This is a genomic window from Clostridium sartagoforme (assembly GCF_039521405.1).
Lineage (GTDB): Bacteria > Bacillota > Clostridia > Clostridiales > Clostridiaceae > Clostridium > Clostridium sartagoforme.
In genome coordinates this window covers 1-115343 of record NZ_BAAACH010000012.1, presented here as the reverse complement: position 1 = coordinate 115343, position 115343 = coordinate 1, and the positions used below count along the sequence as shown (strand labels likewise).

General features: G+C 31.2%; 101 protein-coding genes (1 of these 101 running past the window's edge). 95 read left to right on the top strand and 6 right to left on the bottom strand.

Features of this window, described 5'->3' with window-relative positions; translation table 11 throughout:
• A protein-coding gene (gene rsmI / locus ABDZ60_RS06200) for a 16S rRNA (cytidine(1402)-2'-O)-methyltransferase (RefSeq protein WP_047002133.1) crosses the window boundary here: on the top strand, positions 1-515 show its 3' portion. 331 nt of this gene lie to the left of the window's left edge; only the last 515 of its 846 coding nucleotides appear in the window; its start codon lies off the left edge, out of view; its stop codon occupies positions 513-515.
• 74 nt (positions 516-589) lie between these two features.
• Here rsmI and ABDZ60_RS06195 read toward each other — a convergent pair whose 3' ends face one another.
• Entirely contained in the window at positions 590-829 is a 240-nt protein-coding gene (locus ABDZ60_RS06195) for an AbrB/MazE/SpoVT family DNA-binding domain-containing protein (RefSeq protein ID WP_016207519.1), read from the bottom strand.
• A 484-nt stretch (positions 830-1313) separates the two neighbouring features.
• Between ABDZ60_RS06195 and ABDZ60_RS06190 the strand changes: the two genes are divergently transcribed.
• The 4 genes from ABDZ60_RS06190 (at position 1314) to ABDZ60_RS06175 (ending at position 5355) form a co-directional block, all read left to right on the top strand.
• A complete protein-coding gene (locus ABDZ60_RS06190; RefSeq protein WP_047002132.1) occupies positions 1314-1901 on the top strand; it encodes a DUF1836 domain-containing protein in 588 nt (195 codons plus the stop codon).
• 53 nt (positions 1902-1954) lie between these two features.
• Positions 1955-2098: a YvrJ family protein gene (locus ABDZ60_RS06185; protein WP_084820798.1), complete on the top strand. Its 144-nt coding sequence runs from the start codon at positions 1955-1957 to the stop codon at positions 2096-2098.
• A 312-nt stretch (positions 2099-2410) separates the two neighbouring features.
• Entirely contained in the window at positions 2411-4702 is a 2292-nt protein-coding gene (locus ABDZ60_RS06180) for an ATP-dependent DNA helicase (protein ID WP_343776967.1), read from the top strand.
• A 20-nt stretch (positions 4703-4722) separates the two neighbouring features.
• Complete coding sequence (locus tag ABDZ60_RS06175; protein WP_343776965.1) at positions 4723-5355, top strand: cyclase family protein; 633 nt, start codon at positions 4723-4725, stop codon at positions 5353-5355.
• Between the two features lie 256 nt (positions 5356-5611).
• On the opposite strand, the gene ABDZ60_RS06170 is transcribed toward ABDZ60_RS06175, so the two are convergent.
• Positions 5612-6490: an aldose 1-epimerase family protein gene (locus ABDZ60_RS06170; RefSeq protein WP_343776963.1), complete on the bottom strand. Its 879-nt coding sequence runs from the start codon at positions 6488-6490 to the stop codon at positions 5612-5614.
• A gap of 339 nt (positions 6491-6829) precedes the next feature.
• Here ABDZ60_RS06170 and ABDZ60_RS06165 point away from each other — a divergent pair, with 339 nt between their 5' ends.
• Together ABDZ60_RS06165 and ABDZ60_RS06160 are read left to right on the top strand one after the other, a co-directional pair.
• Positions 6830-7681 carry a YihY/virulence factor BrkB family protein gene (locus ABDZ60_RS06165; protein WP_016207513.1) on the top strand — a complete coding sequence of 284 codons (852 nt, stop codon included), beginning with the start codon at positions 6830-6832 and terminating at the stop codon, positions 7679-7681.
• Between the two features lie 193 nt (positions 7682-7874).
• On the top strand, positions 7875-8237 hold the full coding sequence (locus tag ABDZ60_RS06160; protein WP_016207512.1) for a single-stranded DNA-binding protein: 363 nt from the start codon (positions 7875-7877) through the stop codon (positions 8235-8237).
• 90 nt (positions 8238-8327) lie between these two features.
• On the opposite strand, the gene ABDZ60_RS06155 is transcribed toward ABDZ60_RS06160, so the two are convergent.
• The gene (locus ABDZ60_RS06155) at positions 8328-10958 is read right to left on the bottom strand and encodes an FAD-dependent oxidoreductase (protein ID WP_343776959.1); all 2631 of its coding nucleotides are present in this window, start codon (positions 10956-10958) and stop codon (positions 8328-8330) included.
• A gap of 546 nt (positions 10959-11504) precedes the next feature.
• On the opposite strand from ABDZ60_RS06155, the gene ABDZ60_RS06150 reads away from it, so the two are divergent.
• From ABDZ60_RS06150 to ABDZ60_RS05945, 42 genes are all read left to right on the top strand, one after another.
• The gene (locus ABDZ60_RS06150) at positions 11505-11810 is read left to right on the top strand and encodes a DUF6514 family protein (protein ID WP_016207510.1); all 306 of its coding nucleotides are present in this window, start codon (positions 11505-11507) and stop codon (positions 11808-11810) included.
• A 65-nt stretch (positions 11811-11875) separates the two neighbouring features.
• On the top strand, positions 11876-12244 hold the full coding sequence (gene acpS / locus ABDZ60_RS06145; RefSeq protein ID WP_343776956.1) for a holo-ACP synthase: 369 nt from the start codon (positions 11876-11878) through the stop codon (positions 12242-12244).
• Positions 12244-13740, top strand: a complete 1497-nt coding sequence (locus ABDZ60_RS06140) for an NAD(P)H-hydrate dehydratase (RefSeq protein ID WP_343776954.1) — start codon at positions 12244-12246, stop codon at positions 13738-13740. The genes acpS and ABDZ60_RS06140 overlap by 1 nt, the downstream gene beginning before the upstream one ends.
• Positions 13741-13813: 73 nt before the next feature.
• Positions 13814-14425, top strand: a complete 612-nt coding sequence (locus ABDZ60_RS06135; RefSeq protein WP_016207508.1) for a germination lipoprotein GerS-related protein — start codon at positions 13814-13816, stop codon at positions 14423-14425.
• A gap of 271 nt (positions 14426-14696) precedes the next feature.
• Positions 14697-14939, top strand: coding sequence for a hypothetical protein (locus ABDZ60_RS06130; protein ID WP_047002126.1), 243 nt, complete (start codon positions 14697-14699; stop codon positions 14937-14939).
• An 8-nt stretch (positions 14940-14947) separates the two neighbouring features.
• On the top strand, positions 14948-15301 hold the full coding sequence (locus ABDZ60_RS06125; protein ID WP_040436753.1) for a type II toxin-antitoxin system PemK/MazF family toxin: 354 nt from the start codon (positions 14948-14950) through the stop codon (positions 15299-15301).
• Positions 15302-15559: 258 nt separating this feature from the next.
• Positions 15560-16381: a transketolase gene (locus tag ABDZ60_RS06120; protein WP_047002125.1), complete on the top strand. Its 822-nt coding sequence runs from the start codon at positions 15560-15562 to the stop codon at positions 16379-16381.
• Between the two features lie 2 nt (positions 16382-16383).
• Positions 16384-17328, top strand: a complete 945-nt coding sequence (locus ABDZ60_RS06115) for a transketolase family protein (protein ID WP_047002124.1) — start codon at positions 16384-16386, stop codon at positions 17326-17328.
• Positions 17329-17694: 366 nt separating this feature from the next.
• Positions 17695-18540 carry a YitT family protein gene (locus ABDZ60_RS06110; RefSeq protein WP_016207503.1) on the top strand — a complete coding sequence of 282 codons (846 nt, stop codon included), beginning with the start codon at positions 17695-17697 and terminating at the stop codon, positions 18538-18540.
• 46 nt (positions 18541-18586) lie between these two features.
• Complete coding sequence (locus ABDZ60_RS06105; RefSeq protein ID WP_040436754.1) at positions 18587-19426, top strand: YitT family protein; 840 nt, start codon at positions 18587-18589, stop codon at positions 19424-19426.
• Between the two features lie 153 nt (positions 19427-19579).
• Positions 19580-20266: a cell division ATP-binding protein FtsE gene (gene ftsE / locus ABDZ60_RS06100; protein WP_016207501.1), complete on the top strand. Its 687-nt coding sequence runs from the start codon at positions 19580-19582 to the stop codon at positions 20264-20266.
• Positions 20256-21146, top strand: coding sequence for a permease-like cell division protein FtsX (gene ftsX, locus ABDZ60_RS06095; protein ID WP_016207500.1), 891 nt, complete (start codon positions 20256-20258; stop codon positions 21144-21146). The genes ftsE and ftsX overlap by 11 nt, the downstream gene beginning before the upstream one ends.
• Before the next feature lie 141 nt (positions 21147-21287).
• Positions 21288-22550 (top strand): S41 family peptidase, encoded by a 1263-nt coding sequence (locus ABDZ60_RS06090; protein ID WP_343776944.1) that lies wholly within the window; start codon positions 21288-21290, stop codon positions 22548-22550.
• An 11-nt stretch (positions 22551-22561) separates the two neighbouring features.
• Entirely contained in the window at positions 22562-23830 is a 1269-nt protein-coding gene (locus tag ABDZ60_RS06085; protein WP_016207498.1) for a PDZ domain-containing protein, read from the top strand.
• Between the two features lie 105 nt (positions 23831-23935).
• The gene (gene uvrB / locus ABDZ60_RS06080; protein ID WP_016207497.1) at positions 23936-25909 is read left to right on the top strand and encodes an excinuclease ABC subunit UvrB; all 1974 of its coding nucleotides are present in this window, start codon (positions 23936-23938) and stop codon (positions 25907-25909) included.
• Positions 25910-25964: 55 nt separating this feature from the next.
• The gene (locus ABDZ60_RS06075; RefSeq protein WP_343776940.1) at positions 25965-26864 is read left to right on the top strand and encodes a radical SAM protein; all 900 of its coding nucleotides are present in this window, start codon (positions 25965-25967) and stop codon (positions 26862-26864) included.
• A gap of 50 nt (positions 26865-26914) precedes the next feature.
• Entirely contained in the window at positions 26915-28471 is a 1557-nt protein-coding gene (locus tag ABDZ60_RS06070) for a MutS-related protein (protein ID WP_343776938.1), read from the top strand.
• A 265-nt stretch (positions 28472-28736) separates the two neighbouring features.
• On the top strand, positions 28737-31562 hold the full coding sequence (gene uvrA / locus ABDZ60_RS06065; RefSeq protein WP_343776936.1) for an excinuclease ABC subunit UvrA: 2826 nt from the start codon (positions 28737-28739) through the stop codon (positions 31560-31562).
• A gap of 76 nt (positions 31563-31638) precedes the next feature.
• Positions 31639-32091 (top strand): FHA domain-containing protein, encoded by a 453-nt coding sequence (locus tag ABDZ60_RS06060; protein ID WP_047002117.1) that lies wholly within the window; start codon positions 31639-31641, stop codon positions 32089-32091.
• Positions 32092-32101: 10 nt separating this feature from the next.
• Positions 32102-33337 (top strand): FtsW/RodA/SpoVE family cell cycle protein, encoded by a 1236-nt coding sequence (locus tag ABDZ60_RS06055; protein ID WP_343776934.1) that lies wholly within the window; start codon positions 32102-32104, stop codon positions 33335-33337.
• A gap of 127 nt (positions 33338-33464) precedes the next feature.
• Complete coding sequence (locus tag ABDZ60_RS06050; protein ID WP_343776932.1) at positions 33465-35459, top strand: methyl-accepting chemotaxis protein; 1995 nt, start codon at positions 33465-33467, stop codon at positions 35457-35459.
• Between the two features lie 121 nt (positions 35460-35580).
• Complete coding sequence (locus ABDZ60_RS06045) at positions 35581-37044, top strand: peptidoglycan D,D-transpeptidase FtsI family protein (RefSeq protein WP_343776930.1); 1464 nt, start codon at positions 35581-35583, stop codon at positions 37042-37044.
• A gap of 151 nt (positions 37045-37195) precedes the next feature.
• Positions 37196-37744, top strand: coding sequence for a dTDP-4-dehydrorhamnose 3,5-epimerase family protein (locus ABDZ60_RS06040; RefSeq protein WP_052954003.1), 549 nt, complete (start codon positions 37196-37198; stop codon positions 37742-37744).
• Positions 37745-38003: 259 nt separating this feature from the next.
• Positions 38004-39872: an excinuclease ABC subunit UvrC gene (gene uvrC / locus ABDZ60_RS06035; protein WP_343776928.1), complete on the top strand. Its 1869-nt coding sequence runs from the start codon at positions 38004-38006 to the stop codon at positions 39870-39872.
• A 118-nt stretch (positions 39873-39990) separates the two neighbouring features.
• The gene (murB, locus tag ABDZ60_RS06030; protein ID WP_343776926.1) at positions 39991-40905 is read left to right on the top strand and encodes a UDP-N-acetylmuramate dehydrogenase; all 915 of its coding nucleotides are present in this window, start codon (positions 39991-39993) and stop codon (positions 40903-40905) included.
• A 287-nt stretch (positions 40906-41192) separates the two neighbouring features.
• Entirely contained in the window at positions 41193-41675 is a 483-nt protein-coding gene (locus tag ABDZ60_RS06025; RefSeq protein ID WP_486187732.1) for an LURP-one-related/scramblase family protein, read from the top strand.
• Positions 41676-41799: 124 nt separating this feature from the next.
• On the top strand, positions 41800-42588 hold the full coding sequence (locus ABDZ60_RS06020; protein ID WP_016207481.1) for a TIGR00266 family protein: 789 nt from the start codon (positions 41800-41802) through the stop codon (positions 42586-42588).
• Positions 42589-42664: 76 nt separating this feature from the next.
• Positions 42665-43768: a histidinol-phosphate transaminase gene (gene hisC, locus ABDZ60_RS06015; RefSeq protein WP_343776924.1), complete on the top strand. Its 1104-nt coding sequence runs from the start codon at positions 42665-42667 to the stop codon at positions 43766-43768.
• 150 nt (positions 43769-43918) lie between these two features.
• On the top strand, positions 43919-44803 hold the full coding sequence (gene rapZ / locus ABDZ60_RS06010; RefSeq protein WP_343776922.1) for an RNase adapter RapZ: 885 nt from the start codon (positions 43919-43921) through the stop codon (positions 44801-44803).
• Complete coding sequence (locus tag ABDZ60_RS06005; protein ID WP_016207478.1) at positions 44800-46155, top strand: gluconeogenesis factor YvcK family protein; 1356 nt, start codon at positions 44800-44802, stop codon at positions 46153-46155. Before rapZ ends, ABDZ60_RS06005 begins: the two co-directional genes overlap by 4 nt.
• Before the next feature lie 155 nt (positions 46156-46310).
• Positions 46311-47558 carry a sensor histidine kinase gene (locus ABDZ60_RS06000; RefSeq protein WP_047002107.1) on the top strand — a complete coding sequence of 416 codons (1248 nt, stop codon included), beginning with the start codon at positions 46311-46313 and terminating at the stop codon, positions 47556-47558.
• Positions 47559-47819: 261 nt separating this feature from the next.
• Positions 47820-48770 carry a DNA-binding protein WhiA gene (gene whiA / locus ABDZ60_RS05995; protein WP_016207476.1) on the top strand — a complete coding sequence of 317 codons (951 nt, stop codon included), beginning with the start codon at positions 47820-47822 and terminating at the stop codon, positions 48768-48770.
• 50 nt (positions 48771-48820) lie between these two features.
• On the top strand, positions 48821-52375 hold the full coding sequence (locus ABDZ60_RS05990) for a DNA polymerase III subunit alpha (protein WP_343776918.1): 3555 nt from the start codon (positions 48821-48823) through the stop codon (positions 52373-52375).
• A 390-nt stretch (positions 52376-52765) separates the two neighbouring features.
• Positions 52766-53725: a 6-phosphofructokinase gene (gene pfkA, locus ABDZ60_RS05985; RefSeq protein ID WP_016207472.1), complete on the top strand. Its 960-nt coding sequence runs from the start codon at positions 52766-52768 to the stop codon at positions 53723-53725.
• A 90-nt stretch (positions 53726-53815) separates the two neighbouring features.
• A complete protein-coding gene (gene pyk / locus ABDZ60_RS05980; RefSeq protein ID WP_016207471.1) occupies positions 53816-55234 on the top strand; it encodes a pyruvate kinase in 1419 nt (472 codons plus the stop codon).
• 563 nt (positions 55235-55797) lie between these two features.
• Entirely contained in the window at positions 55798-57162 is a 1365-nt protein-coding gene (rlmD, locus tag ABDZ60_RS05975) for a 23S rRNA (uracil(1939)-C(5))-methyltransferase RlmD (protein WP_343776913.1), read from the top strand.
• A gap of 407 nt (positions 57163-57569) precedes the next feature.
• Positions 57570-57770, top strand: coding sequence for a helix-turn-helix domain-containing protein (locus ABDZ60_RS05970; protein WP_343776989.1), 201 nt, complete (start codon positions 57570-57572; stop codon positions 57768-57770).
• Positions 57771-57772: 2 nt separating this feature from the next.
• Positions 57773-58690 carry a DNA cytosine methyltransferase gene (locus tag ABDZ60_RS05965; protein WP_343776910.1) on the top strand — a complete coding sequence of 306 codons (918 nt, stop codon included), beginning with the start codon at positions 57773-57775 and terminating at the stop codon, positions 58688-58690.
• Positions 58677-59576, top strand: coding sequence for a DNA cytosine methyltransferase (locus ABDZ60_RS05960; RefSeq protein WP_343776908.1), 900 nt, complete (start codon positions 58677-58679; stop codon positions 59574-59576). The genes ABDZ60_RS05965 and ABDZ60_RS05960 overlap by 14 nt, the downstream gene beginning before the upstream one ends.
• Positions 59577-59582: 6 nt before the next feature.
• A complete protein-coding gene (locus ABDZ60_RS05955; RefSeq protein WP_343776906.1) occupies positions 59583-62210 on the top strand; it encodes a type IIL restriction-modification enzyme MmeI in 2628 nt (875 codons plus the stop codon).
• A gap of 6 nt (positions 62211-62216) precedes the next feature.
• Entirely contained in the window at positions 62217-64151 is a 1935-nt protein-coding gene (locus ABDZ60_RS05950) for a DEAD/DEAH box helicase (protein ID WP_343776904.1), read from the top strand.
• A 178-nt stretch (positions 64152-64329) separates the two neighbouring features.
• Complete coding sequence (locus ABDZ60_RS05945; protein WP_343776902.1) at positions 64330-65328, top strand: GIY-YIG nuclease family protein; 999 nt, start codon at positions 64330-64332, stop codon at positions 65326-65328.
• A 216-nt stretch (positions 65329-65544) separates the two neighbouring features.
• On the opposite strand, the gene ABDZ60_RS05940 is transcribed toward ABDZ60_RS05945, so the two are convergent.
• Genes ABDZ60_RS05940 through ABDZ60_RS05930 form a run of 3 tightly spaced genes read right to left on the bottom strand, consistent with a single transcriptional unit; the run spans position 65545 to position 68800 of the window.
• Positions 65545-67356, bottom strand: coding sequence for an AAA family ATPase (locus ABDZ60_RS05940; protein WP_343776900.1), 1812 nt, complete (start codon positions 67354-67356; stop codon positions 65545-65547).
• Complete coding sequence (locus ABDZ60_RS05935) at positions 67357-67812, bottom strand: ABC-three component system middle component 2 (protein WP_343776898.1); 456 nt, start codon at positions 67810-67812, stop codon at positions 67357-67359.
• Complete coding sequence (locus ABDZ60_RS05930) at positions 67805-68800, bottom strand: ABC-three component system protein (protein WP_343776897.1); 996 nt, start codon at positions 68798-68800, stop codon at positions 67805-67807. The genes ABDZ60_RS05935 and ABDZ60_RS05930 overlap by 8 nt, the downstream gene beginning before the upstream one ends.
• Before the next feature lie 401 nt (positions 68801-69201).
• On the opposite strand from ABDZ60_RS05930, the gene ABDZ60_RS05925 reads away from it, so the two are divergent.
• From ABDZ60_RS05925 to ABDZ60_RS05700, 46 genes are all read left to right on the top strand, one after another.
• Complete coding sequence (locus tag ABDZ60_RS05925; protein ID WP_343776895.1) at positions 69202-69657, top strand: hypothetical protein; 456 nt, start codon at positions 69202-69204, stop codon at positions 69655-69657.
• 200 nt (positions 69658-69857) lie between these two features.
• Positions 69858-70016, top strand: a complete 159-nt coding sequence (locus tag ABDZ60_RS05920; protein WP_343776893.1) for a hypothetical protein — start codon at positions 69858-69860, stop codon at positions 70014-70016.
• 5 nt (positions 70017-70021) lie between these two features.
• The gene (locus tag ABDZ60_RS05915; protein ID WP_343776891.1) at positions 70022-70420 is read left to right on the top strand and encodes a DUF7768 domain-containing protein; all 399 of its coding nucleotides are present in this window, start codon (positions 70022-70024) and stop codon (positions 70418-70420) included.
• A gap of 12 nt (positions 70421-70432) precedes the next feature.
• Complete coding sequence (locus tag ABDZ60_RS05910; protein ID WP_343776890.1) at positions 70433-71227, top strand: phage antirepressor KilAC domain-containing protein; 795 nt, start codon at positions 70433-70435, stop codon at positions 71225-71227.
• Between the two features lie 13 nt (positions 71228-71240).
• Positions 71241-71570 (top strand): hypothetical protein, encoded by a 330-nt coding sequence (locus ABDZ60_RS05905; RefSeq protein ID WP_343776888.1) that lies wholly within the window; start codon positions 71241-71243, stop codon positions 71568-71570.
• Positions 71570-72694 carry a DUF2800 domain-containing protein gene (locus ABDZ60_RS05900; RefSeq protein WP_343776886.1) on the top strand — a complete coding sequence of 375 codons (1125 nt, stop codon included), beginning with the start codon at positions 71570-71572 and terminating at the stop codon, positions 72692-72694. The genes ABDZ60_RS05905 and ABDZ60_RS05900 overlap by 1 nt, the downstream gene beginning before the upstream one ends.
• Positions 72695-72710: 16 nt before the next feature.
• Positions 72711-73262, top strand: coding sequence for a DUF2815 family protein (locus tag ABDZ60_RS05895; RefSeq protein ID WP_343776884.1), 552 nt, complete (start codon positions 72711-72713; stop codon positions 73260-73262).
• A gap of 154 nt (positions 73263-73416) precedes the next feature.
• Complete coding sequence (locus tag ABDZ60_RS05890) at positions 73417-75357, top strand: DNA polymerase (protein ID WP_343776882.1); 1941 nt, start codon at positions 73417-73419, stop codon at positions 75355-75357.
• A 118-nt stretch (positions 75358-75475) separates the two neighbouring features.
• On the top strand, positions 75476-77830 hold the full coding sequence (locus ABDZ60_RS05885) for a virulence-associated E family protein (RefSeq protein ID WP_343776880.1): 2355 nt from the start codon (positions 75476-75478) through the stop codon (positions 77828-77830).
• Positions 77831-78090: 260 nt separating this feature from the next.
• Positions 78091-78375, top strand: a complete 285-nt coding sequence (locus ABDZ60_RS05880) for a VRR-NUC domain-containing protein (RefSeq protein ID WP_425544846.1) — start codon at positions 78091-78093, stop codon at positions 78373-78375.
• Complete coding sequence (locus ABDZ60_RS05875; protein WP_343776878.1) at positions 78356-79723, top strand: SNF2-related protein; 1368 nt, start codon at positions 78356-78358, stop codon at positions 79721-79723. Before ABDZ60_RS05880 ends, ABDZ60_RS05875 begins: the two co-directional genes overlap by 20 nt.
• Positions 79701-80189 carry a hypothetical protein gene (locus tag ABDZ60_RS05870; protein ID WP_343776876.1) on the top strand — a complete coding sequence of 163 codons (489 nt, stop codon included), beginning with the start codon at positions 79701-79703 and terminating at the stop codon, positions 80187-80189. Before ABDZ60_RS05875 ends, ABDZ60_RS05870 begins: the two co-directional genes overlap by 23 nt.
• A 12-nt stretch (positions 80190-80201) precedes the next feature.
• The gene (locus ABDZ60_RS05865; RefSeq protein ID WP_343776874.1) at positions 80202-80567 is read left to right on the top strand and encodes a type II toxin-antitoxin system PemK/MazF family toxin; all 366 of its coding nucleotides are present in this window, start codon (positions 80202-80204) and stop codon (positions 80565-80567) included.
• 141 nt (positions 80568-80708) lie between these two features.
• Complete coding sequence (locus tag ABDZ60_RS05860) at positions 80709-81815, top strand: hypothetical protein (RefSeq protein ID WP_343776872.1); 1107 nt, start codon at positions 80709-80711, stop codon at positions 81813-81815.
• 235 nt (positions 81816-82050) lie between these two features.
• The gene (locus ABDZ60_RS05855) at positions 82051-82404 is read left to right on the top strand and encodes an HNH endonuclease (protein ID WP_343776870.1); all 354 of its coding nucleotides are present in this window, start codon (positions 82051-82053) and stop codon (positions 82402-82404) included.
• Between the two features lie 206 nt (positions 82405-82610).
• Positions 82611-83048, top strand: a complete 438-nt coding sequence (locus ABDZ60_RS05850; RefSeq protein ID WP_343776868.1) for an RNA polymerase subunit sigma-70 — start codon at positions 82611-82613, stop codon at positions 83046-83048.
• Positions 83038-84267: a site-specific DNA-methyltransferase gene (locus tag ABDZ60_RS05845; RefSeq protein WP_343776866.1), complete on the top strand. Its 1230-nt coding sequence runs from the start codon at positions 83038-83040 to the stop codon at positions 84265-84267. Before ABDZ60_RS05850 ends, ABDZ60_RS05845 begins: the two co-directional genes overlap by 11 nt.
• Positions 84218-85492 (top strand): DNA cytosine methyltransferase, encoded by a 1275-nt coding sequence (locus ABDZ60_RS05840; protein WP_425544845.1) that lies wholly within the window; start codon positions 84218-84220, stop codon positions 85490-85492. Before ABDZ60_RS05845 ends, ABDZ60_RS05840 begins: the two co-directional genes overlap by 50 nt.
• A gap of 110 nt (positions 85493-85602) precedes the next feature.
• Positions 85603-86511: an amidoligase family protein gene (locus tag ABDZ60_RS05835; RefSeq protein ID WP_343776864.1), complete on the top strand. Its 909-nt coding sequence runs from the start codon at positions 85603-85605 to the stop codon at positions 86509-86511.
• Positions 86512-86583: 72 nt separating this feature from the next.
• A complete protein-coding gene (locus ABDZ60_RS05830) occupies positions 86584-87039 on the top strand; it encodes a gamma-glutamylcyclotransferase family protein (RefSeq protein WP_343776862.1) in 456 nt (151 codons plus the stop codon).
• A gap of 11 nt (positions 87040-87050) precedes the next feature.
• The gene (locus ABDZ60_RS05825; protein WP_343776860.1) at positions 87051-87257 is read left to right on the top strand and encodes a gamma-glutamylcyclotransferase; all 207 of its coding nucleotides are present in this window, start codon (positions 87051-87053) and stop codon (positions 87255-87257) included.
• Positions 87258-87334: 77 nt separating this feature from the next.
• On the top strand, positions 87335-87811 hold the full coding sequence (locus ABDZ60_RS05820; protein ID WP_343776858.1) for a phage terminase small subunit P27 family: 477 nt from the start codon (positions 87335-87337) through the stop codon (positions 87809-87811).
• A complete protein-coding gene (locus ABDZ60_RS05815) occupies positions 87811-89358 on the top strand; it encodes a terminase large subunit (protein WP_343776856.1) in 1548 nt (515 codons plus the stop codon). Before ABDZ60_RS05820 ends, ABDZ60_RS05815 begins: the two co-directional genes overlap by 1 nt.
• Positions 89359-89479: 121 nt before the next feature.
• Positions 89480-90070 carry a DarT ssDNA thymidine ADP-ribosyltransferase family protein gene (locus tag ABDZ60_RS05810; RefSeq protein ID WP_343776854.1) on the top strand — a complete coding sequence of 197 codons (591 nt, stop codon included), beginning with the start codon at positions 89480-89482 and terminating at the stop codon, positions 90068-90070.
• 31 nt (positions 90071-90101) lie between these two features.
• Positions 90102-91121, top strand: a complete 1020-nt coding sequence (darG, locus tag ABDZ60_RS05805; protein ID WP_343776853.1) for a type II toxin-antitoxin system antitoxin DNA ADP-ribosyl glycohydrolase DarG — start codon at positions 90102-90104, stop codon at positions 91119-91121.
• Positions 91122-91177: 56 nt separating this feature from the next.
• Complete coding sequence (locus ABDZ60_RS05800) at positions 91178-92413, top strand: phage portal protein (RefSeq protein ID WP_486187731.1); 1236 nt, start codon at positions 91178-91180, stop codon at positions 92411-92413.
• Positions 92413-93105, top strand: a complete 693-nt coding sequence (locus ABDZ60_RS05795) for a head maturation protease, ClpP-related (protein WP_343776852.1) — start codon at positions 92413-92415, stop codon at positions 93103-93105. Before ABDZ60_RS05800 ends, ABDZ60_RS05795 begins: the two co-directional genes overlap by 1 nt.
• A 15-nt stretch (positions 93106-93120) precedes the next feature.
• Positions 93121-94317, top strand: a complete 1197-nt coding sequence (locus tag ABDZ60_RS05790) for a phage major capsid protein (RefSeq protein WP_343776850.1) — start codon at positions 93121-93123, stop codon at positions 94315-94317.
• Positions 94318-94340: 23 nt separating this feature from the next.
• Positions 94341-94616 (top strand): head-tail connector protein, encoded by a 276-nt coding sequence (locus ABDZ60_RS05785; RefSeq protein ID WP_343776848.1) that lies wholly within the window; start codon positions 94341-94343, stop codon positions 94614-94616.
• 4 nt (positions 94617-94620) lie between these two features.
• Positions 94621-94947: a phage head closure protein gene (locus ABDZ60_RS05780; protein ID WP_343776846.1), complete on the top strand. Its 327-nt coding sequence runs from the start codon at positions 94621-94623 to the stop codon at positions 94945-94947.
• Positions 94940-95332: an HK97-gp10 family putative phage morphogenesis protein gene (locus tag ABDZ60_RS05775; protein ID WP_343776844.1), complete on the top strand. Its 393-nt coding sequence runs from the start codon at positions 94940-94942 to the stop codon at positions 95330-95332. Before ABDZ60_RS05780 ends, ABDZ60_RS05775 begins: the two co-directional genes overlap by 8 nt.
• Positions 95329-95673, top strand: a complete 345-nt coding sequence (locus ABDZ60_RS05770; protein ID WP_343776842.1) for a hypothetical protein — start codon at positions 95329-95331, stop codon at positions 95671-95673. Before ABDZ60_RS05775 ends, ABDZ60_RS05770 begins: the two co-directional genes overlap by 4 nt.
• Entirely contained in the window at positions 95666-96238 is a 573-nt protein-coding gene (locus ABDZ60_RS05765) for a major tail protein (protein WP_343776840.1), read from the top strand. Before ABDZ60_RS05770 ends, ABDZ60_RS05765 begins: the two co-directional genes overlap by 8 nt.
• 186 nt (positions 96239-96424) lie before the next feature.
• Positions 96425-96700, top strand: coding sequence for a hypothetical protein (locus tag ABDZ60_RS05760; protein WP_343776838.1), 276 nt, complete (start codon positions 96425-96427; stop codon positions 96698-96700).
• Between the two features lie 148 nt (positions 96701-96848).
• Positions 96849-97172, top strand: coding sequence for a tail assembly chaperone (locus ABDZ60_RS05755; protein WP_343776836.1), 324 nt, complete (start codon positions 96849-96851; stop codon positions 97170-97172).
• Positions 97173-97378: 206 nt separating this feature from the next.
• Complete coding sequence (locus ABDZ60_RS05750; RefSeq protein ID WP_343776834.1) at positions 97379-100012, top strand: phage tail tape measure protein; 2634 nt, start codon at positions 97379-97381, stop codon at positions 100010-100012.
• Position 100013: 1 nt separating this feature from the next.
• Complete coding sequence (locus ABDZ60_RS05745) at positions 100014-100715, top strand: distal tail protein Dit (protein ID WP_343776832.1); 702 nt, start codon at positions 100014-100016, stop codon at positions 100713-100715.
• A 1-nt stretch (position 100716) separates the two neighbouring features.
• Entirely contained in the window at positions 100717-102615 is a 1899-nt protein-coding gene (locus ABDZ60_RS05740; RefSeq protein ID WP_343776830.1) for a phage tail spike protein, read from the top strand.
• 1 nt (position 102616) lies between these two features.
• Positions 102617-104227, top strand: a complete 1611-nt coding sequence (locus ABDZ60_RS05735; RefSeq protein ID WP_343776828.1) for a galactose-binding domain-containing protein — start codon at positions 102617-102619, stop codon at positions 104225-104227.
• A 3-nt stretch (positions 104228-104230) separates the two neighbouring features.
• A complete protein-coding gene (locus ABDZ60_RS05730) occupies positions 104231-105661 on the top strand; it encodes a hypothetical protein (RefSeq protein ID WP_343776826.1) in 1431 nt (476 codons plus the stop codon).
• A 26-nt stretch (positions 105662-105687) separates the two neighbouring features.
• Positions 105688-106098, top strand: coding sequence for a phage holin family protein (locus tag ABDZ60_RS05725; protein ID WP_343776824.1), 411 nt, complete (start codon positions 105688-105690; stop codon positions 106096-106098).
• Positions 106091-106774, top strand: a complete 684-nt coding sequence (locus ABDZ60_RS05720) for an N-acetylmuramoyl-L-alanine amidase (protein ID WP_343776822.1) — start codon at positions 106091-106093, stop codon at positions 106772-106774. The genes ABDZ60_RS05725 and ABDZ60_RS05720 overlap by 8 nt, the downstream gene beginning before the upstream one ends.
• Positions 106775-106882: 108 nt before the next feature.
• On the top strand, positions 106883-108172 hold the full coding sequence (locus ABDZ60_RS05715; protein WP_343776820.1) for a recombinase family protein: 1290 nt from the start codon (positions 106883-106885) through the stop codon (positions 108170-108172).
• Positions 108117-109448, top strand: a complete 1332-nt coding sequence (locus tag ABDZ60_RS05710) for a recombinase family protein (RefSeq protein WP_343776981.1) — start codon at positions 108117-108119, stop codon at positions 109446-109448. Before ABDZ60_RS05715 ends, ABDZ60_RS05710 begins: the two co-directional genes overlap by 56 nt.
• Before the next feature lie 281 nt (positions 109449-109729).
• Positions 109730-112339, top strand: coding sequence for a DUF262 domain-containing protein (locus tag ABDZ60_RS05705; protein WP_343776818.1), 2610 nt, complete (start codon positions 109730-109732; stop codon positions 112337-112339).
• Positions 112332-114818: a GmrSD restriction endonuclease domain-containing protein gene (locus tag ABDZ60_RS05700; protein WP_343776816.1), complete on the top strand. Its 2487-nt coding sequence runs from the start codon at positions 112332-112334 to the stop codon at positions 114816-114818. The genes ABDZ60_RS05705 and ABDZ60_RS05700 overlap by 8 nt, the downstream gene beginning before the upstream one ends.
• The last annotated feature ends 525 nt before the right edge of the window (positions 114819-115343 follow it).

Below are 115343 nucleotides of genomic sequence, written 5' to 3'. Positions count from 1 at the left end.
TACCAGGGGCAACAGCTATAACAACAGCCCTTGTGTACTCAGGCTTAGATACTACTAAATTTATCTTTAGAGGATTTTTACCAAGAGAAAATAAGGAGAGGAGTCCTGTAATTGAAGAAATAAAAGATTCTAGAGATACAATAATATTATATGAAGCACCACATAGAATAATAGATACTTTAGAATATTTACTAAATAATCTAGGGGATAGAAATATAGCAGTATGCAGAGAGCTTACTAAGCTTCATGAAGAAATATGTAGAGGAACTATATCATCAGTACTAAAACATTTTACAGATAATAGGCCAAGAGGCGAATTTGTTTTAGTAATTGAAGGTAAATCGGAAAAGGAAATACAAGCTGAAAAAGAGGCAGTATGGATTGACTTAACAATAGAAGAGCATTTAATCAAATTAATAGAAAGTGGAATAGATAAAAAGGATGCTATAAAATTAGTTGCTAAAGAAAGAAATTTACCTAAAAAAGAAGTATATAAATACTCAACAGAATTATAATTAAATCCCCTATGAATTTATAAGTTCATAGGGGATTTAATTATAAGCAACTATTTAAATATAAGTATTAAAAATTATTTTTTTAATTCATTTAAGCAGTTTTTACAGATGTTTTTACCTTTGTAATTAACAACATCTCTAGCATCTCCACAGAAGATACAAGCTGGTTCATATTTCTTTAGAATTATTTGTTCACCATCTACATAGATTTCTAAAGCATCCTTTTCAGCTATATCTAATGTTCTTCTTAATTCTATAGGAATAACTATTCTTCCTAATTCATCTACTCTTCTTACTACACCAGTTGATTTCATTATATATTCCTCCTTAAAACAAGTTTCGACATCTTGCAAAGTTAATATTACTAAAAATGTAATTAAAAGTCAATATAAAAGAAAAATATTTTCAAAAATTACAAATTTCGTATATATATCAAAGTTATAAATACAATATACTACCATAAATTAGAAAAGTCAATACTATTTATCAATTTTTAAGTAAAATAGCAAAAAATGTAGAATGGCTTGTACACTAGGTTATATAGCTTAAAAAAAAATTATTATATATGTAATTTAAAAAAAAATAATAAAATAAGAAAAAAATGTAAAATTAAATATGTAAATATAAGTTGTATTATAAATTTTATATAATTTATAAAAAAATTTCAAAATAATAGATAATTTTTATAAAATTTTAAAGGAATAATAATAAAATTAAAATAAACAGACAAAAATAACTTGTAATAAGTTTATATATACTATATAATTATATTAAGAATAGGAATTAGAGGTGGATATTATGGTGAAAAAAATAGATACTAATTATATAATAGAATTGGCAGAAGAGATGTCTAACAATTCGATGATTGGTTATGAAGATTTACCGAAATATGATCTTTTTTTATCCCAAGTTATAGATTTTTTAAATGATAAATTTATAGAAGATAAGTACACTAATAATATAGTACAGAATTATATAAAGAGTGAAGTTATTAGTAAGCCTGAGGACGGTAAAAAAAGAGGATATACTAAAATACATCTTATACAGTTAGTGCTATTAAGTTATATGAGACCGGTATTAACAACAGAAGAAATTAAAAAGGTTTTCAGATTGGCATTTAATGAGATAAATGATAGATCTGATGATATTATATCTTGGGAAAAGGCTTATAAAATATTTTCAGAAACTCAAAGTGAAAGTTTTAAAGATTTTTTAAGTGAACCTGTTATAGATGAGAAAAAGTTAGATAGTATAATTTCAGAATTAAATTTAAATAACAAAGATGAAAATAGTATAAGAACATTTGTTATAGTTATGTCGCTTATAGCGCAAGCAAGTGCCACAAAAAAATTAGTGCAAAAAATAGTAAATGAGTACCATTTATAATAAAAGATTTAAAAATCTGAGTTATTTGCATATGTAAATAACGGGGTGATTTTATGGATGAATTAGTGAGCTTAATAGCTAATTTAGGATTCCCTATAGCTATTTCTCTATATTTATTAATTAGAATAGAAGGAAAGTTAGAGAGTCTTACAACTAGCATAAATAATCTAGCACAAACTATAAATTCAATTAAATAATTAATTAGTATAATAAGGTGTTGTTATTAAGTTTAAGACAATACCTTATTAAGCTTATATTTGTTTTAGAGTGCAAAGTTGATTTTCATTTTTTATTTAACAGGTATTATGTAACACAAGTTAAGTGTACACTATAATTAAAAACTAGGTAACATTTGATTCGTATTAAATTTAGTTATAAATACATTAAAACTTTATTAAGTAATGGATGTCTGATACTAAAAATCTAGAATTTAATTTGCATAATGGAACTTTTATTAAAGAAATGTGAGCTATGAATTGTGTACTGTGAATAAAGGTAGGAATAACTTAATGAGCAATAAGGTAATTATTAAGGAGTCTGTAAGGGGAATAATAGAATATGTTTTAAAAACTGGAAGTCTAGATGATAGATACATGGGAAAAAGCAGAGCTTTGGAAGGAACATTGGCTCATCAAAAGCTTCAAAGCAGTAATGAAAAAATATATACTCAATACCAAAAGGAGGTAAGATTAGAGCAGTCTTTTGATATTGAAGATGTTGTTTTGTTATTGGAAGGTAGAGCAGATGGAATAATTATAGATGCTGATAATGTATATATAGAAGAAATAAAATCAACTATGAAATCATTAGTATTAATAGATGAGGATTATAATGATTTACATTGGGCACAAGGAAAGTTTTATGCATACATGTACTCCCTTCAAAATCAATTAGACGAAATAAATATAAGATTAAGTTATTTCAATATAGAAACAGAAGAAGTAAAAAGTTTTAATAAAAATTTTAAGTTTGAAGAACTAAAAGAATTTATTTTTTATATAATAAATGAATATAAAAAATGGATATTATTAAAATCTAATTTGAATTCAATTAGAAATAAATCTATAAAGAATTTAATGTTCCCTTTTAGTACTTATAGAAAAGGGCAAAGAGAACTTGCAATATCATGTTTTAACACGATAAAGGAGCAATCTGTATTATTTGCACAGGCACCAACAGGTATAGGAAAAACAATATCTACAATATTTCCATCAATAAAATCCTTAGGAGAAAATAGGGGAGAGAGAATAGTATATTTAACAGCTAAAACAATAACCAGGACAGTAGCAGAAGAGGCAGTAAATAAGTTAAAAGAAAATGGACTTATCTGTAGAAGTATTACATTAACATCAAAAGAAAAGATTTGTTTTAAGGATAAAACTAAGTGTAATCCAGATTACTGTGAATATGCAATAGACTATTATGATAAAGTCAATGATGTTATATTTAATATTCTTAATAATAATCATACTGATTTTACAAGAGTAAAAATAGAAGAATATGCTAAGGAAAACAAAGTTTGTCCTTTTGAATTATCATTAGACTTGAGTTTATGGTGCGATGTAATTATATGTGATTATAATTATGCATTTGATCCAAGAGCAAAATTAAAACGATTTTTTGAGGATGATGTGGATAAGAATATATTGCTTGTGGATGAAGGTCACAATCTTGTGGATAGAGCTAGAAGTATGTTCAGTGCAGAAATTTATAAGAGTAAAATAATACAAGCATCAAAATTGATAAAGGGAAAAGTACCTAATTTATATAAAGCTTTAACTTCTATTAATAAGGAATTAATAGAAGTAAGAAGAGAAGTTCAAGAACTAGAAGTCAATAGTATGTATAAAAGGGATCAATATAAGGATTTATATAAGCTACTTAGAATATTCTTGAAAGAATGTGATGAATATCTTGTGAAATCTGTAAATACAGAAGGTTATGATGAAATAAGAGATTTATATTTTGAGATACGGTCTTTCATATCTATTTCTGAACTTTTTAGTGATAAATACGTTACTTTAGTAGAAATAAACAAAAGTGATGCAAAGGTTAAATTGTTTTGCGTTAATCCGGCTGAAAATTTATCAAAGGTAGTACAAGAAGCATATTCAACTATAATATTTTCTGCAACATTAACTCCTATAAATTATTATATAGATATATTAGGAGGAAATGAAAAAAGTTATAGAATGAAGTTGCCATCACCTTTTAAAAAAGAGAATTTAAAAGTTTATGGACATTCGCTTAACATGAGGTTTAGGCAAAGGGAAAACAATATAGATAACTTATGTAAATTAATTAATAAGTTTAAAGAAGAACAAATAGGAAACTATATGGTTTTTCTCCCATCTTATCAGTATTTAAAGCAGATATATGGAAGATATATAGAAATGTATAGTGATAAAGATACTATTTGTCAAAAAGAAGTTTTAACTGAAGAGGAAAAGGAAGAATTCATAAATAACTTTCAAGGGGGAGCAAATATATTAGCATTCTGTGTTATAGGGGGAATATTTTCAGAGGGAATAGATCTTCCAGGTGATAAACTTATTGGTTGTATAATAGTTGGTGTAGGTTTCCCTAAAATATCTAATGAAGGAGATATAATAAAAGACCATTATGAAGAAAAGGGTTTTGATTATGCATACATATATCCAGGAATAAACAAGGTTATGCAAGCAGCAGGAAGGGTAATTAGAACAGAAGAGGATAAAGGAAGAATATTACTTATAGATGACAGATATTTCACAATTAAATATAGGAGTTTGTTGCCGAAGGAATGGGATATAAATAGATAAAATAATAGGGAGGGAGTTAAATGAGAGTTATAGATTTAAGTCATATAATAAAAACAAATATGACAACATACACAAAAGATGAAAAACCAGAAATATATAATATAGCTACTATTGAGAAAGATGGGTTTAACGAGAAAAACTTAAATATTTATACTCACACAGGAACTCATATTGATGCACCTAGTCATATGATTAATAAGGGGAAAACTATTGATGAATTTAATATAAATGAATTTATAGGAATAGCTATTATAATAGATATTTCAATTATAAAGGAAGTCACTTTAAAAGAAATAATGAAATATGAAGACAAAATAATAAATTGTGATTTCGTAATATTAAAAACAGGATATGAAAAATACTGGGGAAGTAAAGAATACTTTAATAATTATCCAAGCTTAACAGAAGATGCAGCAAAATGGCTTTGTGATTTTAATTTAAAAGGAATAGGAATAGATGCAATATCTATTGATAAATTTGATAGTATAGACTTTGAAATTCATAATATTATTTTATCTAGAGGTAAGCTTATAATAGAGAATTTAACTAATCTAGATATTATAAATAGAGAAGAATTTACATTAGTAGCAACTCCACTAAAAATAGAAGATGGAGATGGCTCACCAGTTAGAGCAGTTGCAATAACAGATTAAAAGTATAAAGTACGGTATTAGTTAGCAGTTCACAATTTATATCTCACAGTTATCTTTTATTTTATAAGAAATATGGGGTAAGTAACGGAGATTGGATTTTATAAATATAAAATCCTGTGAAATAAAGTAAGTTGTTTTAAAAATATAATATATTGAAAAAAGGTAATTTAAATAAAGCTATAGAAAATCATAAGTGCTATGAGTTTCTATAGCTTTTCCCACTTAATAAATGAAATTGTATTATTATAACTATAGTTTATTCTATAAATAAACTATAGTATGCAGTAAAGGTTTTGCCTACTTCTAATTTTTCAATTCCTGATTTATCTTTAAGTTCGCCATTAAAGTCATGATAATCTGCATGGCCATACCAAGGTTCAATACAAATAAATGGTGCGCCAGTTGCTTTAGTCCATAAAGCTAGATAAGGAAATCCTGAGAAGTCCATCGATAAACTTTTATTGTGATTTTTTGATTTTAAACTTATTAAGTTAGATTCTAAATCACTAAATACTAAAGCATCATCTTTAAATAAATCTAAAGATAGATTTACAATACTTTCATTATGAAAATATTGATCAGTAATTCCTGAAAAATAACCAGTATTTGAATTTAATTTCATAATATTAGCATTTTCAATCTTATTAAATTCAAAATAATAGTCTTCAAAATTTTCTTCATTCATTAGAGGGCACATAAATGCTGGATGACCTCCTATTGAAAAATATATTTCTTTATTATCAAGATTTATAACCTTATATCCAACTTTAACACCGTTTTCTAAAAGCTTATAAGAAAGCCTTAAAGAAAATTTAAAAGGATATATCTTAAGTGTATCTTCAGACCATAAAAGTTCAAATTCTATATAATCATCTGTTTTTTCAATCATATTAAATTTGCGAGTTCTAGCGAGGCCATGCTGAGGCAATTCATAAGTATTTCCATCCACTAAATATTTTCCATCTTTAACTTTTCCAACTATAGGAAACAGAATTGGGGAGTGGTATTTCCAATAATCAGAGTTTCCATTCCATAGGAATTCTAATGAATCTTCTTTGCTAAATATACTAGTAAGTTCTCCGCCATTAGTATTAGTTGACAGTTTTATATTTTCATTTTCTAATATGTAGTTCATAATAAACACCCTTTCTATAGCTATTGCAAAAACAGCTAATTGATTAATTTATTTTTTACAACTTATATAGAAGTTTTTATAAGTTTTAGGTTTTAATTTCTAATTGTAATATAATAATAAATAGTTATAGATTAATTTAAGTAAGATAGTAGAATTTAGCTCATATATGTAAATTATACTATAGTATATGAGTTTTAGAAAGAAATAGATGGCTTTGATTATATAATTGGAAATAATATAGTATTATATATAAAGTATAATAAAATAATGTTGAGGAGTATAATTTATTTATTTGATATATAATATAAAAGATTAAATAATAAATGATGTGGTGATTTAATGGGTAATAGTAATGAAAATAAAAGATCAATAATAGATAAAATAGTATATTTCATAGTAAAAATTAACAATGATGACATATTTGCATTAGGAGCTCAGCTTGCATATTATTTGATATTAGCATTTTTTCCATTTTTAATATTTTTAATGACTTTAATAGGTTTTAGCAGCTTGAATGCTACAGACGTTTTAGAAGGATTAGGAACTATATTGCCAAATAATGTTTTTACATTAGTAGATACCACTGTAGTTGAAATAGTAAATACGCAAAATGCAGGATTATTAGGAGTTTCAGTTGTACTTTCAATGTGGTCGGCATCATCAGGATTCAGAGCGGTTATAAAAGGTGTAAATAAAGCTTATGATATAAAGGAACATAGATCCTTTATAAAGAGAGCGTTTGTAGCAATATTTTTTACTATTGTTTTAGCTTTATTAATAATGTTAGCACTAGCTATGTTAGTTTTTGGAGAATTAATAGGTAAGTATCTGTTAACTATATTTCCATTTCAAAACGTTATAAATAAGATATGGAATATAAGTAGATATCTAATAATTATATCTATGATGATTTGGATATTTGCTGGAATATATAGGTATACACCGGCAAAGAAAATAAGTTGGCGAGAAGTTTTTCCAGGGGCCATTGCAAGCACTTTAGGATGGATAATAGTATCAATGGCCTTTTCATATTATATAAATAATATAGCTAATTATTCTAGGCTTTATGGAAGTGTAGGAGCTGTCTTTGTATTAATGACTTGGTTATATATAACATCTATGATGTTAATTTTGGGAGCAGAAATAAATTCTATTTTAGCACTTAGAAAAAGAAATGCTAATAATAATTAAAAACAACTAAGAATTCCTTAATTCAGAACAGTTAAACTAGTTCTATAATTAAGAACTACGCATTATAAGTTGTGAACTGATAATAAATGGCTTGAGCTAATATTGATTGCTTTATAATTTATTTTATTTATTTATGTATAGAAAAAAACTAAATGGGTATAATCAAAGAAGAAATATTCAGGAGGTGCAAAAAATGAATAAAATAGTATTATTAGGAAAATTAATAAAGGACCCTGAACTTAGATCATTAGAGGGTAGTGATAAAGTATTCACTAGGTTCATAATTGCAGTGGATAGAAATTTTAAAGCTCAGGATGGAACTAGAAAAGCGGATTTAATACCAGTTACTATTTGGGGAAGAAAGGCTGAGGTAGTATGTCAATATATGAGAAAAGGAAGCTACATAAGCTTGAGTGGAAGATTAAGAACTGGAAGCTATGAAGATAAAGATGGAAATAAAAAATATATTGCAGAAGTTGTAGCAGAAGACTTTAAATTTGTAGGAGATAGAAAAGTAGAAAGAGACTTAGAACAAGTAGAAGATTTTGTAAATTAAGTTTAAAATATAATTTTAAATAAATAGTATAAAAGGGTAAGCTAATTATTTTATAGCTTACCCTTTTATAGTAAAAATAAATTTTTATATTTAAATTGTACCTTTACTTAAAACTGTTAATTTATCTTCTTCGTTTTGAATTCCATTTATTATTTTTACTGAAGATGAAATATCACCAATTAAAATTCCGCCTACAAGTTTATTATTATAGAAAAATAACTTCGAATACTTATTATTTAAAGTATCTATAGAACCAATTTTCTCTAATGAAGGATCATCAAAATTTATAGTTCCAGCAGAAAATACTTGAGTATTCATTGCAGCAAATACTGTAGAGGAAACAAATTTTTCAAATTTAATCTTATCACCTGTAGCGTTAGCACCTGCAACTTTCCCCATTTCTATTGCTGCTGGCCAATTTCCATAATATATTCCATCTAATTCAGCTACATCCCCACAAGCATATATATCTTCTACATTAGTTTGCATATATGGATTTACTATAACACCTTTATTACAATGAATACCTAAAGGTTGTGCTAAGAAAATATTTGCTCTAACTCCAACTGAATAAATAATAATATCGGCATCTATTTGTTTACCACTTTTCAATTGCAGAGATTGAACTCCATCCTTGTTAGCAGTTATAAAATCAACAGCTTCTCCCAAAAGAACTTTAACAGGTGTTTTGCTAACTAAGTCTTCAAACAAGTTGGAACCATCTGTATCTAATTGACGTGGAAGCATTCTTTCTGCTAATTCTACAACAGTAACATTCATATTACGTTTTTGAACCTCCCAAGCAGCTTCAAGGCCCAATAAGCCACCACCAATAATCACTATGTTTTTAGATGCTGGCAGTTGCTCTTTAAGAGATTCAACATCCGAAAGTTTCTTTATTGTATGAATTCCTTTGACTGTATTATAGGTCCATGAATTTACTTCAATTTCATGATCTTCAAATTTCACTTTAGTTGGAGGAACAAAGTTATAACTACCATTAGCCAAAATTAACTTATCATAATGAATTCCTTGTTTATTATCTAATTTTATAGTCTTTGTATCTTTATCTATACTATTTACGTTAGCACCTAGGATTTCAACTATATTATTTTCTTTATACCAATTAGCTTTTTCAAGATAAAAAGAATCATCAATTTTTTCAGTTATTAAATCTGAAAGTTGAGTTCTCACATATGAATGCTCTAGCTCATTTGAAATTAGTTTAATTATTGCACTTTCATTTCTTTCCTTAATAGCTTTGGCTGCATAGAACCCAGCTGCTCCATTACCTATAATTACATAGGTTTCTTCTTTATCTATAGAATAAGTGGTCTTTTTCCTCTCGATTTCTATAAACTGATCACTTCCAGCACCACAAACAGGACAAACTTCTGGTACAGTTTCTGATTCAAATATTTCACCACAAATTATGCACTTCCAAAGCTTTAAGCCTCCATTAGTAGGAATTTCTTCAATAGTTGTTTTAGATTTTGATTCAGGAGCAAGATTCTTTTTACCAGTTAAGATTTCTCCAAATCCTAAGCCAAATTCATAAGCTTCTTCTAATTCATTATCAGAAGGTTTAAAGTTAATCTTTAAACTTCCATAAAACTTCATATTTAGTTCTCTTAGTCTTGTTTCTATTCTAGGAATTGCTTCGCCACTCCAACCATAAGATCCAAAAGCAGCAGACAATTTATTACCATGGACAACAGGATTTAATTTTGAAAGCACATCCCGAATTGGCTCTAATAATTCGGAAACTATAGTTGGAGAACCGCATAGTAACCCATCAGATTCTGTAATGCTATTTACTATATCACTAATTTCATGATGAATAACATTAAATAATCTAACTTCAATGTTACCTGAAGCTTCTATACCCTTAGCAATTTCCTTAGCTAAAGATTCTGTATATCCATAAGCTGATACATAAGGAATAGTAACAACTTTTTTACCATCTAAAGCTGGGCTTTCAGGAGTACTCCACTTTCTATAAAGTTCAACTATTTTCATTGGTTCTTCAATTAAGACTGGGCCATGACCAGGTAAAATCATATCTATATTTAGATTTTCAATTTTCTTAATTGCCTTCAATACAAAAGGTTTATATGGACCAAAAATGCAATCAAAATAGTATTTTAAAGCATCCATATAATGTTCTTCATTTTCTACTCTACTATTTACTATTGCTTCAGATGAATAGTGGGACCCGAAGGAGTCACAAGTAATTAAAAGCTCATCTTCGGCAATATATGTGTAAATAGAATCTGGCCAATGTAAAAATGGAGCAGATATAAAGTTTAATGTTTTATTACCTAAACTTATTGTATCTCCATCACCTACAGTTATTGAGTCAATATCTTTATTAGCGATTTTTTTCATAAATTTAATAGCAGCAGCAGAACCTACTACTTTAGCATTAGGTGAAATTTCTAACAACCTAGCAACTGAACCAGCATGATCAGGTTCGGTATGATCAAGGACTATATAATCGATGTTAGTTATATCTATATCTAAGTCTTTTAATCTTTCTATATACTGATCAAAAAATTCAACTTTAACTGTTTCAAATACAGCTGTTTTCTCGCTTCCTTTAACAACATATGAATTATAGCTAGTTCCGTAAGGTGTGTACATAATAATATCGAAAATTCTTAAATCTGGATCGAGAGCTCCAACCCAATATATATCCTTTTTTACTTCTAAAGACTTCATAAATCTACACCTTCCTCAAAATAAATATTAAATAATAATTGTTATTATAAAATTATTATATGTCTAAATATTAACAATATCAATAACTATTTAAAATATTTATTATAAATAATATCATTAATACTATTGATATATTATGGTATAACATAAAATTTTATTATATAAGTTATAGTAAATATTATATTTTTGAATAAAATATTAATAAATATAACTTAAAAGAATAATTGATTTTTAATTTATATAAACATAGTCTAACAATAATGTCTTAATATTATTACTAAATCATCAATATAACTATAAATTTGCAAAGGAACTTGAGAAAAGTATTATAAAATCGACATAGTAAAATAATAATTTATTATTAGATATTTTATTTGATTTAAAAAAGTACATTTAACAAAAAATTTAAAATAAAAAAATGTAAAAATATAAGGAAATATTTTATTAATCTAATAAACAATGTTTGACATTGTTTTAATAATTTCTATGATATGTTTTTAATGTGGTAGTTAATTAGTATATAGTAATTTACAAAGGAGAGGTAAAATGAATATTGTTGATAATCTATATAATGTTGTAAAAAAAGAGGATAGGGAAAGTAAGTATATTTATAGAATGATAAGTGAAAGTTTTTATGATGGACAAGCCTTTGGAATTGAAGTTGAAAGACAAGATATAGTAGATGGTAGCGTGGTGAAAATAGAAAGAGATAAAATTAGAAATATATCAAACATTAAGGAGAAGGTTAATGAATTATTAAATTTACTACATGTTAATCAAGTATCTCCAATACATCTTGTTGACATATTAGGAGAATATGTTGATGAATATGTAGCTGACTTCAATTTATAAAATAAAGGATATTAAAAATCATATAAAATCTAATATTTATAGTAAAATATATTAGAGGTGGTTTTATGATAATAGGAATAGGAATAGATATAATTGAAATAGATAGAATAAAAAAGGCTATTGATAGAACAAATGGGTTTATAGAAAAAATATTTACAGATAAAGAAATAACGTTATTTAAATCTAAAAATATGAGATCAGAAGTTATAGCAGGAAACTTTGCAGCAAAAGAAGCAATAAGTAAGTCTTTAGGTACTGGAATAAGAGGATTTTCTTTAAAAGAAATAGAAGTATTAAGAGATGATTTAGGCAAACCGATAGTGTTTTTAAGTGATAATATAGAAAAGTTGATAGGAAAAGGGTATAAGTTAAACTTATCTATATCACACAATAATACATCTGCTATAGCATTTGCTATTTTGGAGGAATCATAATGTATATAATGTCAACAAGAAACTGCAAAGATATTGATAAATATACTATAGATAAAATCGGAATACCAAGTATTATTCTTATGGAGAATGCTTCAAATGAAGTTATAAGTAATATTTTGGAGTTGAAAGGAAATTTTATTGTTTTTTGTGGAATAGGAAATAATGGTGGGGATGGATTAGCTATTGCAAGAAAATTAATTTTACAAAATAGAGATGTTCATATAGTAGTAATAGGAGGTTTAGAAAAATGCTCTAATGAATTTTCTGTTAACCTAAATATACTAAATAATCTTACTTCAAATATTTCATTCATAAATAATGAAAATAATTTAGACGAATTTTTTACAAATCTAAAGGATTATGAAATTGCAATAGATTGTATATTTGGAATAGGATTAAATAGAAAATTAAATGACTTTTATATAAAATTAATAAATACTATAAATAAAAAATTTAAAGTTAAAATAAGTATTGATGTTCCATCAGGATTAAATGCAGATAATGGAGAACCTATGGGAGCTGCTATAGAGGCAGATATAAGCTATACTTTTGAAGTTATAAAAAGAGGATTTATAGAATATAATGCATTAAAATACCTAGGTGAATTAAATGTATTAAATATAGGAATTCCTGAAATCGTTAAGAAAAAGAATTCAGAAAATATATTTATTTTGGAGAAAGAGCAGTATAGTAATTTATTAAATAGAAGAAGTTTGTATGGTCATAAGGGAACTTATGGGAAAATTTCTATCTTGGCTGGTAGCAAGGGGTATACTGGAGCGGCTTATATAGCTACAGAGGCATGTGTAAAATCTGGTGCTGGATTAACTACTTTGATATCTTCAAGATATGTACAAGATAAATTAAGTTGTAAGCTTATTGAAGCTATGACGTTAGATATAGAGGAGCGTGATAAGGTAAAAGAAACTCTTAATAATTCAGATGTAATTGCAATTGGTCCTGGAACAACAGGAGATACGTTATATAAAGATATATTGGATTACATAGAAGACTATAAAGGAAAATTTTTTGTTGTTGATGCAGGAGCACTTCAATTATTAACAAAGGATAAATCAATAATGAAAAAAATTAAAGGAAAAGCAATTTTTACCCCTCATCCAGGTGAAATGGCAAAAATTATAGGTGAATCTATAGAATTTGTTGAGGATAATAGGATAGAAGTTGCTAAGAAATATGCAAAAGAAAATAATATAGTTGTGGTATTAAAAGGATATAATACAGTAATAACAAATGGTGATGATGTGTACATAAATAATACTGGGAATAGTAAAATGGCTTCAGGGGGAATGGGGGACTGCTTAACAGGAATAATATCAGCCCTTCTTGGTCAAAATCATTCTATAATGAATTCAGCATTACTTGGCACATATATACATGGATTATCAGGAGAGATGGCATCTTCTGAAAAGTATAGTACAGTGGCGTCTGAAGTTATAGAGAATATATCAAAAGTTATGGATTATATAGCTAGATAAATATTAAAGTATGAATAAAATCCGATTAAAGCTAATATTAGTAATAATGAACAGATAGGCTTTAGGAGGATTTATGAAAAAGAAGTTATTATTAATACTTATGGTATGTATACCAATTATATCAATTATTTTAGTAATATTATTTAGAGTTACAGCAGAGCCAACTAATGAAGATATAATTAAGTCGTTAAAAGAAATAAAATGTTACAGTACAAAAGTGGAGTATATAATAAAAAACAGTAGATACGAAGAAAGAGAAGATACTACTCAATATTATTTAAAAGATATTGGTGGAAGAATTGATTTTGGAGAAGAAAGAACAAAAATTTATAAGGATAATAAGATTATAGTTAAAGATAATATATCAAATAAGGAATATACAATGGAACAGGAAATGGATATAGTTCATTCTTTAGCATTTTTGAATAAGTTATTATCATATCCTATTGATGAAAATGGCATAAAAGAGGGACAAGAAGAATGGGGAGATACTGAATATATAGAATTTACCTGTGAGATGTTTTTAGATAACGATCATTTGGATAAGATTAGGATTTTTATAGATAAGCAAGAAAAAACTCCAATAGGAGCAATTATATATGATAAGGATGGAAAAGACAGAATAAGAATTGTATACAATGATTTTGAAAAATTAAAGCAATTAGATAATGGATTGCTAGAATAAATAAAATAAAAATAACCAGTTCAATATCTTAAATTAACATTAGTACACTGAAAGAAGTAAAAAAAATGGAGTACATAAGTATATATAATAGTTTTAACTATAAGAAGAAAATTAAGGTATTATAAAAAATAATTATTATCAGTTAATTGTTAATAGGTAATATTATATAATTAGAAAATTAAATAAAAAGTGTAACATAAGTTTTGACAAAGTGACATAATTTGCAATATAATTTATTTATACATAGATTTTTACTACCTGGAGGCAAATTATGTCTAAAAAAGTTAAAAACATACACTTTATAAAAAATGTAGTTAAAATTAAAAAAAAGAGTCAATTTATTGACCCTAATTTAATAGAATATAATGAAAATCAATTTAATATGGAATTTATAGAATTAATGAAAGCTGGTTACAAAGAGATGTCTAAAATTAATTTGGAGCTTTCACAACTTCCTTTCGAGTGCGAAATTGCAGATATTAATGAATATGAGAACTGGCTTTGCGGAGTGTGATATTTCTAATGACGACTATGGTAGTAAAAAGAGGGGATATTTTTTATGCAGATTTAAGTCCTGTTATAGGTTCAGAACAAGGTGGAATTAGACCAGTTATAATAATTCAAAATGATATAGGTAATAAATATAGTCCAACAGTTATAGTAGCAGCAATAACATCTCAAATAAATAAGGCTAAATTACCAACTCATGTAGAGATTTCTTCAGAAGAATATGGATTAAATAGAGATTCTGTTGTTTTATTAGAACAGGTAAGAACACTAGATAAAAAGAGATTAAAAGAGAAAATAGGACATATGACAGATTCGGATATGAAAAAAGTTAATAAGGCTTTACTAATTAGCTTAAATCTTGTATAAAGTTTTATTTGATAAAAGAGTATATTAAATACTTAAGAAACCCGATTAGGGTTTCTTTTCTTTTATAATAAGTTTATAGAAAAGAAGTAAAGTTATACACTGCAGACCATTAGTATATACAATATTGGTACAATACACATATTAGAATAACAAAAAATCTTCAATAGTATATACAAAATAAAAATATTATGATAAAATAATTTTAGTAAATAAAGCACAATATATTTACAGGCAAATAAAATCTTAGGAGGATAAAAAATGATAAAAAATGTTGAAGAATTAAAATCAGTAGCAAAAACTGTACGTGGAGATATAGTTTCAATGTTGACAGAATCACGTTCAGGACATCCTGGAGGTTCATTATCAGCAGCAGACATATTAACTACATTATTTTTTAATGAAATGAATATAAATCCAGAGGATCCTAAAGATGAAAATAGAGATAGATTTGTATTGTCAAAAGGACATGCAGCCCCTGTTTTATATAGTGTGCTAGCGAGAAGAGGTTATTTTCCTGTTGAAGAATTAAATACTTTAAGAAAAATTGGTTCAAGATTACAAGGGCATCCAAGTATGAGGTACTTACCTGGAATAGATATGTCAACAGGATCTTTAGGTCAAGGGATTTCAGCTTCTGTAGGAATGGCATTAGCAGGAAAAATTGATAATAAGAATTATAGAGTCTATACTCTTCTAGGTGATGGAGAGCTTGAAGAAGGTCAAGTGTGGGAAGCAACAATGTCAGCAAGTCATTATAAGTTAGATAATTTAACTGCATTCATTGACTTTAATGGATTACAAATTGATGGTGATATAACAAAAGTTATGAATCCATCTCCAATAGATGAAAAATTTAAGGCTTTCGGATGGAATGTCTTAGTTATAGATGGTCATAATATAGAGCAAATATTAGATTCAATAGAGAAAGCAAAAGCTTGCAAAGGAAAGCCAACTGTTGTTGTATGTAATACAATAAAAGGAAAAGGAGTTTCTTTTATGGAAAATCAAGCTGCATGGCATGGAACGGCTCCAAGTAAAGAACAATGCGAGCAAGCTTTAGCAGAAATTGGAGGTAACTAGTAATGAGTAAAAAGATTGCAACAAGAGAAGCTTATGGTAAGGCATTAGCATCATTAGCTAATATAAACAATAACATAGTAGTTTTAGATGCAGATCTCTCAAAATCTACAAAGACTGCAGATTTTAAAGCTGTTTGTGAAGAAAGATTCTTTAATATGGGAATTGCTGAATGTAATATGATGGGGGTTGCAGCAGGCTTATCTACTTGTGGTAAAATACCATTTGTTAGTACTTTCGCAATGTTTGCAGCAGGAAGAGCTTTTGAGCAAATAAGAAACTCTATATGCTATCCCAAATTAAATGTTAAAGTATGTGCAACACATGCGGGGCTAACAGTAGGAGAAGATGGAGCATCTCATCAAGCAATAGAAGATTTAGCATTAATGAGAAGTATTCCTAATATGACAGTGATATGTCCTTCTGATGCAGTAGAAACTGAAGCAGCAATTAAAGCTATAGCAAAATATGATGGACCTTGTTATGTTAGACTTGGAAGATCAGCAGTTAATGTTATAAATGATGAAAATACTTATGAATTTAAAATAGGAAAAGGTGTAACATTAGCAGAAGGAAAAGATGTAACAATAATTGCTACTGGAATAATGGTAGATGTTGCATTGGAAGCAAAAGAACAATTAAAAAACCAAGGGATTATTGCAAGAGTAATAAATATTCATACATTGAAACCAATAGATAAAGAAATACTAGTTAAAGCAGCAAGAGAGACAGGAGCAATAGTTACGGTTGAAGAACATAATATAATTGGCGGACTAGGGTCAGCTGTTGCAGAAGTATTAAGTGAAGAGATTCCAGTACCTGTTTTAAGGGTTGGTGTAAATGATGTATTTGGAGAAAGTGGATTGCCAGATCAATTATTAGAGGCTTATGGATTAACTGCTAATAATGTAATAGAAAAGGCTAAAAAGGCAATTTCATTAAAGAAATAAATAAGTTTACTATAATAATTTAAATATATATAAAATAGCTATATTTACCACTAAGCTGTAGAAGTTTTCTACAGCTTTTTACTTTAATTGAAATTATAAATTATATAAAGTAGGTATGAGCATAAAGATAATAATGTAATTTTAATTGAATAACATTATTATCCTTATAAGAAAATAATATTTATATTATTAATTAAAACATATATGTAATACTAGTTTTAATTATATAGATTATTAATTAAAACATATATATAATATTAGATGAGATTCTTTAATTGTTTAGTTAAAATATTATAATTTACTTCGGATAAAAACGCATAATATGAGAGAAAATAATAGAGATTCTCTAAGGAAGGGGGATATAAAATGAAAGAAAAAATAAAGGAATATTGTTTAATTATTGTTGGAGTATTTTTAGTAGCACTATCATTAGAATATTTTTTCATACCTAATAATATAGCGGCAGGGGGATTAACTGGTTTAGCTATAGTAATAAATCACTATATACCTTCAATATCAACAGGTCCCTTAGTGTTCATAATGGATTTAGTTTTATTTATAGTTGGATTTATTTTTCTTGGGAAAAGTTTTGGGGTAAAAACAATAGTTTCTAGTTTTAGTTTAGCTGGAATGATGACTATAATAGAAAAATTTTTTAATCCTCAAGCACTAACAGAAGATTTAATGCTAGCATCTATTTTTGGAACCTTTATAACAGCTATAGGCATGGCAATTGTATTTAATGCAAATGCATCAACAGGTGGTACAGATACTATTGCCAAAATATTAAATAAATTCTTTCATATAGATATAGGTAAGTCTTTATTAGCAGTAGATTTTATAATAACCTTATTAGGAGCTATTACTTTTGGAATAAATATAGGATTATATGGATTAATCTCAGTCATAATAAATGGTATAGCAATTGATAAAGTTATAGAAGGATTCCATGTATGTAAGGAAGTAACTATAATAAGTAGTAAAAATGATGAAATAGGTAAATTCATAATGAATGATTTAGAAAGAGGATGTACTTATTTAAAGGGTGTTGGAGGATTCACAGGAAAAGATACCTATGTGTTGTATGCAGTACTAGGAAGAAGTGAATTTATAAAACTAAAACAACATATAAGCAAGATAGATCCTAGAGCTTTTATTACTGTTGGAGAAGTTCATGAAGTTATGGGAGAAGGATTTAGAAATATACAATAATAGTACTAACAAGGGGGACATTTTAATTAGGAGGGAAACAAACCATATGAAGAATAAATTAAAAGAATATCTTTTATCAACAGTAGGTGTAACAATAGTAGCTTTAGGATTAGAATACTTTTTCTTTCCAAATGGAATAGCAGCAGGTGGTGTATCTGGATTAGCGTTAGCAATAACAAAAATGGTAAATATAAATCCAAGTATTTTAGTTTTTATATTTAATGTTATTTTATTTATATTAGCATTTTTCTTAATAGGAGGATCATTTGGAGCAAAAAGTATTTATGCAAGTGTAATGATGTCAATTATTATGTGGATTTGCGAAACCTTTTTACAGCCTAAAGCTATAACTGAGAATTTAATTCTATCATGTATATTTGGATCAGCAGTATTGGCAATAGGAACAACGATAGTATTTCATCAAGATGCATCTACTGGTGGAACAAGCATATTAGCAAAGATTATAAATAAGTACTTTAATTTACCGATAGGTCAAGGTTTATTAATTGCAGATTGTACAGTAACATTACTAGCAATATATTCATTTGGAGTTGAAAAGGGATTATTTGGTCTTTTAAGTGCAATATTAATAGGAAATTTAGTTGATAGATTTAGTGCTGGTATAAATCCTGTAAAACAAGTATTTATAATAACTAATAAAGAAAAATTAGTAGTAGATTTTATAAATAATGAAATAGATAGGGGATGTACAATTTTAACTGGAAAAGGTGGATATACCAAAGAAAATACAACAGTTATATATACAGTATTAAATTCAAGTCAATTTATAACTTTAAAACAATTTATAAAGCATAATAATCCAGAAGCTTTTTTAACTGTAAGTGAATCAACAGAAGCGTTAGGTAAAGGATTTACAGATTATTAAGAAATAATGAAAATTTAAAAGAATTTTGAAAAAATATAGATTTTATTAGTGATAAAGGAATAAAAAAAGTTTTTCCTTGCTCTTTGTTATGCTATAATAACGCTATAGGTTTAACAACTTTTAAAATAATACGCTTATGCGAGGTGTTGTGAAATGATAGAATTTAAAAATGTATCTAAGCTATATGATAATAATGTAAAGGCTTTATCAGATGTGAATATAAATATAGAATCAGGTGAGTTTGTATTTTTAGTTGGACCTTCAGGATCAGGAAAGTCAACTTTTATTAAAATGTTAATTAAGGAAATAGAACCAACAGTTGGAGATATAGCAGTTGCAGGCAAAAAGCTTTCAACCATATCAAGAAGACAAATACCTTATTACAGAAGAAAAATAGGAATGGTTTTCCAAGACTTTAGACTTATTCCGACATTGAATGTATATGAAAATGTCGCTTTTGCTATGAGGGTTGTAGAGGCATCTCCTAAGGAAATAAGGAAGAGAGTACCTATGGTATTATCATTAGTGGGGCTTTCTCATAAATATAAGATGTTCCCAACTGAGCTATCTGGTGGTGAGCAACAAAGGGTTGCATTAGCAAGAGCTATAGTTAATAATCCTTCAGTTTTAATATGTGATGAGCCAACAGGAAATCTAGATCCAGAAACAGCTAAAGAAATTATGGATTTATTAGAGGATATTAATAGAGCAGGAACAACTATACTAATGGCTACTCATGCTAAAGAGATAGTTGATAGCATGAAAAAAAGAGTTATTGCCATAGAGAAGGGAAATATAGCAAGAGATACAAAGAGGGGGATGTACGAAAATGAAAATTAATACACTGAAATACTTTTTTGTAGACGCAATGAAAAGTCTTAGAAGAAATAGAACACTAAGTATAGCAGCAATGATCACTGTACTAATAACATTTTTTATATTTGGTACATTTACCTTATTAGGATTAAATTTTAATAAAGCAATAGAAGATGTTGCATCCAAGGTAGAGATTAAAGTCTTTTTAAAAGATGATATAAAGTTATTAGATCAAAGAGAGATAGAGTTAAAGCTAAATGAGCAAAAGGGAGCAAAGGAAGTAATATATGAATCAAGGGAAGAAGCATTTTTAAACTTTAAAGAAAGCTTAAAAGATAACCCTGGTTTATTACAAGGGTATGATTTACAAAATAATCCTCTTCCAAGTTCTTTTATAGTAAAATTAGAAAATCCAGAAGATGCAAATGAAATTACAAAAGCCGTAGAGGATATGACTGGTGTAGAAAATATATCTAATCAACAAGAAATGATAAATGCAATAAGTTCATTTGTTAGTGGAGTTAGAATAGCTGGATTAATATTATTTGTAGTATTTATAGGAGTTTCTATATTCTTAATAACTAACACAACTAAGATAACAGTATATTCAAGAAGAAAAGAAGTTGGAATAATGAAATTTGTAGGTGCTACTGATTGGTTTATAAGGTGGCCATTTATAATAGAAGGTATGATAATAGGTATGGTAGGTTCTTTATTGTCAAGCGTATTATTATTTACACTTTATAAATGGGCTTATGGATACATAGTTTCAAATATGTTCTTAGTGACACTAGTTACACCAAGCTTTGTGCTTGGAACATTAACATGGCTATTTTTACTAGGTGGAATATTAGTTGGTGCAGCAGGAAGTATAGTAGCATTAAGAAAATTCTTAGATGTATAAAATATAGAACAAAAAGAAAAAATAATTAATATAAATTAAGTGGGGTTTATCTCCACTTAAAACATATTTAAAGCAATCTTAGAGTATAGATAATATGTGTATAGCCCACTGAGAGAGTTTTATGAAAGGAAGTATTAATATATGGAGGGAAATAACAGTAAAAATATAAAAAAAAATAATAAATATAAAAAATCCTTAATAATAATTGGAATAGTTATAGTATTTATATTTTCTAATATAATGTTTTTCTACATTGGGAATGTATTTGCATTTAATGGCTTATCATTAAAAAGTGTAAGTAAAGATGTAGCGAAGGATTTAGGCGATATAAAGGATGTTAAAAAATATGATTTATTATTCCAAGTAAGGGATGCACTGTTAGCTAAATATGATGGAGAAATAGATGATGACACCTTATTAGAAGCAGCTATAAAAGGCATGACTCAATCATTAAATGATCCATATACAATATTTATGAATTCCAATGAATATAAATCATTTGTAGAGCAAAGTGAGGGACACTTTGTTGGAATAGGAGCTCAGTTAGGAATAAAGGATGACAAGGTTACTGTTGTAGCACCAATAGAAGGTTCACCAGCTGAAGAAGCTGGCCTAAAAAGTGGCGATGTTATATTAAAAGTAGATGGAAAAGACATAACAGAGCCAAATGTAGAAAAAACAATATCTATGATAAAGGGAGAACAAGGTAAGCCAGTAACATTAACAGTTGCAAGAGCAAGTTCTCAGTCTCTTGATATAACAATAATTAGAGATGTAATTAAGATGATTTCAGTAAAGGGAGAAGTCTTAGACGGAGATATAGGATATATACAAATATCTTCTTTCGATGAAGATGTGGCTAGGAATTTTAAGGAAAAGATAATTGAACTAAAAAATCAAGGTATGAAGGGTATGATCTTAGACTTGAGAGGAAACCCAGGAGGTTTTTTAGGAGAAGCAGTTAACGTTGCTTCACAATTCATACCAAAGGGAAAAGTAGTAACATATACTATAGATAAGTATGACAACAAGCAAGAATCAAACTCTGTTGGCGGAGAAGCTGAGGGAATGCCTTTAGTTATATTAATAGACGGAGGAAGTGCATCTGCTTCAGAGGTAGTTACTGGAGCCTTAAGAGATTATGGCGCAGGCACTACAATAGGTACAACAAGTTTTGGGAAAGGTGTTGTTCAACAATTAATAGAATTTAAAGATGGAAATGGTGGATTAAAGGTAACAACTTCAAAATACTATACTCCAAATGGAGAAAATATACACAAGGTTGGAATTAAGCCGGATATAGAAGTTACTATTCCAGAAGAAATATTATCAAAAGAATATGATAGGAGTATAGATCCACAGTTTAATAAGGCTTTAGAAGCAATAAAAGATAAATTAAAATAGGAGGCTCAGAAATGGAGTTAATACTATATACACTAAGAACGGTAGCATATGCCATAGTTGAGCCAATGCACATATTTATGCTGATAGTTTTAGGAGTAATGTTTTATTTAAAAAATAAAAAAGTGACAATAATGCAAAAAATGACTATTGGGGAGAGTATTAACTCTCCTCTAGAACTTACTTTGTCACAACTTTCATTAGGAATAATAGCTGGAGCTATTATAAGTTTAGTACTAAGTAGCTTAGGAATTATATTTAATGAGAACTCTGGAATAGAAATAATGTTTATAATATCTATTTTTTTACTTTTTGTAAAGAAGAGATTTATATGCTTTGCTTACTCAGGAGCGGTATTAGGAGCTATAAGCATAATATCAGAATTCTTAGCTAATGCCACTAAAACACAATCGTATATAAATGTTAACATATTAGCACTTATGACATTTGTTGGGATTATGCATGTTGTAGAAGGTTTTCTAGTTATGTTTGATGGTAGTAGAGGAGCAATACCTGTATTTTCAAATAAGGAAAATAAGATAGTAGGTGGATTTGCTTATAATAGATATTGGGCACTGCCTGTAGCTATATTCATAGCTTTATCTGGAGATATATCTAGTGTTGCAACATCTGCAATTGAAACACCTAATTGGTGGCCTTTAATAAATAAATCAGAAACTTTATTGATATTAAGCACAGCAATAATAACTGCAATGCCTCTATATGGAGTGGTAGGATATAACTCAGTATCATTTACCAATGATAAAATTAAAAAACCATTATATTCAGGTATTGGAATACTTATTTATGGAGTGATACTAACTTTAGTAGCACAAGTAGCTCAATTTGGAATAATTGGACAAATTGTTACTATAATATTTGCACCATTGGGGCATGAAATAATGATTAAAGTTCAAAATAAGTTAGAGGAATCTGGAGATTATAAATATGTCACTGATGATAGTGGAGTATCTGTATTAGAAGTAGCTCCTATGTCGCCTGCACATGAAGCAGGTATAAGAAGAGGAGATAAAATAATACAAGTAAATGATATAAAAGCTATTTCAGAAGTTGAAATTTTTAAGATTGTTAAAGATAACATTCATGAAATTTCTCTTAAAATAAGGAAAATTTCCGGGGAAATAGTCGATTTAAAAGTAATTCCAAAGAATAAAAGGCTTGGATTGCTACTCGTGCCTAAAATGGTGAATGTAGAAAATGCTTTAAGTGTAGATAATGATAATTTTAAAAAGGTATTAGAAGAAATGAAAAGAAAGCGCTAAGCTTTCTTTTTATTTTAATAATTAATAGTTAATTGTTATACGTTGTATAAGATGAACATAAAGGATAAAATATAAATATGTAAAATAATATATGGGGGTGATAATATGCCTGAATTAAAAATTGTATCAAAATTTAAACCAACTGGAGATCAACCTCAAGCTATTGATAGCTTAGTTAATTCAATAAAAAGAGGAGATAAAGAGCAAACTTTATTAGGTGTAACAGGATCAGGTAAAACATATACCATGGCTAATATAATAGAGAGGTTACAAAAACCAACGATTATTTTAGCTCATAATAAAACTTTAGCAGCACAATTATGTTCAGAATTTAAGGAGTTTTTTCCAGATAATATAGTAGAATATTTTGTTTCATATTATGATTACTATCAACCAGAAGCATATGTACCACAAACAGATACATTTATAGAGAAAGATGCTTCAATAAATGATGAAATTGATAAGCTTAGACACTCGGCTACTTCAGCTTTATTAGAAAGAAGAGATGTAATAATAGTTGCATCAATATCTTGTATATATGGACTTGGTAATCCGGATGAATACAAAAAACTTACAATATCTTTAAGACCAGGAATGATAAAAGATAGGGATGAAATAATAAAAAAACTTATTGAAATACAATACGAAAGAAATGACATAGATTTTGCAAGAGGAAGCTTTAGAGTAAGAGGAGATTCATTAGACATTATTCCTTCTTATTCTTCTAGTAAAGGAATAAGAATTGAATTCTTTGGAGATGAAATAGAAAGAATTAGAGAATTCGATGTTTTAACAGGAAATATAATAGGAGAAAGAAATCATGTATCCATTTCACCGGCATCTCACTTTGCGACATCTAGGGATGTTTTGGAAAAGGCTATAAGAACTATAGAAGATGAATTAGAAGATAGAATTAAAGAATTAAATAGTCAAGAGAAATTGTTAGAAGCACAAAGACTAAGACAAAGAACTAATTATGATATAGAAATGATTAGAGAAATGGGTTATTGTAGTGGAATAGAAAATTATTCAAGAGTATTAGATGGTAGAGCACCAGGAACGCCTCCTAAAACTTTATTAGATTATTTTCCAGAAGATTTTTTAATGTTTATAGATGAAAGTCATGTTACCTTACCACAAGCTAGAGCTATGTATGCAGGAGATAGATCAAGAAAAAATACATTAGTAGAGTATGGATTTAGGCTACCATGTGCATATGATAATAGACCATTAAAGTTTGAAGAATTTGAAAAAAAAATAAATCAAGTAGTATTTGTAAGTGCAACCCCTGCTCAATATGAGATAGATCATTCAACAAATATTGCAGAACAAGTAATAAGACCTACTGGACTTTTAGATCCGATAATAGAAATAAGGCCAGTTAAAGGACAAATAGATGACTTATATGCAGAAATAAAGAAAACTACAGAAAAAGGTTTTAGAACTCTTATTACCACATTAACAAAAAGAATGGCAGAAGATTTAACAAAATACTTAACAGATTTAGGAATAAAAACTACTTATATGCATTCAGATATAAAGACAATAGAAAGAATGGAAATTATAAGAGATTTAAGACTTGGAGAATATGATGTTTTAGTAGGAATTAACTTATTAAGAGAAGGGCTAGATATTCCAGAAGTTGCATTAGTAGCTATCTTAGATGCTGATAAAGAAGGGTTCTTACGTTCTGAAACATCATTAATTCAAACAGTAGGAAGAGCTGCAAGAAACTCCGAAAGTAGAGTAATAATGTATGCAGATAATATTACTAAATCAATGGATAAAGCAATAAAGGAAACCGAAAGAAGAAGAGAAATTCAAATTAAATATAATGAAGAACATGGAATTACGCCTCAAACAATAATAAAAGAAGTAAGAGATGTGATAGAGGCAACTAAGGTTGCTGAAGAGGCAGAAAAATATGAAGTGGAAAATGAAAATACAAAAGATCTTTCAGTTAAGGATAAGAAAAAGTTAATTAAGAAGTACACAGATGAGATGATGGATGCAGCTAAGAATTTACAATTCGAAAGAGCAGCAGAGCTACGTGATATAATAAATAAGCTAAAAGGCTAAAAATTTAATAATTAACTATTAAGTGTTAATTGCTAATTACTGTCGGGGTGATGGAATGCTTGAATTATTAGAAAGTTGTAATTTATGCCCAAGAAATTGTGGTGTAAATAGGTTGAATGGGAATAGAGGGTTTTGTGGAGCTTCTGATAAAATAAGGGTAGCAAGAGCTGCCCTTCATTATTGGGAAGAACCATGTATATCAGGTGAAGACGGATCAGGAACAGTATTCTTCTCTCATTGTACATTGAAATGTGTTTTTTGCCAAAATTATGATATAAGTCAATGTGAATATGGAAAGGAAATAACTACAGAAAGATTAGCAGAAATATTTATAGAACTTCAAGAGAAGGGCGCATTAAATATAAATTTAGTTACTCCAACTCATTATGTGGTGCAAATTATTGAAGCTATAAAACAGTCAAGAAAACATGGTTTGAATTTACCTATAATTTATAATAGCAGTGGGTATGAAAAGGTAGAAACTATAAAATTATTAAAAGGATATATAGATGTATATCTTCCGGATTTAAAATACTTCAATAATAAATATTCCACTAAATATTCAAAAGCTATAAATTATTTTCAATTTGCAAAAGAAGCAATTGATGAAATGGTAGATCAAGTTGGGGAAGTTAAATTTGACGAAAATGGAATAGTTCAAAAGGGTGTAATAATAAGGCATCTTATGTTACCAGGACTTCTATTTGATTCAAAAAAGATAATAGATTACATTTATAATAAATATGGCAATAAAGTTTATATTAGTATTATGAATCAATATACTCCACTAGAGAATGTTAAAGATTATCCTGAGATAAATAAAAGGTTAAATTCAAAACATTATGATGCAATGATAGATTATGCTGTAAGCATAGGATTAGAAAATGGATTCATACAAGAAGAAGGCACTGATAAGGAAAGTTTTATTCCATTGTTTAATTATGAAGGAGTTTAGTTCAGCGGAGAGTTGGAAAATTATATATAAAATTAGGGGGATAGAAATATATGAGAGCTAGTGATTTAAAAAATGATTATAAATATGAGAAGAGTAAAAGAAGAGATTTTTCATTAATAAGATCATTATATGATATGAAAGAAGAGGAAGAATGTTCTTTAGATGATCAAAGTTATAATGATTTAGATATGAGTAGCGTGTACGAGAAAATTGATAGGACATATAGTAGCGTTGGGGAAGCTGCCTTATATTGTATGCTTAGGAATATTCATATTAATAATGATGTATTAAAAAAGAGAAGTAAGTTAATAGATTTATTTAGGGATGATATAGATTTAAGAGCAAAGGTTCATGTTCATTACTTTAATTTAGGATATGATAATAAAAATTCACTTTTAGATATGATAAAGGATTATTTAGTCATAAATAAAAAGAAGTATTATATATATACTTTCTTGGGAACAATATTACCATTGATATTAGGTATTTTAACTATAGTAATGGCTAATCCTAAATTTTTAATTGCTTTATTTGGCGTAGTTTTAATGAATAGCTATATAAATAATAAAGAAGCCAAAGAAATTAAAGATGTTGGGTTAGTATATTTGAGAAGAATTATAGTTGCCGCAAAAAAAGTAAGTAAAATTGATTTAGAGGAGCTTAACGAATATAAAGTAAAGATAGAAAGTATTTTAAATCAAATAAAAGTTATAGATAAAGGTACTAGAGTAATTGGATTTGGAAAGGCATTTGCAGGAATTTTTGAAGGAATATCAGTGATGTTCTTACTAGAAGAGGCTGCTTATTATAGAATAAGTAGTGAAATAGAAGAAAAGAGATCTTTAATATTAGAGCTTTATTGTATACTGGGAGAAATAGAAGCATTAATATCTGTGGCTTGCTATCAAGGCAGTTTAGATGGAAACTTCTCTAAGCCGGAATTTATAAAAGAAGTTCAATTAGAAATAGAAGAAGGAATTCATCCATTAGTTGAAGACGCAGTTTCAAATTCTATTAATATCAATACAAAAGGTATAGTTTTAACAGGGACAAATATGTCTGGAAAATCTACATTTTTAAGAATGCTTGGTATAAATATAGTATTTGCACAATGCTTTAATTTTGTTTTAGCCAAAAAGTATAAAAGCTGTATTTTTAATATAGTATCTTCAATTAGTCCTAGTGATGATGTAAATGAAGGAAAAAGTTATTATTTAGCAGAGGCAGAATCTATATTAAGAATAATAAATGCAACTGAAAAAGAAATTCCAGTATTTTGTCCAATAGATGAAATCTTTAGAGGAACAAATCCTACTGAAAGAATAGCAGCTTCTGCAGAAATTTTAAAATATATAAATACTAAAAAGACAATATCAATAGTTGCAACTCATGATAGGGAATTAGCTGATATTTTAAAAGAAAATTATGAATTCTTTTATTTTAGCGAAAGTGTTGATAACAAAGAAGGGCTTAGCTTTGATTATAAAATTAAATCTGGAGTTTCAAAAACAAAAAATGCCATAAGATTATTAGAATATATAGGCTATCCAAAGAGTATCGTGAAGAATGCTTATAAGAGATCTGAGGATTTAGAGAAATTTATTTAATTATGAGTAATATGATTACATAATAGAAGATAAGAAATTTAATATTTTATAAGAGCTGTTATAACACTATTTTATAACAGCTCTTAATTTAATACGAAAAAATATGAAATTTAAAAGATTAAGAAAATAATTATTAAATAATAAGTTATTATGTAATTGACAATAATTATAATAAAATTTAGAATATAATAAAGAACATTTGTTCGAGATTAAATTTTAGAGTAAATGAAAAACTAATGTTATAAAATAAGAAGGGGCATTTGATATGAAAGATAAAATTATTATAAGAGGTGCGAAAGTACATAATTTAAAAAATGTATCACTAGAGATTCCTAGAGAAAAATTAGTAGTATTTACAGGGCTGTCAGGATCAGGAAAGTCATCTTTAGCATTTGACACTTTATATGCAGAAGGGCAAAGAAGATATGTAGAATCTCTTTCATCTTATGCAAGACAATTTTTAGGACAAATGGATAAGCCTGATGTTGAATATATAGAAGGATTATCTCCAGCTATATCTATAGCTCAAAAAACTACTAGTAAAAATCCAAGATCTACTGTTGGGACTATAACGGAAATATATGATTATTTAAGGCTTCTATATGCAAGGGTCGGAAAGCCATATTGTCCTAAATGTAAAATTCCAATAGAACAACAAACTGTAGACCAAATTGTAGATAGTGTAATGGCTTTTGAAGATAAAACTAAAATTCAAATTTTAGCACCTGTAATTAGAGGGAAAAAGGGATTACATGAAAAAGTTTTAGAGAAATTGAAGAAAAGTGGATATGTGAGAGCAAGAATTGATGGTTCAATTTATGAGTTAACTGAAGAAGAAATAACTTTAGATAAAAATAAAAAGCATACTATTGAAGCTGTTATTGATAGAATAATAATTAAAGAAGGCGTAGAAGGAAGATTAACAGATTCAATTGAAGCAGCGTTAAAGCTTGCGGAAGGCATAGTAACTATAAATATAATAGATGGAGAAGATATATTATTTAGCGAAAAGTTTTCATGCCCACAATGTGGTATGAGCATAGATGAAATAGAACCAAGGTTATTTTCTTTTAATGCACCGTATGGAAAGTGTGATTATTGTGATGGACTTGGTACATTAATGGAATTAGATGAAGATTTAATAATACCAAATAAAGATTTAAGTATAATGGAAGGTGCAATTGCAACCTGGGGAGAAGGAAGACTTAAGGAAGAATCATGGACTTATGCAATCTTACAAGCTATAAGTCATGAATATGATTTAGACTTAAGCAGACCGGTGAAAGAGTTAAGCAGAGAAGCTTTAGATTTAATTCTTTATGGAACTAATGGTAAGAAATTAAAGGTTACATACACTAAAGATGGAGTTAAATCTCAATATAACTATTCTTATGATGGTGAGATAAATTCATTAAAAAGAAGATATATGGAAACTAATTCAAATGATATAAAAACATCTATAGAACAATATATGGGTAACAATGCTTGTCCAAAATGTAAGGGAGCAAGATTAAATAAGGAAGCTTTATCTGTATTAGTAGGAGATAGAAATATTTATGAATTTACAACTTATTCAATTAAAGAGGAACTTGATTATATTAATTCTGTAGAGTTTTCCGAAAAAGATAAAAAAATTAGTGAACAAATAGTGAGAGAAATTAAAAATAGACTTACATTCTTAGTAGATGTGGGATTAGATTATTTAAATCTAGCTAGAAGTGCAGGAACTTTATCAGGAGGAGAAGCACAAAGAATAAGACTTGCAACACAAATAGGTTCAGCGCTTATGGGGGTTTTATATATTTTAGATGAACCAAGTATAGGACTTCATCAAAGAGATAATGATAAACTTATAGCTACTTTAAAAAATTTAAGAGATGTTGGGAATACAGTAATAGTAGTTGAGCATGATGAAGATACAATGAAAGAAGCAGATTATATAGTAGATATAGGCCCTAGAGCTGGAGAGCATGGCGGAGAAATAATAGCAGCAGGAACTATTGAAGAGATAAAAAAATGCAAGAACTCCATAACAGGACAATACTTGACAGGAGAAAAGAAAATTGAGATTCCAACTGAAAGACGAAAAGGAAATGGTAACTTTATAACTGTTAAAGGAGCAAAAGAAAACAACTTAAAGAATGTTAATATAAAAGTACCACTAGGTACAATAACTGCAGTAACAGGCGTATCAGGTTCAGGTAAAAGTACTTTAATAAATGAAATATTATATAAGGGACTTAATAGATTGGTAAATAGAAGTAAGAATCCTGTGGGAGATCATAAGGAAATAACAGGCTACGAGAATATTGATAAAATAATAGATATAGATCAAAGTCCTATAGGAAGAACACCAAGATCAAATCCAGCGACATATACAGGAGTTTTTGATATAATAAGAGAATTATTTTCTACAACTCCAGAAGCTAAAATGAGGGGTTATAAGCCAGGAAGATTTAGCTTTAATGTAAAAGGTGGAAGATGTGAAGCTTGCTCAGGAGATGGAATAGTAAAAATTGAAATGCAGTTTTTATCTGATGTTTATGTTCCGTGTGATATATGTAAAGGTAAAAGATATAATAGGGAAACCTTAGAAGTAAAATATAAAGGAAAATCAATAGATGATGTATTAAATATGACTGTAGAAGAAGCTATGAAATTCTTTGAAAATATTCCAAGAATAAAAAATAAAATGGAAACATTAAATGATGTAGGACTTGGATATATAAGGCTTGGTCAACCATCAACTCAATTATCAGGAGGAGAAGCACAAAGAATAAAATTAGCTTTTGAACTTTCAAAAAGAAGTACTGGGAAAACTCTTTATATATTAGATGAGCCAACAACGGGACTTCACGTAGATGATGTAAGCAGGCTAGTTGAAATACTTCAAAGGCTTGTTGAATCAGGAAATACAGTAGTGGTTATAGAACATAATTTAGATATGATTAAGTGTGCAGATTATATAATAGACTTAGGTCCAGAGGGTGGAGACAAAGGTGGAACAATAATTGCAACAGGTACTCCAGAGCAAATAAGTGAGATAAATGACTCATATACAGGTAAATATCTTAAAAAGATGTTAAGATAAGTTAAGTATACTTGTTATTTTTAACTAGAAGTTTTAATATATAATGGTAATAGAATACTAATTTTGAGGTGAAAAGATGGGTTTTTCAAAGCTAATGACATTAGTTTTTGGTATAGCATTTATTATAATATTATATTTTATAATTTATTATGCACTAAAAATAATGTACAAGGATGTAAAAGGTGGGGGAAGAAAGAGACAATCTTCTACTAAAAAGAATTATGGCATAGAAGTACTGAGTACAGGTGAAAACTCAAATTTAGAAGAGGGGTCTATTTTATTGTTAAGAGGGTCCATAACAATAGGAAGAAGAGAAGGAAATACAATAAAATTAGATGATCAATATGCTTCAGGAAATCATGCTAAGATTATAGTTAAAAATAATGAAATAGTTATAGAAGATTTAAATAGTACCAATGGTATTTTCATTAATGATGAAAGAATAAATGAATTTGCTAAAATCAGAGCTAACGATAAAATAAGAATAGGAAGTGCTATATTTAAGGTGATAAGAGCAGAGAAGAATTAGAGGTGAGATTATGAATAGTGCATTAAAATTAGAGAAAAGAGTCTTAAAATTAATTTATCTTCTGTGTTTACTCCTATTTACAAGCTTAGCTTTACTGAAAAAGCCATTTGATACTAAGGCATTAATTATGGGAGTTATACTATGCATTATAGTAGGATTTTCTCATTATTTAATAAGACGATTTTATCCAGATGGTGATAAGTTTATGCTTATATTTTCAAGTATATTAGCAGTAGTTGGAATAGCTGTTCTTTATAGAATAGACCCTGATTTTGCTATTAAGCAATTGATTTGGTCAATACTTGGAATAGTATCATATATTGCTATAGTAGTAGCTATGCCAGATTTGAAGAGTTTTGCTAAATATAAAAAAATATATATGATAGCTACTTTATTATTTATGCCAATGGCATTGATATATGGACTTGTGTTCAAGGTAGAAACGTATGGAGCTATGAACTGGGTATTTATAGGGCCATTTGGGTTTCAACCATCTGAATTTGGTAAGATAGCGTTAGTTTTGTATTTAGCAGCATCACTTATGACATATGAAAATAAAAATGTTATTAAGGACGATTTTAAACAATTAATTGAACCGGCAATAATAGTTATGTTCTCTTTAATTTGCATGGTGCTACAAACAGATTTAGGTTCAACATTAATATTTTTTGGTATTTCAGTTACTATGCTATACATAGCAACATCTAAGAAGAAATATGTTTTTACATGTTTAGGATTATCAGCAGTAGGTGCTGTTGGAGCTTATGGAGTTTTCGGGCACGTTCAGAGAAGAGTCATGATATGGCTTGATCCATGGAAATATGCTAGTGATGAAGGATATCAGATAGTTCAAGGATTATATGCAATAGCTTCAGGTGGTTTATTTGGAGTGGGGCTTGGAAATGGTTATCCAGATTTAATATTTGCAAGAGAAAGTGATTTCATATTTGCTGTTATTTGTGAAGAATTTGGAATGATATTTGCAGTTGGAGTGATGATAATATACTTTCTACTATTTTACAGGGGAATAAGAATAGCATTTTTAACTAATGATAGATTTAGTCAATTAGCAGCTGTAGGGTTTAGTACAATGATAGCTTGTCAGACTTTAGTTATAGTGGGAGGAATATTTACAGTTATACCTCTTACAGGAATAACATTACCTCTTATAAGTTATGGAGGTAGTTCTATGTTAACAATGTTTTTTGCTTTGGGCATTTTACAAAAAATATCAGAGGAATATTAAATTATAAAACAATGTAAAGTTATATTTAAGTATAGTATAATATTAGAAGAGAGTAATGATAAGTTTCATTACTCTTTCTTTTAGGGTAAAGGGATGAGTTTATTAAATTTTCGGGGGAGGGGTTATTTTGTCTAATAATATAGATAAAAAAAATCAGGACAAGATTAGAAAGAAGAATAAATCTAAACAACTTAGAGCTCCAAAAAGTAATAGGAAAAAAAGAATTACAATTGCTCAAAAAATAATACTTTTTCTTGTAACTATTATTTTATTAACCAGCTTTTCTTTGGCAACGTATTCATCAGTTATAATTTATAAAAATGAAAACAATAGAGTAAATGATGCTTTAAAGCAAACCAATAGTTTTGGGGAAAATATAATTAACAAAAGTATTGTTCAACTAGAGGATTTAATATATTCAATTGAAAATGGAGTAAGATATAAGGATAGAGCAAATAGCTTTGTAGATTCTTTTATGAAGAGTAATCCATATGTTATTTCTATAGCAGTTAAGGAAGATAATGGAGGATTTATAGCTTACTCGGGTGGATTAAGTAAAGCATATATAGATGCATTAACATTTGTTGAAGGCGGAGTAAGAGGAGTATCTTGGTCAAATATAGTAGTATCAGGTGATAAGGGATTTATAGTAATAAAAGCAAAGTTTGATAATAGAGAGTATTATGTTCAAACTTCAATATCTATATTTCAAGACCAAGTTAATACTATAAATATAGAAGGAATAGAAGTTAATTTAACAGATAGCTTTGGAACTATAATAGCGAGTACTAATAAGGAGCAAATCAATACAAAAATAAATGCTGAATTAAATGGATTAATAGAGCAAAATAAAGAAAGCAATGAGATAAAAATAGGTAAGGATAGTAAAATAGTATTTTATCATAAATTTAGCAATAACTTTAAAGTTACAAGTATTTACGATAAAGGAATGTTAAATAAAAGTATATTAGAAAGTATAGCAATTACTATAATAATTACAGCAATAGTTGCATTAGTAATAACTTTAATTGCATCAGTAATTATTAAGAAGTATTTAAATGCCATCATTGATATAAATAATATGAGTAAAGCAATGGGAAAAAAAGATTTCACTAAAAGATCAAGCATAAAATTAGATGATGAAATAGGAGATGCTATAAGGGAACTAAATAATTCTTTTGATATACTTAAAGGTGTAATGAAAGAAAATCTTTCATTATCACAAATATTATCAGAAAATAGTACAAACATAGATGATTCATCTAATAGTATGTATGAGATATCAAAACAAGTATCAGCTTCAATCCAAAATATTTCAATAGTTGCACAACAACAAGCAGGTAGCATGGTTGATATATCTAATAATATTAATACATTAGGAGATTCTATAAATGATGTGTCAAAGACTATTGATGTTTTAAACAATCTATATTCAGTATTAAGTAAAAATGTAGAAAATAACAATCAAGGAATGCAAAAACTCTTAATAGATAATTCAGCTCTACAAAGTTCGATAGAAGATTTATCTATAGATATAATAGATATTTCAAGAAGTACAAAAAAAATAGATGACTTTATAAAAATAATAGATGATATAGCAAATAGTATAAACTTAATATCAATAAATGCTTCAATTGAGGCTGCCCACGCAGGTGAAGTAGGTAAGGGGTTTGCTGTAGTAGCAAAAGAAATTAATAAACTTGCAGAAAATTCTAAAGAGGCTACAGACATAATAAAAGTTACGACTTTAGATATCAATAAAAAGATAAGCAAGGCAGTAGATGTATTAGGAGAGACAAAAGTTGTTTCTATAAATGAAAGCACTAGTGTTAAGGAAACAGTATCATCTTTGAAAAATATAAGTGATGAGATTAGAGTCATGAAGAGTGCGATAAAATCAATTATCGATTCTAATAATGTTGTTACTTCTAAAAAAGAGGAAATTTTAAAAATAGTAGAAACTAGTGCAGCTTCAATGGAAGAAGTAGCAGCAGCGACAGAAGAAATAACAGCATCAACAGAAGAACAGTTTAGTTCAATGGAGGAAATACGAAGTCTAGCTAGTGATCTTAAGGTATTAGCTATGGAAATGAAAGAAAGTATTGCAGAATTTAAGGTATAATAAAAAAATTTGATGTATAATATAAAGGAGCTGTTTAAAACAGTTCCTTTAATTTTATAGTTTAAATATATAACTTTATAGTTATAATTGTATTAATATGTTTAAAAACAAGGAGGACTTTATGAGTGATTTAGCAAAAAGCGTAAGAAACATTATGGTGATATTTCTTTTTTGCTTTATAGCATTAATATCATATATAGCCTATTTTCAAGTCTTTAAGGGACCTGATATAGCAAATGATTCAGGAAATAAAAGGCTTTGGGCAAAGAGAAATGAAGTTTTAAGAGGAACAATATATGATAAAGATGGAAATCCAATGACTAAAAGTACTAGAGAAGATAAATTTAATCAAAATAGAGAGTATATCTATGGTGATTTATATGTTCATGCTTTAGGATATATAGATGAAAGATTTGGAATTACAGGCTTAGAAGAAGAATATGATAGTGAGTTATCAAAATATAGTAGTTTCTCTAATAGTATTAGAAGCTTATTAAAAGATTTTGATTTAAAAAAAGCTTTTGAAAATAGAAATGAAGAAAAGGTTGGTAATGGAATAGTAACCACCTTAGATTATAATCTTCAAAAAGTTGCCTATGATGCAATGGGAGATTTAAAGGGAGCTGTAGTTGCAATAAACCCTAAAACAGGAGAAATATTAGCAATGATATCAAAGCCAACATATAATCCTACTGATCTTGAAAAAGTTATAGAAGATGCAAATACTGGAGTAGATTTAGATAGTAAATTATTAAATAGAACAATAGATGGGTTATATCCACCTGGATCTGTATTTAAAACAGTAACTTTAGCTGCTGCTTTAGAAAATGATCCAAGTATAATTAATAGAACTTTTGGTGATACAGGAAAAATAACATTTCCAGATGGCACAGAACTTAACAATTACATGAAACAAGCACATGGAAATATAGATTTACAAATGGCATACAGAGTTTCTAGTAATGTAGTTTTTGGAACTCTTGCAATGGAGATGGGAAACGAGAAGTTAAAAGAAGTAGCAGAAAGGTTTGGGTTTAATTATAGAATAGATGGAATAGGGATTTCAATAATACAAAGTAGGTTTCCAGCATTAAAGGAATATGAAGTAGGTAATATAGCTCAAAGTGGTATAGGTCAGGCAAGTGTTTTATCAAGTCCAATGCAGATGGCTATAGTTGCAGCTACGGTTGCTAATGATGGAGTTCTTATGGAGCCTAAATTGGTAAATAAAATAGTAGATAAGGATGGAAATACAATTAAAGAAATACCAAATAAAACATTAAAAAGTGATGTTATTTCAAAGGATATAGCGGAAACAATAAAAAGTTATATGGGATTCCTAGTATCTAATAATATATATAGATGGCCAGCCTTTGAAGGCACTAATGCTGGAGGAAAAACAGGTACAGCAGATTATATAGAAAATGGTGCTGAAGGAATACCTCATGGATGGTTTATATCAGCAGCACCTTTAGATGATCCTAAGATTGCAGTTGCTGTAATAGTTGAAAAGGGTGAAAATGGAGCAGGTTCAGCAGCAAATATAGCTTCACAAATTATAAGAGCAGCTGTTTTAGAAAATTAGAAATACAGCTTTCTACAAAATTTTATCTTTTAACTTTAAAATTCTCACTATTTAACTTTTGTCTCATATATTAAAATAGGGACTTAATTTCTAGGCTTTATTTTTTATATAAAGTTAAAGAATTTTAGAGACTAAAAGGAGATATTATACTATGTTTAGAGTTAAACAATTAGAAGTTGAAGGCTGCTGCTTAATAACACCAACTGTCTTCATGGAAAGTACATGTGATTTGATTAAAGTTTTTAATGATACTCAATTCAATATATATGGATTAAGCACAGAATTCAAAGAAGAATACTATGCTATAGCAAAGCCCGGAGTAGTAAGAGGGATGCATTTTCAATTGCCTCCAGAAGGGCATGATAAGCTGATAACTTGCATATCAGGAGAAATACAGGATGTAGTGATAGATTTAAGAAAAGAATCTAAAACTTACGGTAGATACACATCAGTTAATTTAAATGAAGATAATAGAAATTTAATATATATACCAAGCGGATGTGCACATGGATATTATATAAAGGGAAGTAAAGATGCGTTAGTTTATTATAAGGTTACAAAGCCATTTGTAAGAGAATTAAGAAGTGGAGTACACTGGGATTCGTTAGATATTCCTTGGGAATTTGACAAGGAAGAAGTTGAAGTTGAAAGGGAAGATAAAGCCTGGCCAAAGTTTGAAGAGTTTGAAACACCGTTTTAATAAATTGCAAAGCAATTTTTTAGTGAAGAGTGAAAAGTGAAGAGTGAAAAGTTTAGGATGTTTTGATATACAAAACTTAAAATATATTGGTGAAAAGCACCTTTTATTCAAAAATCCTGTAAGGATTTTCTTCTTCACTATTCATTTTTCACTATTTTGCTTTACAAAACAATATATTTGTAATTAACTTCCTTTTGTCTCATTATCTATATAGTGATAAAATTTATATTACAAAGAACCTAATTGAAGGAGGACTTTAATGTTTGATTTTGAGTATCACCTAAAGAATTTGCCAGAAAAGCCTGGTGTTTATATAATGAAAAATTCTCTTGGCGAAATTATTTATGTAGGAAAAGCTAAAATACTAAAAAATAGGGTTAGGAGTTATTTTCAAAATTCTAAAAACCACTCTGAAAAAGTAAAAGTAATGGTGAAAAATATTTCAGAGTTTGAGTATATAGTTACGGATTCTGAAATGGAAGCCTTAATTTTAGAGTGTAACTTAATAAAAAAGCATAGTCCAAGATATAACATAGCTTTAAAGGATGATAAGTTTTATCCGTTTATAAAGATAACAACAAATGATGACTATCCAAGAGTGTTTGTAACTAGAAAATATGCCAAGGATGGAGCAAAGTATTTTGGACCATATACAAATGGAACAGCAGTTTATGAAACAATAACATTAATTAATAAAATTTTTCCAATAAGAACTTGTAAATTAATAATAAATGAAGATGGACAGAAAGTAAGACCTTGTTTAAATTACCATATTAAAAAATGTGTAGCTCCTTGTGCAGGATATATAACAAAAGAAAGATATGGTGAAATGATTAATGAGATTATGGATATACTTAATGGTAAAGATAAAACAATAAAAAATTCTTTAAAGAAGAGTATGGAAGAAGCTTCTATGAATCTTGAATTTGAAAAAGCTGCTAGATATAGAGATAAGCTTTTAGCAATTGATGCAATAGTAGAAAAACAAAAGATATTTAAGACTATGGAGGGAGATGAAGATTTTATAAATATATATCAAGATGAAAAGGATAGTTGTATTCAAATATTCTTTTCACGTGATGGAAAAGTGACAGGACGTGAACATTTTATTTTTGAAAATACAGCAGATGACAAGGTTGGTGAAGTCTTAGAAGACTTTATAACGTCTTTTTATGGTGGAACAGCAAAAATTCCGAAAACAATATATCTGCCAGATATAGAGGATTCAGAACTTATAGAGGAATTTTTAACAATAAAAAGAGGAGCTAAGTCATGGGTTAAAGTACCTCAAAAGGGTCAAAAAAAGGATATGCTTGAGATGGTGAAAAATAATGCGAAAATAACATTAGAGCAATTTAAAGATAAATTCCTTAAAGAAAAAGAAATTAATAGGATAACATTAGAAGAATTAAGAGATTTATTAGACTTAGATGAAGCTCCATTTAGAATTGAATCATATGATATTTCAAATATACAAGGAGTAGATTCAGTTGGAACAATGGTTGTTTTTGAAGAAGGAAGATCAAAAAATAGTGATTATAGAAGATTTAAAATTAAATCAGTAAAAGGTGCTAATGACTATGATAGTATGAGAGAAATATTAGAAAGAAGATTTTCTCATGGACTTGATGAAATAAAGAGAATTCAAGAAAGAAATTTAAATTTTTCAAGCGGTAAATTTTCTAATTTCCCAGACTTAATAATGATGGATGGAGGTAAGGGCCAAGTTAACATAGCATTAGAGGTGCTAGATAAATTAAATATAAGTATTCCAGTTTGTGGATTAGTAAAAGATGATAAACACCAAACTAGGGGAATTATATATAATAATAAGGAGCTTATAATAAATAGAAGTTCAAATCTAATGCAGATGATTAGAAGAATACAAGATGAGGTTCATAGATTTGCTATTACATATCATAGAACATTAAGAGATAAACGAACTTTACACTCTATATTAGAAGATATACCTAATATAGGAGAGAAAAGAAGGAGAAATCTTTTAATGAAGTTTGGAAGTGTTGAAAATATTAAAAATGCAACGCTAGATGAATTACTAGAAACACCTAGTATTGATAAAAAAGCAGCTCAAAGTATAAGGGATTACTTTAGCATAAAGGAAAAGTAGTAACAAAATGGTTACAAATTAAGTAATATATATAAATATGCTTCTGATGGGTTGTTTATTCAAGATTTTTAATTTATACTATGTAAAGATATTACTACGTATATATAAGGAGTTAGGTATGAATCAATATAAAGAGTTTAAGAACTTATTCGAAGAATTTTACAAAAGCGAAAATATTATTCTTGATGCAGAAATGAAAGACTATGTTCATTTTAGAGTAGGTGGGCCAGCAGACATCCTTTTGATTCCAGAAGATAAAGATCAAGTGCTAAGAGCAATAAAAATTTGTAAAGAAAAGAACATACCTTTCTACGTAGTTGGAAATGGATCTAACTTATTAGTAAAAGATGGCGGAGTAAGAGGCGTTGTTATTAAGTTAAAGAATGTAAATGGCATAAAGGTTTATGAAGATATAGTAGAAGCAGAATGTGGAGCTATGTTAAAAGATGTATCTAATGCAGCCTTAAAAAATTCCTTAACTGGATTTGAGTTTGCATGCGGTATTCCTGGAACTGTAGGGGGAGCCGTGTTTATGAATGCAGGTGCATATAATGGTGAAATTTCTAATGTAATAGATAGTGCGGAAGTTATTGATAGCGATGGGCAACTAATAAGACTATCAAAAGATGATTTAGAGTTAGGATATAGATCATCGATTGTTATGAAGAAAAATTATATTGTTTTATCATCAAAATTTAAGTTACAAGTTGGGGATGTAAATAAAATTAAGGATACAGTTGATGATTTAACTTGTAAAAGAGAATCAAAACAACCTTTAGAATATCCTTCAGCAGGAAGTACATTTAAAAGACCAGAAGGGTATTTCGCAGGAAAATTAATACAAGATGCAGGTTTAAAAGGATATAGTCTAGGTGGAGCGGCAGTTTCTGAAAAGCATTCAGGATTTGTTATAAATAAAAATAACGCTACAGCTAAAGATATTTTAGATTTAATAGAATATATTCAAAGTGAAGTTAAAAGACAATTTAATGTTGATTTACATCCAGAAGTTAGAATAATAGGTGAAGATTAAATCAATTGATAATTAACAATTTATGAGGAAATTCAGTCATAGCTGAATTTCCTTTTTTTTCTTTTACAACAAATTGATAAGAAATTTATTTAGTTCACAGTGTAATTCACAGTTAACAATTTCTTAATTCAATATATCTGAATTATTTCAACAACTGTGAGCTCCAGAGAGTTTGTTTTGTAAAATAAATAATTGTCGAAATAAATTTTATAAGTTTTATTGACAATTATTAAGTGGTATAATATACTATATTTAGAGTTAAAAAATATTTTATAAAGGAGAAGTTTATGAGAAGGTTTTATATTAAAGAAAGATTATTGGCTATTGGAGCTAAATTTGATGTGCTAGATGAAAATGACAATGTAGTATTTATAGCAGAAGCGGATAAGTTTGATATAGGGAAAAATATTAGTATTTATGATTCTAATAGAAATAAAGTACTATATATGAGACAACAAATAAGATTAGGTGCACATAAGTATATAGCTTATGATTATAACATGAGGGAAATTGCAACAATTAAGAAAGAATTTATGATTCCAGAATATAATATAACTGGGGCTTTAGGAATAATGAGTATGGAATCAAATAGCATGCTTGGAAGACATTATATAATAAAGAAAGATGGTATAGAGATAGGAAAGATAGATAAGGAATTAACTTTTGGCCGTGATAGATACTCCTTAGAAGTTTTAGATGAAAGTTATACAAATTTTTTTATAGGATTACTTGTAATGATAGATATGGTAAGATTTCACAATAATAATTAATTACTAATATAAAGGCTTAATAGCTAATTCTCATTATGCTATAATAATTATATAAATATAATTCTAATAAAAGGAAATAATTAATAATATATTTTATAAGTTTATAAAAAGGAAGGTAGAAATAATGGTTCACGAAATAGATTATGAAATCTTAGGAAAAGAAATGCAATATGTAGAAATTGAATTAGATCCAAGAGAAACTGTAGTTGCTGAAGCTGGAGCAATGATGATGATGGATAACAGTATAACGATGGAGACTATTTTCGGAGATGGAAGTGAAAAATCACAAGGAGGATTTTTAGGTAAACTTGGAGGAGCAGCAAAAAGAGTTATTACAGGTGAAAGTTTATTTATGACAGCTTTTACTAATTCGGGAGTTATGAAACAAAAGGTAGCTTTTGCAGCACCTTATCCAGGAAAAATAATACCTATAGATTTAAGAAACTTAGGTGGAAGATTAATTTGTCAGAAGGATTCTTTTTTATGTTGTGCAAAGGGAATAAGTGTAGGTATAGCATTTACTAAAAAGCTTGGAGCAGGATTTTTTGGTGGAGAAGGTTTTATATTACAGAAGTTAGAAGGTGACGGTTTAGCTTTTATTCATGCAGGAGGAACTATTATAAAAAGAACATTGATGCCAGGGGAAACAATAAAGCTTGATACAGGATGTTTAGTTGCAATGACTCAAAATGTAAATTATGACATACAGTTTGTAGGTGGATTTAAAAATGCTGTATTTGGTGGCGAAGGGTTATTTTTTGCTACATTAACAGGCCCAGGAGATGTTTGGATTCAAAGCTTACCATTTAGTAAACTAGCATCTAGGGTTTACTCAGCAGCCCCACAAAATATGGGAAAGCAAGTTGATCAAGGAAGTGTTCTTGGAACTATAGGAAATTTATTTGAAAGATAAACTTTAAAGTATAGAATCCTTGTTATAAAAAATATATAATTATATCAATAAATAACAAGGGGGCATTAGAAACAACATGGAATGTAAAGTGAGAGAAGAAGTTAAAAAGTTAGAAAAGTATGTAGCAGGAAAACCGATAGATGAGGTTAAGAGGGAATTTGAAATAGATAAGGTTGTTAAACTTGCATCTAATGAAAATCCACTAGGGACTTCAAATAAAGTTAAAAAATTAATATTTGAGTTAGTAAATGAAATGAATATGTACCCAGATTCAGCTTCATATGATTTTAAAAAAGCTTTAAGTGATAAACTTAAAATAAATAGAGATATGATATTTTGTGGTGCTGGATCAGATTCATTAATAAATGTAATATGTGAAGTATTTCTAGATAAGGATGACGAAAGTATTATGCCAGAAATTACTTTCCCAAGGTATGATAGTAATACTGTACTTATGGGGGCAAAACCAATAAGAATTTCATTAAAAAATAACCGACTAGATTTAGAAATGATGATAAATGCAATAACAGATAAAACAAAAATAATATGGTTTTGTAACCCTAATAACCCTACAGGAGATATATTTACGGCAGATGAACTAAATAAAGTATTATGTAAAATACCTAAAAATATAGTTATAGTAATGGATGAAGCTTATTATGAATATGTTACTTCAGAAGATTATCCAAACTCATTAGAATTATTAAAATCATATCCAAATATGATAATACTAAGAACATTCTCAAAGGCTTATGGCCTAGCTGCGTTAAGATTTGGATATGGTATTGCTAGTGAAGAAATAGTAGATTATATGAATAGAGTTATAAATGCTTTTGATGTTAATTTATTTGCTCAAAAAGCAGCTGTTGCTGCATTAGAGGATGAAGATTTTATAAATAAGGTTAAATTGTTTAATAAAAAACAAAGAGAATACCTAGAAAAACAATTTAGTGAAATGGAATTAAATTATATAAAGTCTCAAGCAAATTTCATAATGGTTAATGTTAAAGGTGACGATAAACCAATACATGAATATTTACTAAGACATGGATATATAATAAGACCAGGATATCTATTAGGTATGCCTAGTTGGATAAGAGTAACTATAGGCACACAAGAACAAAATATTGAGTTTTGCAAATTGTTAAATAATGCTATAGAAGAACGAGATAAAAAATAGTTAAAAATAGAGAAGAGTATAAACTTTTCTCTATTTTTACTTTGTATTAAAAAACATAAATAATAGTGGAAGATTTATTAAAGTTATAAAAATAGCTTTAATATGATATAATTTAATTAAATAATCTTCTAAATAAAGGGAGGCATAATTATGAGATTTATAATAGTTACAGGACTATCAGGAGCAGGAAAAACCGAAGCAACAAGAAGCCTTGAAGATATGGGATATTTTTGTGTAGATAACCTTCCACCAAAATTAATACCAAAGTTTGCAGAAGCCTGTGTTCAAAGTCAAGGTAAAATAGATAAAGTTGCATTAGTCATAGATATAAGAGGCGGAATTTTCTTTGATGATTTATTTGAAAGCCTAAACTACTTAAAAAAGCAAGATTTTAAGTATGAAATATTGTTTTTAGATGCGTCAGATGAAATTTTGGTTAAGAGATTTAAAGAATCAAGAAGAAGTCATCCATTAGCTCCTGGAAGTAGAGTTATTACTGGAATTAATGAAGAAAGAAATAGGTTAAGAGAGGTTAAAGATAGAGCGGATATAATAATAGATACATCAAAATATGCAATTAGAGATTTAAGAGAAGAAATGAATAAAAATTATGGAGATATGAAGCAACCAGAAAAACAATTATCTATAACGGTTTTAAGTTTTGGATTTAAATATGGAATTCCAGTTGATTCAGATTTAGTGTTTGATGTTAGATTTATTCCAAATCCATTCTATATACCAGAGCTTAAACCATTTTCAGGAAGTGATGAGCCTGTTAGAAAATATGTACTTGATCAAGAAGAAACTAAAGGCTTTGTAAAAAGGGCGGATGATATGTTAGATTTTCTTATACCTAACTATAAAAGAGAAGGGAAAAGACAACTTATAATATCAGTAGGATGTACTGGAGGAAGACATAGATCAGTAGCAATAGCTAATGAAATATATAAAAAGTTATTATCAAGAAACTATAATGTTTCTGTTGAACATAGAGATATTGTAGAGGATGTACATCAAGGAGCTAAAAAACTATGAGTATTAAAGATTGGCTAAAGCCGGGGGTTAGAATTAAAAGATGGCTTTTCTTTGGAATATTTGGGATTTTATTAATTGCTTTTGGATTTACTGAACTTGCAGTACGAAGGGTATATGATTTTTATTATAAAATATTTTATATCTTCTTAAATATTACAGGAATATTTGTAATTTATATATCTATTGTAGAAAGTATGAAATCAATAATAGCATTGACAAACAAGGGATATATACATTTATCTCTAGATAGTAGGAAAATGGAAAATCTTATATATGAAAAAAGATTATTAGTAAAGGGTCCTAAAATAGTAGTAGTAGGTGGAGGAACAGGGTTATCTACTATGTTAAGGGGATTAAAATATTACACCTCTAATATAACGGCAATTGTTACAGTTGCTGATGATGGAGGAGGATCTGGGGCTTTAAGAGAGGATTTAGGAATGCTTCCACCTGGTGATATAAGAAACTGTATATTAGCTCTTGCAGATACTGAGCCATTGATGGAGGAATTACTTCAATACAGATTTCCAGATGGAAGACTTAAGAACCAAAATTTTGGTAATTTATTTCTAGCTGCTATGGATGGCGTAAGCGATAATTTTGAAGATGCAGTTCAAAAAATGAGTTCAGTTTTAGCAGTAACAGGTAAAGTATTACCAGTTACATTAGAAGATATGAAACTTATTGCTGAACTTGAAAATGGAAATAAGGTAGAAGGTGAGTCCCAAATTCCAGAAGAAGTATTAAAACAAAATTCCAGAATTAAAAAACTTATGATAGAGCCCAAAGAGGCTAAACCTTTAGAAGATGCTATAAAAGCAATAGAAGAAGCTGATGCTATAGTATTAGGTCCGGGAAGTCTTTATACAAGTATAGTTCCCAACTTACTAGTGAAGGACATTGCAGAAAGTATAAGAAAAAGTGATGCAATAAAGATATATATATCTAATATCATGACTCAACCTGGAGAAACCCACGGGTTTAAAGTTTCGGACCATATAAAAATATTAAAAAAATATGGTGGTAGAGGCATTGTAGATTATGTAGTTGCAAATAGAGGAGATATTCCTGAGGATATTAAAGAAAAATATTCATTGGATGGTTCTGAATTAGTAGAATTAGATATAAAAGAAGTAAGGGGATTAGGTGTAGATGTTGTTGAAGCGTCTCTTGCAAAGATCCAAAAGGGATATGTTAAACATGATTCAGAATATTTAGCAGAAGTTTTAGTAGATACTATAATGGAGAAAAAGCTATTATATGATAGAAAGAAAATCATAGAATATATGTATGTATCACAAAGGATAAAAGAAAGAGATAAAAAGAATAAAATTAATAGTAAAAAGAACTAAGATGATTAAAAAATCCTCTTAGTTCTTTTTATAATGTTATAAAAAATGCAATATAATTGAGTTATATGGAAAAATATATAATTATTTGCTAAAATATTCTATATAATTAGAAGTAGTAATTTATAAAAATAAAATAGTATAGAGGATTGTGTGGTATGGATATATTAATGATATTTATTGAAATGATGCTAGTAGTACTTTTGTATAATACCTTATTTAATAAAAGTAATAATAAAAACTTATTTAGATACTCAGCTGTAATAGCTATATGTAGTATATTATTTTATAACTTTAAAAGTATAAATGGAATATTGATTTATTTAATACTATTGTTATTTGAAATTTTTGCAATAGCATTTATAGATAAGAAGGATAATAATCTTGTATTAATAGAAATAGTAATTTGTGTTGTAGTAACCTTTATACTTCAAAATATATCAGTTACAATTGTATATTTAATAACTAGAAAAACAAAAGAATTAGTTTTTTTACATATGGGATTGTTTGTTGTTAGTATAGTCTCAATTATGATTTTTTCAAAAAGTTATATTAAGAAAAAAAGCTTGGATTTTGAGGATGATATAAGGGACAACCTATTAATATCAAATATATTTTTAAATATATTTATGTTTTTCATGATATTAAAGGTTATTTATGATAGCGGTAAATTTTCGAATTTAATAGTTATAGAAATAATTTTACTTATATTTATTAATATATTTTTAAATGTTAGTTTTTATAGAACCTTACATAAAAATATATTAAAGGATAAGAGTATAGAAGTTAAAAACGCTTACAATCCATTATTAGACGATATAATAGAAAATATAAGAGCAAATGAGCATGAATATAAAAATCATATGAATATGCTGTATTCAATAATATTTGTAGCAAAGGATATTCCAGAACTTAAAGAAAGAGCAAGCAAATATCTTGGTGAATTAGATCATAAAAATATATTGAATTCTATATTAGAAATAGAAAGTACAATAGTAAAATCTATTTTATATAGTAAGCTAGTTGAATGTGAGCAGTTTGGAATAAAACTTAATTATTCTATAAATAGCAATATAGAGGACTCTTGTTTAGATGATTCTGAAATAACTATAATATTAAGTAATTTATTAAATAATGCAATTGAAGCTACTAAAAATTCGGATAAGAAAGAAATTAATATAAAAATTTATAAATATGAAAGAATTTTAATAGAGGTTTCAAATAATATTGAACCAGAGAAAATAAGTAATTTTGATGTAGAAGATTTCTTTAAAAAAGGTTTTTCAAGTAAAGGAAAAGGAAGAGGTTATGGTTTATATAATGTTAGAAAAATAGTTAAAAAATATAAAGGTGATATAAGAATAAAAGTAGAAGGAGAAAATTTAGCTATAGTATTGTCTATATAAAACATAAATTAATATTTTTTATAATATATATTTAAATTAAATAAGTTAAGAATATATAGTGAATGTATTATATATATGTTTCAATTAAAACTATATATAATTATGATGTTATAATATTAAAAGTTAATAGTTTTATTTTAGTGTAGAATATTTATTAAAACTTATATAACAAATTAAACGACTATAATTTACATATAAATTTTTGTTATATTTATGATATAATTACATGATAAGAATAGATAATAAGGAGAAATAGGCCATATGTCATTTTCATCAAAGGTAAAAGGAGAAATTTGCAGATATTCTGAATTAACGAAAGAAGATGCATTAGCTGAAATATCAGCAATAATGAAAGTAAGTGGGACAATATCCTTTAGTGGATTAGGGTTAGCATTTAGGATTACCACTGAAAATCCAGCATCTGCAAGGCATATATTTAGTTTGCTTAAAGAGCACTTTAACATACATTCAAAGTTAATGGTTAAAAAAAGTAACTCATTAAAGAAAAATAATATATATATGGTACTTATAGAAGAGTCTATGGGGGTAAGAGATCTTTTAAGAGAAACTGGTATACTTACAGAAATAGAAGGGGTATTAACTTTAGATTATAGAATAGATGAGAATATGGTTAAAACAGAAGAGTTAAAAAGAGCATATATAAGAGGAGCTTTTATAGGTGGTGGTAGCATAAGTAATCCAGAAAAAACTTATCATCTAGAATTTGTTACTCATAGCGAAGATTATGCTAAAGACTTATCAGTTTTAATAAATACTTTTGGACTAAATTCAAAAGTAATACAAAGAAAAAATAGCCATATTATTTATTTAAAAGAAGGTGAACAGATTTCAAATCTTTTAGGAATAATAGGAGCGCATACCTCATTACTGGAGTTAGAAAATATAAGAATAATGAAGGAAATGAGAAATAATGTAAATAGGCTTGTAAATTGCGAAACAGCTAATTTAAGTAAAACAGTTAATGCAGCAGTAAGGCAAGTTGAAAGCATAAAATTAATACAAAGAGAAATAGGTCTTCAAAGGTTACCTAAAAATTTAAGAGAAATAGCAGAACTTCGACTAAGCTATCCAGACGAATCATTAAAGGAGCTAGGAGAAATGCTAGATCCTCCAGTAGGAAAATCTGGTGTCAATCATAGATTAAGAAAAATTGAAAAAATAGCAGAGGAAGTTAGATCAGGAACCTATTAGTACAGTTAACAGTTCATAGTTAATTGTCAATTGAAAGGAGGATGTTTTATATGAGTAAAAAATTTACACATCTACATCTCCACACAGAATATAGTTTACTTGATGGTTCAGGAAAAGTTAGTAAAATAATTAATAAAGCTAAAGAGCTAGGTATGGACAGTATTGCTATTACAGATCATGGAGTTATGTATGGGTGCGTTGCCTTTTATAAAGAGGCAGTTGAGCAAGGAATTAAGCCAATACTTGGTTGTGAAATATATGTAGCAGCAAAGTCAATGGACATTAAAATAAATGATAAGGAAAATAGTACTCATCACTTAGTTTTATTAGTAAAAAATGAAGAAGGATATAAAAATCTTATGGAAATTGTCTCACAAGCATCCATAAGAGGCTTTTATTATAAACCAAGAGTTGATCATGATTTCTTAAGAGCCCACAGTAATGGACTTATTGCATTAAGTGCTTGCTTAGGTGGAGAGGTGCAAGCTTGGCATCTTAAAGATAATTATGAAAAAGCTAAAGAAATAGCACTTCTATATAAGGATATTTTTAAAGATGGTTTTTACTTAGAGATACAAAATCATGGTATGGATGAACAAAGAAAGGTTACAGAAGCAAATATTAAATTATCAAAAGAAACAGCAATTCCTTTAGTAGCAACTAATGATGTTCATTATATAAATCAAAGTGATTCAGAGTCACACGATGTACTTATGTGTATTCAAACTGCCAAAACTATCGATGATCCAAATAGACGAAGATATCCTTCAGATCAATTTTATTTGAAATCCTCAGATGAAATGTGGGATATGTTTTCATATATTCCAGAGGCTTTAGAAAATACAACTAAAATCGCAGAAGAATGTAATTTTGATTATGAATTCCATGTATCAAAGCTTCCTAAGTTTCCAGTTCCAGAAGGCTTTGAGCCATATGAATATTTAAAGAATATTTGTTATTCTGGTTTAATTGAAAGATATGAAGTTTTTAAAGAAGTTGTGGATAAATCATTAAATGTGAAAGAAGTTGTGGATCATTACAAAGGGAATGAAGAAGCCTTTGGATATATTGAGAGATTAGAGTATGAACTATCAGTAATAAAACAAATGGGATATGTAGATTATTTCCTAATTACCTGGGATTTCATAAGATTCTCTAATGAAAGAGGAATCCCAACAGGGCCTGGGCGTGGATCGGCAGCAGGTTCAATAGTAGCATATACTTTAGGAATAACCAAAATAGATCCAATAAAATACAACTTACTTTTTGAAAGGTTTTTGAATCCTGAAAGAGTAAGTATGCCAGATATAGACTCGGATTTCTGTTACGAAAGAAGACAAGAAGTTATTGATTATGTTGTTGAAAAATATGGAATAGACAATGTTTCACAAATAATAACCTTCGGAACTATGGCACCAAGAGCTTGTATAAGAGATGTTGGAAGAGCTATGAATTATTCTTATGCAGAAGTAGATAGAATTGCTAAAATGATTCCTACCATGCTTGGAATAACCATAGATAAAGCTCTAGATATAAACCCAGAGCTTAAAGCAGCATATAATAATGAAGAAAGAGTAAAGGCCTTAATAGATGTCAGTAAGAGTTTAGAAGGATTACCTAGACATTCATCAACTCATGCAGCTGGAGTAGTTATATCATCTAAGCCTTTAGTTGAATATGTTCCACTTCAAAAAAACGAAGATTCTATAGTAGCACAATTTGATATGACCACTTTAGAAGAATTAGGTCTTTTAAAAATGGATTTTTTAGGTCTAAGGACCTTAACAGTAATAAACGATGCAGTTAAAATGATAAAAAAAAATAGGGATATAGAGTTAGACTTAAATAAGATAAACTTTGAGGATAAGGAAGTTTATAAAATGTTTGGAGATGGAAAGACAGCGGGTATTTTCCAATTTGAATCTCCGGGTATGACATCATTTATGAAGGAACTAAAGCCAGACTCATTAGAAGATATTATAGCAGGTAATTCTTTATATAGACCAGGTCCGATGGCTGAAATTCCTAAATATATAGAAGGAAAGCAAAATCCAGATAAAGTGAAATATATTACCCCAGAGCTTGAAGATATATTAGACGTTACTTATGGTGTTATAGTATATCAAGAACAAGTTATGCAAATAGTTATGAAGCTAGCTGGATACTCATTAGGAAGAAGTGACCTTGTTAGAAGAGCTATGTCTAAGAAAAAGCATAAAGTTATGGAAGAGGAAAGAAGAAATTTTATTCACGGTATTGTAAATGAAGATGGAACTATAGAGGTTCCAGGTTGTTTAAGAAATGGAATTTCGGAAGAAGCTGCAAATAAAATTTTTGATCAGATGATGGAATTTGCCTCCTATGCTTTTAATAAGTCCCATGCAGCAGCATATGCTGTAATAAGTTATCAAACGGCATATTTAATGAAATATTATCCTGTAGAAACCATAGCAGCAATGCTTAATTCTGTTATGGGAATAAGTGAAAAAGTAGCATATTACATAAATTTTGCAGAGGGTTTAGGAATACAAGTATTATCACCAGATATAAATAAAAGTTATTCTAAATTTACTGTTGAAGGTGATAAAATTATATTTGGATTGGCAGCAATAAAAAATGTTGGTTATAATGTTGTAGAAAATATTGTAGCAGCCAGAAATAAAAAAGGTGATTTTGAATCATTAATGGATTTTATAAACAAAATAGATTTGTCATCTATAAATAAAAGAGCAATAGAAAGCCTAATAAAATCAGGAGCACTTGATTGCTTTGAAGTTTTTAGATCTAAGCTCTTAGCTGTATATGAAAAATTAATGGATGGAGTCAGCAATGAAAAGAAGAGAAATATAGATGGACAAATGAGTTTATTTGGATTAGAGGAAGAAATTGAAGTACCTGAGATTAATTATCCAAATATTAAGGAATTTGCAAAGAAAAATCTTTTAGCAATGGAAAAGGAAATGACAGGATTATATCTTTCAGGTCATCCTTTAGATGAATATGTAGATAGCCTAAAGGTTCAAACTAGTACTACTATACAGAAAATTTATAAGTCGTATGAAATAATAAAAGAAAGTTATAATGCAAGCGATTTACCAGAAGATATAATAAGGGATGAAGAAAGAGTAATACTTGGGGGCATAATAGCAGAAGCCAATCAAAAGATAACAAGAAATAATACTATGATGGCATTTTTAAAAATGGAAGATTTAACAGGAGTAATAGAAGTCATAGTATTTCCTAAGACATTAGATAAAATTAGAGAATTTATTAAGGAAGATAGCTTAGTTGTTATAAAGGGAAGAGTAAGTATAAAGGAAGATGAGCTACCAAAGCTTATATGTGAAAGCATAGAACCTTTGGAGAAAATAAACACAGCAAAAGTTTATATTAGAGTAAATAATATTGATGAGGGCAGAGAATTAATGAAAGAATTGAAAAGAATGCCTTCAGAGTATAAGGGTGACACTACTGTATTTATTTTTACTGTTAGTGATAGAAAAAATTACAGAGCGCCGAAGGACATATGGATAAACTTAGAGTCTGAGGCAATAATTTACTTGAAGGAAACTATTGGCGAAGAAAATGTTAAAATTATAGAGTAAACTATTCAAAAGGAAGCTTGAATAAAATCATCTTCCTTTTTTGAATTATTTTTCTTAATTTTACTAAAACACAATATATATTTAATAAATTTGAAAAATAAAGAATTATAATTAAAAAATAAGAAAAAATTATTATATAGTCTATAAATTATATTTATTTAGGTTATAATATAAATAAGAAAGTATAAAAAAGTCGATAAAAATCACAATATTGCATTTATTTTAGTTGCATAAACTTTAAGTAGCAAGTAAAATAAATAAGGTAGTAAAAAGTAGTAAAGAAATTAAACTAATTTGTGCAATAATTAAAATTATTATAGTAATAAAAAATGGATAATTCCACAGAGAGTGGGACAACCTTTGTCCCGGTGGTGTTAAGGAGGAAACAGCATGAAAAAAATAGCTATTTTAACTAGTGGTGGAGATGCTCCAGGAATGAACGCAGCAATAAGAGCTGTTGTAAGAACTGCTTTATATCATGGAATAGAAGTAATGGGAGTTCAAAGAGGATATAGTGGTTTAATTAATGGAGAATTATTTACTATGGATAGATCTTCAGTATCAGATATTATCCATAGAGGAGGAACTATCCTAAGAACTGCTAGATGTAAGGAATTTAAAAAAGAAGAAGTAAGAATTAAAGCTACTAAAATACTAAAAGCATATGGAGTAGATGCATTAGTAGTAATTGGTGGAGATGGTTCATTTACAGGAGCTAAGCTTTTGTCAAAATTAGGTGTTAAGACTGTAGGCTTACCAGGAACAATAGATAATGATTTATCTTATACTGATTTCACAATAGGATTTGATACTGCATTAAATACAGTAATAGATGCTATAGATAAAATTAGAGATACATCAACTTCTCATGAAAGAGTATCAATAGTTGAAGTTATGGGAAGAGATTGTGGAGATATAGCTTTATATACAGGTATTGCAGGTGGAGCTGAATATATAATAACTCCAGAAAAGGGATTCTCAAAAGAAGAACTTTGCAAAGTTATATTAGAAGGAAAACAAAAAGGAAAAATACACAATTTAGTTTTACTAGCTGAAGGTGTAGGTGGAGCTCAAGAATTAGCTAAGTATGTTGAAGAAGTTACAGGAATTGAAACAAGAGCAACAGTACTTGGACATATTCAAAGAGGTGGTAGTCCAACAGTAACTGATAGAGTTTTAGCATCTAAAATGGGAGCTAAGGCTGTTGAAGTTCTTTTAGAAGGAAAAACTTCAAGAGTTATAGGAATAAAAAATAATGAGATAATCGATCAAGATATAGATGAAGCATTAGCAATAGATAGAACATTTGATGAAAAATTATATAAAATAGCAAACGAAATTTCATCTTAGGACATAAATTTTTGATTTATTACTCAATAAAATAAATATTTTTAAAGCCAACAATAAAATTATATACGTAAATTAAAGGAGTGTTGTTACATGAGAAAAACTAAGATGATTTGTACTATAGGACCAGCTAGTGAAAATCCAGAAATATTATCAAAAATAATAGAAGCAGGAATGAATGCATCAAGACACAACTTTTCACATGGAGATCATGCAGAACATGCTGAAAGAATAAATCTAGTTAAAGACTTAGCTAAAAAATACAATAAAGAAATAGCTATAATGCTAGATACTAAAGGACCAGAAATAAGAACTGGAAAATTTGAGCCTAAAAAAGTTGAACTAAAATCAGGTGAGGATTTTGTAATATATGCAGGTGGAGATGTAATTGGAGATACAACTAAGTGTACAGTTACATATGAAGGATTAGCTAATGATGTTAAACCAGGAAATATTATATTAATAGATGATGGTTTAGTTGGACTAAAAGTTGAATCAATTGAAGGAAACAAGATTAACTGTAAAGTTATGAATACAGGATTTGTAGGAACACATAAGGGAGTTAACGTTCCAGGAGTTTCAATTAAGTTACCAGCATTAACAGAAAAAGACATAGCTGATTTAAAATTTGGTTGTGAAATTGGAGTTAATTTAGTTGCAGCTTCATTTATAAGAAAAGCATCTGATGTTGAAGCCATAAGAAAAATATTAGTTGAAAATGGTGGAGAACATATTCAAATATTCTCAAAAATAGAAAACCAAGAAGGTGTAGACAATATAGATGCTATATTAGAAGCATCTGATGGAATAATGGTAGCTAGAGGAGATCTAGGAGTAGAAATTCCAATGGAAAAACTACCAGCAGTTCAAAAAATGATAATTGAAAAGTGTAATATAATCGGAAAACCAGTTATAACAGCTACACAAATGTTAGATTCTATGATAAGAAATCCAAGACCAACAAGAGCAGAAGTATCTGACGTTGCTAATGCTATTTATGATGGAACTGATGCTATAATGTTATCAGGAGAATCAGCAAATGGAGATTGGCCAGTAGAAGCTGTAGAAACTATGGCAAAAATAGCTATAGAAGCAGAAAGCCAATTACACTACGAAATAGCTACATCAAAAGCTAAGAAACATATACCAGCTATAGCAGGAGTTATTTCAAGAGCAGCTGCAAATGCTGCAAATGAATTAAAAGCTTCAGCAATAATTTCATCAACACAAAGTGGAGCAACTGCAAGAAGATTATCTCAATGTAGACCAGATTGTCCAATAGTTGCTGTAACTCCAGATGAAAAAGTGGCTAAAAAGTTAGCATTATGCTTTGGAGTTTATCCAGTTGTTTCAAGACAAATGGAATCAACTGACCAAATGATGGAAGAATCAGTTAGAGTTGCAGAAGCTAATGGATTTGTCAAGTCAGGAGATACAGTTGTAATAGCAGCTGGAGTTCCAATAGCTGAAATAGGAACTACTAACTTATTAAAGATAAGCGTGGTTGAATAAAAGAGAAGCCTTTAGGCTTCTTTTTTTACTCTTTAGGAAATTATAAAAAGTTTATCATGTAGATATAACTTTTTATAATTTTTTCATTCAGTTGGCGAAAAGGCATATAAATTTATCAATCACAAATAAATTGATAATAATTATCAATTAAAATCTAAAAGGCAATAAATTTGTTAATAAATTGTGTAATTATAGATATAAAAGTAGTTATATTTAGATAATTAACAAAATGTTAATAATTATATTGATAATATTTCAGTTATAATGTATATTATGAAAAGAATATTGTAATAATATTAAATGGAATTAAATGGCAACTAATTCTGAATTTGGGCATCTTAGGATGCCATTTTTTTTTACCCTAAAATAAGTATGCTATATATCAATTAATAATTTGTAGTTAACAGTCTGACATAGATTTAAGTAATATAAATTTTTGATAAGTGTATAAACTTAAGAAGAAAAGTATATCCCCTTGTGGCTATAGTGAGTTCATGATATTATAAGATGAAACTTTAGAGAATAGTTAAAATTTTTATATAAGATTTTAAGAGGTGATTATTTTGGTTGAAAAGAATAATGAATATATATTAGATATAGTTGGTGTAGGCTATGAAGGCGAAGGTATTGCTAAAATAGATGGATATCCAATATTTATAGAAGGTGCTATATATGGTGAAAAGGTAAGAGTCTTAATAGTTAAGGTTAAGAAGATCTTTGCATATGGAAAGCTATTAGAAATAGTAGAAGCTTCAGAAGATAGAGTAGAACCTAAATGCATAAATTACAAAAAATGTGGGGGATGTTCACTTCAACATATAAGTTATAAAAAACAATTAGATTATAAATATGAAAGAGTTAAGGATTGTGTTTCAAAAATTGGTGGATTATCAAAAGAACTTGTAACATATCCATTAGGAATGGATGTTCCAGAACGATACAGGAACAAAGTTCAGCTACCAGTTGGAATGGTAAAAGGAAAATTATCAATCGGCTTTTATGCACCAAGAAGTCACGACATAATAGATTTAGATACTTGTTTAATTCAAGATAAGATAGCAGATAAGGTTACTGAAATAACTAGAACTTGGATAGAAAAGTACAAAATAATGCCTGCAACAATAGATGGAAAATTTAATCCTAAAGGATTAATAAGACATATAATGATTCGTAGAGGGTTTAAAACTAATGAGGTTATGGTTGTATTAGTAACAACTAAAAAAGATATTCCATATATAAGTGAATTTGTAGAAATGATAAAAAATAATACTGATGGAATAAAAAGTGTTATTCAAAACATAAATGAAAAAGATACTAATGTAATACTAGGTGAAAAGTGTATAACATTATGGGGAGACGATATAATAACGGATTATATAGGAAACTTTAAATTTAAAATATCACCTCTTTCATTTTTTCAAGTTAATCCAAATCAAACAGAAGTATTGTATTCTAAAGCATTAGAATATGCTGCCCTTACAGGTGAAGAAACAGTTTTTGATGCATATTGCGGTACAGGAACAATAACATTATTCCTTTCACAAAAAGCAAAAAAAGTTTATGGTGTAGAAATAATAAAAGAAGCTATCCACAATGCAAAAGAAAATGCTAACATAAATTCTGTGGATAATGCAGAGTTCTTTGTGGGTAAATCTGAAGAAATAATACCTGATTTAATAGAAAAGGGAATCAATCCAGATGTTATAGTAGTAGATCCTCCAAGAAAGGGATGCGATATAAAATTACTAGAAGCTATAGGAAAAGCAAAACCAAAAAGAGTAGTATATGTTTCCTGTGATCCTAGTACCTTAGCAAGAGATTTGAAAATACTAGAAGAACTAGGATACAAGACTGAGGAAGTTCAGCCGGTGGATATGTTTCCGCATACTGCGCACGTGGAGACGGTGGTGAAGATAGTCAAGAAATAGCCAGATATCAAAGGCTTTGAAGGTTTTTAAGTAAATATTGATGTGTGTTTTATGTTCCCTCAAACTGATGGTTTGGGGGAATTTTTGCTTTAGGGGGTCTAACTTTTACGCAGAAATAGGGATATTTGCGTTAAGGTATAGGTTTTGCGTAAATGTTTATGTAGATAGAGAAAAACGCCCCCCTGGTTTCTATCAGGTGTTGTTTATTATTTTGCTTATTTTTTATTTTTTACTTAATTTTGAGAATCTGAAAATATGCAAAAGCTATCTATTATTAGAGAGGAGTTCTGATGTTTAGATTAAACTTTATTGATAAGTGGATACTTAAATGATAAAATATTAGAGAATTACTAATTCATAAAATAGGTAAAGGTGATTTGATGCATACAAGTTACAAAAAACTATAGATATTACTTATTGAAAAGAATATGACAAAAAGTGAGTTGCGAAAAAAGGCCAAGTTGTCTACTGGCGTTTTTACACGCTTAAACAAAGAAGAAGATGTATCACTTGCAGCACTTAAAAGTATATGTGAGATTTTGTCCTGTGATATTGGAGATATTTGTAGCTTGGTCTCAAAAGATAAAAATACAGAACGAGAGGGATAAAAATGCTAAAGACAGTTGATTTATTTGCAGGGTGTGGAGGGATGTCCCTAGGATTTCAGAATGCAGGATTCAATATAGTAGCGGCATACGATAACTGGGAACCTGCGGTAGAAACTTATAAAAAAAATTTTAAACATCCAATCTTTTTAAAGGATGTATCGGAGAGCGGCATAATCAATGAGATATTAGGATTGCAGCCTGACATTATTATTGGAGGCCCACCTTGTCAAGATTTCTCTTCAGCGGGACATAGAGATGAGAGTCTTGGAAGAGCTGAGTTGTCTATAACATATACGGACATTGTTATTACAGCAAAACCTAAGTACTTTGTAATGGAAAATGTGCCTAGAATTAGAAATAGTGAAACATATAAAATCGTATATTCCAAGTTAAAAGAAGCTGGTTATGGGTTAACAGAAAAAGTGTTGGATGCAAGTCTTTGTGGTGTCCCACAAAAGAGAAACCGATTTTTTCTTATTGGACATATCGGTGATGTAGATAATTTCCTGTCAGAGAGACTAGATGAAAAACTTGCAGAAAAGCCTATGTCAATATACGACTATTTAGGGGATTCCCTAGGAGTTAAGTATTATTTTAGAATACCACGCAGTTATAATAGGCGGGCAGTTTTTAGCATATATGAGCCTTGTGTAACAATCAGGGGTGTGGATAGACCCATCCCTAAAAATTATGTAAAACATCCAGGAGACTTGGTTGATATAGGTCCAGAGGTAAGAGCTTTAACTCCTATTGAAAGAAGTTACATGCAAACTTTTCCAAAGAATTTTATATTTGAAGATAATAAATCAAATTTGAATCAAATGATAGGAAATGCAGTTCCTGTGAAATTAGCAGAGTATGTTGCTTCTGCTGTTATGGAATACGAAGAAAAATTGCAATTAAGAGGTGAGGACAATTAGGCTTGTAGATTTATTCTGTGGTTGTGGTGGAATGTCGCTTGGTTTTCAGAACGCAGGATTCGATATCATTGCTGCATATGATAATTGGGAGTCGGCAGTAAACATATATAAGAAGAACTTTAATCATGGCGTTTATAATAAGGATTTAAATGATGAAACGGTAAATGCAGAAATATCATCTTTAAAACCAGATATAATCATCGGAGGACCACCTTGCCAGGATTTTTCGATTGCTGGAAAGCGTAATATGGGAGAAAGATCAAATCTTACAATTAGATTTGCTGAAATAGTATCATCTGTTCGTCCAGAGTGGTTTGTTATGGAGAACGTATATAATATTGAACGTATGCCAGTTCTACCTAAGGCAGTTTCGATTCTGAAAAATGCAGGATATGGACTGACAATAAAAATACTAGATGCATCACGATGTGGGGTGCCTCAAGCACGAAAAAGGTTTTTTATGGTTGGTCATCTTGGTGATAAAGATGAATTTTTGGAAACGCTTCTTAATAGTAGAATGAGCGCAAAACAAATGACAATTTTTGAATACCTGGGGGATTCCCTAGGTACTCAATTCTACTATATGCATCCAAGAAGCTACAATAGACGAGCGGTCTTTAGTATTCATGAGCCAAGTGCTACAATAAGAGGTGTAAATAGGCCGATACCAGAAGGATATCAAAAGCATCCAGCTGATAAAGCAGAAATATCAGATGGAGTAAGAAGTTTAACATCTAAAGAACGAAGTTATATTCAGACTTTTCCCGACTGGTTTGAATTTGATGGAAGCAAAACTGTTGTTGAGCAGGCTATCGGAAATGCTGTGCCTGTAAAATTAGCAGAATATGTTGGAAGATGTGTACTTGATTATGCCAAAAGGGGGTAATTTCAAATGACGGAATACGAAGCACTGCAGTTAGATATTAAAAGTATTTGTGCTGAGGAAGATTCATTAAAATTTTTTTGTGGTATTCTAAGATGCTATAAAATTCCAAAGGCAACTATTATGCGCTTGAATTTAGAAGAAAATTTCAAGGTTAATAATGAAATAGGCATATCAAATAAATTATCTTTTGTTTTTACTACAAGTGAAAACTTGTACACAAAATTTGACAGTATAAAGAGAACACGCCAAAGAAAATCTACTGCAAGAATTATTATGCTGATGAATCAAAGAGATATTTTGGCATATGACACTGTATTGGAAGAGTGGTTAGCTGTTTCAAGAATAGAGTTTTATAAACAATATGATTTCTTTCTCCCTTTAATGGGGAGGGAGAAGTCTGTATTAAATGACAGAAAGACGGTTAACGTTAGGATTGGTGAAAAATTTGCTCAGTTATATAATGAACTGCTTGTGTTAAATGCTGGGGAGACAGAAGGAGAAGAAAAATTAAGAACTCTTTTGGTTAGGCTACTTTTTTGCTTTTTTGCTGATAGCTTCGGTATCATAATGAATGGATCACTTCACAAATTGATTACAATGTATAGTAAGCAAGATGGCAGTGACTTATCTAAACTTATAAATCATATCTTTATGTCATTGCATAATAAAGCAGATGATACAGTTCCAGAATATGTAGCAGATGCAATAGTAACATATAATATTAGCCTTTTTACACCCAAGGAAGAAGTTTCAATCTTTGATACATCAACTAGGAAACTGTTATTGGATATATGTGAAATGGATTGGTCTGAAGTTGAGCCAGATGTTTTAGGTTCGTTAATTCAAACAATTGCTTTTCCGGAAATGGCAGGAGTTGCTTACAATTATACTAGTACTGCAAATGTATATAAAGTAATAGGTCCTCTATTTTTGAATGATTTATATGACGAATTTGAAAAGGCAAAGGGAAATGTTGAAAAATGCAAAGAGATATTACGGAAAATTACACATATCAAGGTGTTTGACCCCGCTTGTGGAACGGGCAATTTTTTAATGATTACATTTAGGGAACTTAGGCTATTAGAAAAAAGGGTTAAATCACATCTCCATGAGATTAGCTACGAAGATATTAAGTATGCAGTTGATATTGGGCAGTTTTATGGAATCGAATTAAATCCTTTAGCATGTGATATTGCTAAGATTGGTTTGTATTTTATAAATTACAAAATGTCTATTGATGAAGGACTAGAATCAATAGGTGATCTGAATTGGCTAGGGAGTAATAATATTGTACAAGGGATTGCTACAGAGTATGAATGGGATGCTGTATGTCCTAAGGATCAGGGAACTGTGTATATCATAGGGAATCCATCATATAGAGGAGCAAGAAAACAAACTGACATTCAAAAAAGAATAGTAAAAACAGTATTTAAAGAAGAAATAGAGAACGGTATGAAAATTGGAGATATTGATTTTGCAGCTTGCTGGTTTTATCTAGCCGCAAAATACATAAGCGGTACAAATAGTGCATTCGCATTTGTAACTACCAATTCTCTTACACAAGGAGTACAAGTCCCTGAGTTTTGGCCTGTAGTTTTTAATAAAGGGATTGAGATATCATTTGCACATACTGCATTTAAGTGGAAAAATGATGGACAAAATAATACGGCTGTTACTGTGGTTATTGTAGGTTGTCATTCCGTATCATTCGGACAAAGGAAAACCATCTTTAATAATAATATAGCTTATGATGTAGAAAAAATCAGTCCTTATTTAACCGCAGGAGACGTTATTGTACATAAAGAGAATCGAGCATCAATAAGTGGATTACCGGCTATGGTAAAAGGAAATATGCCGTATGGTAAAGATTTGCTTCTCACTCCAACTGAAAAGGATGAAATCCTTACAATTTATCCAGAGGCTGCAAAATTTTTAAAACGTGTAGTAGGTTCAGAAGAATTTATTCACAATATAGAGCGTTGGTGTTTATGGATTAAAGATAAAGATTTAAATGATGCACTTTCTATACCACTTATTGCTGAACGTATAGAAAATGTTAAACAAGCACGTTTGGCAAGTACTGATAAAAGCGCTCATAAATTGGCGGAAAGAGCTCATCAATTTAGAGAAACGAATGAAGCTAGAAAGTATACACTAGTTATTCCATCTGTCTCATCAGAAAAGAGGCAATATTTCCAAGTTGGTTATGCTAACAAAAACACAATAGTTACAAATTTGAGTTTTGCAATTTATGATGCGGATCCTTGGGTTTTTGGTCTAATTGCTTCAAGAATGCATAATCTTTGGGTTAGAACAGTTTGTGGTGGACTTGAAACACGTATTAGGTACTCTAATGTAATAGGTTACAACACATTCCCAATACCAGTTTTATCCGAAGAACAAAAAAATGACATAAGAGAATGTGTCTTTGGTGTCATTATGGAGAGAGAAAAAGAGTCTGAAAGGACGTTAGCAGAATTGTATGATTCAGATGAAATACCAAATGGTTTACTGTATGCTCATAAAATATTAGATTCAACTATTGAAAACTGTTATAAAGAAGGTGGATTTTTTTCTGATCAAGAAAGACTTGATTGTATGTTTGAATTGTATAAACATTTGAAAGGAGTATAAGATATTATGGCTGAAAATATTATTAGTGTAGAATACCAGGCAACCGAGAAGAGCATCAAAATAAATAATATGGGAATGCGAGAAATGCAAAGCCGAGCATACGAAGCACGAAATGCACAGTATTTATTACTGAAAGCACCTCCAGCTTCCGGAAAATCAAGAGCCTTAATGTTTATTGCACTAGATAAGTTGGCAACGCACCAGGTATCAAAAGTAATTGTTGCAGTGCCAGAACGCTCAATTGGTGGCTCGTTTAAGAATACAAATTTAGTTGAAGGTGGTTTCTATAGTAACTGGGAAATAGACAGTCAATATAATTTATGCCTGCCCGGAGGAGAAAATAGTAAAGTTACAATGTTAGGCAAATTCTTAGATTCTGATGCGGACAAATTAGTTTGCACACATGCGACGCTAAGATTTGCATTTGATAAATTTGGGGCTGAAAAGTTTAATAATTGCTTGGTTGCTATAGATGAATTTCATCACGTTTCTGCTAATTACGAAAGTAAGTTAGGTGAGTTGGTGCGCATGCTAATGGATTCAACCAATGCCCATATTATGGCGATGACTGGATCATATTTTAGGGGAGATGGCATTCCGGTATTAATGCCTGATGATGAGGCTAAGTTTTATAAGGTAACATATAATTATTATGAACAGTTAAATGGATATAAGTACTTAAAGTCACTTGGAATTGGATTTCACTTTTATCATGGCAAATATATGGATGCAATAAATGAAGTACTTGATACAGATAAGAAGACTATATTGCATATTCCAAATGTTAATTCAGGAGAATCAACAAAGGATAAGTATATAGAGGTAGATACAATTATCGATAGTATAGGCGATATAATAAATGTTGATAGTGAGACTAATATATTTTATGTAGAAAGACCTGATGGCAAGATTGTAAAGATTGCCGATTTAGTAAATGATAATCTTAGTGAACGTGAGAAAACTGTAAATTTCTTGAGAAATATTAAATCAGAGGATGAAGTCGATTTAATTATTGCGTTAGGGATGGCAAAAGAAGGATTTGACTGGGCATTTTGTGAACATGCTTTAACTGTAGGATATAGAGGTTCGTTAACAGAAATTATTCAGATTATTGGAAGATGTACGAGAGATAGCAGTAACAAGACACATGCTCAGTTTACAAATTTAATTGCAGAACCAGACGCAGAAAATAATGAAGTTATCGAAGCTGTAAATAATATGCTAAAAGCCATTGCTGCTTCACTTTTGATGGAACAAGTTTTGGCTCCTAATTTTAACTTTAAGCCACGTGACAATGAGGAGAGTTCTGAAGATGATGCATCCTCAAATACGATACGCATTAATGGGTTGCGTAAACCGAATACCTCAAGGGTTAAAAATATATTAGAATCTGATTTAACTGAATTGAAGGCTACAATACTACAAGACCAGGAAATGGTTAAGTCTTTGTCGGGAGTTGTTGACAATGATGTTGTCAATCAGGTGTTGATACCTAAAATAATAATGACTAAGTACCCTGATTTGAATGAAGATGAGGTGGAAACTGTAAGACAACACCTTATAACTGATATGGTAATTAGGCACTCAAAAATAGAAACGGAAGGAGATAAACGCTTTATTAAGTTGACAGATAAGTTTATTAATATCGAGGAACTAAGCATTGACTTAATAGATTCTGTAAATCCTTTTCAACAAGCTTTTGAGGTTATATCAAAATCAATCACTCCTAAAGTGTTAAAATCTATTCAGGAATGTATTGCAGCATTCAAGGTAAATATGACGGATGATGAGGCAATATTCTTATGGCCTAAAATAAATGAATTTGTTAAGGCAACACGTAGGCAGCCTTCCCTTGATGCCTTGGATCCACATGAAAGGAGATTAGCAGAGGCACTTGTTTATTTACGTCAAGTAAAGAGGGAGCAGATGAAAAATGAATAGGAAATTTGATGCCATATTTAGCGAAGACCCTTTGGGCTTATTAGCATTACCCGATGCTACTGAGAAAGCGGAAAGAACACCGGAGGAACAAAGATTAATTAATAGTTTTGAAGAAATTAATAACTTTTATGAGGAAAATGGAAGAGTTCCCGAATTAGGAAGTGAGATTGATGAATTTATGCTTGCTTCTCGTTTGCAAGGTATAAGAAATAATCCACAGAAGGTTAAGAACTTATTGCCGTTTGACTTCCACAATTTATTAAAGTGTGAATCTAGTAAATCGGTTACAGTTGAGGATATACTTGGAGATGACCCTTTGAATCTTTTAAATATACCCGATATGGATGAAAGTATTTTCTCACTTAAGTATGTTAATAAATCAGATAGAATTCGTCCAGAATATATTTCTCGGAGAAATCAGTGCAAAAATTTCGACGAATATGAAACTATGTTTAATTCAGTACATGAAGACTTAAAGTACGGAAGGCGTAAACTAACAGAATTTAAGGAACAAGATTTGGAAGTGGGTAAGTTCTTTGTGTTGCGAGGAATTCTACTATACCTTGAAAAAAGTTCTCATACGTTACAAAAGGAAGAATATAACAGTGGGACGAGATTTAGGCAAGATGGAAGAACTAGGTGCATCTTTGATAATGGAACAGAATCTGATATGCTATTTCGATCCCTTTACAAAGCATTACTTAAAGATGGATTTGGGGTAAGCGAAGTTGAAGAACATGGTAGCCAAGATGTTCAAATTGATGAAAATGATGTACAAAACGGATATATTTATGTTTTAAGTAGTCTTAGTAACAATCCGCAGATATCAAGTATAGAAAATCTCTATAAGGTTGGGTATTGTAAAGGTGATGTTACCGAAAGAATAAAGAATGCTATAAATGAGCCGACATATCTTATGAGTGAAGTGAAAATTGTAATGACAGTTAGATGTTATAATCTCAATGTTCCATATCTCGAAAGTAACATTCATAATTTTTTTAAAGAGGTTAATGTTGCCTTTGAAGTAACAGATAAAAATGGTGATAAGCATTATCCAAGAGAATGGTTTGTTGCGCCTCTTTCGGTCATTGAAGAAGTAATTAAATTAATTGTTGAACAGAAAGTAGAACAGTATTCTTATAATTCTAAAATAGGCACTATTATTAAAAATAAGTAAAAAGAGAGGGGGTTAATATTTATACCTAAAAATCTACTATAGGGTGCTTTTTATGCCATTAGTGTGTGATTTTAAAACGTTTGAAAAACGTATAACAATGGGATTTTTGAAGTTTCTAATGAAGAATTTTGTGTATTGGATTTGCACAGAGAAAAACTGACGTATAGAAAACACCTACTCATGTCAAAATAGATGGCTGAGTAGGCGTTTCTTTATTTAATCAGTTACGCCATAAAGTAAACCATAACGACCTTCATTTTCATTATGTGTAAAGCGTATAATATTAGTATTTTTGTAATCTACATTTGGAATTTCATTTTCAATAATGATAGTTTGACCATATTTCTGATTATTAACCAAGTATTGGAAGAGTGAAGATTTCATACCTTCTGATATCTTTTCATCTTTCATCTTTTCAGATTTATTGGTCTTACCTTCTTTCAAAGAAAGAATAGGTGAGTCTATTAGTAATAAATTTGGTGAATATTCACATTCTGAAGATAAGTATTTCATGAAAGTAAAGGCAACAGCCGTATTAAGAAAGGCTCTATATCCTTTACCAAAGTTTCTTTTACTTTTTCCATTAACTACAACATCAAATGAATCTAAATCAAAATAGGAATTGCTGTAATTCGTAAAATTGCACTTCTCTAAAACATCAGCTAAAATATCATCAAGTCTTTTTCTAATTTCGGTAGTGTAATATTCTTTAGGCTTGAATTTGATTTCAAGTTCTTCTTCATCCACGTCTATTTTATAGAGATCTTCAGTGATAACCTTCTCAAAACTCTCAACAGCAGCTGACTGGCTATGAATTTCAATTGAATGTCTATATTCAGCTAGAGTCTTTCGTAATGTAGCGATACGAGGGCGTAATTCTGAATTAATAACAGATTCAATTTCTGTACGCTCTTTGATTAAGCTATCAGATTTTTCATTTAGTTCATCTTCCTCAAAAATAATATCACTTTCGGCATCATCAAGATCACTAAGTTGCGGTAATATTTTCTGCAGTTCTGCCTGTGCAGCTTCAGCACAGGATTTTTCTTCTGCTTTGGGAAGAGCACCATCACAGAATGGACATTTTACAACATCTGGTATGGTATATTTATGGAGATCACCTTCAACTATAAATGTTAAGCGCTTTATATCAGATTGATATTGACTTCTAAGAACTTGAAAACGCTTAAGCATCATACTACATTCTGCAAGTTGATCATTTAATTTTAGTATCTCATTTGAAAGTTCTTTACTTCTATTTACTGCGATTGTAATTGAACTTTCTGTTTCGGCAATTTCATTTAATATATTATTTATCTTAAGCTGTAATTCTTCCGTGTTTGGGCCATTATACTCGGCTAATTCAGCTTTTCTAACTGCAAGATAAGATAGATTTGAATCAATGTATTCTTTTATAGCTTTCTTCTTAGCAGCCTTTATAGCTTTAGTTTCTTTAGGATCTTCTTCATTATAGGTATTACCTGTAATGAAATAGAGCAGTATACTCATGATAGCTGTACGTGAAAAAACAGATTTTTGAAACATAACGCTTTCTTTTTGAAAAACATTATCTTCCTTTATGCAGAAGGAATGTAAGAAGGTACGTACTGTTAGATTATTCCTTTCAAAATTTTCATTTTTAATTATTGAAACAGGATCTTCTATGCCCATTAAGCGCAGCCAAAAATCATTCATATTCTTTCTAGCTTTTCCAGTACTGTATTTTCCAGATTCAAAATCAGGATTTTGGCTACTGACATATATGCTGGATTCCTCAAAATCTCTTCTTAAAGTAATGTCACCATTGTATGTAGCGATTTTCATACAGACCTGATTATATCCTGTTTTTTTATCTATTGGAAAGTCTTTTACAGATCCACCAAACATAAAGTCAAAACACTCAGCAATATAACTTTTTCCGGTATCTGATGGCCCACATATGATGTTTAATCCATCGATAAAGTCTATGGAGGAAACTTCCACGGTAGGTCCAGTTAATGATAATTTTTTTATATAAAAGTTTCGCATTTAATTTCCTCCCTTCCGTAGAGAACGTATTGAATGTTCGTTGATAAGGTTTAATACTTTCTTCTCTGACATATCTTCAATATAATTAAGTACTTTAGTAACCATTTCACGGTAGCAATTGGCATAATCGCTTTTTAAAGAAGAACAGTATTGTATACCTATAGTTGTAATTGTATATGTAAATCCATTTTGACCGCAGTCAACAGAAATTAGATCTTTGAGTACTAGATTTCTTGTAGCCTCTTTTGTAAGTTCTCTTCTTGTAGCAAACTCACTGTATTTAAAAAGGTTGTTTCCATGCATGTTGTTATCAGAAATGCCAAAATCTTGTCCGTATACTGCCATGAAATCAATTGCTGCGAGCATATCTGAAGAATATAATAATCCATTAGAGTTCTCCAAGATTAACAAGACACGTAGTGAGACTTCGAATGGCGAATTAAAAATACTATTCATCATCATCCACCCACTTTATTTCACCATCATTTACAAGCATATGGCAGACTCCCATTGTTTCTTCAGCACCAATCCACCCAGGAAGCTGTGTTAATAATGATTTATTTACTTTAATAACTGTAGCATGTGCCATAACAGAATTTAATCGTTCAAACCCATTTGGGTAATATCTATTATGAACAGGCCTAATACCGGAAAGAGTTTCTTGCTTTAAAACATCAAATTCTTTGTATTCTATAGGCATAAGGGTATCTCGTACTGATTGGCGTATACTCTCTGCAGCATAGTATTCTTTCCGCTGATATAAGAAGTCTCTTCTATAACGTTTATATTTAACTAAATCCTCTTTTGAAAAATCCTCCAATCCTTCTGCATCTGCATAGGCGGCAAATAATTCATGAACATAAACCATCTCGTGTTCTTCCAAGTCCTCTGGTGGAATAAGTGTTAATGGTTTTGGATAATGGCTAAAAAGTTCTTGCAGCTTTTTAACATCCTCTAAGATGGACACGGTTGATATTGATGGAGTTGGAGCTTTGCTTAATTTATTCTGTTTTTGGATTGCTAGTATAAATGTCTGCGCCAGGAAGTCACTTAACTCATTATTACTAAGAAGTTGTAGAAGGTTTGTTCTGGTTTCTACAGCCATCTCTTGTTTGTTAATTAAATCACGAAGAGCATCGTATGTATCAGCATCTTTAGGCTGACTTAGAACATTAAGAATGTTTTCATCAAAATAATCGCTTGCTGTAGCTTGGATATCCAGACGTCCAGCTGCTTTTTTTATATTCTTTGGAATCTCTTCTTTCTGGTACCACCATTGATGAGCTTGAGGGTTGTCAATGTTATATTGTTGACCATTTTTATTTGTTACATCGGCCCTATCTACTATAAATCCCAACAATAGTCTGGTGATTTCTGTATGGTCCGGGTTTAGCATTCCTTTTTCAATAGCCCGGGCATAAGATGAAAAATTTAATATATCCATAGACAACCTCCTTACTTATATCTCAATTTTATCCCAAGTTTATCCCAAGCCTGTCCAAATTACAACTTCTCAGTTTTACTATAGAATTTTATCTATAGAAGTGAGATATATTTCGATGCGTTAATTCGACTTATAGAGTCAATTTTATCACAGAATCTATTTTTTCTCAATCAATTCAAATCGTTTAAATCTATCCTCACTATGTGGATATGAGTTTCCCGGTTTAAACGAAAAAAATTTAATATAGACTGTTTGCCGACAGGCACCGGGAAGTGCTGAAGGTAGCAGTCCAGAAACGGAGACGTTTTTTGGATTACTACATATTAATCTTCCAAGTGGCTGTCTTAAAGTCTGCCTTTTTTAGGGTCTCCGTTTCGAGCAATTGAAAGGAGGCCTTTAATATGGCAGAAAAATTAAGAAAAGTAACTATTAAATCAGGTAAATATGAAGAAGAAATGGAACTTACTCAAGTACAATACGGTAATTATATGCGTCCTTGGTGGCAACAGAAAAAACGGGAACAACGAAATAGAGATGTAATGGAAGAGAGAGGTTATTCCCAAGAGTCTTATGATGACTGGAAGGATAAGTATAATGATGAATCTACTTCTATGATAACTTCTGAAAGTGTGGAAGAGCTAGTTGAAAAGAATATGGAACTAGAACTTTTGAGTAAAGCATTAGAGTCATTGATGCCAGAAGAACGAGATATGGCAATGTCGGTTTTAACAGGGGAGGTTTCTCTTGCCGAGTACGCTAGACAGCATGAAGCAAAGCGTACAACTATGTCAGATAAGAAATCCAAAGTCTTACATAAATTGCAAAACTACTTTAGAAGTAGAGGGTATGAAATTTAGCTGCATAAAGTAAATGAAATGGGAAAAAGTGGTGGGTGATATTTTATATTAATACATCCGTCACTTTTCTTTTATCGGTCATTACCTACTTATGATAGGGAATGAAAAATAATAAAGTTCAAAATCATTCCGTCACATTTTGAAAAAGAGTCATTACCTACTTGTGAAGAGGCAAATGGCTCGGATAGGAGGAAAAATCAATGGATAATCCCAAGGAATTAATCGGAGTATTACAGGCTATCAGCATTGTAGCAAAAAATCTAGCAGAAAAGCTTATGAGGATTGAAAAGGAAGTTGAAGAATATGAGTCCAGCCAATCAAGAGCATCTGTCTCTACCAAAAATTATGAAAGGAGATAAGCACTATGAAGAAAGTATTTATTTGTTCTCCTTATAGAGGAGATGTAAAGAACAACACACAAAAGGCTAAGTACTATGCAAGTATTGCAACACATTGTGATGTAGTTCCAGTTGCACCACATCTGTATTTTCCAATATTTCTTGATGATAGTGACCCCGCAGAAAGAATGCTTGGTATTTCATCAGGAGCAGAATTGATGAAAATCTGTGATGAATTGTGGATTTTTGGTTTCAAGATAACAGAAGGTATGAAGTTTGAGTTGGAAAAAGCAAAGGAAATGAAACTTCCGGTTCGCTTATACGATGAGCAGATGAAACGTATAGGAATTTCTACCTTAGCTATTGATGAGCGCTTTGATGATGTATTCAGAGCAGCAATTCAAGGCTTGAAATTACTACAGTAGGAGGGTAAAGAGATGAAAGAAGAAAAAATAATTATTCCCAATTTAGAAGTAATTGAACACCGTGAGGTATTAGGACAAGACTTCAAAATTTATGGTAACATAGAAAATCCAATTTTCAAGGCTGATGAAGTTAAAAATTGGATTGAACACTCTAACACAAGTATGATGCTTGCAAATGTTGAAGAATCAGAGAAGTTGCTAATTCAAATAGGCACTCTAAACAATGCTTATAGTGCCTGGTTCCTTACAGAAGACGGACTTTATGAAGTGCTGATGCAAAGCCGTAAGCCTATAGCAAAGCAATTCAAGCGTCAGGTTAAAGAAATTTTAAAAGAAATCCGTAAGCATGGGATTTATGCTACAGACAATGTTTTAGATAGAATTCTTGCAAGTCCTGAGTTTGGAATTAAACTTCTTACAGAATTAAAAGAAGAGCGTGAAAAGAGAAATGCATTGGAAACAAAAGCAGCAGAAGATAAACCTTTAGTTGTATTTGCAAACGCAGTGGAAACTTCCAAGACAACAATTTTAATTGGAGACCTTGCTAAACTCTTAAAGCAAAATGGTTATGACATTGGACAAAACCGCTTGTTTGATTGGCTAAGAAAAAATGACTACTTGATAAAAGGTGGCAGTAGAAAGAATATGCCAACTCAAAAAAGTATGGATATGGGATTGTTTGAAGTTAAGGAATCTGCAATTACAAATCCAGATGGAAGCATCAGAGTAACAAGAACAACTAAGGTCACAGGCAAGGGGCAAATTTACTTTATTAATCTATTTGTTCCACAGCCAATGAATGTATAGAGGAGGATATGCAATGAAAGGAAGTTATTTAAAAATTGCAGAAGGTTATGAATTAATTGCTACTGGATTCAGAGAATTAGCAGAAGTAAAAGAGGCACATGAAAAGAAAGCTGCACCAGAGACAATACAAGAAATAACAGAAACACCAGCTAAAGCAGAACCTCTTAAAGAAGAGGCTACTAAAGTAACCTTAGAAGATGTACGAGCAGTTTTAGCAGTTAAAACTCGAGAAGGAAAGACACAAAAGGTAAAAGCCTTACTTAATGAATTTGGTGCAGACAAACTCTCAAGTGTGCCAGAAGACAAGTTAGCTGATTTGATAGCTAAGGCGGAGGTACTCTAATGGGGAAACACGCACGATTTTCTCCATCATCGGGGAAGAGGTACATAAATTGTACCCCATCTCTACGATTGGAGGAACAGTTTACAGATGAGGAGTCTAGTTACGCAGCAGAAGGTTCTGCTGGACATGCGTTAGCCGAACATCTTATTAAAAAGCATTTAAAGTGCCTTAGCAAGAGACCTGTATCAGATTACTATTCTGATGAATTGTTGGCGGCTGTAGATGAATATGTAGCCTATGTGATTCAGCAGATTGAACTAGCAAAACAGATATGTAAGTCTTCTGTATTTATCATAGAACAGAAAGTTGATCTTAGCTCTTATGTAGAGCAATGTTACGGTACGGCAGATATGGTAATTGTGACAGACAAAAAGATACAAATAATTGACCTAAAACTTGGAAAAGGTGTTCCGGTCAGTGCTATTGAAAATGTGCAGCTTATGATATATGGATTAGGTGTGTTGAACGATTTAGAAGTTCTTTTTGATATAGAAGTATTAGAACTTACTATTGTACAGCCAAGGTTAGAGTCGATTAGCACATGGGAAATTACAGTAGATGATTTAAAATCATGGGCCAATAAAGTTTTTGTACCTAAAGCAAAGATGGCTCTTGCTGGTGAAGGAGAATTCTGTGCAGGAGACTGGTGCCGCTTTTGTAAAGCAAGATTTCAATGTAGAGCAAGGGCAGATGAGTTTTTAAAGTTGGCACAGATGGAATTTAAGGAGCCATCTCTACTTAGTGATGATGAAATGGCAGAAGTACTTACTGTTGCAGATGACCTTAAGAAATGGGCAGAAGAAGTATATACCTTTGCACAAAATGAAGCAATTGTTCATAACAAACAATGGCCTGGTTTCAAATTGGTGGAAGGCAGAGCTAATCGTAAGTATACAAGTGAAGAAGATGTCGTTGAAGCTGCTAAAGTAGCAGGTTATGAAGATATCTTCAAACAAAGTCTTATTGGTATTACAGAAATGGAAAAACTGATGGGCAAGAAACAATTCAATCAGATACTTGGAAATTTGGTATACAAGCCACAGGGCAAAGTTACCTTAGTTCCAATGTCAGATAAACGTCAACCAATAAATTTAGCTACTGCAAACGATGATTTTGCAGAATGATTAGGAGGAAAAAATTATGAGTACAGTAAATAACCAACAAGTAACTAAAGTTATTATCCCTTGCAGATTTTCTTATTTAAACTGCTTTGAACCACAGTCCATCAATGGAAGTGAGCCTAAGTATTCAGTGTCAGCAATTATAGATAAGAAGGATAAAGAAATCATCAAAAAGATTCAAGCTGCAATTGAAGTAGCAAAGAAAGAGTCTGTAGCAAAATGGGGTGGTAAAATCCCTGCTAATTTAAAAACACCACTTCGAGATGGGGATATTGACCGCCCTGATGATGAAGCTTATGAAAATGCATACTTCTTAAATGCTAACAGTAAACAGGCTCCTCAGGTAGTAGATAAAAGTGTACAACCTATCCTAGACCAATCAGAAGTCTATAGTGGATGCTATGGTAGAATCTCGGTAACTTTTTATGGGTATAATTCCAACGGGAATCGCGGCATAGCAGCGGGACTAGGTAATATACAGCTGTTAAAATCTGGAACTCCACTTGGAAGTAGAAGAAATGCTTCAGATGACTTTGATGCAGTGGAAGCAGAGGAAGATTTCTTAGGGTAAAGCAATAGGGCGGTGGGCAACCTCCGCCCTGTTACATATAGAAATTCTTCCGTCACTTTTGTAAATACAGTCATTACTATTTTTAAAGGAGTTGATTCGATGAATAGTTGGATAAGAGAAGAAGTAGGAAAATCAAATACAGGAGGTCTTATGTATGGCAAAACAGTTGAGCGTGGATATTGAGTCATATTCAGATATAGACCTCATCAGCTGTGGTGTATATCGATATGTAGACTCACCAAACTTTGAAATTCTTTTATTTGCGTATGCCATTGATGAGGGGGAAACAAAAGTAATTGATTTGTCTAGTGGGGAGCAACTATCTACAGATGTAATGGATTTACTCCTAGATGATTCTGTAGTTAAGACCGCTTTCAATGCCAACTTTGAACGTACTTGTATCAATAAATACTTTGGATTACATTTAAAACCAGAGGTATGGTGTTGCACCGCAGTACAAGCTTCTATGTTGGCTTTGCCACTTAACCTAGAAGGTGTAGGTGAAGTGCTATCACTTGATAAGAAGAAAATGTCCGAAGGAAAAGAACTCATTAAATATTTTTGTTGCCCGTGTAAACCTACTAAAGTGAATGGTGGCAGAACACGAAACAGACCAGAAGATGCTCCTGAAAAGTGGGAGTTGTTTAAAACATATTGTATACGTGACGTAGATGTAGAAAAGCAAATTAGAAGAAAATTAGCCAAATTTCCTATCAGTGAAAATGAGCAAACGTTTTATTGCTTAGATCAGAGAATAAATGATAGGGGCATTATGGTAGATAGAAGAATGGTGGAGAATGCAATTACCTGTGACTTGATTTATAAGGATATGGCAACTAAAAGAGCCTATGAATTATCAGAATTAGATAATCCCAATAGTGTATCGCAATTAAAGGAATGGTTACTTAAGAAGGGTATAGAAGTAGATTCTCTATCCAAAGAGAATGTAAAAGAACTAGTAGATAAAACGGATGGAGATGTTTCAGAACTATTAAAATTAAGACTTTCTATGTCAAAAACTTCAGTCAAGAAGTATGAAGCTATTGATAGGGCAGTTTGCCATGGAGATAGAGTTCATGGATTATTACAATTTTATGGGGCAAATCGAACTGGGAGATGGGCAGGCAGACTGGTGCAAATCCACAACTTACCACAAAACCATATTGAAGATTTGGAACTTGCTCGTTCACTTGTAGTAGATGGCAGATATGAAGATGTAGAGTTACTTTATGAAAGTACACCAAATATTTTATCAGAATTAATAAGAACGGCTTTTATAGCAAAACCAGGTTATAGATTTATCATTAGTGATTTTTCTGCCATCGAAGCAAGGGTACTGGCATGGCTTGCAAATGAATTCTGGAGAATTGATGTGTTTAAGACACACGGTAAGATTTATGAAGCTTCGGCATCTGCTATGTTTCATGTTCCTGTTGAAGAAATAACAAAAACCTCACCACTTAGGCAAAAAGGTAAAATCTCAGAACTTGCTCTTGGATATGGTGGTGCAGTAGGAGCTTTAATTTCTATGGGTGCACTTAATATGGGGTTAGCAGAAGAGGAGTTACAACCTTTGGTTAATACATGGAGACAGGCCAATCCACATATCTCACAGTTTTGGTGGGATGTAGATGCAGCAGCTATATCAGCAGTGAAAGATAAAAGAGCAACTAGTGTTGGAAAGATTAGATTTGATTACCACAGTGGGATTTTGTTTGTAACGCTCCCATCGGGCAGAAAACTTTCTTATGTGAAACCCAAAATGGAACTAAACAAATTTGGGAGAGAAGGACTTACCTATGAAGGAATTGGTGAATCAAAGAAGTGGATGCGTCTTGAAACCTATGGACCAAAGTTAGTTGAAAATATTGTACAAGCTACTAGTAGAGATATATTGGCAGAAGCAATGCTACGCTTGGAAGAGAGAGGATTTGCTATTGTATGTCATGTACATGATGAAGTTGTACTTGAAGTTCCTATAGGTATTTCTTCAGTAGATGAAGTCAATGAAATTATGGCAATGAACCCAAGTTGGACAGAAGGTTTGCCACTAAAGGCAGCAGGCTTTGAAAGTCTATTTTATAAAAAGGATTAGGAGATAGAATGATAACAGAAGAAATGTGTAACATCTGCAGACATAGGTTCTATTGTCTGGCAGCAAATAAAAAAGACTATTGGTGTGGAAATTATCAATCCCAAGGAGGTAGGCAGAAATGAAACTGTTTGTATCAATTGGAAATTCAAGAATGGAAAAGAAGTGGAACGGGCAGGAGATGGAATTGGAAGCTTTTATTGAAAGAATCTCTCATACCCACCGAACTGCGGAGACTATAGAGCAATATAAGAAAATGCCAAAGGGAAAACAAGATGATATTAAAGATGTGGGTGGGTTTGTTCTTGGAAAGCTAAAAGGAGGCAGACGTAAGAAAGACAGTGTTATTTCAAGGTCTGCCATTACCCTTGATATGGACTATGGCACAGAAGATATTATTGATCAATTGGAACTGTTTCATGATATGAAATGTGTGCTTTATTCTACTCATAAGCATACACCAGAGAATCCAAGACTTCGCTTAATAATTTTTTTAACTCGTGAGGTTACACCGGATGAATATGGTGCAATTTCTAGAATGATTGCATCAGATATAGGTATTGAATTATTCGATGATTCTACCTATGAACCTTCAAGACTTATGTATTGGCCAAGTACATCTTCTGATGGAGAGTTCATTTACAAAGAGATTGATGGAAAATTGGTAAACCCTGATGAGGTGCTTGCTCGTTATCAGAATTGGAAAGATTTAAGTTTATGGCCAGTAAGTAAAAGGCAACATATTGTGGTGCAAAGGGATATTAAAAAGCAGGCAGATCCATTAGCAAAAGACGGAATTATAGGGGCATTTAACCGTACTTACACAATAACTCAGGCAATGGATACTTTTATATCAGATGTGTACAAGCCAAGTGCAATGATAGGACGTTACGATTATGTTCCAGCTGATTCAGCATCGGGAGTTGTGGTGTATGAAGATAAATTTGTATTTAGTCATCATGCCACAGATCCCGCTTGCAATAGGCTTATGAATGCTTTTGACGTGGTACGTATCCATAAGTTTGGACACCTTGATACAAAAGCAGATGAAGATACTGAATCTACAAAACTACCCTCATTTAAAGCTATGCAGGAGTTTGCATCTCAGAATGAAGTTGTGAAATTGACACTTGGCAAAGAAAGAGAAGAAGCTGCAAAGATGGAGTTTGAGAATGAAGAGGAGTGGAGAAGTGGTCTTGAATACAGCAGACAGGGTGTGATTGTTAATAATCTAAAAAACCTTTTACTTATTTTAAATCATGATGAAAATCTAAAATCCATTGTGTTTAATCAGTTAAGTGACGGAATGGAGATAAAAGGAGAAGTTCCATGGCAGCATCCATCAAAGTTTTGGAGGGATGCAGATGATGCACAACTTATTTCTTATGTAGATTTGACTTATGGGAACTTCTCTGCAAGAAACTATGACATTGCAGTATCCAAAGTATCAGATGATCGCTCCTATCACCCAATTAAGGAATTCTTAGCATCACTTCCAGAATGGGATAAAGTACCAAGAGTAGATACGCTTTTGATTGATTTTCTTGGTGCTACAGATAACCTATATGTTCGTGCAGTAACTAGAAAAACCTTATGTGCAGCTATAGCTAGGGTGATGAAGCCAGGATGCAAGTTTGATACGATGCTTGTTTTAAGTGGTCCACAGGGTAAAGGTAAATCCACGCTGATAGCAAAGCTTTGTGGTGAATGGTTTAATGACTCCTTGCTTCTTAGTGATACTAAGGATAAAACAGCAGCAGAGAAGCTACAAGGATTTTGGATACTTGAAATTGGAGAATTAGCGGGACTTAAGAAAACAGATATAGAAACACTTCGTGGTTTCCTCTCAAGGCAGAATGATATCTATAGAGCTGCATTTGGAAGAAGAGCTACACCCCATCCTAGGCAATGTGTGTTTATTGGAACAACCAATGCAGATACCTATCTTCGTGATATTACAGGAAATCGTAGGTTTTGGCCTGTAAAAGTACCAGGTGGTACAGGTAGAGGTTCATGGGAATTGGCGGATGAGGAAGTAGCACAAATTTGGGCAGAGACACTTTATTATTATAACGATGGAGAGCAAATCCATCTTCCAAAGGAACTGGAGGAGATGGCGGTTCATGAACAACGTGAAGCCATGGAGCAAGATGAGAGAGAGGGAACAATCAGAGATTATTTGGATATGTTACTACCAGTAAATTGGGATAGCATGAGCCTTTATGAAAGACGCAATTTTATCAATGGCTCTGAATTTGATGGAGGGAATCATGTTGGCGTGAATAAGAGAAAGAGAGTCTGCAATATGGAAATATGGTGTGAATGCTTTGGGAAGGAACGGGGTAATTTGAAACGTCAAGATGCCAATGAGATAGCTGCCATTATGAGTAATATTGAAGGGTGGAAACATCCAGAGGGTAAGATGCGTTTTTCAATTTATGGTGTAGTAAAGGGTTATGTTAGAGAAGAAAATTAGGGCAAAATTTACGGAAACCATCGGCAATAAGTTGCTTTTTATAAAGGTTGCACTTGCCGATGTGGTAGCCATAAAAGAGTGGCTAGAGCAATTAGTGTAAAATGGCTAACCGTAAGGGATGCAGGGTGGTTGGTTTCTTATGTTGCCTATACTTACTTATATTTATGAATGTATATATAATAGGGTGTTTCATACGTGTAAAGTGCATATTGCACCTATACGCGCGTAGAGAGGCTATTGGGAAACGGAGGTGAAAAGATATGGTGACAGAAAAGCAGATTGAACAGGCGGTTGTCCGTGAGGTAAAAAAAATGGGAGGTCTTGCGGTTAAGTTCGTGTCTCCTAGTTTGAATGGTGTGCCAGATAGAATTATTCTTCTGCCAAAATGTAAGATTGCATTTGCTGAGATAAAGGCTCCTGGAAAGAAGATGCGACCACTTCAACTGAAAAGAAAACAGACCTTCGAGAACTTAGGCTTTCATGTTTATTGCATAGATAACTTAGAAATGATTGGAGGGATTCTTCATGAAATACAATCCACATAATTATCAGTCCTATGCCACTGAATTTATATTAACACATCCCATCTGTGCTTTAATGCTCGATATGGGATTAGGCAAGACTGTGATTACCTTAACGGCTGTATGGCTTTTAGCACTTGATTATTTTTCTGTTGGTAAAGTGTTAGTTATTGCACCTAAACGAGTAGCAGAGGATACCTGGAGCAGAGAGTTTGAAAAATGGGAGCATTTATTTGGATTAAAGATTGCAAAGGTACTTGGTACAAAGAAACAACGAGAAGATGCACTTAGGTGTAAAGCTAATATTTATATTATTAATAGAGAGAATGTGGTGTGGCTAGTAGAAAATTATAAATGGGATTTTGATACGGTTGTTATTGATGAACTCTCTTCTTTTAAATCCAATAAAGCACAAAGATTTAAAGCATTAAAGAAAGTAAGACCTATGGTCAAAAGAATCATTGGGTTAACAGGTACTCCGGTTCCAAATGGTTTGTTGGATCTTTGGCCGCAAATGAATTTACTTGATATGGGTGAAAGGTTAGGAAAATTTATTGGTGGTTACAGAGAGCAATTTTTTCTTCCAGATAAGCGAAACCGTGATGTTATCTTTTCCTATAGGTTAAAGGCAGGAGCAGAAGAAAAAATATATGAACTGATAAGTGATATTTGTATTTCCATGAAAGCAGTTGATTACTTAGATATGCCAGAGTATTTTAGTAATCGTGTAGAGGTTATGATGGATCAAAAAGAAATGGCTTTTTATACACAACTTGAAAAAGAAATGGTAATTCAGATTGGAGAGGAAGAATTAGATGCAGTGAATGCTGCTGCACTTACAAATAAATTGTTACAGATGGCCAATGGAGCTGTATATGATGAAAACAAAAAAGTAATTCATATACACGATAGAAAACTAGAAGCACTTGAGGATTTGATTGAAGCTGCAAATGGTAAACCACTTTTAGTTGCTTATTGGTTTAAGCATGATAGGGATAGAATCCTAGAAAGATTTGATGTTAGAAATATTAATACAGCAAAGGATATAGCAGATTGGAATGAAGGGAAAATTCCTGTGGCATTAATTCATCCAGCATCAGCAGGACATGGACTTAATTTACAAGATGGTGGATCAACTATTGTATGGTTTGGACTTACTTGGTCTTTAGAACTATATCAACAGATGAATGCAAGATTGTATAGGCAAGGACAGAAAAATACGGTGGTCATTGAACATATTATTACTGTAGGAACTGTGGATGAAGATGTTATGAAGGCCTTGGAGAGAAAAAATGTTGGACAGGCAGCATTGATTGCAGCAGTTCGAGCAAGGATAGGAGGAACTTTGAATGAGAGCAGAAATGATGTTTAAAGAGTATAAAAACATGAAACGAGAACTTTCTGTTCTCGAGTTTCAGTTAAGGCAATTTGTGGGGATTGATGAAGAAGAATTAATTGAGTCCATGTGTTTCTCACATCCAGAAGGAGATGAAAGAATACAGACAAGTAGTATTTCTGATAAGACCTCTAAAATAGCTTTAAATTATAAACATATAGCAGAACGTGAGAATGAGGATTGGTATGACTTTCTTTTGAAGCGATATAAATCAATCCATGAAGAAATTACCTTTTTTGAACATAATATATTAGAACTTCAGGGCGTCTTATCGGAAGTTATGATGGATTTATTGAATGGTGAACTAACTTGGGAGACAATGATGAAAAAATATAATGTTAGCCACGCCATGATTGGAAAGTATCGTAAAGCAGCTATTAAAGAATTAAATGCAAGGTATGAACTTCGTGATAAGCAGACAGAAGCTTATATCTTAAGTTAGGAGGAGATGAGAATGTGCAAACGTGGTGATATATATTATGTGGACTTTGGAAAAAACTATAATTCTTATAAGCAGAGTGGGATTCGCCCTGCGGTAGTTGTTAGCAATAATAAGGCTAATAGAAATTCTCCTGTAGTGACAGTGATACCACTTACTGCAAGGACATGGAAGAAAAGATATCTCCCTACCCATGTTCAAATACCACCGAGAGTAATTAGTGGATTAGATAAGGCAAGTATGGCTCTAGCAGAACAGGTGGAAACATTAGATAAGAGCTTACTTCTTGAAAAGATTGGTGAAATTGTTGATGACATGGTAATGGAACAAATAACGGTGGCATTGCAGATACAAATCGGTGCTTATGCAGAGTATAATTAAGAATGGCAGTCGGAGTGAGTTCGGCTGTTTTTTTGTGGAAATAAAATTGATTATTTGTTACAATGGTTACTAAATAAACATTGTTGCACGACACAGAAATTTATATTATTATAAATTTTAAAATTATAAGGGTTGGCAATAATGAATTGTATGTGGGGATCATTAAAAGTAAGAGATATAGGCAAACTTGTACCAGGAGGTGATTTTTTGATAGTTACTTTAAATAATTTAACCACACAGAGAATAGTACCCCAAATAGAGATTAATATGTATAGAGAACAGTTGCTTAGATATATTGAAGATTACCAAGTTAATCTTAATGATAAGGCAAATGAGTTTTCAATAAATGCAAATAGAAAAGCTAAAATAGTAATCGCACATGTAAGCAACCCTGATAATTTAGAATTGAAAAAAGATTTTATAAAGATTGAACCAGAAATAGGGAAAAAAACTAGGGCTATAATTGAAGAATACATGCGTAGAATTATGTTTATGCTTGGTAATATATCAGAGTGCATTGTGATAGATAATTGCAAGAGAGATTCAAATCTGAATATAAAATGTATTAATTATGCTTGTTTTAAAAATGACATAAATGAATATTATAGTGACATCCAATACGATAGATATACGCCCTTTTCGCCATCTCATAAAAGAGTAGTCTTATATAGCGATGCAGGAATCATACACTACCAAAATAACAATTATGTTTATGAGCCTAATCATATTAATAAAGACATTATTTGGTGTGCCAAGGAATCGATGGAGGATATTTTAAAAGCGAATATTCCCTTTACAAAATATGAATTAATGGCAAAGCTTCAAGTAAAGTCATCTACAAATTATGGGAATATTGATTGGAATGAAGATAAGTATAGATTTTCCCCAATCATATATTTTGATTTGAATAGAGATATTAACTATTTGTATGAATATTTGAGAAACAAGAAATCACAATTATATGTGAGGTCAATTTTTGATTTCAATATTAAATTAATGGAAGAATGTATGTGGTATTTTAGATTACTAGCAGGACATTTTTCAGGGTTAATTGACTTGAGGAAAGAAATTAATTTGTCTACATTAGACACTATGAATAAGGGTATAGTAAAGTATATTTTTAATTCGGACATAAAGGCACTTTTGAATGAGGATAGCGTAGTAAAATCAGAAAAATTATTGCATGGACTACAAGATACCATTTTAGCTACCAATCAGGGCAATAGTATAGATATTACTTGCGTTTAGATGAAAATACCTAATTTCATGTAGTTAAATTTCTATATTATTTAGATGTCACCCCCTTTTGTTACTTGGTAGACTAAGAGTAGACTGACTTTTCATTTTCTTTGTGTTATTATTAAGATGCGAGAAGTAGAAAGAGCCAAGGCAAATTTGTCTGCGGTTCTTTTTTTATGCCTTGCCGAAGCGTATCTTTCCATCCTTTCACTACGCTTCGTACATAAGAGAGGAGGGATGGTTGATGCCGAGAAAACCCCAAAAGCCTTGTAAACATCCAGGATGTCCTAATCTTACAGAAGAGAACTATTGTGAAGAGCATGGAAAACTTTATGTTAATGAAAGAGGTAGTGCTTCAAGTAGAGGTTACGATAGTAGATGGAGAACTGCTAGAAATAGATTTTTAAAAGCTAATCCTTTGTGTGTTAGATGTAAGGAAAAAGGTAAGCTTACTAAAGCAACAGTTGTTGACCATATTAAACCACATAGAGGTGACAAGGTATTGTTTTGGGATGAGAGCAATTGGCAGCCACTTTGTAAGAGTTGTCATGATACTAAAACAATGACTGAAGATAGATATAAAGAATATAAGTTTTGAACACGGTCATTTTTGAACGGGGTAGGGGGTATCAAATCTCTATGAAGGACAAGCTGGTGACCGCCGCTCCCTCTTGCGTGAATTTTCGCAGAATTAAACAAGGGGGGTACTATAAAATCGCATAATAGAAAGTTCAAATTAAGTAGCTACAAGGGTTTGTGGTTACTTTTTTATTGCGTAAAAGTTTATTGAAAGGAGCAACTCACATGACAGCTGAAGAAAAAGAAAAAATACGGGAACTTAGATTAAAGGGAATGGGATATAAAGGGATTGCAGGACTTTTGGGATTATCCAGAGATAGTGTTAGAGGATTTTGTAAGCGAAATGGTTTAGATGGTGACTCATGTGTTGTTGCTCTTAATGTTGAAGAAAAAGTAAAGAGAAATCTACTCTGTGCTTGCTGTGAAAAACCTATTAAGCAAAAGGAACAAGGTAGAACTAGGAGATTTTGCTCAGAGGAGTGTAGGCGTAAATGGTGGCGTGAAAATCAAAGCGAAAGAAATAAAAGTGATGATGCCACTTACCAATATACATGCCCACACTGTGGTAAAGAGTTTAGTGTTTATGGTAATAAGAAACGTAAGTACTGTAGCCATAGCTGCTACATAAAAGATAGATTTTGGAGGGACGATAATGGAGTTTAAAAAATTGCAAATAGATTCACTTGTGCCTGCTGAATATAACCCAAGAAAAAAATTAAAGCCTGGTGATAGTGAGTTTGAGAAGATAAAAAACAGCATAAATGAGTTTGGATATGTGGACCCTGTTATTGTGAATAAGGATTTAACGGTAATTGGTGGGCATCAGAGAATATCAGTATTAAAGACACTTGGAGTTACTGAAATTGACTGTGTAATTGTTGATGTTGATAAAACCAAAGAAAAGGCATTAAATGTTGCACTTAATAAAATTAGCGGTGAGTGGAATAAGGAACTCTTAGCGGATCTTATTGAAGACCTTAAGTCATTAGATTATGATATTGCTTTTACAGGATTTGATCCACCAGAAATTGATGCACTGTTTAATGAACTACGCCCTAAAGGTGTGAAAGAAGATGGCTTTGATGAGCCACTTCCTGAAACACCAATTACAAAGCAAGGAGATATTTGGATCTTAGGTAGACACCGTTTAATTTGTGGTGATAGCACCAAGATTGAAACTTATGAAAAGCTTATGGAAGGCAAAAAGGCAAATTTAGTTGTAACTGACCCACCCTATAATGTTGCATATGAAGGTACTGCTGGTACAATTCAAAATGATAATATGGATGATAAAAAGTTCTATGAGTTTCTGCTTAATGCTTACAAAGGTATGTATGAAAGCCTCGCAGATGGTGGTTCAATTTATGTTTTCCATGCTGATAGAGAAACCGTTAATTTTAGAGTGGCATTTAAAGATGCAGGATTCTTTTGCCATCAAACTTGTATTTGGGTAAAGAATTCACCAGTACTAGGAAGATGTGATTATCAATATAATCATGAACCAGTACTTGTAGGTTGGAAACCTACTGCTGGACATAAATTTTATGCAGACAGAAAACAGAGAACTACTTGGAACTTTGATAGACCTACAAAATCAAAGTACCATCCAACAATGAAGCCAATAGCTTTAGTAGCTTACCCAATTACAAATTCAAGTTTAACTAATTCTATTGTTGTTGACCCATTTGGTGGTAGTGGTTCTACTCTTATTGCCTGCGAACAAACAGATAGAATTTGCTATACCATAGAGCTTGATGAAAAGTATGCTGATGTTATAGTTAAGCGGTTTATAGAGCAAGTTGATAGTGATGAAACTGTGTTTCTTTTAAGAGATGGTGAGAAAATTAAATATGCTGATATTCAAAAGGAAGGTTGTGATTAATATGACCTTCCTTGATTTTTGTGCTGGAATTGGTGGATTTAGATTGGGGTTAGAACTAGCAGGGCATAAATGTATTGGATTTTGTGAAAAAGATAAATTTGCAGTTAAATCATATAAAGCAATGTTTGATACGGAAGGAGAGTGGTATGCAAATGATGTTACAGAACTTAGAACAGAAGAAATCCCAAGAGCAGATATTTGGTGCTTCGGATTCCCTTGCCAAGACATTTCAGTGGCAGGAAAACAACGAGGACTTAGAGGAAAAAGAAGTGGAATCTATTTCAGTATTATTGACCTCATCAAAGGCAAAGCAGAAGAAGATAAACCCACATACTTACTTATTGAGAACGTTAAAAACCTGCTCTCAATTAATAATGGATTTGACTTTGCCACCGTTCTCTCTGAACTGGACCAAGCAGGGTATGACACACTCTGGCAGGTGCTTAATTCTAAAGACTTCGGAGTTCCTCAAAACCGAGAGCGTGTGTTCATTATCGCAAATCTTAGAAGCAGAGGTAGACGAGAAATATTACCTCTCAGCAGAGAAAACACAGCAGCTCTTAAGCAAATTATAGGTGGAATGCAAGGCTATAGAGTTTATGATTCTGATGGTGTTTCTGCAACTCTTGTTGGTAATGCTGGTGGAGTTGGTGCAAAAACAGGTCTTTACTTTATAGATCAATCAACTACAAAGACACAAATTACAGATACATCAAGATGTATTACATCTCGTTATACAGCAGGAGTGGTAAATAGAACTGCTATGAACAGTGGAGTTCTTGAAGCTTATCCTATTCTTACTCCAGATAGAGAAGAGAAAAGACAAAATGGAAGAAGAATGAAGAATGCTGATGAGCCTATGTTTACCTTGACTGGTCAAGACAGGCATGTAGTTGCTATTAAAAATGCGACAAAGAAAGGTTATGCAGAAGCTGATATTGGAGATGGCATATACCTAAACTTCCCTAATAGCACCACTAGAAGAGGGAGAGTTGGAAAGGGCATAGCTGGAACGCTTGATACTTCTTGTGCAGTAGGAACACTTGATAAAAATTATCGCATTCGCAGGTTAACTCCCAAAGAATGCTTTAGACTTCAGGGATTCTCAGATGAACTGTTTCAGAAAGCAAAAGCTGTGAATTCAGATGCCCAACTCTATAAGCAAGCAGGTAATGCAGTAACAGTAAATGTTGCATATGTAGTGGCTATGACACTACAAAAATAGTGATTTTATTTGATAGAATCTCGCATATATAACTGGCTATATACACCTTTCAGAGGTAATATGTACACTACCAAAAGGTAATAAACACACTTTGAAAGGGGTAGAAAACATTGAAAAACCAAACAATCGGTGTAGAAATTGAAATGACAGGAATTACTAGAGAAAAAGCTGCTGAGGTTGCTTCAAATTTTTTAGGGGGACAGATTGAAAGAACATTTGATAGCTACGATACCTACAAGGTAACAGCACCAGACAGAAGGGTTTGGAAGATAATGAGTGATGCCAGCATTAAAACAATGAAAAATGAAAAAGGTAGACTTGCTTCAGCAGACAGAAGTTACAGCGTTGAATTGGTCACACCGATTTTAAAGTATGATGAGGACATCGAAATTTTACAAGAACTTATTAGACAGCTTAGGCACGCAGGTGCAGTTAGTGAAAGTAGATTACAATGCGGTATACACATTCACATAGGTGCAAAAGAACATACACCAAACACGCTAAAGAACTTGGTTAACCTTATGGCTTCAAAGGAAGATTTAATTTACAAGAGCTTTGAGATAGACCCTGCAAGAGTAAAGTATTGCCAAAAGGTTAATGAGAATTTGATTGGAACTATAAATAAGAAAAAACCAAAAACACTAACAGACCTTGCTGATATTTGGTACAGCGAGTACGGTGTTGAAAATAGACAACGTCATTATCATACAAGCAGATATCATGGGCTTAACCTGCACAGCACTTTTACAAAAGGAACTATTGAATTTAGACTTTTCAATGGAACTTTACACGCAGGAAAAATTAGAAGCTACATAGTTTTCTGCCTAGCAGTAAGCCACCAAGCATTAAACCAAAAGAGTGCAAGTGCAAAACGAACCCACACCGATAATGAAAAATATACTTTTAGATGCTGGCTACTAAGACTTGGACTTATTGGAGATGAATTTAAAAATTGTAGACAGCACCTTATGAAAGCACTTGATGGAGATGCAGCTTGGAGAACACCAAGAGTTGCTTGAAACTAAATCTACAAAAGGGGCTACAATGCCCCTTGTAGTAAACTAAATAGGGGTAAAGAAGGAGAAATGAAAATGGCAGGAAAAACAAAACTGTATGGCGCATATGGCTCAAATATGAATTTGGAGCAAATGAGTCATAGATGTCCCAAAGCTAAGGTTGCAGGAGTTGGAATGCTTGAAGATTACAAGCTAACATTCAGAGGAAGGTATAAAGGTGTTGCAAACATTGAACCTTGCAAAGGTAGGAAAGTACCAATTGTTTTATGGGAAATAACTGAGGATTGTGAAGTAGCTCTTGATTTATATGAAGGTTATCCTAATTTATATATAAAGGAAGAAGTTGAGGTTACGGTAAAAGGTAAATCTAAAACACCTATGGTTTATATTATGGCTAGAGAATATACCAATATGGTAGCAGCTCCTACAGAATATTATTTTAACGTAATTGCTAGAGGGTATTCTGATAACGGAATTGATTTAAAACCACTGCAAATTGCATATTCAGAATGCTTATCTGAACTTAGATAGTGGAGGTAATTATGGATAAATTTTTTACACAGAAAACATGTGATAGATGTGGTGGCTCTTTAGAGAAAGGCAGAATAATGTCAATGTTTAATACCGATTGCATTTGCATGGATTGCTCTGAAAAAGAGAAAAAGGATAAGGATTATGAGAAGGCAGTTAAGGCTGATCACGAAGAAATCAAGAAAGGTAATTATAATTACAAAGGCATTAAAGGTTAAATAGAAAGTTATGTTAAGGGTCTACAAATTGTAGGCTCTTTTCTTGCGATAAATTTTAAAGATTGGGGGTGAAACCTATGGCACAAAGAGGAAGAAAGCCAAAGCCAACTGCAGTAAAGGAACTTGAGGGCAATCCTGGCAAAAGACCGCTTAATGAATTTGAACCTAAGCCTCAGAAAAAAGCACCAAAGTGTCCTAGTTGGCTTGATGCAGAAGCTAAAAAGGAATGGAGAAGGGTTGCAAAGCAACTTGAGGAACTTGGTATATTAACAGAAGTTGATATGGCAGCCTTTGCAGGATATTGTGAAGCTTATGCACGTTGGAAAGAGGCGGAAGAATTTATATCAAAGCATGGAACAATTGTAAAAACCCCAAGTGGTTATTGGCAGCAAGTGCCACAGGTGTCTATTGCTCAGACTTATCTTAAGATAATGATTAAATTCTGTGAACAGTTTGGACTTACACCTTCTTCAAGAAGTAGAATTGTTGCAGACAAAGGTTCTAATGATTATTTAGACCCTATGGAAATGATGCTAAGGGGCGAGGTGAAATAATGTATGATGAAGCAAAGGCAAAGCACGCTGTTAATTTTATCAACTGCTTAAAGCATACAAAAGGTCAGTGGAGAGGTGTTCCTTTCGATTTACTTCCTTGGCAAGACAAAATCATAAGAGATATATTTGGCAATGTAAAAGAAAATGGATACCGTCAGTATAATACTGCTTATATAGAAATTCCTAAGAAGAATGGTAAATCAGAACTTGCAGCAGCAGTAGCACTACTTATGACTTGTGGTGATAATGAATGGGGAGCTGAAGTTTATGGCTGTGCTTCAGATAGACAACAAGCGTCTATAGTATTTGATGTTGCTATCGATATGATTGATCAGTGTCCTGCATTGAAAAAAAGAATTAAACCTATAATGTCAGTAAAGAGAATTATATATAAGCCGACAAATAGCTTTTATCAGGTACTATCAGCTGAAGCTTATACAAAGCATGGACTTAATGTTCACTCGGTTGTTTTTGATGAACTTCATGCTCAACCTAATAGAGATTTATTTGACGTTATGACTAAAGGCTCTGGAGATGCAAGATTACAGCCACTATTTTTTCTTATAACTACCGCTGGTACAGATAGAAATTCTATTTGTTTTGAGCAACATCAAAAGGCACTTGATATTATTGATGGTAGAAAAATAGATCCAACCTTTTATCCAGTTATTTATGGGATAGATGATAATGATGATTGGGGATTAGAGAAGAATTGGTATAAGGCGAATCCATCTCTAGGACATACCATTGATATAGAAAAAGTTAGAAATGCTTATAATAGTGCAAGAGAAAATCCTGCTGAAGAAAATATATTTCGTCAGCTTAGATTAAATCAATGGGTAAAACAATCAACTCGTTGGATGCAGATGGATAAATGGGACGAGTGTGATTTTAATATAGATTTAGATTCATTAAGAGGCAGAGAATGTTATGGAGGACTTGACCTCTCAAGTACTACAGATATTACTGCATTTGTTTTAGTTTTTCCACCAAGAACATCAGATGAAAAATATATAGTAATTCCTTACTTTTGGATACCAGATGATAATCTAAAACTTAGAGTAAGAAGAGACCATGTACCTTATGATGTGTGGGAGAGGCAAGGTTTTATAAAAACTACAGAAGGTAATGTGGTCCACTATGGATTTATAGAAACTTTTATTGAAGAGTTAGGAACTAAATACAATATAAAAGAAATAGCTTTTGACAGGTGGGGAGCAGTTCAAATGGTACAGAACCTTGATGGTATGGGATTTACAGTAGTACCCTTTGGACAAGGATATAAAGATATGTCACCATCATCAAAAGAATTAATGAAGTTGACCCTTGAGAAGAAAATAACACATGGAGGAAATCCAGTACTTAGATGGATGATGGATAACATTTATGTTAAAACTGACCCAGCAGGAAATATTAAGCCTGATAAAGAAAAAAGTACAGAGAAAATTGACGGTGCAGTGGCTTTGATTATGGCACTAGATAGAGCAATTAGGAATCAAGGTGGAGGTGGTAGTGTTTATGATGAGAGAGGAATTCTCATAATATAGTTTTTAAACTTAATTAGTAGAAGTTTAGTATATTTATTGATATAATTGTTGTAATTAAAAGTTTTTTAAAGTAGTTTATTAACATTAATGGGTATACTGATATTAGGGGGAAACATAATTTATGGGAATAAAGGATACTAAAAAAGGAAAATTAATATATCATTTGACAAAGTTAAGTAATCTCGACTCAATTTTAGAAAATGGGTTATTACCAAGAAAAACCATTATTGAGGAGAAAATGGCTTTTGGAGATGTTGCAAATCATGAAATAATATCAAAACGTACAGAGTTAGGGTTAGATATATATACGCCTTTTCATTTTCATCCATATTCATCTTTTGATGTTGCAGTTAAAAATACATATGAAAATGAAGATTTTATTTATATTTGTATTTCAAGAAGTGATGCTGAATATAACAACTTCAAAATATTACCAAGGCATCCGCTTAATATGGAGGAATGCAAACTAATGGATTATGCAGAAGGTTTTGAAGCTATCGATTGGGATACTATGCATAGTAAAGGAAGAGATGATGATTATGCAAAAAAAGTTAAGATGGCAGAATGTTTAACAGAACTTACAGTGCCAGTAGAGTGCTTTCAATGTATTTATGTAAAAGACGATGAAACAAAAAAACTAGTTGAGAAAAAATTAAAAGATCACGGTATAACTGAAAAACCACCATATGTTGATGTTATGCCTTGGGTATAGAGGAAAGTAATAAGGATAGGGAGGTGAGAACTTGATTATATATACAACAGGTGATTTATTAAAATCACAAGCGGAAGTGTTGGTTAATACTGTTAATTGTGAAGGATATATGGGTAAGGGAATAGCTTATCAGTTTAAGTTACAGTATCCAGAAAATAATATGGATTATGTTAAAGCTTGTAAAAGTGGTAATCTCAAAGTAGGAAAGTTACACTATTTTAGAGAAAAAGGAAAGTTAATAATTAATTTTCCTACAAAAGATAAGTGGAGAGCAAATTCTAAAATGGAGTATGTTGCAGATGGATTAGATGAATTAGTTAAGTTAATTAATTTACTAAATATTAAATCTATTGCGATTCCACCATTAGGTAGTGGAAATGGTGGACTTATTTGGGGAGAAGTAAAGCAATTAATTGAGCAAAAGCTATCAGTGATATCCAAGGAGATAGAAATTTATATTTATGAACCTTCTAAAAATTATATTTCTCAACCTACGATTGAACCTAAATTAAGTACTTCAGCTTTAGTGTTAATGCAGATAAAAAATAGGTTAAATAAGTTTGACACCTTAAGATTACAAAAGACAGCATATTTTTTAAATATATTTTCAAACCAAAACTATTTTATTTTTAAAAGACATAAGTATGGTCCGTATGATAATTCTATAGCTATAATTAGTAAAAATATTAAAGAGTATCAAAAGTATCATAATGTCAAAAATACAGAAGATGCTTATAGAATTTTATATAATAAAATAGTAAGTGATAATGTAGAAACTAAATTGGCTCAATTGAATCCGTTTATAGAGAAAGCTGCAAATTATGTGAATTCTATCGAGACAAATCATGAGCTAGAATGTTTGGCAACTATAGTATTCTTAATTAGTGAACAAAAAGTATTAAGTGAAGGTGAAATCTTAAAACATTTTAAAGAATGGTCTGCAGATAAAGCTAATAGATATTCAGATAATGATATCTTAAATGGGATTTACAAGTTATATAATTCAAATATTATTGATAAAACTTTTACGGGATATATTGTTACAAGTTAGATAAAGCATCTGATCACAGGTGCTTTTTTCATACCCATTTTTAGGAGGTAAACACAATGAAAATACCAATAATATCAAGACTTTGGGAGCCTAGAGCAGGCCCTAAAAATAATTTTTGGGGTAGCACTTATAGTTTTTTCTTTGGTAGTACCACTAGTGGTAAAACAGTAAATGAAAGAACAGCAATACAAACTACTGCAGTTTATGCCTGCGTTAGAATATTAGCTGAAACAATAGCTTCATTGCCACTTCATACTTATAGATACACAGAAACTGGTAAGGAGAAAGCAGCAGAACATAAGATATATCATCTCCTTGCAGATGAACCAAATCCTGAGATGACCTCATTTGTGTTTAGAGAAACACTGATGGGTCATCTTTTATTATGGGGAAATGCTTATGCACAAATAGTTCGTGATGGAAGAGGCAATGTGATGGCTTTATATCCGTTAATGCCAGATAAAATGGCTGTGAATAGAACTGAGAATGGTGATATTTACTACGTTTATAGCAAAGAAGGACAGAGTTATCCCCTTAGAAGTGATGAAGTTTTACACATTCCTGGTCTGGGATTTGATGGTTTGATTGGTTATTCTCCAATAGCTATGGCTAAAAATGCTATAGGTATGGCAATAGCAACTGAGGAATATGGTGCTAAATTCTTTGCAAATGGAGCTAATCCTGGAGGTGTACTTGAGCATCCAGGGGTAGTAAAAGACCCCGCAAGAGTTAGAGAGAGTTGGAACAGTGTGTATCAAGGCAGTTCCAACGCACACAGGGTTGCAGTTTTAGAAGAGGGCATGAAGTTTCAAAGTATAGGTATTCCACCAGAACAAGCACAGTTTCTACAAACTAGAAAGTTTCAAATTAATGAGATAGCAAGGATATTTAGAATTCCACCACATATGATTGGAGACCTTGATAAATCAAGTTTTTCTAATATAGAACAGCAATCATTGGAATTTGTTATGTACACACTTGACCCTTGGGTTGTTAGGTGGGAGCAAGCTATTAAAAGAGCCTTGTTTACTGGAAGTGAAAAGAAACAGTATTTTGTTAAGTTCAATGTGGATGGATTACTTAGAGGTGACTATCAAAGCCGTATGAATGGCTATGCTGTTGGAAGGCAGAATGGTTGGTTATCAAGCAATGATATAAGGGAACTTGAAAATCTTAATAGAATACCAGAGGAGCTTGGTGGAGATTTGTATTTAATTAATGGGAACATGACAAAGCTTGCTGATGCAGGAGCATTTGCAAATAAAAATACTACAGGATTGGAGGTAAAGTAATGAAGTTTTGGAACTGGATAAAGAATGAAGACGGCAGAACACTTTATTTTGATGGATACATTGCACAGGATAGTTGGTTTGATGATGAGATTACTCCTAAGCAGTTTAAGGCTGAACTTACAGCTACAGAGGGAGATATATCAGTATGGCTGAATTCACCAGGAGGAGATGTATTTGCTGCAAGTCAAATTTATAACATGTTAAAAGAGTATAACGGCAAAGTAACAGTAAAGATTGATGGAATAGCAGCTAGTGCAGCATCAGTTATTGCTATGGCAGGGAATGAAATATTAATGTCACCAGTTGCAATGATGATGATCCATAATCCATCTACGGTTATTTTTGGTGAAGCAGCGGATTTACAAAGTGGAATCGATATGCTGTCAGAGGTTAAAGAAGGCATAATCAATGCTTATGAGCAAAAGACAGGACTTCCACGATCTAAAATATCAAAAATGATGGATGCTGAAACTTGGTTTAGTGCTAAAAAAGCAGTAGAACTTGGTTTTGCAGATAAAGTTTTATATGAGGATACTGAGGGAAATGCTACAGATGGTTTTATCTTTGATAAAGTAACTGTTACTAATACCTTATTGAGAAAAATACCAAAGGCACAGAAAACACAGCCTGTAGTAGAGACAGGAACACCTCATGAACAACTATTAACAAGACTTAATCTTATAAAGAATTAAATTGGAGGAATGTATATGAATAAAATATTAGAACTTAGAGAAAAAAGGGCAAAACTATGGGACAGTACAAAGGCTTTCCTAGATAGTAAGAGAAATGACAATGGATTATTATCAGCGGAGGATACATCTACTTATGAAAAGATGGAAGCTGATGTTGTAAACTTAGGAAAAGAAATAGACAGATTAGAAAGACAAGCAGCACTAGATTTGGAACTTTCAAAGGCAACTTCTAGTGCAATTAGGAACAATCCTAATGCTAACCTTGGTGGAGAAAAAACAGGTAGAGCATCAAATGAGTATAATAATGCATTTTGGAAGAATATGAGAAATAAGAATGGTTTTGATGTTCATAACGCTCTACAAGTAGGAACTGATAGCGAGGGTGGATACCTTGCACCAGATGAGTTTGAAAAGATATTAATTGAAAGCTTAGAAGAACAAAATATATTTAGACAGCTTGCAAATATAATTACTACATCTTCAGGAGATAGGAAAATACCTGTGGTTGCAACTAAAGGTACAGCATCTTGGGTTGATGAAGAAGGAGTTATACCAGAATCAGATGATTCATTTGGACAAGTATCTATAGGAGCATACAAATTAGCCACTATGATTAAGGTTTCTGAGGAACTTCTTAATGATAGTGTTTTTAATTTAGAGAGTTATATTGCTAAAGAGTTTGCTAGAAGAATTGGTGCAAGGGAGGAAGAGGCTTTCTTCATAGGTGACGGCACTGGAAAGCCTACAGGAATATTTAATGCCACTGGTGGGGCATCACTTGGGATTACAGCGGCAAGTGCAACAGCTATAACCATTGATGAGATTATGGATTTATTCTATTCTCTAAAATCACCATATAGAAAGAATGCTATATTTACTATGAATGATGCTACAGTTAAAGCTATTAGAAAGCTTAAAGATGGAAATGGTCAGTATATATGGCAGCCATCTGTTACAGCAGGACAACCTGATACTATTTTAAATAGACCAGTAAAAACGTCTGCTTATGTACCAACATTAGGATCAGCTGCTAAGACTATTGCCTTTGGAGATTTTAGTTACTATTGGGTAGCTGATAGACAAGGCAGATCATTCCAAAGATTAAATGAACTTTATGCAGCAACAGGACAAGTTGGCTTTAAAGCAACACAAAGGGTTGATGGAAAGCTAATCCTTCCTGAAGCTATTAAAGTGTTACAAATGAAAGTTTAGTATAAAGCATTGGAGGTGAGTGTATGGTTCTTTCATTGGAAGAAGTTAAATTATATTTAAGAGTTGATGGTGATGAGGAAAATACACTCATCACTAGTTTTATAATTACGGCAGAAGAAATATGTGAAGGAATATTAAGATATCCTATATCAGAATTCACTACAGTGCCAGAAACAGTAAAGCAGGCAGTTTTATATGCTGTATCCAATATGTATGAAAATAGAGAGAACTTTGAGACTAAAGAGGTTCTTGAAACAATGACAAGGCTTTTATTTTCTTATCGAAGGGAAAGTTGGTGATGTTATGTCTATAGGAGATTTAAGGCATAGAATTACTTTTCAAAGGTTAACTTCAGCATTAAATGAAAATGGCTTTGAGATTGAAGCTTGGCAGGATTATAAAACAGTATGGGCAGCAGTTTCGAATTTATCTGGTAGAGAATATTATCAAGCTGCAGCAATCCAAGCAGAGAAAACTGTAAAATTCCTAATAAGGCATTTTGAAAGTGTAGATACATCAATGAGAATTTTATTTAAGGATAAGCAGTACAACATAACTTCCATTGATAATATGAAATATGCTAATAAGCATCTTGAAATAAAAGCATTGGAGGTGGATAACAGTGGCTAGTATTGAACTTGAAGGTATGGCTGAACTTATTGATAAGGTTAATAAGCTTGGAGCAAAGGGAGAAGTTATTAAAAAGAAGGCACTAGATAAAGCAGGAGAACTTGTAAAGACTAGCATGGAGAGAAAAGCACCAAGGTCTGCAGAAACTAAAAAACATATGGCAGATAATATAAAGGTATCAGAAATAAAAAAGGAAAACGGTGTGGACTTTGTTAAGATTGGACCTAATAAAGGTGATAATTCAGAGTTCTTCTATAGTAAATTTACAGAATGGGGTACAAGTAAAATACCTGCACAGCATTGGGCTGAGAATTCTTTACTTGAGAATAAAAGAGAAATAAATCAAACCATTAAGGAAGAATTGCAAAGGGGACTTGAGGAATGATAAATAAAATAATTATAGATGCTCTAAATCCACTCAAGATTCCAGTTGCTTTTCAAAAGTATAGTGGCAAAGCTGAAACCTATATTACTTTTCATGAGTATTTAGCTACAGGTGAAGAATATGAGGATGATGAGGAAAGCTTAACAGCACATTATGTTCAAGTAGATGTTTGGTCAAAAGTTGATTACACAGATGTAGTTAAAAATATAAAAGAGCTTTTGCTTAAAACAGGATTTAAAAGATTAAATGAAATAGACCTTTATGAAGAAGATACAAAAATCTATCATAAAGGTCTTAAATTTTATTATTTAGAAGAAATGGAGAGTGGTATAAATGGCTAGACAAATAGGATTAAAAGATATTCATATTGCTATATTAAAAACAGATGATGCAACTGCAACAACTTATGATCCACCAATGAAGCTAGAAAGAGCAATAAGTGCAAAGCTTTCACCAAAATCAAATTCAGATAATATTTATTCTGATGATGCAGTGGAGGATATAATAACTGCCTTTGAAGGTGTAGATGTTGAAATTGAAGTAAATCAATTATCACTTACGAGCAGAGCAAAGCTGCAGGGTTCAAAAGTGGTGAAGGGTGTACTAATAGAAAATAAGGATGACATACCACCAACTATAGCTTTAGGTTTTAAGTCAAAGAAGAATAGTGGTAAATATAGATTTGTGTGGCTCTTGAAAGGTAAGTTTGAACTTGCCACAGATGAATATGATACAGAGGCAGAAAAACCAAAGGCTCAGAGTGCAAAGCTAAAGGGAAAATTTTTCTCAAGGGAGTTTGATGGTAACTACAGATTTATCTGTGATGAGGATGCTCAAGGTGTAGATGCAACAATTATTAGTGGGTGGTTTACTGCTGTGCCAGTAGAGCCTACAGTGGCACCGTAGAAAGGATTGTCTACTAAAAATAAATGCATACATTAGAAATATGGAAGAAATATGTAGGAAAACTCTATACTAAGATAATTGGTCGAGTTATAATGGAATTACGCTATAAAAAGTGCCATAAAGTAACAGATAAATTTGAATTTAAGAACAAGGTAGAAACAAATATGATGATGAGGTGAAATGCAAATGGGAAGAGGAATGAGATTTTTAGAATCATCAGCAACTCCAGAAGAAGACTCCTACAGATATAGAGTTGAATGGGATGATCAAACAACATCAGTAAAAGAAATGATCAAAAATGGTGGGAAAATTGAGCATTACGGTTCTGGTTCAAGAGATGTTTCAGGTTTCGATAATGCGTGGGACGTGTTTAATGATTACAGAGATAATCCGGATTTCATAGGTGTACGACTAATAAGAATTGATTCGAATGGAAATGAAAGTATATATGCATCTAAATAAATTTATCGAATGGAACAAATGAAGCAGGAAGAATAAAAAGGTTTTATTGTGCTCGACAAATATCAATTTATAAAACAGTTTTAATTTTAAGACTTACAATATGGTAAGTCTTTTTTCTTGCCCCAAATTCAGATAGGAGTTGATAAATTTGAAAGCATCAGAACTAAAAAATAAAGGAATAAAGTTTAAACTTAGTGATAAGGAATATGAACTTAAATTTGATATGAACACCTTCTGTGAGTTAGAAGAGGTCTATGGTGATATTAATAAAGCCTTTGAGGATTTACAGAACAGAAAGATTAAAGCAATAAGAGCACTGATTTACTCAGCAATTAAATCTGAAGATGAAAGTGTTACTCTTAAAGAAGTAGGAAAAATGCTTACTTTAAATGATATGGAGAGATTAGGAACAGCTATTAATGAAGCATTGATAATAGCAATGCCAGAAGCAACTGAAAATATGGGGGAATAGAAAGCCACACTGATTCCGAAGGATGGGATTGGGAGTGGCTTTTTTATTTAGGAACAAACCTTTTAAAAATGACTGAGGAGCAGTTTTGGAAAAGTACACCTAAGAAGTTACAAGCACTTTTCAATGTATACAAAAGAGTAAATGGAATTGATGAAGAAGAGGAGCTTGATTATATAGACAATGTTATTTTCTAAGGAGGTGATGTGATGGCAGCAGATGCAAGTACAGTTGTAGCAAGAGTAGGTCTTGATGATAGAGGCTTTCAAGAAGGTGTAGCAAAAATCCAAAGAGGTTTAAAGTTAGTACAAAGTGAATTTGCAGCAGCTAGTTCAAGACTAGGGGACTTTGGTAAATCTACCGATGGATTAAGACTTAAAGCAGATACCTTAAACAAACAAATAGAACTTCAAAAGGATAAAGTTGCAGCTTTAAATAAAAGCTTTCAGGAAAGTGTTGAGAAAAAAGGTGCTGATGCAAAGGCAACAGAAAATTTAAAGATAAAGCTAAACTATGCAATAGCAGAACTCAATAATATGCAAAGAGAACTGAAGGAAACTACTACTGAATTAAACACTAAGAGTTCAGCATGGTATAAGCTTTCTGAAGGAATGGATAAAGCAGGAGAAAAGATGAAAGCTGTAGGAGAGAAAATGTCCTCAGTTGGAACAAAACTTTCTGCCGCTGTTACTTTACCTCTTTTAGGAGTCGGAACTGCAGCTACGAAAATGGCTATGGATGCAGTTGAATCAGAAAATTTGTTTGAAGTGGCTATGGGTTCAATGGCAGGAGATGCAAGAAAGTGGTCAGAAGAAACCTCAAAGGCTCTTGGATTAAATGCCTATAATGTAAGAAAAAATGTAGCTACATATAACTCAATGCTTACAAGTATGGGGCTTACAGGTCAGGAATCTTTAAAAATGTCTGAAGGGTTAACTCAGCTTTCTTATGACATGGCATCTTTTTATAACCTAAAACCTGAGGAGGCTTTTGAAAAACTAAAGTCAGGTATTTCAGGGGAGGCAGAACCTCTAAAAGCATTAGGAATATTGGTTAATGATACAACAATAAAAACTTATGCTTATGCCAATGGGATAGCAAAACAAGGTGCAGAATTAACTGAGGCTCAAAAGGTTCAAGCAAGGTATGGGGCAATCATGGAAGCAACCAAGAATGCTCAAGGTGACCTTGGAAGAACTATGGACAGTCCAACTAATAAGATCAGAATAATGAAAGAACAGGCAGAACAGATTGGTATTCAATTTGGCCAAATTTTGATTCCTATACTTGAGAAACTTATGGCAGTGATAAAACCATTGATGGATAAATTTCAAGGGCTATCTAAGGAACAGCAAGAAAACATTGTGAAAATAGGCTTGGTTGTAGCAGCAATTGGTCCTGTTATTTTAATAGTAGGAAAAGTTATCACAATCATAGGAACATTATCTTCTATTATAAGTGCAGTTTCAGGAGCAATTGCAGCAGCAGGAGGTGCGTCAGCGGCACTAGGTGCAGTATTTGCAGCAATAACTGGTCCAATTGGAATTGCAATAGCTGTTATAGCTGGACTTATTGCAGTAGGTGTACTTCTTTATAAGAACTGGGATACTATAAAAGCTTCAATAAGCGGCATATGGGAATGGCTTAAAACAAGTATTAGTAATTCGGTATCAGCAATAAAAACAGCTATAGTTTCTACATGGGAATCAATAAAAGCTGTGGTTCTTCCAATAGTTGAGGGTATAGCAAATGTTATTAAAACTATCTGGGAAGGTGTAAAGACGGGATTTGCTTTCTTATGGGAAGTAATAAAAGCTATTTTCATCAGTGCTTGGACTATTATTTCATCTATTGTTCAAACCTATATAAATATAGTTACAGCTGTGATAAGTGTTGCTTGGCAGCTTATTCAAGTTGTAACAACCACTGTGTGGAATGCTGTATCTGGTGTGATAAGTACGGTTTGGAATGGCATTGTAGCATTACTGAACCCAATAATACAGGGAATAGTCAATGTTTTAACTGGTGCTTGGAATACTATAAGATCTGTTACAACAACAGTGTTTAATGCAGTTTCTTCAATAATAAATACAGTGTGGAACTCAATAGTTAATTTTATTACACCAATAATAAATTCCATAGTATCTACTTTGACTACGGCTTGGAACACTATAAAATCAGTGACAACTGCCGTTTGGAACACCATACAGTCAGCTTTAAATGCAGTATGGAATGGAATAAAGAATACCACTACATCTGTTTGGAACTCTATTTCAAGTTTCTTTTCAAATATGTGGAGGGGAGTATCAAGCCTATTTACAAATACAGTAAATGGCATTAAAAATACTGTATCTAATGTATGGAGCAGTATTTTAGGAGTTACAACAAATGTATGGAATAATATTAAATCTGCAATAATGACACCAATTAATGCAGCAGTGAATTTTGTGAAGGAGGAGATAGATAGAATAAAAGGATTCTTTAGTGGATTAAATATAAGTCTACCTCATATTAAACTTCCTCACTTTAGTTTAGAAGGAGAATTTAGTTTGTCTCCTCCTAAAGTTCCACATTTAGATGTTAATTGGTATGCAAAGGGAGGGATCTTTAACAGGCCAAGTGTCATTGGTGTTGGTGAAGCTGGAACTGAAGCGGTACTTCCTATTGATAGATTAGATGATCTTATGGCAAAGGCAATTGAAAAAGCAAAAGGAGGAAATGGCAGTGGACTAACACTTCATATAGAAAATTTCATTAATAATACAGAGAAAGATATAGAACAGCTTGCTTATGAACTTGAATTTTATAGGCAGAGAGTATCAATGGGAAGAGGAGGTGCTTAGGATGCTTAGTTTTAATTTTGGCGGTAAAAACAGCTTTACAGACTATGGAATTTTAATAACTAAGAGACCTTCCATTCCTTCTCCCAAAAGAAGAATATCTAATGTAGTAGTGCCAGGTAGAAATTCAAGTTTGAGATTTGATGAAAATACCTATGAGGATATTACAATAACAGTTGAATGTTCTTTGAAGGAAGGAAGTCTTCCTAATAAAATTGATGATGTAAAGGGTTGGCTTATAGGCACAGGAGAAAGCAACTTGATTTTTGACTTTCAAACAGATAGAAAATATGTGGCACAAGTAGTTAATGCAATTGATTTTACTCAAGCTTATAAATATTTTTCTAAGTTTGTTATTGTTTTTAACTGCCAACCCTTTAAATATGCAGTAAATAACAGTAGCATAAATTTTATTACATCAGGGAAGTTAACCAATCCAGGTACAATATACTCTGAGCCTATAATTAAGGTTGTAGGGAACGGAGATATTACTCTGAATATTCAAGCTCAAACTGTAAAATTCAAAGGATTAACAGATCATATTATTTTAGATAGTCTTCAGCAAAATGCATATAATCAAAATGGAGAAAATCTAAATAGTAAGGTTACAGGAGAATTTCCTGTTTTATCTGTTGGAGATAACAGCATCTCTTGGAGTGGTAATGTTTCGAAGGTGGAAATCACTCCAAATTGGAGGTGGTTATAATTTGATTTGTGTATATGATAGAAGGACTTTAAAAGGTCAGTTTGATAATAACGGTTTAGCTGCTTTACATGAAAGTACTCTATTAGAAATAACAGAAGAGTTAAATGGGCAGTATGCCTTGGAATTGGAGTATCCTGCTAATTCTAAAAAGGTTCAGTATTTACAAGAGTTCAATATAATAAAAGTCAATGAACAATTATTTAGAATATACAAAGTGGAAAAAGTACAGGCCAGTGATAAAAGAATTAAGGTTTATGCAAACCATATCTTTTATGACATGGCCTATTATTTTATAGAAGATGTAAGAGCAGAGAATGCACCAGTAAAAACTGCAATGCAGAAGGCTTTAGTAAATGATTTATCTACCATATATACAGTAGATAGTGACATAATAGTTGCTAATACACTATATATGGTAGAAATAAGTCCAGTTGAAGCATTTTTCAAAATGATAGAGAGATGGGGACAAGGAGAACTTTTAAGAGATAACTACACAGTTAAAATTCTAAAGCAAATGGGAAATGACACTGGGGTATTAATAAAGTATGGAAAGAATATTCAAGGGTTGAAGGTTACTGTTGATACAACGGAAGTAGTAACAAAGCTTTATCCTAAAGGTGCTGGTGGAGTTAAGATTAAAGAGAAATATATTAGTGTTCCCAATTGGGATAGTAGCAGCTATCCACCATTTCCAATTATAAAGAAAGTAGAAATTAATGATGCTGGTGATGAAGTAACTTTAAGAAAGATGGCTACTGATTTAGCCAATGTAATAGGATTAAGTACGGTTAATATTCAAGTAGATTTCATTGAACTTAGTAGGACAAAGGAATATGAAAACTTTAAGCAATTAGAAACTGTAAAGGTTGGAGATATTGTTACTGTAAGGCATAGTGAATTTAATGTAGATGTTAAAGTAAAGGTCATTAAAACAAAGAATGATATATTAACTGGCTTAAATACTAAAGTTGAACTTGGACAGCCACTAAAGGATTTAACTAATACAATGGACCCAGCCTCTTTACTGAAAACCGTAAAAGATGATTTAGGAAACCAAGTAGCACAAGCTTTAAGTTCTATGCTTTATTATGCAAGTCCACAGGTTTTAACTATTAATACATCAGTGCAGCAACCTATATATTTAGGGGTTACCGCAATAGCCAACACCAATCTTACAGTGCTTTTATCTATTTATGGTGTAGCAAGTCAAGCTTGTACTCTAACAATAAAAATACAACTTGATAATACGGATATAACTTTTACACCAAAAACAAAACTGCAGCAAGGGGATAACACCATAGGAATACCACTTGGAATTCCACAGGTAGCAGCAGGAGCGCATTATATAGGTGTATTTCTTAGTGTTGATGCTGGAACTTTAACAATACCGATATGGAATTTACAGCTTATGATTGATGGTAGAAATCTTCAAGGTGGACTTAATGCAGAACCGCCACACGCAGAAGTTAAAGATTCTCAAGCCTTTGTTGCTATGCACAGTATGTATTTCAATTTGTTAGGCGGAAATACATTTAGAAATATCATTATAGATCAACCAATTAACCAAGCAGGAAATACAAATCCAAACAATCCTGCATTAAGCAGCAACCAAGGAGTTGCTATAAATACAATTACGGCAAATAAGAATCAGATAACTTCCTATTTTATAAGTCAAATAAAGTATGGGGTTATATGGGATGTGATTCCTGTTTTGAGTAACCAATATTTATATAATGCATCTGACTTAGCAATAGACAGTAATGGAATGTATTTTTTAAGTACAGTTCCTGCAGTTGAATTTACAAAGCTTGCAGACACAATCACTGATGGAGTTGTCTTCGCAGCACCAATGGCAGATGCAGCAAAGTGGTCTTATATAGAAACCTTGGAGGTGAAGTAATATGCCAGCAATAAGCACACAGCTTTCAGCCTTAGGAAATACAGGAATGACTAGGCTTGGGACTACTAATGATGATACTACGGTAAATATTGCTATGGGCATGACAATGAAATATGGAGGAGAAGATGTAACTACCATTTATACAAGCGGTAATAGTTGGGTTGGGTTTGGTAGCGGTACACAGCATTTAAATATAAATAATAGAGATGCAAGCTACAATGCTCTTTATTACAGCACTGAAACAATGTATGGACAAACTTGCTTTAGGCTTAGATTTGAAGGAAATACTTATTATAGTTCCTGGGGTTCAAACAATTTAATTTGGGAACTAATATGTTTTCCTGATGGTGGGATGACCTTAATTATAGTAAGAAATGATGGTGGAGGAACAAGTAACTTTGATTCAAAAGGTAATGGGACAATAAGTTATGGTTGTCAAACAGGAAAAAGCTACGCTTTAACACCAGCTGATCCTTCAAATAGAGGAACTTATTATGCTATTTCAGAAGGGCAGTGTATGCCTGCTATAACCAAGTATTTAGTTCAGGATGGAGAGGAGATTAAAAATTATACTGAAACTACTGTTTTTTCAAAACTTGCTAGTGAATTAAATATTAGATATATAAGGGACTGGGTTAATGGAAGTACAGCAAATACAGGCAACCACTGGGTAGAAATACAAGCTATAACTAGCTTAGGTGCAAACGTAGCTCAGAACAAACCAGTATCTTCAAATGGTCCTATTGAAGATAGCTCAAGACCACTATCAAGGGTTACTGATAATAGCACAGATACAAGTTTATATGTTGGGATTTCAATGACACAACCAGCTTATGTAGAGATAGATTTACAACAAGGTTATCAATTAAGCACAATAAAAATATGGCATTATTACAGTGACAGCAGAACTTATTATGGAACAAAAACTCAAGTTTCAGAAGATGGCATCAATTGGTTTATAGTATTTGATAGTACTTCTAGTGGAACTTATCAAGAATCAAGTAGTGGAAAGACTCTGACTTTAAGTAGTATTACAGCAGTATTGAAGACGGTTCAATTTGCAAAGATTGGTGATGCACCTTCAACCCCACAAATGTTTAGAGATTTTGGAAATGATAAGCCGCATCCAACAAGGGTGGGGATTGTTAATCCAACTCCTACATTACTCATGTGGTGTGATTTTGCTACCATGTATGATACAAATCCACCTCCAAAGATATATCAGACAGGTGTACCTTATCCTAAGCTTATAAAAATGGCAAATGATGAATTCTTTGATGAAGCCTATATTATAGGAATAGTAAAAGCAACTCTTCAAGTAACTTGCAGTGGAGCAAGTGTTTTAAAGTTTGCACTAAGTGAAAATGGAGGAGTTACATGGAAAGCTTGGTATAACAACACTTGGGTTTCTTTAGATATAAATAATATGCAGGATGTAAAAGACAGGGGGATGACTAAAGCAACTCTTGAAGCAATAACCGAAGCTCAATGGACAAGTCTAGGGTTAAGTAATAAGAAAATAAGATTTGCATGGTATATAGAGCAAGTCAATTTAAACAGTCCAGTTATAGTAAGACAGATAAAGTTAGATTATAAAACACAGGGGGTGTAATCGGTGAAGTTTAGGGAAAGTGTGGCTTACAGTAAAGATTTCATAACAGGTAGGAAGTTTGAGGTAGTGAAAAATAAGCCTATTGCAGTACCAACAAAAGGTGTATTTACTGTAGAGCTATTTGATGCAATAACAGGTGAGAAGACCTATGAAGCTAAAAGTGAAAATAGGATATCAGCAGTATTTGCAAATGCAGCTTACTTAGATGGGTACTTCTATAAAATACTAGATAACACTGTGAACAATGATATTTACAGGTGTTACAATAGCCAAGGTTATGGCCCATGCAATGTATTAGCATTAACTGACGGAGATATTCCAGAAGATCCTTATGATTATTGGATGTGGGGAAACGTAATAGGATATTGTGATTTATGGCAGAACTATGCTGGCTCCAACACAAGAAGAGGTAACAGAAATGCCAATGAATCAACTAGACCTGCTACATATGCTAACGGTAGTGGAACAATATTAAATTCAGTAACTAGGCATTGGGTAGTGGATTTTCCTACAAGTGCAGGGAATGGAACATTTAAAAGTATTTATTTAACAGGTTTTGGGAGCATGGAAAGCGGTAGTTATGGATATCCACAGTATAATTGGCTTTATGATAAAAAATGGCTTAAGTCAGGTAATTCTAGTGCTAGTTTAGGAACTCACAGCGTTGCAACAGATGAAACTTATTTCTATGCGCTACAAGTTGATTCTACCAAAGTTTATTGTTGGGATAAGAGAACTTGGGTGGCTCAAGCTGATAAAGCACTGCCAGCCAATGCAAGGAGTATTTGTTACGATAAATACACTCAAAGTTTTTGGATTCTGCATACAGATGGAACATTTAAAAAGCTAGATAAGAATTTACAAGTGGTGCAAACCTATGGTAGAAGTGCAGCAATGGATACTGTTGATGGAGTAACAATGACAACTTCAAGATATTATTGGGATATATGCGTTACAGAAAGCAATGTATTATATACCTTTTATACTTATAATTCTAATCAGTCAATATGTAAAACTGTAATGGCTGTATACAACAAGGATGGAACTTTTGTTAAAAACATTACCATTCATAGTTCAAGCGGATACAATGCTACGGTGTTTGAAATTCCTAACAATAAACTAATGGTTGTAGCAAATGGTATTCATATAGTTTTTAATAAAACTGATTTAAGTATTTATAGCAATAGCCATAGCGGAAATAATGCTGGTCAATGGAGTAGTGGTAGTGACTTTTGTAGATGGGATTTTGATTTAAATCTTGTATGCAGATATTGGACAAGTAGCTATGGGTATATAGGTTTCAGTTGGGTTGTTCCAGCGGGAGCACATACACTCCTTCCAGAGCCTGTTACTAAAACTCCAACCAATACAATGAAAATACAATATGATTTAACTGTGGATTATGTGTATCCTTTGGATATGCCACCACATTAAGATAATAAATTCAGGAGGAGAAAGTGATGAAGAATATATTAAATGTTTTGCAATTGATATTTACCGCCTTAGGAGGATACTTAGGGTGGTTCTTGGGAGGAGTTGATGGCTTCATGTATGCACTGATTACCTTTGTTATCATTGATTATGTAACAGGCTTAATGGTAGCGGTACTGGAAAGAAAGCTATCAAGTGAGGTAGGGTTTAGAGGGATATTTAAAAAGGTATTGATTTTTGTATTTGTAGGCATAGGAAATATAATAGATGTTTATCTTCTTAAAAACGGTAGTGCAATTCGTACTGCTGTTATTTTTTTCTACGTTTCCAATGAAGGTATAAGCATTATAGAAAATGCAGCAAAGATAGGTTTACCAATACCACAGAAATTAAAGGATATTTTAGAACAGTTAAATAAGGAGGAGAAGAGTAATGGCTAGATTATGTTTTGATTATGGACATGGCGGAGAAGATGGAGGTGCTTGCTATAACGGTAGAAAGGAATCCAATGAAGTATTAAGTTTAGGAAGAGCTGTAGCAGCAGAGGTTAGAAGACATGGGATTACTGTTGATGAAACAAGAACTTCAGATGATACAGTAAGCCTTGGAGAAAGAAGTAATTTTGAAAATAGAAACACATATGACTATTTCATATCCTTTCATAGAAATGCTTATGAACCAGAAAAGGCTAGAGGCGTTGAAACTTACACCTATTTAAATCCAGGATCAAAGTCAAAAGGTTTAGCTGAAAGTATACAAGCTTCGCTTGTAGCTTTAGGCTTTGTAAATAGAGGAGTTAAGGAAGCTAACTATCATGTGCTAAGAGAAACCAAGGCTCCAGCAGTGCTTGTTGAGATGGGCTTTATCGATAATACAGGAGACAATAATCTATTTGATGCAAAAAGAAATGAAATAATAAAGGCATTAGCAAAAGCAATTTTAGCACAAGTAGGGGTTGATTATATTGAACTTTCTGCACCAACACAATCAGTAAGTGGACAAACTCTTTATAGAGTAATGGCAGGTTCTTATCAAGTCAGAGAAAATGCTGAAAATCAAGTTCAGAAGCTAAAGGCAGCAGGCTTTGATGCAACAATTATGATATTTAATAAGTAGTCGTTACTCTAAAATTAGGGTAGCGGCTTTCACTTCTATATAGCTTGACTTCTATCACCTTCAGAGTGATATATAGTAGTAACAATTTGATAGAAAGGAGTAAAATCAATGCGTGTAAGGATTATTGAGCCAATACAAAAGGTTCAAAAGGTAAAGAAAAAAGTTTGTGCTTATGCTAGAGTATCCACTGATAATGACAAGCAAGGAGAATCTCTAGAAAATCAAATACAATACTATGAAAATATCATATCAAATAATCCAGACTATGAGTATGTAGGAGTATTTGCAGATAGAGGTGTCACAGGAACTACTGAAAACAGACCAGAGTTTCAAAGGATGTTAGAACTTTGTAGAAATAAAAATATAGATTTGATAATAACAAAGTCAATCTCAAGATTTGCAAGGAACACAGCAATAATGCTACAGATAGTAAGGGAACTGAAAGATATAGGTGTAGAAGTTAGGTTTGAAAAAGAAAATATAAATACTTTGTCAGGGGACGGTGAGTTAATGCTCACCGTCCTCTCTTCTTTTGCACAGGAAGAAAGTAAAAATGTGAGTGATAATCTTAAATGGAGAGCAAGAAAAAAGTTTGAACAAGGGGAACTAATAATTAATACCACAAGGTTTTTAGGATATGACAAGGATGAGTATGGAGATTTAGTTATAAATCCTAAAGAGGCTGAGGTGGTAAAAAGAATTTTTAATGAGTACCTAAGTGGTAAGGGTGGATTTGCCATTGCAAAAGAACTTAATGCAGATGGTGTGCCTACAATTGGAGGAACAAGTTGGCATGATACAACAATCCTAGGAATTTTAAAGAATGAGAAGTACAAGGGAGATGCCATACTTCAGAAATATTACACACCAGACCATTTGAAAAAAGGTTCAGTAAGGAATAAAGGAGTTATTGATAGTTATTATATTGAAGATAACCATTCTCCGATAATTTCAAGAGAGATGTGGGAACAAGTTCAAGAAGAAATTAAAAGAAGAGCAGAAGCCAAAGGTAATGTTGCAGGATATACAGATAAGTACACAAAGAGATATCCGCTAACAGGAATGCTTTACTGCAGTAAATGTGGCTTTAGCTTAAGGAGAAGAACTTGGAACAGCAAATTAAATTGCAAAAAGATAGTGTGGCAATGTAGTAATTATATTAAAAATGGAAAAGATGCCTGCCAAGGAACGGTAATAGAAGATGAAGTTTTAAGCAGGCTTAATATAAAGGAAGAAATTATTGTGAGGGAGGAATTGAGGGATGGCAAGAAACATTACAGTTATACCAGCAAGGGCAAACAGAACCAATTTAGCACAGAACCTAGAACCACAGAAAAAGAAGATGGCAGCCTACTGCAGAGTATCAACAGACCAATTAGAACAGTTATCAAGCTATGAAGCACAGGTTGCATATTACACAGCTTTTATAGAGAATCACCCAGACTATGAATGTGCAGGGATTTATGCTGATGAGGGTATTTCAGGAACTAATACTAAAAAGCGTGAACAGTTTAATAAAATGATTGAGGATTGCAAGGCTGGAAAGATAGATATGATAATTACTAAATCTATATCAAGGTTTGCTAGGAACACTCTAGACTGTTTGAATTTTGTAAGGCAGCTGAAGGATTTAGGAGTTGGGGTTATATTTGAAAAGGAAAATATAAATACTCTAGATGGCAAAGGAGAAGTCCTAATCTCCATTCTTGCAAGCTTGGCTCAAGATGAGAGTCGTTCGATAAGTGAAAATTCAACATGGGGAATAAGAAGAAAATTTGAACAAGGAAAAGTGGTAGTAAACCATAATAAATTTTTAGGTTATGATAAAGACGAGGAAGGTAACCTTATTATAAATGAAAAACAAGCAAAAATAGTAAGAAGAATTTACACAGATTACCTTGATGGAAAAGGCCCAAATAGGATTGCAAGGGAACTTGAAGTTGAAGGAGTTCCTAATTGGAATGGTAAATCAAAGTGGTACGAAAGCAGCATAAGAAAAATGCTCAGTAATGAAAAATATAAAGGAGACGCCCTGCTTCAAAAGACATACACGGTGGATTTCCTTACAAAGAAAAGGGTAGAGAATAATGGTGAGGTTCCTCAATACTATGTAGAAGAAAGCCATCCTGCCATAATAAATAAAGAAATGTGGGAGGCAGTACAGCTTGAAATGGATAGAAGAAGAGCCTTTGCTGAAAAATATAACATTAGCAAATTAGATTATGCTACAGTTGATAATCCTTTTGCTGGAAGAGTTATTTGTGGACACTGTGGCAGTACCTTTGGAAGAAAGGTATGGAACTCTAACAATGAAAAGCTTAGAAGAATTATTTGGAGATGTAATAAGAAGTATATAGTTAAAGGTGAGAAGAGTTGTGAGAATAAGCATATAGATGATAGAGTTTTATACCAAGCTTTTATAAATACCTTTAATGCAATGATTGAAAATAAGAATTATTTTATGGAAAAGTGGAAGGAGCATTTAAAAAGTGATAACTTGCTTCAAAGATATAAGGCAAAGCAGTTTATTAGAATTATAGAAAATGCAGAAGCAATAGAAGAATTTGATATGGATTTGTTTTTTAGGATAATAGAGAAGATGACTGTGTTTGAAGGGGAGAAAATCATTGTAACCTTGCTTGATGGAACGGAGATAGAAGTTGTAATTGAATAGAGCAGAAAATATACCGGCTGAGGTGAAAATTTCATCTTGACCGGATTTTTGTTTTTTTGACGAAATAATCCATTTAAGAACGAAAATTATCTCAAAATTATGGAAATAAAAGATGTTTTGGTGTATTATTAATTATAAAATGCTTGTCTTGCATTTTCATTCGTGGTTGTGACTTTTGGGTAATGGACAGTTAATTAAAAATAAATATGTCAAAGATGAATAGTTCCTTGTAATATGTTTAGAGGGTAATTTATATATAAGAATTTGGAGGTATAAAAAAGTTGGGGAATGGATATGTAGCAGTTGGAGAGGTTGTGGAAAAAACATATAGGATTCCAAAATATCAGCGAGGTTATCGTTGGGAAAAGAAAAATGTTTCACAGTTACTAAAAGATATGTTTGAGAACAGAATAGTGTCACAAACTGAAATTAACAAGTATAATAATTATTCTCATGCAAATGGGAATCTTATAGCTAAAATATTTAATGAATCAGATATTAATCAACCTATTGAGCCTTATTGCATTCAACCATTAGTTGTAATGAGGAATGAAAAAGAAGAATCTTTTGATGTTATTGATGGTCAGCAAAGGCTAACATCAATAGCTATTATTAGAGCGGCCTTAAAGAATGTTGATGATTCAAAAAATAGTGAGATTAAACCAGTAGATTTGAGTTATGAATCTAGAAGTAATAGTGCAGTATTTCTAAAAAAACTATATGATAATACTGTAAATGATGTTAAAGAAAATAACATTGATTTTGAATATATGATCCAAGCATATAACGTAGCAATAGAATTCTTCTTAGAGGCCCTTAAAGGTATTGAAAACCAGAAAGTTAAAGAAGCTTATAAAGAATATTTGGATAACATTCTTTGTTGGAATACTAGATTTATTTGGTATGAAGTAGTTGGTGATAATCCGCAGAAGATTTTTGCAAATTTTAATACAGGAAAAATTGAGTTAACTAATGCAGAACTTATAAAAGCTTTGTTTATGAATCCTTCAAACTATGATTCTATTAATATTCAGGATAAGCAAATTGTTATATCAGAGAAATGGGATGAAATAGAAAACGAATTGCATTCACCTGATTTTTGGGCTTTTGTTCCCCACCGTGGACAATATGAAGTGAATGATAGTTTATATAGTACTCGTATAGATATAATTTTTGACTTTTTTATAATGGAAAATTGGATATTTAAAAATAATAAATCAATTGATGATTATATTCAATATAAAAAGCAACATAGTTCTGATAAATATTTATTTAATGAAATTGATAATTGGATAAAAGAAGAATTATCGAAGAATAACACTAGAAAAAACGAAGTTATGGATAATTGCTGGGCGAAAATACGTAAAGTATTCTTAGGATTAAAGGAGTTATATCTTACTGACGGAAGAAGCAATAATAAGAATAAAATTTATAATTTAGCTGGGCTTTATATTAATCTTAGAAATAAAAATGGTTGTGTTGATACATACATTGATAGTGAGGAAGAATATCTCAAAATTTATTATGTCTTAAGTCAAATACTTCAAAAGCCAAGAAACATTCGAGAAAAAGAATTATTAATGAGTATAAAAAAGGTTTTAAAAATAGATACAGGTATTGAAAAACACATAAAAACAATTCGATATAATGACGGGGACGCTTCTAATATTGTGCGACTTTTGTTAACATATAATATTGCTATATTAAACAATTCTGGTGGCATTGGAGAGCGATTTAATTTTCTTGCAAATGCCCAGAACAAATGGCAACGAGAACATATATTTGCGAGCAATACTGATGAAAACAAAACTGAAAGTATTGGGCTAAACCGCATTGATGAGCGAAAAGCAGCTTTAAAGATTCTTTCTACTAATGAGTATTTAGATTATGTTAACTTTGTTTATAATATTAGTAATAGCAGTCTTAGAGTGAAGATTAATGATCAGGATGAAGTGTTAGACATAAATAATGATGAGTATGTTCAGGAGTTTATTAATGGTAATATTGGATATGACAGAAATGGTTATCAAGAGTTATACGCACGTGCTTTAAAAGCTAGAAGAGATTCGAAAATACTGCTTGAATATTATGAATGCATCGATACAATAGATGGAATATTATCGGATGATAATAAGGATATAAGGAATAATCTTATATATAAACTTTTAGAAAGCATAGGATTAAAATATGCAACTAAAGAGTACATTGATGTATCGTTATATTCTGAAAAAATCCAAGAGTCTATTAAAGATGTTATGAATAAAGACGCCATTAGCAAAATAGAGATACAAGGCTTGAATTGGGAGTATAGTATATCCCAAAGCATATACGAAGATATAAAGGGAAGTATTAATACTGAAAATTGGTTTACAACACAAAATCAAGTAGAAAATAAAACAAATATTGAAGCTTTATTATCACAAATACAAAATTCATACACTAGCAAAATAAAAAATATTGTTTCAGGTGAAGGAATTGATAGTATAAAAAGTTTTAATAACATTAATGAATGGGAAATACTAGTTGGTTCATTATTATTATGTAAGAAAACGCTTGAAAATAATATTAACTGTTTTTTTGAAGAGGATTTTACAAAGTTACTAAAAGATAATTCAATGGGGAATATGACACTTTTAACTGGTGGCCGTGGTGGACAAAATCAGGCTGTTGGAAATAAACCATATGGTGAAAAGAAAAAGATTGTGAATGAGTGTTTTAAGTGTGGAGAATTTGTTCCTTTAGGTACAATATTTGTATTTTCTGATTTGTATAATATGGGTATTAACACTTCTAAATTCTGGTTACCTGATAGTAGATTTAAGTATATTAAAAATATGATTACTACACTTAAGAAATTCTTTGGTGAAACGGAGGAAAATGATAATGAGTGATAATAAATATTCATTATATAGGCTATTGGAAAATTATGAAGTCCGTATACCAATAATTCAACGTGATTATGCGCAAGGAAGAAATAATGATAAAGCAAACGAAGTAAGAAAAAATATTATTAGAGATATTGTTTCTTGCCTGGAATCATCAAATAAAGCAATTGATTTTAACTTTGTTTATGGTAATGTAAGCAAAGATAATATAGTTTTTTTCCCAGTTGATGGACAACAGCGTTTAACAACACTATATTTATTACATTGGTTCCTTGCTGTATGTGGCAATAAAGTTAATGATTTTAAAAGGTTAAAAAGATTCAGTTATATGACAAGAAATTCTGCTTCTGAATTTTTTGATTTATTAAAGGAAACAACAGATGAATTACTCACTATAGTTAAAGATAATAAGGATATACGTATAGAAATTGAAAATCAACCGTGGTATCAAATCGAATGGAGTAATGATCCTACTGTGGATGCGGCTTTAACTATGCTTAACGATTTTTCACAAATAGAAAGCTTGAAAAATAATGCAGAATTTTATTATAACAAGTTAATAAACGATAGTTCATGTATTACATTTTCTTTAATATTAGAAAATGCCGATGATGCAGAGAATAAAGCGGCTCAAAGCTATATACGAATGAATGCAAGAGGTAAAACATTGGAACCTTTTGAAAATCTAAAAGCTATGATTGACAGTATTGATGAGGGAATAGATAGTCCAACTGAACTGATTAAAAGTTATGATGAATCTCATATTAATGCTTTACATAAAACAGCTGATGGAGGATCTCTCACGGAAAAGACAAAGTCAATTAACAAACGAAGTATGAATTGTTTTAAGAATTTGTATAACTTATGTTGTCAGCTAAAAGATAATAATAGTATTAAAAAGAATGAAGTAGAATATATTAGTTCTATGTATGAGTATAGTCAAAATCAGAATGATGAAAATAGTATTTTCTTTAAGTTCTATTTTAATCTTGTACAGGTTACTCTTGACTATTATACGAAGAAATACGTTGATGATGAAGACTATGAAAGGTATGAGGAAGACATTTACGGTCTAAATGACATTTTTAAAGTCGATGGAGATGGGTTTATTGCATCTGATAATAGAAATACAGTAGCAGAAATACTATATGCTTACTATTATAAATGCAAGCATAATGATTTACCAACATTAGAAACTATAAAATTATTTTTATATCTTCTTAACAATTTGAACTATATGAACTGGAACTTATATTTATCTACAATCGAATCTTTTGTAAAAATGGTTAGTGATGAGACCGATGTTTTTGAATATTTTATAAAACATGAAATTGTTGATATTTTTAAAGTATTTGATGGAAAAGATGTTCTTGATGATATTAAAGTTCGTTTAAAAGAACAAAAAATTAAAATTATGATTATAGAAGAAAATAATATAGAGACAAAATACTATTTTAGTTCATATGAGTCAAGAACGTATAACAAAAAAATACAGTATTTACTTTACATTTCAGGATATTGGGATGGCCAAGGAAATTATAATGAACTAACTGAATACTTAAAATTTGCTGATGAGTGGTTTATGAATTCAGATAATGACCTTGAATGGAGAAGATATTATGCTATTGCTAATAATCTTAATACTCAAGGTAATCAACCAGAACTATTAGGAGCTGAAGAAATCAATCAAAAATGTGGAGAATCACATATTTGGAAAGATGAGTACTATTTTTGGAATGATAGTAGTGATAATAATTTGGTTCAACTTCCTGCCCTTGAAATAATTAAAAAGGCATATAAAAACAAAGCAAATATTGATGGACTGAAAAAAATATTGATAGAAGATAATAGGTATGATGCTTGTTGGATTAAATATTGTATAAAATATAACTATAAGCAGCTCTTAAACCAAGTGTTACATTGGAATAACTCTGATTCGTCTGTATATATATCAGTATCTGGTGTTGGAAAGAAAAAATATATGCTTTATGTGCTTGGACTTGAAAAGAAAGCTAATTGGGGTATTGTTGAGTTTCAAATGAGAGCTAAAGATGAATATAGGTTTGAAGCTAACAAAAGTTATGAAGTACCAGGTTTGCCACCTTTCTATATTGGTGATAGAGCTTACGTCTTAAGACTTGAATCGCCTGTGAAAATAACTGGGAGATTTGAGAACTTTAATAGCGAAAGTTGTGTGTACACTTATGGACAAGACCATAAGTATATTGTTTATGAATACCAGCCTAATACGCCTAATTTATTTAAAGTATTTCAGTATGATATGAATGGTGCATTGAATACACTTAATAATAACTATAATAGACTTGTCGATGAAATAAAAAAGTATAAACTTGTTGATTATCTTGAAATCAAGAATTATAAGAAGAATGATTGGGTAAAATATGACAGAGGTAGCACATGGGTTAAGAAAGAAGAGAAGATTCAATGTGATGTTATACCAATAAATAGTATTACTATATTATAATTGTATAGAATCACTTTCGCTTCTACTACCTTTAAATTATCAATCTTAAAGATGGATTAAATTAGAGGTTTTTTACCATAAACTACTCTCATTCTTGCTAGAGCATAACTGAAATTTGTTGCAGAATGTAATTATTTGTATTTAATTCAAAGAAGTAAGGTATTGCGAAATAAGTTAATTAAAAATAACTATTATTCTGCGTAACTGTATGAAGATTATATGTTGTTCACCCCCTACACTTTAGGGGGTACATCTTTACGCAAAATCAATATTTCTGCGTATTAGTATCATTTTTCTGCCAAAACACATGTTGAGACAGTGGTGCTGATAGAGAAGAAATAGGCTGATATAAACGGCCTTACAGGTTTTTAAGTAAATATTGAAGTGTGTTTTATGTTCCCTCAAACTGCGGTTTGAGGGAACTTTTGTTTAGGGGGTCTAACTATTACGCAGAACTGTAAGCGGTTCAGAAAATAGCGTATTTTAAAAATAAATAAATTACTATATAGTTAAAAGGAGCTCGCA

Bases quoted from the DNA above. Each gene is read 5' to 3' on its own strand.
- ABDZ60_RS06195 (WP_016207519.1), bottom strand. From the start codon at position 829: ATGAAATCAACTGGTGTAGTAAGAAGAGTAGATGAATTAGGAAGAATA.
- ABDZ60_RS06190 (WP_047002132.1), top strand. From the start codon at position 1,314: ATGGTGAAAAAAATAGATACTAATTATATAATAGAATTGGCAGAAGAG.
- ABDZ60_RS06185 (WP_084820798.1), top strand. From the start codon at position 1,955: ATGGATGAATTAGTGAGCTTAATAGCTAATTTAGGATTCCCTATAGCT.
- ABDZ60_RS06180 (WP_343776967.1), top strand. From the start codon at position 2,411: ATGAGCAATAAGGTAATTATTAAGGAGTCTGTAAGGGGAATAATAGAA.
- ABDZ60_RS06175 (WP_343776965.1), top strand. From the start codon at position 4,723: ATGAGAGTTATAGATTTAAGTCATATAATAAAAACAAATATGACAACA.
- ABDZ60_RS06170 (WP_343776963.1), bottom strand. From the start codon at position 6,490: ATGAACTACATATTAGAAAATGAAAATATAAAACTGTCAACTAATACT.
- ABDZ60_RS06165 (WP_016207513.1), top strand. From the start codon at position 6,830: ATGGGTAATAGTAATGAAAATAAAAGATCAATAATAGATAAAATAGTA.
- ABDZ60_RS06160 (WP_016207512.1), top strand. From the start codon at position 7,875: ATGAATAAAATAGTATTATTAGGAAAATTAATAAAGGACCCTGAACTT.
- ABDZ60_RS06155 (WP_343776959.1), bottom strand. From the start codon at position 10,958: ATGAAGTCTTTAGAAGTAAAAAAGGATATATATTGGGTTGGAGCTCTC.
- ABDZ60_RS06150 (WP_016207510.1), top strand. From the start codon at position 11,505: ATGAATATTGTTGATAATCTATATAATGTTGTAAAAAAAGAGGATAGG.
- acpS (WP_343776956.1), top strand. From the start codon at position 11,876: ATGATAATAGGAATAGGAATAGATATAATTGAAATAGATAGAATAAAA.
- ABDZ60_RS06140 (WP_343776954.1), top strand. From the start codon at position 12,244: ATGTATATAATGTCAACAAGAAACTGCAAAGATATTGATAAATATACT.
- ABDZ60_RS06135 (WP_016207508.1), top strand. From the start codon at position 13,814: ATGAAAAAGAAGTTATTATTAATACTTATGGTATGTATACCAATTATA.
- ABDZ60_RS06130 (WP_047002126.1), top strand. From the start codon at position 14,697: ATGTCTAAAAAAGTTAAAAACATACACTTTATAAAAAATGTAGTTAAA.
- ABDZ60_RS06125 (WP_040436753.1), top strand. From the start codon at position 14,948: ATGACGACTATGGTAGTAAAAAGAGGGGATATTTTTTATGCAGATTTA.
- ABDZ60_RS06120 (WP_047002125.1), top strand. From the start codon at position 15,560: ATGATAAAAAATGTTGAAGAATTAAAATCAGTAGCAAAAACTGTACGT.
- ABDZ60_RS06115 (WP_047002124.1), top strand. From the start codon at position 16,384: ATGAGTAAAAAGATTGCAACAAGAGAAGCTTATGGTAAGGCATTAGCA.
- ABDZ60_RS06110 (WP_016207503.1), top strand. From the start codon at position 17,695: ATGAAAGAAAAAATAAAGGAATATTGTTTAATTATTGTTGGAGTATTT.
- ABDZ60_RS06105 (WP_040436754.1), top strand. From the start codon at position 18,587: ATGAAGAATAAATTAAAAGAATATCTTTTATCAACAGTAGGTGTAACA.
- ftsE (WP_016207501.1), top strand. From the start codon at position 19,580: ATGATAGAATTTAAAAATGTATCTAAGCTATATGATAATAATGTAAAG.
- ftsX (WP_016207500.1), top strand. From the start codon at position 20,256: ATGAAAATTAATACACTGAAATACTTTTTTGTAGACGCAATGAAAAGT.
- ABDZ60_RS06090 (WP_343776944.1), top strand. From the start codon at position 21,288: ATGGAGGGAAATAACAGTAAAAATATAAAAAAAAATAATAAATATAAA.
- ABDZ60_RS06085 (WP_016207498.1), top strand. From the start codon at position 22,562: ATGGAGTTAATACTATATACACTAAGAACGGTAGCATATGCCATAGTT.
- uvrB (WP_016207497.1), top strand. From the start codon at position 23,936: ATGCCTGAATTAAAAATTGTATCAAAATTTAAACCAACTGGAGATCAA.
- ABDZ60_RS06075 (WP_343776940.1), top strand. From the start codon at position 25,965: ATGCTTGAATTATTAGAAAGTTGTAATTTATGCCCAAGAAATTGTGGT.
- ABDZ60_RS06070 (WP_343776938.1), top strand. From the start codon at position 26,915: ATGAGAGCTAGTGATTTAAAAAATGATTATAAATATGAGAAGAGTAAA.
- uvrA (WP_343776936.1), top strand. From the start codon at position 28,737: ATGAAAGATAAAATTATTATAAGAGGTGCGAAAGTACATAATTTAAAA.
- ABDZ60_RS06060 (WP_047002117.1), top strand. From the start codon at position 31,639: ATGGGTTTTTCAAAGCTAATGACATTAGTTTTTGGTATAGCATTTATT.
- ABDZ60_RS06055 (WP_343776934.1), top strand. From the start codon at position 32,102: ATGAATAGTGCATTAAAATTAGAGAAAAGAGTCTTAAAATTAATTTAT.
- ABDZ60_RS06045 (WP_343776930.1), top strand. From the start codon at position 35,581: ATGAGTGATTTAGCAAAAAGCGTAAGAAACATTATGGTGATATTTCTT.
- ABDZ60_RS06040 (WP_052954003.1), top strand. From the start codon at position 37,196: ATGTTTAGAGTTAAACAATTAGAAGTTGAAGGCTGCTGCTTAATAACA.
- uvrC (WP_343776928.1), top strand. From the start codon at position 38,004: ATGTTTGATTTTGAGTATCACCTAAAGAATTTGCCAGAAAAGCCTGGT.
- murB (WP_343776926.1), top strand. From the start codon at position 39,991: ATGAATCAATATAAAGAGTTTAAGAACTTATTCGAAGAATTTTACAAA.
- ABDZ60_RS06025 (WP_486187732.1), top strand. From the start codon at position 41,193: ATGAGAAGGTTTTATATTAAAGAAAGATTATTGGCTATTGGAGCTAAA.
- ABDZ60_RS06020 (WP_016207481.1), top strand. From the start codon at position 41,800: ATGGTTCACGAAATAGATTATGAAATCTTAGGAAAAGAAATGCAATAT.
- hisC (WP_343776924.1), top strand. From the start codon at position 42,665: ATGGAATGTAAAGTGAGAGAAGAAGTTAAAAAGTTAGAAAAGTATGTA.
- rapZ (WP_343776922.1), top strand. From the start codon at position 43,919: ATGAGATTTATAATAGTTACAGGACTATCAGGAGCAGGAAAAACCGAA.
- ABDZ60_RS06005 (WP_016207478.1), top strand. From the start codon at position 44,800: ATGAGTATTAAAGATTGGCTAAAGCCGGGGGTTAGAATTAAAAGATGG.
- ABDZ60_RS06000 (WP_047002107.1), top strand. From the start codon at position 46,311: ATGGATATATTAATGATATTTATTGAAATGATGCTAGTAGTACTTTTG.
- whiA (WP_016207476.1), top strand. From the start codon at position 47,820: ATGTCATTTTCATCAAAGGTAAAAGGAGAAATTTGCAGATATTCTGAA.
- ABDZ60_RS05990 (WP_343776918.1), top strand. From the start codon at position 48,821: ATGAGTAAAAAATTTACACATCTACATCTCCACACAGAATATAGTTTA.
- pfkA (WP_016207472.1), top strand. From the start codon at position 52,766: ATGAAAAAAATAGCTATTTTAACTAGTGGTGGAGATGCTCCAGGAATG.
- pyk (WP_016207471.1), top strand. From the start codon at position 53,816: ATGAGAAAAACTAAGATGATTTGTACTATAGGACCAGCTAGTGAAAAT.
- ABDZ60_RS05965 (WP_343776910.1), top strand. From the start codon at position 57,773: ATGCTAAAGACAGTTGATTTATTTGCAGGGTGTGGAGGGATGTCCCTA.
- ABDZ60_RS05955 (WP_343776906.1), top strand. From the start codon at position 59,583: ATGACGGAATACGAAGCACTGCAGTTAGATATTAAAAGTATTTGTGCT.
- ABDZ60_RS05950 (WP_343776904.1), top strand. From the start codon at position 62,217: ATGGCTGAAAATATTATTAGTGTAGAATACCAGGCAACCGAGAAGAGC.
- ABDZ60_RS05945 (WP_343776902.1), top strand. From the start codon at position 64,330: ATGCTTGCTTCTCGTTTGCAAGGTATAAGAAATAATCCACAGAAGGTT.
- ABDZ60_RS05940 (WP_343776900.1), bottom strand. From the start codon at position 67,356: ATGCGAAACTTTTATATAAAAAAATTATCATTAACTGGACCTACCGTG.
- ABDZ60_RS05935 (WP_343776898.1), bottom strand. From the start codon at position 67,812: ATGAATAGTATTTTTAATTCGCCATTCGAAGTCTCACTACGTGTCTTG.
- ABDZ60_RS05930 (WP_343776897.1), bottom strand. From the start codon at position 68,800: ATGGATATATTAAATTTTTCATCTTATGCCCGGGCTATTGAAAAAGGA.
- ABDZ60_RS05925 (WP_343776895.1), top strand. From the start codon at position 69,202: ATGGCAGAAAAATTAAGAAAAGTAACTATTAAATCAGGTAAATATGAA.
- ABDZ60_RS05920 (WP_343776893.1), top strand. From the start codon at position 69,858: ATGGATAATCCCAAGGAATTAATCGGAGTATTACAGGCTATCAGCATT.
- ABDZ60_RS05915 (WP_343776891.1), top strand. From the start codon at position 70,022: ATGAAGAAAGTATTTATTTGTTCTCCTTATAGAGGAGATGTAAAGAAC.
- ABDZ60_RS05910 (WP_343776890.1), top strand. From the start codon at position 70,433: ATGAAAGAAGAAAAAATAATTATTCCCAATTTAGAAGTAATTGAACAC.
- ABDZ60_RS05905 (WP_343776888.1), top strand. From the start codon at position 71,241: ATGAAAGGAAGTTATTTAAAAATTGCAGAAGGTTATGAATTAATTGCT.
- ABDZ60_RS05900 (WP_343776886.1), top strand. From the start codon at position 71,570: ATGGGGAAACACGCACGATTTTCTCCATCATCGGGGAAGAGGTACATA.
- ABDZ60_RS05895 (WP_343776884.1), top strand. From the start codon at position 72,711: ATGAGTACAGTAAATAACCAACAAGTAACTAAAGTTATTATCCCTTGC.
- ABDZ60_RS05890 (WP_343776882.1), top strand. From the start codon at position 73,417: ATGGCAAAACAGTTGAGCGTGGATATTGAGTCATATTCAGATATAGAC.
- ABDZ60_RS05885 (WP_343776880.1), top strand. From the start codon at position 75,476: ATGAAACTGTTTGTATCAATTGGAAATTCAAGAATGGAAAAGAAGTGG.
- ABDZ60_RS05880 (WP_425544846.1), top strand. From the start codon at position 78,091: ATGGTGACAGAAAAGCAGATTGAACAGGCGGTTGTCCGTGAGGTAAAA.
- ABDZ60_RS05875 (WP_343776878.1), top strand. From the start codon at position 78,356: ATGAAATACAATCCACATAATTATCAGTCCTATGCCACTGAATTTATA.
- ABDZ60_RS05870 (WP_343776876.1), top strand. From the start codon at position 79,701: ATGAGAGCAGAAATGATGTTTAAAGAGTATAAAAACATGAAACGAGAA.
- ABDZ60_RS05865 (WP_343776874.1), top strand. From the start codon at position 80,202: ATGTGCAAACGTGGTGATATATATTATGTGGACTTTGGAAAAAACTAT.
- ABDZ60_RS05860 (WP_343776872.1), top strand. From the start codon at position 80,709: ATGAATTGTATGTGGGGATCATTAAAAGTAAGAGATATAGGCAAACTT.
- ABDZ60_RS05855 (WP_343776870.1), top strand. From the start codon at position 82,051: ATGCCGAGAAAACCCCAAAAGCCTTGTAAACATCCAGGATGTCCTAAT.
- ABDZ60_RS05850 (WP_343776868.1), top strand. From the start codon at position 82,611: ATGACAGCTGAAGAAAAAGAAAAAATACGGGAACTTAGATTAAAGGGA.
- ABDZ60_RS05845 (WP_343776866.1), top strand. From the start codon at position 83,038: ATGGAGTTTAAAAAATTGCAAATAGATTCACTTGTGCCTGCTGAATAT.
- ABDZ60_RS05840 (WP_425544845.1), top strand. From the start codon at position 84,218: ATGGTGAGAAAATTAAATATGCTGATATTCAAAAGGAAGGTTGTGATT.
- ABDZ60_RS05830 (WP_343776862.1), top strand. From the start codon at position 86,584: ATGGCAGGAAAAACAAAACTGTATGGCGCATATGGCTCAAATATGAAT.
- ABDZ60_RS05825 (WP_343776860.1), top strand. From the start codon at position 87,051: ATGGATAAATTTTTTACACAGAAAACATGTGATAGATGTGGTGGCTCT.
- ABDZ60_RS05820 (WP_343776858.1), top strand. From the start codon at position 87,335: ATGGCACAAAGAGGAAGAAAGCCAAAGCCAACTGCAGTAAAGGAACTT.
- ABDZ60_RS05815 (WP_343776856.1), top strand. From the start codon at position 87,811: ATGTATGATGAAGCAAAGGCAAAGCACGCTGTTAATTTTATCAACTGC.
- ABDZ60_RS05810 (WP_343776854.1), top strand. From the start codon at position 89,480: ATGGGAATAAAGGATACTAAAAAAGGAAAATTAATATATCATTTGACA.
- ABDZ60_RS05800 (WP_486187731.1), top strand. From the start codon at position 91,178: ATGAAAATACCAATAATATCAAGACTTTGGGAGCCTAGAGCAGGCCCT.
- ABDZ60_RS05795 (WP_343776852.1), top strand. From the start codon at position 92,413: ATGAAGTTTTGGAACTGGATAAAGAATGAAGACGGCAGAACACTTTAT.
- ABDZ60_RS05790 (WP_343776850.1), top strand. From the start codon at position 93,121: ATGAATAAAATATTAGAACTTAGAGAAAAAAGGGCAAAACTATGGGAC.
- ABDZ60_RS05785 (WP_343776848.1), top strand. From the start codon at position 94,341: ATGGTTCTTTCATTGGAAGAAGTTAAATTATATTTAAGAGTTGATGGT.
- ABDZ60_RS05780 (WP_343776846.1), top strand. From the start codon at position 94,621: ATGTCTATAGGAGATTTAAGGCATAGAATTACTTTTCAAAGGTTAACT.
- ABDZ60_RS05770 (WP_343776842.1), top strand. From the start codon at position 95,329: ATGATAAATAAAATAATTATAGATGCTCTAAATCCACTCAAGATTCCA.
- ABDZ60_RS05765 (WP_343776840.1), top strand. From the start codon at position 95,666: ATGGCTAGACAAATAGGATTAAAAGATATTCATATTGCTATATTAAAA.
- ABDZ60_RS05760 (WP_343776838.1), top strand. From the start codon at position 96,425: ATGGGAAGAGGAATGAGATTTTTAGAATCATCAGCAACTCCAGAAGAA.
- ABDZ60_RS05750 (WP_343776834.1), top strand. From the start codon at position 97,379: ATGGCAGCAGATGCAAGTACAGTTGTAGCAAGAGTAGGTCTTGATGAT.
- ABDZ60_RS05745 (WP_343776832.1), top strand. From the start codon at position 100,014: ATGCTTAGTTTTAATTTTGGCGGTAAAAACAGCTTTACAGACTATGGA.
- ABDZ60_RS05735 (WP_343776828.1), top strand. From the start codon at position 102,617: ATGCCAGCAATAAGCACACAGCTTTCAGCCTTAGGAAATACAGGAATG.
- ABDZ60_RS05725 (WP_343776824.1), top strand. From the start codon at position 105,688: ATGAAGAATATATTAAATGTTTTGCAATTGATATTTACCGCCTTAGGA.
- ABDZ60_RS05720 (WP_343776822.1), top strand. From the start codon at position 106,091: ATGGCTAGATTATGTTTTGATTATGGACATGGCGGAGAAGATGGAGGT.
- ABDZ60_RS05715 (WP_343776820.1), top strand. From the start codon at position 106,883: ATGCGTGTAAGGATTATTGAGCCAATACAAAAGGTTCAAAAGGTAAAG.
- ABDZ60_RS05710 (WP_343776981.1), top strand. From the start codon at position 108,117: ATGGCAGCCTACTGCAGAGTATCAACAGACCAATTAGAACAGTTATCA.
- ABDZ60_RS05700 (WP_343776816.1), top strand. From the start codon at position 112,332: ATGAGTGATAATAAATATTCATTATATAGGCTATTGGAAAATTATGAA.